This is a genomic window from Pseudomonas sp. FG86 (genome assembly GCF_057808775.1).
The window spans coordinates 1-113,913 of the sequence record NZ_JBMDIS010000006.1; the positions used below are offsets into that span (position 1 = coordinate 1).

109 protein-coding genes and 1 riboswitch (1 of these 110 only partly in view) are annotated in these 113,913 nt (G+C 61.2%); of the genes, 38 read left to right on the forward strand and 71 right to left on the reverse strand.

Annotated elements, in window-relative coordinates; genetic code table 11:
• Positions 1-126 precede the first annotated feature (126 nt).
• From fliJ to ACODSV_RS05700, 23 genes are all read right to left on the reverse strand, one after another.
• Entirely contained in the window at positions 127-576 is a 450-nt protein-coding gene (fliJ, locus tag ACODSV_RS05590) for a flagellar export protein FliJ (RefSeq protein ID WP_024076711.1), read from the reverse strand.
• Between the two features lie 3 nt (positions 577-579).
• Positions 580-1,938: a flagellar protein export ATPase FliI gene (fliI, locus tag ACODSV_RS05595; RefSeq protein WP_150054326.1), complete on the reverse strand. Its 1,359-nt coding sequence runs from the start codon at positions 1,936-1,938 to the stop codon at positions 580-582.
• The gene (gene fliH / locus ACODSV_RS05600) at positions 1,928-2,692 is read right to left on the reverse strand and encodes a flagellar assembly protein FliH (RefSeq protein WP_024076713.1); all 765 of its coding nucleotides are present in this window, start codon (positions 2,690-2,692) and stop codon (positions 1,928-1,930) included. Before fliH ends, fliI begins: the two co-directional genes overlap by 11 nt.
• 10 nt (positions 2,693-2,702) lie before the next feature.
• Positions 2,703-3,722: a flagellar motor switch protein FliG gene (fliG, locus tag ACODSV_RS05605; protein ID WP_010563975.1), complete on the reverse strand. Its 1,020-nt coding sequence runs from the start codon at positions 3,720-3,722 to the stop codon at positions 2,703-2,705.
• A complete protein-coding gene (gene fliF / locus ACODSV_RS05610) occupies positions 3,715-5,493 on the reverse strand; it encodes a flagellar basal-body MS-ring/collar protein FliF (protein WP_024076714.1) in 1,779 nt (592 codons plus the stop codon). Before fliF ends, fliG begins: the two co-directional genes overlap by 8 nt.
• Before the next feature lie 16 nt (positions 5,494-5,509).
• Positions 5,510-5,839: a flagellar hook-basal body complex protein FliE gene (fliE, locus tag ACODSV_RS05615; protein ID WP_024076715.1), complete on the reverse strand. Its 330-nt coding sequence runs from the start codon at positions 5,837-5,839 to the stop codon at positions 5,510-5,512.
• 128 nt (positions 5,840-5,967) lie between these two features.
• Positions 5,968-7,344 carry a sigma-54-dependent transcriptional regulator gene (locus ACODSV_RS05620; protein WP_024076716.1) on the reverse strand — a complete coding sequence of 459 codons (1,377 nt, stop codon included), beginning with the start codon at positions 7,342-7,344 and terminating at the stop codon, positions 5,968-5,970.
• 6 nt (positions 7,345-7,350) lie between these two features.
• A complete protein-coding gene (locus ACODSV_RS05625; RefSeq protein ID WP_041161276.1) occupies positions 7,351-8,562 on the reverse strand; it encodes a sensor histidine kinase in 1,212 nt (403 codons plus the stop codon).
• 110 nt (positions 8,563-8,672) lie between these two features.
• Positions 8,673-10,148, reverse strand: coding sequence for a sigma-54 dependent transcriptional regulator (locus ACODSV_RS05630; protein ID WP_024076718.1), 1,476 nt, complete (start codon positions 10,146-10,148; stop codon positions 8,673-8,675).
• Positions 10,149-10,317: 169 nt separating this feature from the next.
• Positions 10,318-10,614 carry a flagellar protein FliT gene (gene fliT / locus ACODSV_RS05635; RefSeq protein ID WP_024076719.1) on the reverse strand — a complete coding sequence of 99 codons (297 nt, stop codon included), beginning with the start codon at positions 10,612-10,614 and terminating at the stop codon, positions 10,318-10,320.
• Between the two features lie 25 nt (positions 10,615-10,639).
• Entirely contained in the window at positions 10,640-11,044 is a 405-nt protein-coding gene (gene fliS / locus ACODSV_RS05640; protein WP_024076720.1) for a flagellar export chaperone FliS, read from the reverse strand.
• A 139-nt stretch (positions 11,045-11,183) separates the two neighbouring features.
• Complete coding sequence (gene fliD / locus ACODSV_RS05645) at positions 11,184-12,593, reverse strand: flagellar filament capping protein FliD (protein ID WP_150054328.1); 1,410 nt, start codon at positions 12,591-12,593, stop codon at positions 11,184-11,186.
• 81 nt (positions 12,594-12,674) lie between these two features.
• Positions 12,675-13,025: a flagellar protein FlaG gene (locus tag ACODSV_RS05650; protein ID WP_024076722.1), complete on the reverse strand. Its 351-nt coding sequence runs from the start codon at positions 13,023-13,025 to the stop codon at positions 12,675-12,677.
• 74 nt (positions 13,026-13,099) lie between these two features.
• Positions 13,100-14,515 carry a flagellin N-terminal helical domain-containing protein gene (locus ACODSV_RS05655; RefSeq protein WP_150054329.1) on the reverse strand — a complete coding sequence of 472 codons (1,416 nt, stop codon included), beginning with the start codon at positions 14,513-14,515 and terminating at the stop codon, positions 13,100-13,102.
• A 274-nt stretch (positions 14,516-14,789) separates the two neighbouring features.
• On the reverse strand, positions 14,790-15,719 hold the full coding sequence (locus ACODSV_RS05660; protein ID WP_024076724.1) for a ketoacyl-ACP synthase III: 930 nt from the start codon (positions 15,717-15,719) through the stop codon (positions 14,790-14,792).
• A 277-nt stretch (positions 15,720-15,996) separates the two neighbouring features.
• Positions 15,997-17,598 carry a flagellar hook-associated protein 3 gene (locus ACODSV_RS05665; RefSeq protein ID WP_150095260.1) on the reverse strand — a complete coding sequence of 534 codons (1,602 nt, stop codon included), beginning with the start codon at positions 17,596-17,598 and terminating at the stop codon, positions 15,997-15,999.
• Between the two features lie 14 nt (positions 17,599-17,612).
• Complete coding sequence (gene flgK, locus ACODSV_RS05670; protein ID WP_150054331.1) at positions 17,613-19,658, reverse strand: flagellar hook-associated protein FlgK; 2,046 nt, start codon at positions 19,656-19,658, stop codon at positions 17,613-17,615.
• Between the two features lie 13 nt (positions 19,659-19,671).
• On the reverse strand, positions 19,672-20,937 hold the full coding sequence (gene flgJ / locus ACODSV_RS05675) for a flagellar assembly peptidoglycan hydrolase FlgJ (RefSeq protein WP_150054332.1): 1,266 nt from the start codon (positions 20,935-20,937) through the stop codon (positions 19,672-19,674).
• A gap of 4 nt (positions 20,938-20,941) precedes the next feature.
• Entirely contained in the window at positions 20,942-22,030 is a 1,089-nt protein-coding gene (locus ACODSV_RS05680) for a flagellar basal body P-ring protein FlgI (RefSeq protein ID WP_162163609.1), read from the reverse strand.
• Positions 22,031-22,057: 27 nt separating this feature from the next.
• A complete protein-coding gene (gene flgH / locus ACODSV_RS05685) occupies positions 22,058-22,753 on the reverse strand; it encodes a flagellar basal body L-ring protein FlgH (RefSeq protein ID WP_024076729.1) in 696 nt (231 codons plus the stop codon).
• A 53-nt stretch (positions 22,754-22,806) separates the two neighbouring features.
• Positions 22,807-23,592, reverse strand: coding sequence for a flagellar basal-body rod protein FlgG (flgG, locus tag ACODSV_RS05690; RefSeq protein WP_024076730.1), 786 nt, complete (start codon positions 23,590-23,592; stop codon positions 22,807-22,809).
• Positions 23,593-23,658: 66 nt separating this feature from the next.
• Entirely contained in the window at positions 23,659-24,399 is a 741-nt protein-coding gene (locus ACODSV_RS05695) for a flagellar basal body rod protein FlgF (protein WP_024076731.1), read from the reverse strand.
• A 228-nt stretch (positions 24,400-24,627) separates the two neighbouring features.
• Positions 24,628-26,190, reverse strand: a complete 1,563-nt coding sequence (locus ACODSV_RS05700) for a sigma-54-dependent transcriptional regulator (RefSeq protein WP_069076747.1) — start codon at positions 26,188-26,190, stop codon at positions 24,628-24,630.
• A gap of 257 nt (positions 26,191-26,447) precedes the next feature.
• Between ACODSV_RS05700 and phhA the strand changes: the two genes are divergently transcribed.
• The 3 genes from phhA to ACODSV_RS05715 all read left to right on the forward strand — a co-directional run bounded on the left by phhA (position 26,448) and on the right by ACODSV_RS05715 (position 28,892).
• Positions 26,448-27,239 carry a phenylalanine 4-monooxygenase gene (phhA, locus tag ACODSV_RS05705; protein WP_150054333.1) on the forward strand — a complete coding sequence of 264 codons (792 nt, stop codon included), beginning with the start codon at positions 26,448-26,450 and terminating at the stop codon, positions 27,237-27,239.
• 103 nt (positions 27,240-27,342) lie between these two features.
• Entirely contained in the window at positions 27,343-27,699 is a 357-nt protein-coding gene (locus tag ACODSV_RS05710; protein WP_069076748.1) for a 4a-hydroxytetrahydrobiopterin dehydratase, read from the forward strand.
• The gene (locus ACODSV_RS05715) at positions 27,699-28,892 is read left to right on the forward strand and encodes an amino acid aminotransferase (RefSeq protein WP_102624214.1); all 1,194 of its coding nucleotides are present in this window, start codon (positions 27,699-27,701) and stop codon (positions 28,890-28,892) included. Before ACODSV_RS05710 ends, ACODSV_RS05715 begins: the two co-directional genes overlap by 1 nt.
• Before the next feature lie 126 nt (positions 28,893-29,018).
• Here the strand turns inward: ACODSV_RS05715 and ACODSV_RS05720 are convergent, their stop codons facing one another.
• Positions 29,019-29,828, reverse strand: a complete 810-nt coding sequence (locus tag ACODSV_RS05720; RefSeq protein WP_150054291.1) for a UDP-2,3-diacylglucosamine diphosphatase — start codon at positions 29,826-29,828, stop codon at positions 29,019-29,021.
• Positions 29,829-29,965: 137 nt separating this feature from the next.
• Here ACODSV_RS05720 and ACODSV_RS05725 point away from each other — a divergent pair, with 137 nt between their 5' ends.
• The 3 genes from ACODSV_RS05725 (at position 29,966) to ACODSV_RS05735 (ending at position 32,110) form a co-directional block, all read left to right on the forward strand.
• Positions 29,966-30,733: an AraC family transcriptional regulator gene (locus ACODSV_RS05725; RefSeq protein ID WP_150054292.1), complete on the forward strand. Its 768-nt coding sequence runs from the start codon at positions 29,966-29,968 to the stop codon at positions 30,731-30,733.
• Between the two features lie 82 nt (positions 30,734-30,815).
• The gene (locus tag ACODSV_RS05730) at positions 30,816-31,700 is read left to right on the forward strand and encodes a DMT family transporter (protein WP_024076738.1); all 885 of its coding nucleotides are present in this window, start codon (positions 30,816-30,818) and stop codon (positions 31,698-31,700) included.
• A gap of 128 nt (positions 31,701-31,828) precedes the next feature.
• The gene (locus ACODSV_RS05735; protein WP_150054293.1) at positions 31,829-32,110 is read left to right on the forward strand and encodes a hypothetical protein; all 282 of its coding nucleotides are present in this window, start codon (positions 31,829-31,831) and stop codon (positions 32,108-32,110) included.
• 41 nt (positions 32,111-32,151) lie between these two features.
• Here ACODSV_RS05735 and ACODSV_RS05740 read toward each other — a convergent pair whose 3' ends face one another.
• Complete coding sequence (locus ACODSV_RS05740; RefSeq protein ID WP_024076741.1) at positions 32,152-32,439, reverse strand: Rdx family protein; 288 nt, start codon at positions 32,437-32,439, stop codon at positions 32,152-32,154.
• An 84-nt stretch (positions 32,440-32,523) separates the two neighbouring features.
• On the opposite strand from ACODSV_RS05740, the gene ACODSV_RS05745 reads away from it, so the two are divergent.
• Complete coding sequence (locus tag ACODSV_RS05745) at positions 32,524-34,713, forward strand: patatin-like phospholipase family protein (protein ID WP_069076751.1); 2,190 nt, start codon at positions 32,524-32,526, stop codon at positions 34,711-34,713.
• A 78-nt stretch (positions 34,714-34,791) separates the two neighbouring features.
• Here the strand turns inward: ACODSV_RS05745 and ACODSV_RS05750 are convergent, their stop codons facing one another.
• Together ACODSV_RS05750 and recQ are read right to left on the reverse strand one after the other, a co-directional pair.
• On the reverse strand, positions 34,792-35,226 hold the full coding sequence (locus ACODSV_RS05750) for a MarR family transcriptional regulator (RefSeq protein ID WP_024076743.1): 435 nt from the start codon (positions 35,224-35,226) through the stop codon (positions 34,792-34,794).
• Between the two features lie 121 nt (positions 35,227-35,347).
• Positions 35,348-37,474 carry a DNA helicase RecQ gene (gene recQ / locus ACODSV_RS05755; protein WP_024076744.1) on the reverse strand — a complete coding sequence of 709 codons (2,127 nt, stop codon included), beginning with the start codon at positions 37,472-37,474 and terminating at the stop codon, positions 35,348-35,350.
• A gap of 274 nt (positions 37,475-37,748) precedes the next feature.
• On the opposite strand from recQ, the gene ACODSV_RS05760 reads away from it, so the two are divergent.
• The 3 genes from ACODSV_RS05760 to ACODSV_RS05770 all read left to right on the forward strand — a co-directional run bounded on the left by ACODSV_RS05760 (position 37,749) and on the right by ACODSV_RS05770 (position 42,355).
• Entirely contained in the window at positions 37,749-38,336 is a 588-nt protein-coding gene (locus ACODSV_RS05760) for a UPF0149 family protein (protein ID WP_024076745.1), read from the forward strand.
• Between the two features lie 20 nt (positions 38,337-38,356).
• Positions 38,357-38,740, forward strand: coding sequence for a YbaN family protein (locus ACODSV_RS05765; protein ID WP_041160992.1), 384 nt, complete (start codon positions 38,357-38,359; stop codon positions 38,738-38,740).
• Between the two features lie 144 nt (positions 38,741-38,884).
• The gene (locus ACODSV_RS05770) at positions 38,885-42,355 is read left to right on the forward strand and encodes a hybrid sensor histidine kinase/response regulator (protein WP_024076747.1); all 3,471 of its coding nucleotides are present in this window, start codon (positions 38,885-38,887) and stop codon (positions 42,353-42,355) included.
• A 104-nt stretch (positions 42,356-42,459) separates the two neighbouring features.
• On the opposite strand, the gene ACODSV_RS05775 is transcribed toward ACODSV_RS05770, so the two are convergent.
• Positions 42,460-43,824, reverse strand: coding sequence for a DNA recombination protein RmuC (locus ACODSV_RS05775; protein ID WP_168233204.1), 1,365 nt, complete (start codon positions 43,822-43,824; stop codon positions 42,460-42,462).
• 174 nt (positions 43,825-43,998) lie between these two features.
• Positions 43,999-44,322 (reverse strand): SEL1-like repeat protein, encoded by a 324-nt coding sequence (locus ACODSV_RS05780; RefSeq protein ID WP_024076749.1) that lies wholly within the window; start codon positions 44,320-44,322, stop codon positions 43,999-44,001.
• A 458-nt stretch (positions 44,323-44,780) separates the two neighbouring features.
• On the opposite strand from ACODSV_RS05780, the gene ACODSV_RS05785 reads away from it, so the two are divergent.
• From ACODSV_RS05785 to ACODSV_RS05800, 4 genes are all read left to right on the forward strand, one after another.
• Complete coding sequence (locus tag ACODSV_RS05785; protein ID WP_069077446.1) at positions 44,781-45,086, forward strand: hypothetical protein; 306 nt, start codon at positions 44,781-44,783, stop codon at positions 45,084-45,086.
• Positions 45,087-45,528: 442 nt separating this feature from the next.
• Positions 45,529-45,750 carry a hypothetical protein gene (locus ACODSV_RS05790; protein ID WP_024076751.1) on the forward strand — a complete coding sequence of 74 codons (222 nt, stop codon included), beginning with the start codon at positions 45,529-45,531 and terminating at the stop codon, positions 45,748-45,750.
• A gap of 278 nt (positions 45,751-46,028) precedes the next feature.
• The gene (locus tag ACODSV_RS05795) at positions 46,029-46,511 is read left to right on the forward strand and encodes a hypothetical protein (protein WP_024076752.1); all 483 of its coding nucleotides are present in this window, start codon (positions 46,029-46,031) and stop codon (positions 46,509-46,511) included.
• Between the two features lie 146 nt (positions 46,512-46,657).
• Entirely contained in the window at positions 46,658-47,947 is a 1,290-nt protein-coding gene (locus ACODSV_RS05800; RefSeq protein WP_150055689.1) for an OmpP1/FadL family transporter, read from the forward strand.
• Between the two features lie 64 nt (positions 47,948-48,011).
• Here ACODSV_RS05800 and ACODSV_RS05805 read toward each other — a convergent pair whose 3' ends face one another.
• From ACODSV_RS05805 to cobO, 13 genes are all read right to left on the reverse strand, one after another.
• Complete coding sequence (locus tag ACODSV_RS05805) at positions 48,012-48,560, reverse strand: glutathione peroxidase (RefSeq protein WP_024076754.1); 549 nt, start codon at positions 48,558-48,560, stop codon at positions 48,012-48,014.
• 150 nt (positions 48,561-48,710) lie between these two features.
• The gene (locus ACODSV_RS05810; RefSeq protein WP_162163611.1) at positions 48,711-49,910 is read right to left on the reverse strand and encodes an MFS transporter; all 1,200 of its coding nucleotides are present in this window, start codon (positions 49,908-49,910) and stop codon (positions 48,711-48,713) included.
• A 63-nt stretch (positions 49,911-49,973) separates the two neighbouring features.
• A complete protein-coding gene (locus tag ACODSV_RS05815) occupies positions 49,974-50,378 on the reverse strand; it encodes a MarR family winged helix-turn-helix transcriptional regulator (RefSeq protein ID WP_024076757.1) in 405 nt (134 codons plus the stop codon).
• Positions 50,379-50,420: 42 nt separating this feature from the next.
• Entirely contained in the window at positions 50,421-51,149 is a 729-nt protein-coding gene (locus ACODSV_RS05820; RefSeq protein WP_150055687.1) for an adenosylcobinamide-GDP ribazoletransferase, read from the reverse strand.
• A 2-nt stretch (positions 51,150-51,151) separates the two neighbouring features.
• On the reverse strand, positions 51,152-51,727 hold the full coding sequence (gene cobC, locus ACODSV_RS05825; protein WP_150055686.1) for an alpha-ribazole phosphatase family protein: 576 nt from the start codon (positions 51,725-51,727) through the stop codon (positions 51,152-51,154).
• Complete coding sequence (gene cobT / locus ACODSV_RS05830) at positions 51,724-52,779, reverse strand: nicotinate-nucleotide--dimethylbenzimidazole phosphoribosyltransferase (RefSeq protein ID WP_150055685.1); 1,056 nt, start codon at positions 52,777-52,779, stop codon at positions 51,724-51,726. The genes cobC and cobT overlap by 4 nt, the downstream gene beginning before the upstream one ends.
• Positions 52,776-53,297 (reverse strand): bifunctional adenosylcobinamide kinase/adenosylcobinamide-phosphate guanylyltransferase, encoded by a 522-nt coding sequence (gene cobU, locus ACODSV_RS05835; protein WP_150055684.1) that lies wholly within the window; start codon positions 53,295-53,297, stop codon positions 52,776-52,778. The genes cobT and cobU overlap by 4 nt, the downstream gene beginning before the upstream one ends.
• Positions 53,285-54,751, reverse strand: coding sequence for a cobyric acid synthase (locus ACODSV_RS05840; RefSeq protein WP_150055683.1), 1,467 nt, complete (start codon positions 54,749-54,751; stop codon positions 53,285-53,287). The genes cobU and ACODSV_RS05840 overlap by 13 nt, the downstream gene beginning before the upstream one ends.
• The gene (cobD, locus tag ACODSV_RS05845; protein ID WP_069076834.1) at positions 54,748-55,737 is read right to left on the reverse strand and encodes a threonine-phosphate decarboxylase CobD; all 990 of its coding nucleotides are present in this window, start codon (positions 55,735-55,737) and stop codon (positions 54,748-54,750) included. The genes ACODSV_RS05840 and cobD overlap by 4 nt, the downstream gene beginning before the upstream one ends.
• The gene (cbiB, locus tag ACODSV_RS05850) at positions 55,730-56,638 is read right to left on the reverse strand and encodes an adenosylcobinamide-phosphate synthase CbiB (RefSeq protein ID WP_069076833.1); all 909 of its coding nucleotides are present in this window, start codon (positions 56,636-56,638) and stop codon (positions 55,730-55,732) included. The genes cobD and cbiB overlap by 8 nt, the downstream gene beginning before the upstream one ends.
• Entirely contained in the window at positions 56,635-57,285 is a 651-nt protein-coding gene (gene bluB / locus ACODSV_RS05855; RefSeq protein WP_150095319.1) for a 5,6-dimethylbenzimidazole synthase, read from the reverse strand. Before bluB ends, cbiB begins: the two co-directional genes overlap by 4 nt.
• The gene (locus ACODSV_RS05860) at positions 57,278-58,600 is read right to left on the reverse strand and encodes a cobyrinic acid a,c-diamide synthase CobB (RefSeq protein WP_024076766.1); all 1,323 of its coding nucleotides are present in this window, start codon (positions 58,598-58,600) and stop codon (positions 57,278-57,280) included. Before ACODSV_RS05860 ends, bluB begins: the two co-directional genes overlap by 8 nt.
• On the reverse strand, positions 58,597-59,208 hold the full coding sequence (gene cobO / locus ACODSV_RS05865) for a cob(I)yrinic acid a,c-diamide adenosyltransferase (RefSeq protein ID WP_010208674.1): 612 nt from the start codon (positions 59,206-59,208) through the stop codon (positions 58,597-58,599). Before cobO ends, ACODSV_RS05860 begins: the two co-directional genes overlap by 4 nt.
• 79 nt (positions 59,209-59,287) lie before the next feature.
• Positions 59,288-59,536: riboswitch (cobalamin riboswitch) on the reverse strand.
• A 99-nt stretch (positions 59,537-59,635) separates the two neighbouring features.
• On the opposite strand from cobO, the gene ACODSV_RS05870 reads away from it, so the two are divergent.
• Positions 59,636-60,949, forward strand: coding sequence for a PQQ-dependent sugar dehydrogenase (locus ACODSV_RS05870; protein WP_102624206.1), 1,314 nt, complete (start codon positions 59,636-59,638; stop codon positions 60,947-60,949).
• Positions 60,950-61,082: 133 nt separating this feature from the next.
• Here ACODSV_RS05870 and ACODSV_RS05875 read toward each other — a convergent pair whose 3' ends face one another.
• The 5 genes from ACODSV_RS05875 to ACODSV_RS05895 form a co-directional block, all read right to left on the reverse strand.
• Positions 61,083-61,625 (reverse strand): C40 family peptidase, encoded by a 543-nt coding sequence (locus ACODSV_RS05875; RefSeq protein ID WP_024076768.1) that lies wholly within the window; start codon positions 61,623-61,625, stop codon positions 61,083-61,085.
• A 144-nt stretch (positions 61,626-61,769) separates the two neighbouring features.
• Positions 61,770-62,399, reverse strand: coding sequence for a C40 family peptidase (locus tag ACODSV_RS05880; protein WP_150055605.1), 630 nt, complete (start codon positions 62,397-62,399; stop codon positions 61,770-61,772).
• A gap of 213 nt (positions 62,400-62,612) precedes the next feature.
• Complete coding sequence (gene hda / locus ACODSV_RS05885; RefSeq protein ID WP_024076770.1) at positions 62,613-63,317, reverse strand: DnaA regulatory inactivator Hda; 705 nt, start codon at positions 63,315-63,317, stop codon at positions 62,613-62,615.
• Positions 63,318-63,521: 204 nt separating this feature from the next.
• Positions 63,522-64,595 carry an AI-2E family transporter gene (locus ACODSV_RS05890; protein ID WP_024076771.1) on the reverse strand — a complete coding sequence of 358 codons (1,074 nt, stop codon included), beginning with the start codon at positions 64,593-64,595 and terminating at the stop codon, positions 63,522-63,524.
• 54 nt (positions 64,596-64,649) lie between these two features.
• Entirely contained in the window at positions 64,650-65,690 is a 1,041-nt protein-coding gene (locus tag ACODSV_RS05895) for a DUF2066 domain-containing protein (protein WP_102624202.1), read from the reverse strand.
• A 356-nt stretch (positions 65,691-66,046) separates the two neighbouring features.
• On the opposite strand from ACODSV_RS05895, the gene purM reads away from it, so the two are divergent.
• The 7 genes from purM to ACODSV_RS05930 all read left to right on the forward strand — a co-directional run bounded on the left by purM (position 66,047) and on the right by ACODSV_RS05930 (position 74,682).
• On the forward strand, positions 66,047-67,105 hold the full coding sequence (gene purM / locus ACODSV_RS05900; RefSeq protein WP_069076830.1) for a phosphoribosylformylglycinamidine cyclo-ligase: 1,059 nt from the start codon (positions 66,047-66,049) through the stop codon (positions 67,103-67,105).
• A complete protein-coding gene (gene purN, locus ACODSV_RS05905; protein WP_024076774.1) occupies positions 67,105-67,755 on the forward strand; it encodes a phosphoribosylglycinamide formyltransferase in 651 nt (216 codons plus the stop codon). The genes purM and purN overlap by 1 nt, the downstream gene beginning before the upstream one ends.
• Positions 67,756-67,763: 8 nt before the next feature.
• On the forward strand, positions 67,764-68,477 hold the full coding sequence (locus tag ACODSV_RS05910; protein ID WP_024076775.1) for a DUF3108 domain-containing protein: 714 nt from the start codon (positions 67,764-67,766) through the stop codon (positions 68,475-68,477).
• A gap of 376 nt (positions 68,478-68,853) precedes the next feature.
• Positions 68,854-69,042, forward strand: coding sequence for a hypothetical protein (locus ACODSV_RS05915; protein WP_003175379.1), 189 nt, complete (start codon positions 68,854-68,856; stop codon positions 69,040-69,042).
• Positions 69,043-69,423: 381 nt separating this feature from the next.
• Positions 69,424-71,349, forward strand: a complete 1,926-nt coding sequence (locus ACODSV_RS05920; protein WP_150055429.1) for an IucA/IucC family protein — start codon at positions 69,424-69,426, stop codon at positions 71,347-71,349.
• A complete protein-coding gene (locus ACODSV_RS05925) occupies positions 71,339-72,550 on the forward strand; it encodes an MFS transporter (RefSeq protein WP_150296112.1) in 1,212 nt (403 codons plus the stop codon). Before ACODSV_RS05920 ends, ACODSV_RS05925 begins: the two co-directional genes overlap by 11 nt.
• Positions 72,551-72,561: 11 nt before the next feature.
• Positions 72,562-74,682, forward strand: a complete 2,121-nt coding sequence (locus ACODSV_RS05930) for a TonB-dependent receptor (protein WP_024076778.1) — start codon at positions 72,562-72,564, stop codon at positions 74,680-74,682.
• Between the two features lie 65 nt (positions 74,683-74,747).
• Here the strand turns inward: ACODSV_RS05930 and ACODSV_RS05935 are convergent, their stop codons facing one another.
• From ACODSV_RS05935 to ACODSV_RS05965, 7 genes are all read right to left on the reverse strand, one after another.
• The gene (locus tag ACODSV_RS05935; protein ID WP_024076779.1) at positions 74,748-75,293 is read right to left on the reverse strand and encodes a DUF2058 domain-containing protein; all 546 of its coding nucleotides are present in this window, start codon (positions 75,291-75,293) and stop codon (positions 74,748-74,750) included.
• Positions 75,294-75,318: 25 nt separating this feature from the next.
• On the reverse strand, positions 75,319-76,152 hold the full coding sequence (gene mazG, locus ACODSV_RS05940) for a nucleoside triphosphate pyrophosphohydrolase (protein WP_150055431.1): 834 nt from the start codon (positions 76,150-76,152) through the stop codon (positions 75,319-75,321).
• 153 nt (positions 76,153-76,305) lie between these two features.
• Positions 76,306-78,549 carry a GTP diphosphokinase gene (relA, locus tag ACODSV_RS05945; protein ID WP_024076781.1) on the reverse strand — a complete coding sequence of 748 codons (2,244 nt, stop codon included), beginning with the start codon at positions 78,547-78,549 and terminating at the stop codon, positions 76,306-76,308.
• A 123-nt stretch (positions 78,550-78,672) separates the two neighbouring features.
• Positions 78,673-80,025 carry a 23S rRNA (uracil(1939)-C(5))-methyltransferase RlmD gene (gene rlmD / locus ACODSV_RS05950; protein ID WP_150055724.1) on the reverse strand — a complete coding sequence of 451 codons (1,353 nt, stop codon included), beginning with the start codon at positions 80,023-80,025 and terminating at the stop codon, positions 78,673-78,675.
• Positions 80,025-80,927 (reverse strand): cysteine synthase CysM, encoded by a 903-nt coding sequence (gene cysM / locus ACODSV_RS05955; protein WP_024076783.1) that lies wholly within the window; start codon positions 80,925-80,927, stop codon positions 80,025-80,027. Before cysM ends, rlmD begins: the two co-directional genes overlap by 1 nt.
• 229 nt (positions 80,928-81,156) lie before the next feature.
• The gene (locus ACODSV_RS05960) at positions 81,157-81,762 is read right to left on the reverse strand and encodes a tRNA-uridine aminocarboxypropyltransferase (protein WP_150055397.1); all 606 of its coding nucleotides are present in this window, start codon (positions 81,760-81,762) and stop codon (positions 81,157-81,159) included.
• Positions 81,763-81,768: 6 nt separating this feature from the next.
• Entirely contained in the window at positions 81,769-82,662 is an 894-nt protein-coding gene (locus ACODSV_RS05965; protein WP_024076785.1) for a LysR family transcriptional regulator, read from the reverse strand.
• A gap of 180 nt (positions 82,663-82,842) precedes the next feature.
• On the opposite strand from ACODSV_RS05965, the gene speB reads away from it, so the two are divergent.
• The 4 genes from speB to ACODSV_RS05985 are packed head-to-tail and all read left to right on the forward strand — an operon-like array spanning position 82,843 to position 87,165.
• The gene (gene speB, locus ACODSV_RS05970) at positions 82,843-83,793 is read left to right on the forward strand and encodes an agmatinase (protein ID WP_017845302.1); all 951 of its coding nucleotides are present in this window, start codon (positions 82,843-82,845) and stop codon (positions 83,791-83,793) included.
• Positions 83,793-84,215 carry a YybH family protein gene (locus ACODSV_RS05975; protein WP_150055403.1) on the forward strand — a complete coding sequence of 141 codons (423 nt, stop codon included), beginning with the start codon at positions 83,793-83,795 and terminating at the stop codon, positions 84,213-84,215. The genes speB and ACODSV_RS05975 overlap by 1 nt, the downstream gene beginning before the upstream one ends.
• Before the next feature lie 21 nt (positions 84,216-84,236).
• Positions 84,237-85,748 (forward strand): purine-cytosine permease family protein, encoded by a 1,512-nt coding sequence (locus ACODSV_RS05980; protein ID WP_150055398.1) that lies wholly within the window; start codon positions 84,237-84,239, stop codon positions 85,746-85,748.
• Positions 85,749-85,782: 34 nt separating this feature from the next.
• On the forward strand, positions 85,783-87,165 hold the full coding sequence (locus ACODSV_RS05985; protein WP_150095270.1) for a sodium:solute symporter family protein: 1,383 nt from the start codon (positions 85,783-85,785) through the stop codon (positions 87,163-87,165).
• A 194-nt stretch (positions 87,166-87,359) separates the two neighbouring features.
• Here ACODSV_RS05985 and ACODSV_RS05990 read toward each other — a convergent pair whose 3' ends face one another.
• Positions 87,360-87,482: a PA1414 family protein gene (locus ACODSV_RS05990; RefSeq protein ID WP_003193089.1), complete on the reverse strand. Its 123-nt coding sequence runs from the start codon at positions 87,480-87,482 to the stop codon at positions 87,360-87,362.
• Positions 87,483-87,624: 142 nt separating this feature from the next.
• The gene (ptrR, locus tag ACODSV_RS05995) at positions 87,625-88,518 is read right to left on the reverse strand and encodes a putrescine utilization regulator PtrR (protein ID WP_150055399.1); all 894 of its coding nucleotides are present in this window, start codon (positions 88,516-88,518) and stop codon (positions 87,625-87,627) included.
• Positions 88,519-88,621: 103 nt separating this feature from the next.
• On the opposite strand from ptrR, the gene ACODSV_RS06000 reads away from it, so the two are divergent.
• The gene (locus ACODSV_RS06000; protein ID WP_150095271.1) at positions 88,622-89,830 is read left to right on the forward strand and encodes an MFS transporter; all 1,209 of its coding nucleotides are present in this window, start codon (positions 88,622-88,624) and stop codon (positions 89,828-89,830) included.
• Here the strand turns inward: ACODSV_RS06000 and ACODSV_RS06005 are convergent.
• From ACODSV_RS06005 to ACODSV_RS06015, 3 genes are all read right to left on the reverse strand, one after another.
• Positions 89,742-91,184: an NCS1 family nucleobase:cation symporter-1 gene (locus ACODSV_RS06005; protein WP_150055401.1), complete on the reverse strand. Its 1,443-nt coding sequence runs from the start codon at positions 91,182-91,184 to the stop codon at positions 89,742-89,744. The genes ACODSV_RS06000 and ACODSV_RS06005 overlap by 89 nt on opposite strands.
• A 199-nt stretch (positions 91,185-91,383) precedes the next feature.
• Positions 91,384-91,782, reverse strand: coding sequence for a DUF2177 family protein (locus ACODSV_RS06010; RefSeq protein WP_150055402.1), 399 nt, complete (start codon positions 91,780-91,782; stop codon positions 91,384-91,386).
• A 113-nt stretch (positions 91,783-91,895) separates the two neighbouring features.
• On the reverse strand, positions 91,896-92,732 hold the full coding sequence (locus ACODSV_RS06015) for a CvfB family protein (protein ID WP_010208634.1): 837 nt from the start codon (positions 92,730-92,732) through the stop codon (positions 91,896-91,898).
• A gap of 322 nt (positions 92,733-93,054) precedes the next feature.
• Here ACODSV_RS06015 and ACODSV_RS06020 point away from each other — a divergent pair, with 322 nt between their 5' ends.
• The 3 genes from ACODSV_RS06020 to ACODSV_RS06030 all read left to right on the forward strand — a co-directional run bounded on the left by ACODSV_RS06020 (position 93,055) and on the right by ACODSV_RS06030 (position 95,098).
• A complete protein-coding gene (locus ACODSV_RS06020; RefSeq protein WP_003193095.1) occupies positions 93,055-93,234 on the forward strand; it encodes a hypothetical protein in 180 nt (59 codons plus the stop codon).
• 207 nt (positions 93,235-93,441) lie between these two features.
• Positions 93,442-94,164, forward strand: coding sequence for a TorF family putative porin (locus ACODSV_RS06025; RefSeq protein WP_150054863.1), 723 nt, complete (start codon positions 93,442-93,444; stop codon positions 94,162-94,164).
• Positions 94,165-94,231: 67 nt separating this feature from the next.
• Positions 94,232-95,098, forward strand: a complete 867-nt coding sequence (locus ACODSV_RS06030; RefSeq protein WP_024076795.1) for a DUF6279 family lipoprotein — start codon at positions 94,232-94,234, stop codon at positions 95,096-95,098.
• Here the strand turns inward: ACODSV_RS06030 and copD are convergent.
• From copD to ACODSV_RS06055, 5 genes are all read right to left on the reverse strand, one after another.
• On the reverse strand, positions 95,095-95,976 hold the full coding sequence (copD, locus tag ACODSV_RS06035) for a copper homeostasis membrane protein CopD (RefSeq protein ID WP_069076819.1): 882 nt from the start codon (positions 95,974-95,976) through the stop codon (positions 95,095-95,097). The genes ACODSV_RS06030 and copD overlap by 4 nt on opposite strands.
• Complete coding sequence (gene copC, locus ACODSV_RS06040) at positions 95,973-96,359, reverse strand: copper homeostasis periplasmic binding protein CopC (protein WP_069076818.1); 387 nt, start codon at positions 96,357-96,359, stop codon at positions 95,973-95,975. The genes copD and copC overlap by 4 nt, the downstream gene beginning before the upstream one ends.
• 50 nt (positions 96,360-96,409) lie before the next feature.
• A complete protein-coding gene (locus ACODSV_RS06045) occupies positions 96,410-97,237 on the reverse strand; it encodes a copper resistance protein B (RefSeq protein WP_102623545.1) in 828 nt (275 codons plus the stop codon).
• 10 nt (positions 97,238-97,247) lie between these two features.
• Entirely contained in the window at positions 97,248-98,963 is a 1,716-nt protein-coding gene (locus ACODSV_RS06050; protein WP_150095243.1) for a copper resistance system multicopper oxidase, read from the reverse strand.
• Between the two features lie 130 nt (positions 98,964-99,093).
• Positions 99,094-99,483, reverse strand: a complete 390-nt coding sequence (locus ACODSV_RS06055; RefSeq protein ID WP_150054865.1) for a transcriptional regulator — start codon at positions 99,481-99,483, stop codon at positions 99,094-99,096.
• Between the two features lie 155 nt (positions 99,484-99,638).
• Between ACODSV_RS06055 and ACODSV_RS06060 the strand changes: the two genes are divergently transcribed.
• A complete protein-coding gene (locus tag ACODSV_RS06060; RefSeq protein ID WP_024076801.1) occupies positions 99,639-99,914 on the forward strand; it encodes a hypothetical protein in 276 nt (91 codons plus the stop codon).
• A 48-nt stretch (positions 99,915-99,962) separates the two neighbouring features.
• Here ACODSV_RS06060 and ACODSV_RS06065 read toward each other — a convergent pair whose 3' ends face one another.
• Entirely contained in the window at positions 99,963-101,309 is a 1,347-nt protein-coding gene (locus tag ACODSV_RS06065) for a DEAD/DEAH box helicase (RefSeq protein WP_041160994.1), read from the reverse strand.
• A 193-nt stretch (positions 101,310-101,502) separates the two neighbouring features.
• Here ACODSV_RS06065 and ACODSV_RS06070 point away from each other — a divergent pair, with 193 nt between their 5' ends.
• Positions 101,503-102,801 carry a mechanosensitive ion channel family protein gene (locus tag ACODSV_RS06070; protein WP_024076803.1) on the forward strand — a complete coding sequence of 433 codons (1,299 nt, stop codon included), beginning with the start codon at positions 101,503-101,505 and terminating at the stop codon, positions 102,799-102,801.
• Positions 102,802-102,965: 164 nt separating this feature from the next.
• Here the strand turns inward: ACODSV_RS06070 and ACODSV_RS06075 are convergent, their stop codons facing one another.
• The 3 genes from ACODSV_RS06075 to ACODSV_RS06085 all read right to left on the reverse strand — a co-directional run bounded on the left by ACODSV_RS06075 (position 102,966) and on the right by ACODSV_RS06085 (position 105,100).
• Positions 102,966-103,832, reverse strand: a complete 867-nt coding sequence (locus ACODSV_RS06075; protein ID WP_150054399.1) for a carboxylate/amino acid/amine transporter — start codon at positions 103,830-103,832, stop codon at positions 102,966-102,968.
• 202 nt (positions 103,833-104,034) lie between these two features.
• Positions 104,035-104,634: an FMN-dependent NADH-azoreductase gene (locus tag ACODSV_RS06080; RefSeq protein WP_150054400.1), complete on the reverse strand. Its 600-nt coding sequence runs from the start codon at positions 104,632-104,634 to the stop codon at positions 104,035-104,037.
• Between the two features lie 151 nt (positions 104,635-104,785).
• Positions 104,786-105,100, reverse strand: coding sequence for a 3-phosphoglycerate kinase (locus ACODSV_RS06085; RefSeq protein WP_024076806.1), 315 nt, complete (start codon positions 105,098-105,100; stop codon positions 104,786-104,788).
• 49 nt (positions 105,101-105,149) lie between these two features.
• Between ACODSV_RS06085 and ACODSV_RS06090 the strand changes: the two genes are divergently transcribed.
• The 5 genes from ACODSV_RS06090 to aqpZ all read left to right on the forward strand — a co-directional run bounded on the left by ACODSV_RS06090 (position 105,150) and on the right by aqpZ (position 110,263).
• A complete protein-coding gene (locus ACODSV_RS06090; RefSeq protein ID WP_024076807.1) occupies positions 105,150-106,073 on the forward strand; it encodes a LysR family transcriptional regulator in 924 nt (307 codons plus the stop codon).
• Between the two features lie 14 nt (positions 106,074-106,087).
• Complete coding sequence (locus ACODSV_RS06095) at positions 106,088-106,891, forward strand: alpha/beta fold hydrolase (RefSeq protein ID WP_150054401.1); 804 nt, start codon at positions 106,088-106,090, stop codon at positions 106,889-106,891.
• Positions 106,892-106,894: 3 nt separating this feature from the next.
• A complete protein-coding gene (locus tag ACODSV_RS06100) occupies positions 106,895-107,458 on the forward strand; it encodes a peptidylprolyl isomerase A (RefSeq protein ID WP_003210708.1) in 564 nt (187 codons plus the stop codon).
• An 83-nt stretch (positions 107,459-107,541) separates the two neighbouring features.
• Complete coding sequence (locus tag ACODSV_RS06105; protein WP_024076809.1) at positions 107,542-109,374, forward strand: ABC transporter ATP-binding protein; 1,833 nt, start codon at positions 107,542-107,544, stop codon at positions 109,372-109,374.
• Between the two features lie 187 nt (positions 109,375-109,561).
• Positions 109,562-110,263 carry an aquaporin Z gene (gene aqpZ, locus ACODSV_RS06110; protein ID WP_024076810.1) on the forward strand — a complete coding sequence of 234 codons (702 nt, stop codon included), beginning with the start codon at positions 109,562-109,564 and terminating at the stop codon, positions 110,261-110,263.
• Between the two features lie 12 nt (positions 110,264-110,275).
• Here the strand turns inward: aqpZ and ACODSV_RS06115 are convergent, their stop codons facing one another.
• Positions 110,276-111,400, reverse strand: a complete 1,125-nt coding sequence (locus tag ACODSV_RS06115; protein ID WP_150054403.1) for a GNAT family N-acetyltransferase — start codon at positions 111,398-111,400, stop codon at positions 110,276-110,278.
• A gap of 283 nt (positions 111,401-111,683) precedes the next feature.
• Here ACODSV_RS06115 and ACODSV_RS06120 point away from each other — a divergent pair, with 283 nt between their 5' ends.
• On the forward strand, positions 111,684-112,997 hold the full coding sequence (locus ACODSV_RS06120; protein ID WP_489045090.1) for a putative porin: 1,314 nt from the start codon (positions 111,684-111,686) through the stop codon (positions 112,995-112,997).
• Between the two features lie 120 nt (positions 112,998-113,117).
• Here the strand turns inward: ACODSV_RS06120 and ACODSV_RS06125 are convergent, their stop codons facing one another.
• Together ACODSV_RS06125 and ACODSV_RS06130 are read right to left on the reverse strand one after the other, a co-directional pair.
• Positions 113,118-113,354 carry an anti-sigma factor family protein gene (locus tag ACODSV_RS06125; RefSeq protein WP_150054405.1) on the reverse strand — a complete coding sequence of 79 codons (237 nt, stop codon included), beginning with the start codon at positions 113,352-113,354 and terminating at the stop codon, positions 113,118-113,120.
• Positions 113,348-113,913 carry the 3' portion of an RNA polymerase sigma factor gene (locus tag ACODSV_RS06130; protein WP_024076814.1) on the reverse strand. 49 nt of this gene lie beyond the right edge of the window, so 566 of the gene's 615 nt are visible here — the last part of the coding sequence; its start codon lies off the right edge, out of view; its stop codon occupies positions 113,348-113,350. The genes ACODSV_RS06125 and ACODSV_RS06130 overlap by 7 nt, the downstream gene beginning before the upstream one ends.

The following is a 113,913-nucleotide window of genomic DNA, read 5'->3' on the forward strand; positions in this document are numbered from 1 at the left end:
AAGATCAAAAGCAAGATCAAGGGCGGCTCGCTTCGCATCGTGGTTAGCGTTGGTTACTACACAGTTGTGTAGATACCCATGGCTATCGGGGGCAAGCCCCCTCCCGCAGTTGGCCGCTGGCAACCGTCAGAATGGTGATTGGCGGGGAAGGCGCTGGGACAACTCATCGAGCAGCTTCTGCTCGCGCTTGTCTTCAATGGCCCGCGCTTCATCGATATAGCGCTGCACCAGCTTGCGCAACCCTTCTACCCGGGCATAGGCCGCTTGCCAGCTCTCGCGGGCCTTGTCGAGGTTGTTCTGGTGCCAGGCCAGGCTCTGGCGCTGCTGGCCGACGGCGGTTTCAAGCTGGTTGAGAAAGCCCTGGTAGCCCATCAGCCACTGCCCGGACACGCCCTTGGTGCCGCGCTCGATCCACTGCTGCTGGTACTCGCCGCGAAAACGCTCCAGGTCGCCCAGTTTGCTTTCCGCCAGGCGCACCTGGCCCTGGAAGTAACCCAGGCGCTGCACGGCGGTTTTTTCGGCTTTTTCAGCCATCTCCACCACCGGGGCCAGACGTGACGAGCGACTACTGGCCATGGCTTAGCCGCCTGGCGCAGGGGCGAAGATGGATTGCAGGTGCGCTTCGCTTTCGCCCATGCTGATGTTGTCGTTGAGGCCCTGGCGCAGGTAGGTCACCAACTGCGGCTGCAGGGCGATCGCCAGGTCGGTCTCACGATCGCCGCCGGCCACGTAGGCGCCGACGCTGATCAAATCACGGCTCTGTTGATAGCGCGACCACAGTTGCTTGAACTGCTGGGCGCGCGCCATATGCTCCGGCGTGACCACCGACGGCATCACCCGGCTGATCGACGCTTCGATATCGATGGCCGGGTAGTGCCCCTCTTCCGCCAGGCGCCGCGACAGCACGATGTGGCCGTCAAGCACGCCCCGCGCCGAGTCGGCAATCGGGTCCTGCTGGTCATCGCCTTCGGACAATACGGTGTAGAACGCGGTGATCGAGCCCCCGCCCGCTTCGGCGTTACCGGCGCGCTCCACCAGCTTGGGCAGCTTGGCGAACACCGACGGCGGATACCCCTTGGTGGCCGGCGGCTCGCCGATGGCCAGGGCGATTTCCCGCTGGGCCTGGGCGAAACGTGTCAGCGAATCCATCAGCAACAGGACATTCTTGCCTTTGTCGCGAAAATACTCGGCGATGCGCGTGCAGTACATGGCGGCGCGCAAACGCATCAGCGGCGCATCGTCCGCAGGCGAGGCGACCACCACTGAGCGCTTGAGGCCCTCTTCACCGAGGCTGTGCTCGATGAACTCCTTCACTTCCCGGCCCCGCTCGCCGATCAACCCCACCACGATGATGTCGGCCTCGGTAAAGCGGGTCATCATGCCGAGTAACACCGATTTACCCACGCCGGTACCGGCGAACAGACCCAGGCGCTGGCCGCGACCGACCGTCAATAAACCGTTGATGCTGCGAATGCCCACGTCAAGCGGCTGGCTGATGGGGTTGCGGTTGAGCGGGTTGATGGTGGGGCCGTCCATCGGCACCCAGTCCTCGGCTTTCATGCCGCCCTTGCCGTCCAACGCGCGACCGGCACCGTCGAGCACGCGGCCAAGCATGCTCATGCCCATGGGCAGGCGACCGGTATCAGCCAGCGGCACCACGCGGGCGCCGGGGGCAATGCCGGCCAGGCTGCCGACGGGCATGAGGAAAATCTTGTTGCCGGAGAAGCCCATCACTTCAGCTTCGACCTGCACCGGGTGGTAGCTGTCGTCGTTGATCACCACGCACCGGCTGCCCATGGCGGCCCGCAGGCCCTCGGCTTCGAGGGTCAGGCCGACCATGCGCAACAGGCGCCCTTCAAGGATCGGTTGGCCGGGCAACTCGGTGGCCTCGGCATAACCGCCGAGGCGCTTGGCGAAGCTGGTGCGATCAAGGCGCATCGGAGGCGTCCAGCTCAACACTCAGGTCAGGCTCGGCCGGGTGCAGGGCTTGTTCGTGGAGTTGATCGAAGAGCTTGGCCATGATCTGGCTGATGCGGGTTTCCACCGTGGCATCGATGCGGCTGTGCTCGGTCTCGACGCGGCAACCACCGGGCAGCAACGCCGCATCTTCGACGATGCGCCAGGTTTCTTCGTGGCGCTCGCGCAGGGCTTTGACCTGCTCGAAATCCTGCGGGTTGATGTACAGCCGCACATTGCCGACACCCAGGGGCAGCAGCTTGAGGGCTTCGCGCATCACACCCTCGATCTGGCTGGAGTCCAGCGCCAGTTCGCGCTGGATCACCTGGCGGGCGATGTGCTGCACCAGGCCGACCATGGCTTTTTCGATCTGCGAATCCTGCTCGGCGATGGGGTCGAACAGGCTGCCCATCAGGCGTTCCAAGCTGGTCAACTTGACGCTCAACGCGGCCTCGGCTTCCTGGCGCACCTTGAGGGTGGTGCTGCGAAAGCCGTCTTTTTCGCCGGCGGCAAAGCCTTCGTTATAGGCTTCCTGGCGGATGCTTTCCAACTCTTCCAGGGTCAGCGGCTGGACTTCCTCCAGCGGCACTTCTTCCATTTCCGCCGGCAATTCCTCGACCGGTTCAGGCTCGGGTTCCGGCACGTGCGGGTCGAAGCTGGGCAACGACCAGATGTCGAACCCGCCCACGTCCCGCGCGCGAATCAGATCGCTGGGCGTCTCATCTTTGCTCGACATGTGGGGCGCCTTAGATCATTTCTTCGCCGCCCTTCCCGCCGAGAACAATTTCTCCGGCTTCGGCCATACGGCGGGCAATCGTGAGGATTTCCTTCTGGGCGGTTTCCACGTCGCTGACGCGCACCGGGCCCTTGGCTTCCAGGTCGTCGCGCAACAGTTCGGAGGCACGCTTGGACATGTTCTTGAAAATCTTCTCCTTGACCCCTTCGTCCGAGCCCTTGAGGGCCAGCACCAGCACGTCGGAGGAGACTTCACGCAGCAACGCCTGGATGCCACGGTCGTCGACATCGGAGAGGTTGTTGAACACGAACATGAGGTCTTCGATCTGGCCGGACAGGGTGTCGTCGATCTCGCGGATCGAGTCCATCAACTGGCCTTCGACCGAGCTGTCGAGGAAGTTCATGATGTCGGCCGCGCGCTTGATACCACCCAGGGTGGTGCGCGAGGCATTGGAGTTGCCCGAGAACTGCTTCTCGAGAATCGTGTTGAGTTCTTTCAGCGCCGCGGGTTGCACGGTGTTCAACGACGACACGCGCAGGATGATGTCCAGCCGGACCTTGTGGTCGAAATGGCCGAGCACTTCACCGGCCTGGTCCGGGTCGAGGTACGCCACCACGATCGCCTGGATCTGCGGGTGCTCGTAGCGGATCACATCAGCCACGGCGCGCGGTTCCATCCATTTGAGGCTGTCGAGGCCGCTGGTGTTGCCGCCCAGCAGGATGCGATCGATCAGGCCGTTGGCCTTGTCTTCGCCCAGGGCCGAGGTGAGCATCTTGCGGATGTAGCTGTCGGAACCGACGCCCAGGCTGGTCTGGTCGCCGACGATCTCGACAAACTCGCTCATCACCTGTTCGACTTGCTCACGGTGCACATTGCGCATCTGCGCCATGGCCACGCCCACGCGCTGAACCTCTTTGGGCCCCATGTGACGCAGCACTTGGGCGGCGTCGGTTTCACCCAGGGACAGCAGCAGGACTGCGGCTTTATCGACCTTGGTGAGCTTGGCAACGGCGGCTCGATTATCACTCATCTGCGTTAATCCACTCTTTCACGACCTGGGCCACACGGCCCGGGTCTTCTGCCACCAGACTCTTGATTGCGTTCAACTGAGCGTCATAGCCTTCGCTCGGGCTAGGCAACAGGATGCTTTGCGGGCCGCCGAGGCTGACACGGTCGTTGGCCAGTTCACCATCCAGCCCGCCCATGCCACCCAACTCGACGTCGCTGCCACCGAAGGCGGCCAGTTGTTTCTTGCCATGGCCGGTGATGTTGTTGAGCACCGGACGCAGCACACCGAACACCAGCACCAGGATGAACAGCACACCCAACACTTGCTTGACGATGTCCCAGAACCACGGCTGGGTGTAGAACGCCGGGTCGGCGATGACTTCGCCGCGCTCGGCAGAGAACGGCATGTTGATCACGCTGACGCTGTCACCCCGGCTGGCGTCGAAACCGACAGCGTCCTGCACCAGGCGAGTGAAGCGCGCCAATTCGTCGGCGCTCCACGGCGCGCGAGTCACAGCACCGTCAGCGGCGTTGACCTTGACCTGGTCATCCACGACCACCGACACCGACAGGCGATTGATCCGACCCTGCTGTTGCTTGGTGTGGCTGATGGAGCGGTCGAGTTCGAAGTTCTTGGTGGACTGGTTACGCTTGTCCGCCGGGTAAGGCGCGAGCATTGGCTGGCCGGTGGCCGGGTCCATGATCTGTTGGCCATTGGCGTCCAGCAGTGGCTGGCCTGGAGCGATGGCGCCCGCGGTCGCCGCAGCGCCGCCCGTGGTTTGCGGCGCCGAGGCCGGCGACGGCGGTTGGTTGCTCAGGGCCCCCGGTACACCTTGCGGGCCATTGCTGGCGGTGCGTTGTTCGCTGGTGGACTGCTCGCTGCGCAGCGCCGGCTGGTCCGGGTTGAACTGCTCAGAGGTCGACTCAACGGCACTGAAGTCCACATCGGCCGACACTTCAGCCTTGTAGCGGTCGTTGCCCAGCACCGGCTGCAGAATATTGTGCACGCGCTGGGTGAGCATGCTCTCCATGCGGCGGCTGTAGTCAAACTGCTTGCCGGCCTGGGTCAGCGCGGAGTTTTCCGCCATGTCGGACAGCAGGTTGCCCTTCTGGTCCACCACGGTGATCTGCGACTTGCTCAATTCGGGAACGCTGGTGGCCACCAGGTTGATGATCGCCAGCACCTGGCCAGGCTCCAGGGAGCGGCCGGAGAACAGCTCGACCAACACCGAGGCACTGGGCTTGCGTTCGTCACGCACGAACACCGAGCTCTTCGGGATCGCCAGGTGCACGCGGGCACCCTTGACGTTATTCAGGCTGGAGATGGTACGCGCCAGCTCGCCTTCCAGGCCACGACGGTAGCGGGTGGCCTCCATGAACTGGCTGGTCCCCAACCCCTGGTCCTTGTCGAGGATTTCAAAACCGATATTGCTGTCGGACGGGGTCACGCCGGCGGCGGCCAGCTTCATGCGCGCACGGGCCACGTCATCGGACTTGACCAGCAAGGCGCCGGAGTTGGGCTCGACGGTGTAGGCGATGTCGGCGGCGGCCAGGGTTTCCATGATCTGCTTGGAATCCATGCCGGCCAGGCTGCCATACAGCGGACGGTAATCAGGTTGCTGCGACCACAACACCACGGCAAAACCAATCGCCACGCTGGCTGCCAGGCCGACCATCAGGCCCACCTGACGCAACATGGTCATTTCGGAGAGGTTTTCCAGGAACGACAGGCCAAACAGCGGCGGTTTGCCGTCTGCCTTGGCGGGTACGTTGTCCACGACTGCTTCTGCCATGACTTAAATCTCGTCCTTAAACCGGCATCTGCATGATGTCTTGATAGGCTTGCACCAGCTTGTTACGGACCTGGGTCAACGCCTGGAACGAAACGCTGGCCTTTTGCGAGGCGACCATCACATCGGTGAGGTCCACGCCGCTCTTGCCGATCTCGAACGCGGTGGCCAACTGGTTGGAGGCTTGCTGGGTATCGCTGACTTTATTGATTGCCTTGCCGAGCATATCGGCGAAACTGCTTTGGCCCAATTCCGGCGCTGGCGCGACGGATTTCGGCTGAGCCATGGCATCCATTTGCATGGAGCGCATATCCAACATCAACCGATTGAACTCAATACCCTGGCTCATGACCTTCTCTCCGACAACCCGCAATTTTTTGACACTACGCAGCGATTACTGGGGAGGTAGCAACAAGGGTGCCAGCTCTGTAGCAACTCGTAAGAAAAGGCGACAAACCTTGTCAGTCTCGTTACGGATCAGGTGGCAAAAAGATACGCTTCCACGTCCATACCAGCATCGCGCATCTGCGCCAGCTTGTAGCGCAGGGTGCGCGGGCTGATGCCCAGGCGTTCGGCAGCCTCCTTGCGACGGCCGCGCTCGGCACGCAGGGTGTCGATGATCATCTGGAATTCGCGGCGCCGCAGGTCGTCACCCAGCGCACCGGCAGACTCGGCTTCGGCGACGACCGGAGCGGGCGCCAGGCTCGGCAGCGGCGCGGCGCCACTGCCCATGGCCAGGCAGAAATCCTGAGGCTGGATCAAGCCGCCCTGCTGCAAAATCAGCGCGCGCTGGATTGCGTTGTCCAATTCCCGCACGTTGCCGGGCCATGGGTAGCTGATCAAGCAGGCCTGGGCATCGGCCGACAGCCGCGCCTGGGCGTGCTTCATTTTTTTGACGTGGTTGTTCAGCAGCCGCTCGGCCAGCGGGAGGATGTCTGCCGGGCGTTCGCGCAACGGGCGCCAGGCCAGGGGGAACACCGAAAGCCGATAGAACAAGTCCTCACGGAAACGCCCCGCCGCCACTTCGCCCGCGAGGTCGCGGTTGGTCGTGGCGATCACACGGATATCCAGCTGGATCGGCTTGCGTGCACCGACCCGCTCCACTTCACGCTCCTGCAACACCCGCAGCAACTTGGCTTGCAAGCCCAGGGGCATTTCGGAAATTTCGTCGAGCAGGAGGGTGCCGCCGTCGGCCTGCTCGAACTTGCCGGGCTGGGCCGCGATGGCACCGGTGAACGAGCCTTTTTCATGGCCGAACAGCGTCGCTTCGAGCATGTTGTCGGGGATCGCGGCGCAGTTGATGGCGATAAACGGTTGCTTGGCGCGGCTGGATTGCTGGTGGATATAGCGCGCCAGTACCTCCTTGCCGGTGCCGGACTCGCCGGAAATCAACACCGTGGAATCACTGCGCGCCACGCGGGCCGCCAGTTCCAGCAATTGGGCACTGGCCGGCTCGAAGGCAATCGGACCTTCGCCGTCGGTGGCCGGGATCACACCCAGGGCATGCCGGGCGACCAGTTCGATCAGCGCCTTGGGTTCGAATGGTTTGACCAGGTAGTCCGCCGCTCCTTGGCGCATGGCGTCCACCGCCCGCTCCACCGCGCCATGGGCGGTCATCAGCAACACCGGCAACTGCGGCTGACGCGCACGCAGCAGGCCGAGCAACTGGTGGCCATCCATGCCAGGCATGTTCACGTCGCTGACCACCAGGCTGAAGGACTCCTGCTCGACGGCCTCCAAGGCGTCCTCGGCAGAACCGACCGCCCGGTAGTCATGGCCCGCCAACAGCAGCGTGTCAGCCAATGCCTCACGCAGGGCGCGATCGTCTTCCACCAATAAAACCTTGATAGCCATTGCTCTTTACTCCGCGCTTGCCGCGCTGACGAACAGCGGCAAGGTCATCAATGCACAGGTGCCGCGCCCCAGGTGGGAACGCAGCTGCAATTCTCCCTGATGAGCCCGCGCTACTGCCTTGACCACGGTCAGGCCGAGGCCCGTGCCGTTGGTCTTGGTGGTGAAAAAAGGTTCACCCAGGCGCCGCAGCACCGCCGGCTCGATGCCACTGCCGCTGTCGCTGATGCACAGGCGCAGGGTTTGCTCGCGCGTATACAAGTGCACCTTGAGCCGTGCGCCGGGGCCGCTGGCCTGGGTGGCGTTTTCGATCAGGTTGAGCAAGGCGCCCACCAGGGTGTCGCGGTTGCACAGCAACTCGCCCAGGTGGCTATCACACTGCCAGCGTACATTGGCTTCCTGGATATGGGTGGCTGCCGCCGCCTGCAACGACTGCATCAACCCCGACGGCGTAATGCGGTCGGTCAGCGGCAATTCGCCACGGGCAAACACCAGCATGTCGCGCACCTGATGCTCCAGTTCATGCAAGCGTTCCTTGAGGCGCCCGGCAAAACGCTGCTGGGTGGCCGCGGGCAATTGCTCATCAGTCAAATGGCTGGCGTAGATCAACGCGGCCGACAACGGCGTACGAATCTGATGCGCCAAAGAAGCGACCATCCGCCCCAGGGACGACAACCGCTCATGCCGCGCCAACTGGTCTTGCAGGTGACGGGTTTCAGTCAGGTCGTTGAGCAGCACCAGTTGGCCGGGCTCGGCGTCCAGGGAGCGGGTGGCAATGGACAGGCGGCGCCCGTCCTTGAGGGAGATTTCATGACCGTCGTCTTCGCGCGGCGCGAAGCAGCGGGTGATCACTTCACGCCACAGCTCGCCCTCCAGCGGCAGGCCGAGCATGTCGCAGGCGGCCGGGTTGGCTTCGCGCACGCGACCCTGGTCGTCAATGACGATCACGCCGCCGGGCAACAGGTCGAGCAGGTTTTGCAGACGGTTGGCCAGGCGCTCTTTCTCGGCCAGCTCTTCCATGCGCTGGGCACTGACCACGGCCAGCTCACCCTTGAGCTCGGAGACCCGAGCCTCCAGCAGGCTGTAGGAATCAGTCAGTTGGCTGGACATCTGGTTGAACAGCGAAAACGCCTGCTCCAGGCCCTGGCGGCTCTGTTGCTCTACAGACGGGACAAGTCCCTGGAGATCAGGGACCGAAGTTAGTTGGGCGGCGTGGGGCATCATGCTCTCTCGCTTGGCTGACCGTCAGTTAAACGGAACGTTGCGAGGGCTGTAGCAATACCCGTGCCTAAAAAAAACCACCTATAAAACAGTGGCTTGAAAAACAGGCGTCAATCATCTGCCTGTTCATCACCTTCTCGACGACTCATACCGTACTTGCGCATCTTCTCCACCAGGGTGGTTCGGCGGATGCGCAGGCGCTCGGCGGCACGGGCGACGATGCCGTTGGCGTCGTCGAGGGCCTGCTGGATCAACCCTTGTTCCAGGTTGCCCAGGTAGTCCTTCAGGTCCAGGCCTTCCGGCGGCAACATGGCGGTAGCACCGAAGTCCGGGGTATGCCCGTTGATGGCGACCCGTTCTTCCAGGTCACTGCGCAGGCTGTCCACCAACTGCTCGTCTTCATCGTCGACGTAACGGAATTTTTTCGGCAGCTCGACCACGCCGATCACACCGTAGGGGTGCATGATCGCCATGCGCTCCACCAGGTTGGCCAGTTCGCGGACGTTGCCCGGCCAGCCGTGGCGGCACAGCGACATGATCGCGGCGGAGTTGAAGCGAATCGAGCCGCGCTTTTCGTGCTCCATGCGCGAGATCAGCTCGTTCATCAGCAACGGGATGTCTTCCACGCGCTCACGCAACGGGGCCATCTCGATCGGGAAGACGTTGAGGCGGTAGTACAAGTCTTCGCGGAAGCTGCCGACCTCGATCATGCTTTCGAGGTTCTTGTGGGTGGCCGCGATGATGCGCACGTCCACGCTCTGGGTCTTGTTGCTGCCAACGCGCTCGAAGGTGCGTTCTTGCAGCACGCGCAGCAGCTTGACCTGCATCGGCAGTGGCATGTCGCCGATTTCGTCAAGGAACAGGGTGCCGCCGTTGGCCAGTTCGAAACGCCCGGCACGGCTGGTGATAGCCCCGGTAAAGGCGCCCTTCTCATGGCCGAACAGTTCGCTTTCGAGCAGCTCTGCAGGAATTGCCCCGCAGTTGACCGGCACAAAGGGCCCGTCGCGGCGCTTGGAGTGATAGTGCAGGTTGCGCGCGACCACTTCCTTGCCGGTGCCGGACTCGCCGAGGATCAGCACGCTGGCGTCGGTATCAGCCACTTGCTGCATCATCTGGCGCACGTGCTGGATCGCACGGCTGGTGCCGACGAGGCTGCGGAACAGGTTGGGCTCACGGTGGCGACCGCGTTCGCGGGCCTGGTCGTACATCTCGCGATAGACCTGGGCGCGGTGCAGGGAATCGAGCAATTTGCTATAGCTGGGCGGCATTTCCAGGGTGGAAAGTACACGGCGGCGCTGGTCTTCCGGCAGGTCGACAGAAGAAATATCGCCCATTAGCAACACCGGAAGGAACTCATCCCAGGTTGACAGTGTCTTTAACAAGCCCAGAACTGCACCAGGAGCGTTTACCGTCCCGATCAGCACACAAATGACTTCACGGCTCGATGACAATGAGCTGACCACCTGCTGCCAATCGTGGCTACCGCAGGGCAGATTTTCTTCGCCAAGAAAATTCAAAATCACCGCCAGGTCGCGGCGACGGACGCTATCGTCATCAATCAGCAGAATTTTGGTTTCACGCCACATGCAATAGCAACTTCCCTAGTAAAACGCTCTGCCCCAGAGTGAGGGCAATCTAGACGCTTGTAAGACTTCTTACTTACTAGACGTCTGAAATCTGAAAACAGCACTAGTTAAGTCAAAAATGCTGGCACAGTCAAATATATGACGCGCCGTTCGGATTAACTGCGCCCGTTCAACCGAACAGATGGTAAACCTTTGACGCCTTTTTCGCTTGGTTGATCTGCGACATCTCTTCGAAAATCGCCTGGCGTTCGCCGGTCGTCACTTCTAGCAACTGCTGATAAACCGCGAGCAGGCTCTCCAGTTTCTCTCGCAACGCATCCTCGTCCACCGGCGCTTCGCTCAGCACCTCCTCGATCACACTGCGACAGCCCATATCCAGTTCGCCGATGGCGTCCCAGTTACGTTCGGCCAGCGCGTCGATCAAGGCGTCGCGGGTTTCATCAATGCGTTGCAGTGCTTGGCTCATGACGAGTTCCTCAAGGCCGATGGCCTTATTGTGCGGCACCCTGCGGTGCGGCAATGGCATCCCAGCCTTCTTTTACGGTAATCAGCAGACGAGCGACTTCGTCGATCATCTCGGCATCGTTGTGCAGGTTGGCCTGCATCAAGCGGTTGGTCATGTACACATACAGACCTTCCAGTTGCTGGACGTATTCCTTGTTGTCGCTTTTTTCCGCATCCAGGCCATCACGCAGGCCGATCAGGATGTCGGTGGCCTTACCCAGCATCAGGCCCTTCTGAGCGATATCGCCACGCGCCAGCGCCCCCTTGGCTTGCGCCATGCGGTCCAGGCCGCCTTCCATCAGCATCTGCACCAGGCGATGCGGGCTGGCTTCGGAGATCTGGGCATGGGAATTGACCTTCTGGTATTGGCGAAGGGCTCTCATGGGATTCATTTTCTACCTCGTGACAGGCAACAGCTGGAAGGATTGCAGTAACCATTATGTCGACCGGGTCGCAAAAAACTTTAACCCGGCGGCTCTACAAAGAACAAAGCCCAGGTCAACGGACCCGGGCTTTTTCAGGCGCAGTCAATCAACTGCTGCTGCTTTTTGAGTTACTGATTGCATTGAGCGTACCGAGAATACTGTTGCTCTGCTGGCGCAACTGCGCCACCAGCGTATCCATGGCGGTGTACTTGCGGGTCAAGGCGTCCTGCATGGTGGTGAGACGGTCATCCAGATCGGTCTGCTGCTTGGTCAGGTCTTTCAGGCTGTCGGCCAACGAGGTGGTACGCGTGGCCAGAATCCCGGTGCTCGGCTTGGCATACGCGTCGGTAGCGGCCGTCAGGCGCGCCAGCAAGCCAGTCTTGCCGCTGAAGATACTGTTGATGTCAGCGGCATTGGTCAGCACCGCCTTATCCCACTGCTTGCTGTCGATGCTCAGCGCGCCGGTGTCCTGATCGGTTGTGACACCGAACTGCGCCAGGGACTTCAAGGTGCCGTTGCCGGACAGTGCGTTGAACTCGTTGCGGATCGCCGACTGCAAGGTGCGCATGGTCGAGTCACCGGTGAGGGTTGCGGGGATGGAGTTGCCGGCGGCGTCCTTGGTGACCTTGGTCTCGGCATTCATCGCCTTGAGCAGGGCGTTGTAGGTGTCGACAAAGCCCTTTACCCCGGACTTCAGCGCGGTGGTGCTGGTAGTGACCGAGATGGTCATGGCGGTACGAAGCGGGTCGGTTGTATTCGGATCGTTGGCCGTGACCGTAGGCGACAGCGACAGCAACTTGATGCTTACCCCACTCACCGCATCCGTGATGCTGTTGGACTTGGACTCCGCCGCAATACCATCGATGGTGTACTTGGCGTTCTGAGGCGCGCTGACTACCGTGTAGCCAGTATCAATCCCAGAGTTGCCCGACATCGTCAGGTCCGAACCGACCCCGCTATTGGTGGAGGTCAGGATAAGACGTGAACCGGTGGAGTCGGTGAGGATGTTGGCACTCAGGCCGGCGGTGCCGAACGTGGAGTTGATCGAATCACGCACCTGTTGCAGTGTCGCGCCTGCCGGCACACTCAAATCAAAGTTCTTGCCCGACTGCGTGATTGTCAGCGTTGTCGCCGTGGTGCCGGCGTTGACGACTGTCGACTGGCCACCGGCAAACGTTTTGGTCGATAGCTTCGAAGGCATGGCCAGCTGGTTGACGATCAGCGAGAAGCTGCCGTTCGCCGCACCTTGGTTGGCCGTCATGGTGGCGACCTTTTCGTCCGAAGAGGTACCGGTCAAGCCGCTGAAGCTGTTGTCGGTGCCCATGCTGGTCAGCGCACCACGGAAGGCGTCCAGGGCAGCCTGGATCTTGCCGATCGACGACAGCTGGGTAGTTGCCTTTTGCGATTGGGTGTTGATCTGTGCCTGTTTCGGCGCTCGCTCGGCATCTACCAGGGACTTCACAATCGCCTGAGTGTCGAAACCCGACCCCACGCCAGTAATCGTTGTACCCGCCATCATCTTTCTCCTTTTACGGTGGCTGCCGTTATCTTGACGAACAACACTTCAAGCCGTAACAGCAACAAGTTTCATGCCAGCTCAAGCCTTGTCGTCAAACAACACATGACTGGCGCTGGACAGGCTTTGTGCCAGCTTCAAGGCCGTTTCCGAGGGAATCTGGCGGATCACTTCACCGGTGTCGGTGGCGATGACCTTGACCACAACCCTATGGGTGGAAGCGTCAATGGAAAAATCCAGATTGCGCTGGGCCGCTTGTACAAATTCTTTAATATCGGTGACCGCTTTTTCCAGATCGTCCTTTTGGGACTTACCGGTGGCTGGCGCGGCCGGCTCAACCTTAGTCTTATCTTTGTCAGCAACCACAGGTGCCACAGTGCCTTGAGGGGCCTGTAGCGGATAAGACAAGTTCAGTTTTACATTCATGTCCATGCCCAATCTCCTCTGATTGGAAAAGACGAAAGGGCACGTAAACGCGCCCTCCCGTCATTTACCCAGCGCTGTGATTACTGAAGCAGCTTCAGTACAGCGGATGGCAGTTGGTTAGCCTGCGACAGGATCGCGGTGGAAGCCGACTGCAGGGTTTGCTGCTTGGTCAGTTCAGCGGCTTCGGAAGCGAAGTCGACGTCCTGAACAGTACTACGGGCAGCGGTGGTGTTTTTCTGGATGTTGGTCAGGTTATCCACAGTGCTGGTCAGACGGTTCTGAACCGCACCCAGACCCGAACGGGAGCTGGAGATGGTAGCGATAGCCTGGTCGATTACGGACACTGCGTTCTGGGCCTTGGTGGCGTCAGTCACGTCAGTCTGCGAAACCGCAACCTTGGCCGAAGCGGCCGAAGTAGCGGCGCCGAAGAGACCGGTCACACCAGCACCTTCCAGGGAGTAACCCTTGGAGGAGTTCATGTTCACAGCACCGGTAGCGATGATGCCGTCAGCCAGGGCAGTAGCAGTACCGTAGGTACCGGAACCGTCTTTGGTCGCAACAGTGATGGTACCGGCAGCGGTCGAAGCGCTGAAGGCCAGGTTCTCACCGGTGTCGGATTTAACCGACAGAGTGCCTTTGGATTCATCGTAGTTAACGCTGATACCCAGTTTGGCGGAGTTCGACTTCAGTTGGTCAGCCAGGCTGGCGGTATCTTTCACACCGACGAACGTGGTGGCTTGGCCGCCAACGGTCATGGTGAACGAAGCCGGAGCAGCAGCAGCACCCGCGCCGACAACGAACTGAGCTTCAGTGCTGGCAGTAGCGCTCAGGCCACCGACGGCGCCACTCAGTTGGGCAGCGATGGTTTTAGCGGAAGCAGCGGCAGCTACGGTTACGCTGGTAGACTGACCGTTACCAGTCACAGCGATTGCGCCACCAGCAACACCAGCACCAGGGGTGATGCCCAGGCTGTTGATCTGCTGCGAACCGATGTTGTTGGCAGCAACGTTGTCCAGGCTTACGTTGATGGTTTCGTTAGCGTTGGCGCCAACCTGGATAGCTTTGGTACCGTACGAGCCGTCCAGCAGTTTCTGGCCACCGAAAGTGGTGGTTTGCGAGATACGGGTCAGTTCCGAAGTCAGAGCCTGGTATTCGTCGTTGTTCGACTTACGGTCGTCGGTGCTCAGGGAGCCAGTAGCCGAAGACAGAGCCAGGGTACGCATTTTTTGCAGAATGTCGGTCGAAGCCTGCATTGCGCCTTCAGCGGTTTGCGCGATGGAGATACCATCGTTGGCGTTCTTCACTGCTTGGCCCAGGCCGTTGATTTGGCTGGTCATACGGGTAGCAATACCCAAGCCGGCAGCATCGTCTTTAGCGCTGTTGATACGCAGGCCGGAAGACAGGCGCTGCATGGAGTTGGCCAGGGAGCCGCCTGCTTTGTTCAGGTTGCCCTGAGTAGTGATCGAAGCAATGTTGGTGTTTACTGTTAAAGCCATGACGAAATCCTCGTTGGATGGATACTGCGGCTTCCGGCCCTGGCAACCGCCGGGTGTGGCCTGAGAACCTACGTAATAGTTATCGTCGTGGTAGGCGGTTGCTTGAGCCTTTTTTTTATTTTTTTTACTGGCCTCGTGCCATCCCTTGTAATTCAAGGCTTTAGGCTGACTTCCCCCACCGGATTTTCTGGTTTTTTTGGCGCCAAATAAAAAACGCCGATGATCTTTCGATCATCGGCGTTTGCTTTTGCGGCGAACTCAGTCTACCGACGCGTCACGGACGATGCAGAATCGCCGAGCCCCACGACAGGCCCACGCCAAAACCGCTGATGGCCACACGCTTCCAGGTAGCGTCCATCACGTGCTTCTCCAGCAGCAATGGAATACTCGACGACACGGTATTGCCGGTCTCGACCATATCCTTGATGAACTTGTCCACCGGAGCATCCTCGAAACGCCGCGCCACGGCATCGACAATCGCCGCACTGCCCTGGTGAATGCAGAACGCATCGATGTCGTCGGCCTTGAGCTGCGATTCATCGAGCAGTTCATGCAGGTGTGCCGGCACCTTGAGCAATGCGAAGTTGAACACCTGGCGGCCGTTCATGAAGAACACGCCATCACTGACCTTCAGGTGCGGCGCGCCGGAACCGTCGGTGCCGAACTTCGCCTTGCCCAGCAACCACGACGCGTCTTCGCCCATCCACGTGGCAGTGGCGGCATCGCCGAACAGCATGGTGGTGTTGCGGTCTTCCGGGTCGACAATCTTGGAGTACGGATCGGCGGTGACCAGCAGGCCGTTTTTCAGGCCGGTGGCTTCCATGAAGCCTTTCATTGCGTAGATACCGTAGACGTAGCCCGAGCAGCCCAGGGAAATATCGAAGGCCGCCACGTGGGTCGGCAGGCCCAGCTTGTCCTGGACGATGGCGGCGGTGTGGGGCAAACCCTCTTCGTCGCCGTTCTGGGTGACGACGATCAGTGCGTCGATCGACTCGCGCTTCAAATCCGGGTTGTTGGCAAACAAAGCGTTGACCGCCTCGACACACAGGTCGGAGGTTTCCTGCGCAGCTTCCTTGCGCGGCAGAAACGCCGACCCGATCTTGCCAATGATGAACTCTTCATCCTTGGCGAATTTGGCACCCTGGGCGTAGTTATCGATCCCGTCTGCCGGCACGTAACTGGCGATGCTTTTTATGCCAATCATTGTGGCTTCCCAATACTAAATAGCTGGAGAACACCCCTCGGACGACGCCTGGAGTGCTGGACAATAAAGGGGATAACCCCATAAAAATCTCGCTGAAAGCCGCCCCGCAAGGACCCTGTGACGACTTATCCTTTTCACACGATACAGTGAAGATGCGCTTTATGACTCACAGGTCACTCAATTGTGTGTGCTTTGTGCAAAACCTTCAAACAATTAAACCCCAGAAACGAAAACGGCCCGCCCTGTTTCCAGAGCGGGCCGCTTGGCTAGACGCCGCTTACATCTTGTTGAACAGGCTCAACTGGGAGATTTTGACGAACGCCAATTGCGAGGCCTGCAACATGGTTTGCTGCAGCGTCAGATTGATCGCCGCCTCGCCCATATCGATGTTGGCCAGGTCACTCATGGTGCTGGTGTTGGCCAGGCCGATACTAGTGTTTTCGTCAGACTGGATGTCCAGGGCATTGCCCCGCGCACCGATGGAACCCCGCACGTTGGTGATCTGCGACATTGAATTGGCCAGGTTGGCGATGGAAGCATCCAACACGTCCTTGAGCTTGACGGTCGCCGCCGGTTTGCCGTCGGCGGGCAGCTCCAGCGCCTTGCGCAATTGGCCAAGGGTGTCCAGCGCATTCTGGGTTTTCTGGGTGTTGGCCCCCACGGAAAACTGATCGCCCGCCTGCGGCGTCCCGCCGCTGATGTCAAAGGTCACCCCGGCCGCGGTCAAGGTTGTCCCGCCGCCGGTATCACCGGTGGCAATGGGCTTGCTATTGGCGGTGTAGGGCTGGGTATACATCTCATAGGCGGTGGCGCTGGTGAACTTGATCAACGCACCGCTGTTGGTCGGGAACGTGCTGGCATAGCCCGCCTGGTTGGACACGGTGGCATTGTTCAATTGTGCCGTGGACGCGTTGCTCGGCGTGCGCGAGATACTGAAGGTATCCGGCTTGGCTTCCAGGCTGAACGAGCGATCCTTGACCAGCGCATCGGAGTTGGCGCCCGGGGCAACGTCGCCGAGGTTCATGGTGATGTCGAACTTCACCCCACGCAGCGCCACGCTGGTGCTGCCTTCCTTGGTGGCGTCGAAGGTACCGTTGCCGGCAATCTCCGAAGTCACGTCAGTGCCGTTCTTATCGGACACCTTGTATTGGGTGCTGCTGGTAAAGGTCAGCTTGTACGGCTCGCCGTCGGCGAACTTACTGGCGTAGTCGGAGCTCGACGTCACCAGCCCGGCCGACAGCGCAACCTTGTTGTCATTGACCGTCGGCGGCACCGTCTGGGGCACAGGTGCAAGCCACGTGGCCTGGGTGCGGCTGGAGTTGGCAGCGCCCTCCAGAACCGTCTTGCCGGTATCGCCAGCGTTGACCGTCAACGTATTCGACACTTGCAGGCTCAGCGGCGTTTCGTCGCCCTGATAGCTGTAGGTGCCGTCATTGTTACGGCTGTAGGGCGGGGTCTGGGTCTTGGAACCGGAAAACAGGTAGTTGCCGGAAGAGTCCTTGCTGTTGAGCAAGCCCAGGACCTGATCCTCGATCGCCCCCACTTCACTGGCAACCGAGCGACGGTCGGCGTCGCTCAACGAACCACCGGCACGCAGGGCCAACTGAGTGGCGCGCTGCAAGGCATCGTTGATCGAGCCGAGCACGCTTTCTTCGTTGGTCAGGGAGTTTTTCAGGCTGGTGATATTGCCGTTGAACTGGCCCAGCATGTCTTTCTGCTGTTGCAGCAACAGCAAGCGCGCGGCGGCGACCGGATCATCCCCGGCGGTTTGCACACGCACACCGGAACTGGCCTGGTCCTGAGCCTTCACCACGCTGGAATAGTTGTCCGAATACTTGGCGGAACTGGTTTCGAAATATTGAGCAGTAGAAATACGCATCGTCCCAGACTCCCTTAAAGACTATTGATCAATGTACTGAAGGTTTCTTGCGCAGCCTTGATGATCTGCGACGACGCCGTGTAGTACTGCTGGAACTTGATCATGTCGCCCGCTTCTTCATCCAGGTTGACCTGGGACACCGAGTTGCGCGCATCCTGGTTGGCCTTGAGCAATGCGCCGGTTGCCGTGGTGTCGGTAATGGCCGAAGCGGCCTTGGCACCCACGGTCGAGACCAGGCGGCTGTTGGCCGTCACCAGGCTCACACCACCGCCACTGCCATCGGCCAGGCCGACCGAGGCCTTGGTTTGCAGCTCCAGCAATGCCAGGGCATTGCGGTTATCCGAGCGGCCCGCGGCGTTGAACGAGAACGAGGTGCTGTCACCATCGGCGGGCGAGCCGCCGACCGTAGTATCGAAACTGAAGCTCTGTGCCGGGGTGAGCAAGGTCCCGCTGGCATCGCGCATCGGTACGGCGACCGTAATCTTGTTGCCTTGGCCTGGAACGATGGTGCCGGTACCGATCGGGTTACCCTGGGCATCGTTGAGCGTGTACGGCTGAGTGCCGTCGGTGGCCGGCTTGCCGAATACCATCTTGACCGGCATCGAGTGTTCAATCCCGGTACGCAGCTGAGCGGTCGCCGCGCCGCCATCGATGTCGATAGGCACCGTCAGGCTCGGCGGGGTAAAGGTGCCAGTGCCCTGGTTGGTCTTGCTGCCCTCGCCCAGCAAAGGCCCGGCGAATGCGATTTTATTGGCGTCGGTCAGTTGGGTACCGATACCGGTGGCACCGTTGGCGGTCGGGCTGACCTTGAAGGTGTCACCCGCGGCCACCGGGCCTTTGCCGTCCAGGGCCAGGGTAAAACCATCAATCACCGGCGGCGGCGTGGTGGTGGTGTCAAACGCGCCCATGGCCTTGCCGTCGGAACGCGTCACCGTGTAGTTATTGCCACTGCTGAAGGTGACTTTATAGTCGTAGGTCGACAGCTTGCTGGTGTCGCTGATGCTGACATTCAGGTTACCGGAACCGGCGCTGTTGCCCGCCGCGCCTTGGCTGCGCTGCGAGATGGCGACAGCGCTGTTGACGTCCTTGAACAGGGACACGCCGAAGTCGCCGTTCAAGTCCAGGCCTTGGCCGAGCTGGCTGTTGACGGTATCGGCGGTGGCGATGGCGATACGCCCCAAATCATTGATGGCCGGCATCAAGGCGTCACTGCGATAACGCAACAGGCCACCGATGCTACCGCCACTGAGCACATTGCCCAGGTCGATCGAGGTTCCGCCACCCGCATTGAGCTGGATGGTGTACTGGCTCGGGTCGTTTTGGCTCGGCACTGCCGAAATGGTGCTGGACTGGTCGCCCAACACCAGGGACTGCCCGGTGCCGGTACTGACGCTGAATATCCCGTTCTTTTCGCTGGCGGTGACCCCCACCAACTCATTGAGCGAACGTACCGCTTCGTTACGCGCATCCAGCAGGTTGGCCGGCGCCGTGGTGGTTGAGCCTTGGGCCTGGGTGATCTGCTTGTTGAGCGAGGCGATCGACGAGGTCAATTGGTTGACCTGATCGCTCATGGTGCCCAACTGGCCGTTGATCGATTCTTTCTGCTGGTTGAGCTGGCCGGAGATCGCGTTGAAACGGTTGCTCAGGGTCTGGGCGCTGGTCAACAGCACTTGTCGGGCAGAAACGTCGCTGGGGTTGGAAGCGGCGGTCTGCACGGCGGAGAAGAACGCCCCCAGCACCGAGGACATGCCGGTGGTCTTGTCCGACAAGGTCTTGTCGATGGCGCTCGCCTGGCTCGAATAAGCCTTGGCATCGTTATTGAGTGCCGTGCTGTTCTGGTAAGCCGCGTCCAGGAATTCGTTATATACCCGGCGCACATCGGCCAGGGTGGTGCCGCTACCGATGTATACGCCGCCGTAGGGGTTCGACGCGTTCGCGTTCTGGGTGGTCTGCTGACGCGAATAGCCCGAGGTGTTGGCGTTGGCGATGTTGTTACTCAAGACCGACAACGATCCTTGAGCGGCGTTAAGCCCCGACATCCCGATATTGAGCAAACTCATGGTGGTTCAGACCTTATAAATGAGTGGTCGCGCCAGCGGCAGCGTAATTCTGGTAACTGTCCATCGTTTTGGCGATCTGCGAAATCTTGCTGGCATAGGCCGGGTCGGTTGCGTATCCGGCTTTTTGCAACTCGCGTACAAACTGTTCGGGGTTATCGGCCGATTTCACAACTTCTTTATAGCGATCATTGCTTTGCAGCAACGTCACCAGGTCATGGAAGCTGTCCTGGTAGGAGTCGTAGGAACGGAACTGCGCCGTCTCCTTGACCATCGCCCCATCACGAAACTCGCTGGTGATCGCGCGGGCCTGGCCGCCCTGCCAACTCTTGCCGGCCTTGATGCCGAACAGGTTGTGGCTGCTGCTGCCGTCCTCGGCGCGCATCACCGATTTGCCCCAGCCAGTTTCCAGGGCGGCCTGGGCCACCAAGTACTTTGGATCGACGCCGATACGTGCTGCCGCGGCCTTGGCCATCGGCAACATGGTGGCGACGAATTCATCCTGGGAACTGAAGGCTTTCTTCGCCGGCGCCAACGGTGGCTGGGCCACGGCGCGACCGTAGACCTGCATGCGTCCGCTCGGTACGGCAAACGTGCGCGCAGTGCTGTTGACCACGCTGTCGTCGGCGGCACTGTTACGCAGCGGTGCGTTTTTAGCATCGATCGCGACCGGCGCGGTCGGCACAATGCCAGCGAGCAAGCGGTCGGTCAGCTTGCTTGGCAGGGCAATACGACGCTGGTTCATCAGCGCCATATCGTTGGCGTGGGCGCTGGCGCCCTCGGGCACCGCCACGCGGTACGCCCACAGCGGACGCTGGCCATTGGAGCGACCCAGCGGGCCATCGGCCTTGGTGCCAGCGGCGATTTCCGTCGGCACATCGACCTTCTTCGCCACGTCTGCCGCCGCCGGCCCCTGCAAGGTGGCCGCCTGGGCGTCCACCGGTTTGTTCTTCTGCATCTGGCGCATCAGCACGTCGGCCAGGCCGATACCGCCACCTTCGCGGGACATCGAGACCGCCAACTGCTGGTCGTACATTTCCTGGTATTGCTTGGCGGCCGGAGTGTTCAGCGGGTTGTCCTTGCCCAGGGCCTCGGTGGCCGAGCGCATGGACTTGAGCATCTCGCTCAAGAACAACGACTCGAACTCCTGCGCCACCTTGCGCATGTTGCCTTCGCTGTTCTTGTCAGCACCGACCTTGAGCTGGTTAAGCCGGTTCAGGTCGGAGTAAGAGCCCGAGTCCGCCGTGCTGGTCAGCCCGCTTTTGCGCATATCCATGGCCATGGCCTCAGATCACGATCAGGTCGGCTTGCAAGGCGCCGGCCTGTTTCAAAGCTTCGAGGATCGCCATCAAGTCGCCGGGCGCTGCGCCCACCTGGTTCACCGCGCGGACAATCTCATCCAGGGTCGTACCAGGGCCGAACTTGAACATAGGCTTGGCTTCTTGCTGAGCGTTGACACGGGAGCGCGGCACCACGGCGGTCTGGCCGTTGGACAGCGGCCCAGGCTGGCTGACGATGGGGTCTTCGGTGATGGTCACAGTGAGGCTGCCGTGGGTCACGGCCGCTGGCGAGACCTTGACGTTCTGGCCGATCACAATCGTACCGGTGCGCGAGTTGATGATGACCTTGGCCACGGCCTGGCCTGGGTCGACCTCAAGGTTTTCCAGGATCGACAGGTAGTCGACGCGCTGGCTCGGATCGAGCGGCGCAGTGACACGAATCGAACCGCCATCGATCGCCTGGGCGACGCCAGGGCCAAGCATGTCGTTGATCTTGTCGACCACGCGCTTGGCGGTGGTGAAGTCGGAACGGTTGAGGTTCAAGGTCAGGCTGTTGCCCTGGTTGAAACCACTGGGCACGGTGCGCTCAACCGTGGCGCCGCCGGGGATGCGACCGGCCGATGGCACGTTCACCGTAATCTTCGAACCATCACGCCCCTCGGCGTCGAAACCGCCAACCACCAGGTTGCCCTGGGCGATGGCGTAGACGTTGCCGTCGATACCCTTGAGGGGGGTCATCAGCAAGGTGCCGCCCCGCAGGCTTTTCGAGTTACCGATGGACGACACGGTGATGTCCACCACCTGGCCTGGCTTGGAGAACGCCGGCAAGTCGGCGCTGATCGACACCGCCGCGACGTTTTTCAACTGCACGTTGCCCGAACCCGCCGGCACCTTGATGCCGAACTGCGAGAGCATGTTGTTGAAGGTCTGCAGGGTGAATGGGGTCTGGGTGGTCTGGTCACCCGTACCATTGAGCCCCACCACCAGGCCGTAGCCGATCAACTGGTTGGAACGCACGCCGGAAATGCTGGCGATGTCTTTCAGGCGCTCGGCCTGGGCGACTGCGCTCAGGCATAACAACAGTGCCGCTGCCATCAGCTGTTTGACGTTCAAAGTGGCCACCTAGAAAGGGAACAGCGGGCTAAGGAAGAAACGGTCGAACCAGCCCGGCTGACTCGCATCAGCAAACGAACCCGTACCCGAGTAGGTAATGCGCGCATCGGCAATCCGTGTCGACGGCACGGTGTTGTCGGTGGAAATATCATCGGCGCGGACCATGCCGGCAATGCGCACCAGCTCGTCGCCGGTGTTGAGGGTCATCCACTTTTCACCGCGTACGGCGATGATGCCGTTGGGCAATACATCGGCCACGGTCACGGTGATCGAACCGGTCAGGCTGTTGCCCTGCCCCGCCGAACTCTTGCCGTTGGTGGCGCGGTCACCGCTGTAGCCTGCGCTCAGGCTCAAGTCACCGCTGCCCAGGGGGTTATTGGTGTTCGGTACAGCACCAAACAACGAGGTCAGGCCAATGCCGGTCTTGCTGGTCTTGCCCACCTGCGAGTTGGCATTCTTGCTGGCCGTGGTCTTCTCGTTGAGGGTGATGGTGATGATGTCACCGACCCGGAACGCCTTGCGGTCGCTGTACAGGTTCTGTTCGAAACCGGCCTGGTAGATCGAGCCATTATTGGCCGCAGCCGGCAGCGGCGTGCGTGGCAACACCGGCGCGTAGTACGGGTCATTGGGTTTTGGCGTCGGGGCGACACAGCCCGCGAGCACGGCAATCCCACTCAATGCCAGAACGGAAACATAGCGATTCATGACCCTAACCTCACGGTGTTGCAGGCGCTCTCAGGAGCGCCCCATAGACTTGATTACAGATTCTGCGTAACGAACGAAAGCATCTGGTCAGCGGTGGAAATCACCTTGGAGTTCATCTCGTAGGCGCGCTGAGTGGTGATCATGTTGACCATCTCTTCAACCGTGCTGACGTTGGAGGTTTCCAGGGTGCTTTGCAGCGTGGTGCCGAAACCGTTCAGGCCAGGGGTGCCGATTTGCGGCGCGCCGCTGGAGGCGGTTTCCAGGAACAGGTTGTTACCAATGGCTTGCAGGCCGGCCGGGTTGATGAAGTCGGCGGTTTGCAGGTTGCCGATCACTTGCGACGCCGGGTTACCCGCCACCGTAATGGACACGGTGCCGTCGTTACCGACGGTGAATGTTTGGGCGTTGGCGGGCACGACAATCGCCGGTTCCAGGGCAAAACCGTTGGCGGTGACGACCTGGCCATTGGCGTCCAGGTGGAACGTGCCGTCTCGGGTGTAGGTGGTGGTGCCGTCCGGCTGCAGGATCTGGAAAAACCCTTTGCCGTTGATCGCCATGTCCAGCGGCTGGCCGGTTTGCTGCAAGTTACCGGCGCTGAAGTTCTTTTGGGTGCCGACGATCTGCACACCGGTACCCAGTTGCAGGCCCGACGGCAGTTCGCTGTCCTGGGTCGACTGGGCGCCAGGCTGCTTCTTGATCTGGTAGAGCAGGTCCTGGAACTCGGCGCGATCACGCTTGAAGCCCGTGGTCGACACGTTTGCCAGGTTGTTGGAAATGGTGGTCAGGTTGGTGTCCTGGGCGGACAGGCCTGTTTTGGCAACCCATAGAGCCGGAAGCATGCTGTTCTCCTTCGTGCGCCTGTTTGTTGGCGCTGTGCTGCAAAATTAGTGTGGGTGATGCCGCTATCAGCTCATCGCCAGAACGCGGGTCATGGCCTGGTCGTCTTCTTTGGCGCTGTTCATCATCTTGATGTGCAGCTCGAATTGCTTGGAAAGCGCCAGCACCGCAGTCATTTCTTCCACCGCGTTGACGTTGCTCGCTTGCAGGAAGCCCGAGGTCAGCTTGACGCTCGCATCGGCCTGGGCCGGCTGGCCATCCTTGGTGTGGATGGTGCCGTCGAGGCCTTTGGTCATGTTCTTGAGGTCCGGCTGGACCAGCTTGATGCGGTCCACTTCCGCCATCACCCGTGGGCCTTCGCCCATGGCGCGGATGCTGACGGTGCCGTCGGCGCCCACTTCGATTTTCTGCTGGGGCGGCACGGCAATCGGGCCACCGTTGCCCATGATCGGCATACCGTTGCCGGCCCGCAGCACGCCCAGCGCATCCACATTCATGCTGGCGCTGCGCACGTAGGCTTCGCCACCGTCAGGCGTTTGCACCGCCATCCAGCCGTCACCGCTGACCGCCACATCCAGGTCACGACCGGTTTCGATCATGGCGCCCGGCGAGAAGTCGGTGGCTGGCCGCTCGGTCATGGCAAAGGCCCGCGCCGGAAAGCTGTCACCGAACACCGGCATCGAACGGGCCTGCTCCAGGTCACGCTGGAAGCCGTTGGTGGAAATGTTCGCCAGATTGTTGGCATGGGCCTTCTGCGCCAGAGCATTCTGGCTGGCGCCGGTCATTGCCACATAAAGGTACTTGTCCACGCTCTATCCTCTTTCTGACGGACGCTTGCCGCCCACCGCTGTACTGATGAGGCTTAAGCAATTTGCGAACCAACTTTTGAAAAGCGGGAGAAGTGCAGGCAGGGCGGGGGTTTGGCGGCGGGCGTGAATAAATGACGTCCCGGTGGGAGTCGAAAAAACGGCGGACTTATGCCGCTTACGGCAACGCCACGGATTAAATGTGGGAGGGGTTGCCCCCTCCCACACGGGTTATTTGTCGACCTTGAGGATTTCGTAATCGCGCAATTTATTGGCGATGGTGGTGTGAGACACGCCCAAGCGCTTACCCAGCAGTCGACTGCTAGGGTGCTCGGCGTACAGGCTTTCCAGCACTGCCTTCTCGAAGCGTCCGACGATCGCCTCCAAACCACCCTCCAGCGAGAAATCGCCAAGCGGCTGACGCACGCCATAGTCCGGCAGCCGGATATGCTCGGCCTTGACCGTGCCGCCGTCGCACAACGACACAGCCTGGAACAACACGTTTTCCAACTGCCGCACGTTACCTGGCCAGTGGTAGTGGCTCAGGCGCTCCATCGCGGCGGGCGCCAGCTTAGGCAGCGGGCAGCCGATCTGGCGGCTGGCCTGGTCGAGAAAGTGCTCCACCAACGGCGCCAGGCCATCAAGGCATTCACGCAACGGTGGGATATGCAGGGACAGCACGTTGAGGCGATGGTAGAGATCCTGGCGGAATTCACCACGGGCGCACAGCTCGGACAAATCCACCTGGGTGGCGCAGATCACCCGCACATCCAGGTACACCTCTTCATCGCTGCCGACACGCCGAAAGCAGCCGTCCTGCAAAAAGCGCAGCAATTTCACCTGCAAGCGCGCGCTCATTTCCCCGACACCATCGAGAAACAGCGTACCGCCCGCTGTCAGTTCCAGCAGCCCGAGCTTGCCTTCGGCCCGCGCGCCTTCAAAAGCGCCTGGGCCATAGCCAAACAGCTCGGTCTCGGCCATCGATTCAGGCAGGCCGGCGCAGTTGAGCGCCATCAACGGCGACTGCCCACGCGGGCTGGCCAAGTGACAGGCACGCGCCAGCAACTCTTTACCCGTGCCGGTTTCGCCTTCTATTAATAGCGGCGCATCCAGCGGTGCCATGCGCCGCGCTTCGCGGACCACGGCAGCCATGACCTTGGAGCTTTGGAAGATACTGTCGAAGCCACGCAACTCTTGCTTGCGCACGTTGTAGATGCGCTCACCGACGCGATCGGCGCGATGCAGGGTCAACACGGCGCCCGCCATCGCTTCGCTGTCATCGTGCTCGGAGGATTGCAGCGGCGCGATATCCGCCAGGAACACGTCACCCTTGACCTTGACCCGCAGGCCATTGATCCGCGACTTGCTGGCGCGCACCAGTTCCGGCAAATCGAAATCCTCGGCATAGCGCGACAGCGGAATCCCCGGCACCTCGTCCACCCGCACGCCAAGCAACTGCGCCGCGGCACGGTTGGCGGCAACGATGGAGCCGCCCATGTCGATGGACAACACCGGAAACTCCAGGGCACCAAGCAGCGCATTGAGCTCCATATGCCGGCGCTCGCTGGGCATCAGCCCTACCCTCTTTACGCCAAACACCCCGGCAATCGCCTCGAACTGCGGACGCAATGCCTGGAACTGCATGTTCACCAGGTTCGGGCAGTACAAGTAGATGGCATTGCCGTGCTCGCCACCGACCTCGCCCTTGGCGACGTTGACGCCGTACTCCACCAGCAGGTTGAGGATGTCCCGCAGGATGCCGATGCGGTTCTGGCAATGCACTTTGATACGCATGGAAAGGCTCGAAAGGTCGGTAGGCGCTGCGTCTTTTTGTCGCTGGGCGCAGATAGTCGTCAAGATTATGTGACAGTCGCCGCGCTTTTCACAGCGTGGTGACGCCAGAATACCCAGGGTCGTAACGAAAACTTTACGAAAAACGGTAATTTTTCCTACGAACACACCTGAGCGGCAGGTGGAATCGCGCCCCAGTCGGGGTATCAATAGGGTCATCGCAGGACATAACAAGAACGAATGCCTAGCAGGAGAGCCGTATGAAGCAGACGCACTACGTGGCCCGCGAGCCCGATGCGCAAGGTTTTATCCACTACCCGCCGGAAGAACACGCGGTGTGGAACACTCTGATCACCCGTCAATTGAAAGTGATCGAGGGTCGCGCCTGCCATGAATACCTGGACGGCATCGACAAGCTCGGCCTGCCCCTGGACCGCATTCCACAGTTGAGCGAAATCAACCAGGTGCTGGCCGACACCACGGGCTGGCAAGTTGCCCGGGTACCGGCGCTGATCCCCTTCCAGACCTTTTTCGAATTGCTCGCCAACAAGCAGTTTCCCGTGGCGACCTTTATTCGCACCCGCGAAGAACTGGACTACCTGCAAGAGCCGGATATTTTCCATGAGATCTTTGGTCACTGCCCGCTGCTGACCAACCCCTGGTTCGCCGAATTCACCCACACCTACGGCAAGCTCGGCCTGGCAGCCACCAAGGAGCAACGGGTGTACCTCGCGCGCCTCTACTGGATGACCATCGAGTTCGGCCTGGTGGATACCCCTGAAGGTCGGCGCATCTACGGTGGTGGCATTCTGTCGTCGCCCAAAGAGACGGTGTACAGCCTGTCGTCCGAGCCTGAGCACCAAGCCTTCGACCCACTGGAGGCAATGCGCACGCCGTATCGTATCGATATCCTGCAACCGCTGTACTTTGTCCTGCCCAACCTCAAGCGCCTGTTCGAAGTCGCGCAGGAAGACATCATGGGCATGGTTGAGCGCGGTATGCAGTTAGGCTTGCACGCCCCGAAATTTCCACCAAAACCCAAAGCAGCGTGAACCTCAGGTTTTGCGGCCAGGTGAGTCTGTTCCCTGGCCCCGCGTTGCTTTAGGGTAACGCCACTGACGACCGTTTCCAGACACTCGAATTCAGGACACCCCCATGACTACCTTGAACCAAGCCCACTGCGAAGCCTGCCGCGCCGATGCCCCACAGGTCAGCGATGAAGAACTGCCGGCGCTGCTCAAGCAGATTCCCGACTGGAATATCGAAGTACGCGATGGCGTGATGCAACTGGAAAAGGTCTTCCTGTTCAAGAACTTCAAGTTCGCCCTGGCCTTTACCAACGCCATGGGTGAAATCTCCGAAGCCGAAGGCCATCACCCAGGCCTGCTCACCGAATGGGGCAAAGTCACCGTGACCTGGTGGAGCCACTCCATCAAGGGCCTGCACCGCAACGACTTCATCATGGCCGCGCGTACCGACGAAGTGGCCAAGAACGCCGAGGGCCGCAAGTAATGCATTTCGATGCCATTGGTCGCGTGCCCGGCGACCCGATTCTCGGGCTGATGGACCTGTACGCCCAAGACTCCAACCCGAACAAATTCGACCTGGGCGTGGGCGTGTACAAGGACGACCAGGGCCTGACGCCGATTCCCCATTCGGTGAAACGCGCGGAACAGCGCCTGGTCGACACCCAGACCACCAAGACCTATATCGGCGGCCACGGCAATGCAGCCTTTGGCACATTGATCAGTGAGCTGGTACTGGGCACCGACTCGGCGCTGCTGCGCGAAGGCCGTGCCGGCGCCACCCAGACCCCAGGCGGCACCGGCGCCCTGCGCCTGAGCGCCGACTTTATCGCCCACAGCCTGCCCGGCCGTGGCGTATGGCTGAGCAACCCGACCTGGCCGATCCACGAAACCATCTTCGCCAAGGCCGGGCTCAAGGTCAGCCATTACCCTTACGTGGGGGCGGACAACCGGCTGGATGTGGCGGCAATGCTCGCCACCCTGTCCACCGTGCCCGAGGGCGATGTGGTGTTGCTGCACGCCTGCTGCCATAACCCGACCGGCTTCGACCTGTCCCAGGCGGACTGGCGCCAGGTGCTGGAAATCGTGCGCGAGCGCCGGTTGCTGCCGTTGATCGACTTTGCCTACCAGGGCTTCGGCGACGGCCTGGAACAGGACGCCTGGGCGGTACGGCTAATGGCGGCCGAGTTGCCGGAAGTGCTGGTCACCAGTTCCTGTTCGAAGAACTTCGGCCTGTACAGTGACCGTGTCGGCGCGTTGATTGTGTGTGCGGCGGATGCCGAGAAGCTGACCGACGTGCGCAGCCAGTTAGCGAACATCGCCCGTAACCTGTGGTCGACCCCACCGGATCATGGGGCGGCGGTGGTCGCGACCATCCTCGGCGATGCCGAGCTGAAGACGCTGTGGAGCGGCGAAGTCGAAGCCATGCGTTCACGCATCGCGCAGTTGCGTTGCGGACTGGTGGAGGCGTTGGCGCCTCACGGTTTGTCGGAGCGGTTCGCGCACATCGGCGCACAACGCGGGATGTTTTCCTACACCGGTTTGAGTGCCGAGCAGGTGAAGCAACTGCGCGAGAAGCACAGCGTGTATATGGTCAGTTCGGGGCGGGCTAACGTGGCGGGTATTGACGCGACACGCCTGACGCTCCTGGCCGAAGCCATTGCCGACGTGTCCAACTGAACAACCCGGGTCAACAATGTGGGATGGGGCTTGCCCCCGATTGCGGCGTGACATTCACTGCATCGGGTGACTGATACACCGCTATCGGGGGCAAGCCCCCTCCCACATCTGGACTGTGGTTGGCCTTCAGTTGGTGATCATCTCGGCCTTGAGCTGTGCCTCTTTGGCCTGCGCATCGGCCAACCGATACAACTCGATATGCCCATCCCAGTGTTCGATCAACGCCGTGCACGACTCCACCCAATCCCCGCAGTTGAGGTAATCGACCTCACCCACCTTGCGAATTTCCGCGTGATGGATATGCCCGCACACCACGCCGTGCAGTTCACGCTTGGTCACTTCATGGGCGATGGCTTCTTCAAAGTCGCTGATAAAGCTCACGGCGGTTTTCACCTTGTGCTTCAGGTACGCTGACAGCGACCAGTAGCCGTAGCCATACCGCGCGCGCCAATGATTGAGCCAACGGTTCAACGTCAGCGTGAACTCGTAGGCCGAGTCGCCGAGGAACGCCAGCCAACGGTGATAGCGGGTGATCACATCGAACTGGTCGCCATGGATCACCAGCAAGTGCCGGCCATCGGCGGTGATATGCACGGCCTCGTCCACCAGTTGGATATTGCCCAGGATCAGCGTGGAATAGCGACGCAGGAACTCATCGTGGTTGCCGGTGACGTAGATCACCTCGGTGCCGCGCTTGGCCATGGTCAGCAAGCGGCGGATCACATTGGTGTGGGCCTGGGGCCAATACATGCCGCCACGCAGCTTCCAGCCGTCGATGATATCGCCGACCAGGTAGACCTTGTCGGCGTGGTACCCCTTGAGAAACTGCGACAGGTGTTCGGCCTGGCAATCCCGGGTGCCCAGGTGCACATCGGAAATCCACAGGGTACGCACGCGCTGCTTACGGCTGGGCGGGGTGAACTCGGCACTGGTCATGGGCATCCCTCGACGCTGTTTTTGCGAGCTTGCGCCCAGGCGGTGAATAGCCCATGACAGCTGTGCGTCAGTCTGATGACAGCGCCCACCGAGGGCGAAGCGTTGTAGACTGGCGCCCTGCTGCCCAGGAGACCGCGATGCAACCGTCCCTCACGCTCCGCCACTACCTCGAAGCGCCCATTGCCCACAGCCATGACCACGCGCAGCTGGTGTTCGGCCTGTCCGGCCATTTGGACCTGGAAGTCGATGGCCGTGGCAGCCAGGTGCATGAGAGCAGTGTGATGGTGCTGCCCTTCTCTGCGCATCACGCCTGCGGCAGCCGCGATGGCAGCCGCTGCCTGGTGCTCGACGTGCCCACCGAACACTGGGTGCTGCAATCGTTGGGCGAGCATGCCGATGCCAGCCGCCGCCTGCTCGATCAACCGGCCCGCCTGAGCCTGGATACCCGGCAACACCAGTTGGTGCAATGGCTGGCGCACAGCCCGGTGAGTGACCCGCTGATCGCCCAGCAAGGCGCGGTGTTGTTACTCGCCAGCCTCAATCATCCGCAGGCGCCCCTCACGCCGGGCCGGCGCCTGCCCTACGCCGCGTTCAATGCCCATATCGAGCGGCACGCCGCCCATCCCCTGCAGGTCGCTGACCTGGCGCGCATCGCCGACCTCTCGGTGGCGCGCCTGCATGCGCGATTCATGGCCGAGTGCGGGCAGACGCCCATGGACTATATCCGCAGCCGTCGCCTGCACAGGGCACTGGGCCTGCTGCGCGACACCCCGCTGCCCATCGGCGAGATCGCCGCACGCGTCGGCTATGCCTCGCAGAGTGCGTTTGCCGCGGCAATGTTGCGTGAGTTCGGCGCATCCCCCGGCGCCTTGCGGCGTTCGGTGCACACGCGAGTCCTGCGCTAAAAATCGCGAGCCGCACGACAGACACCCGTACCGTCCACCCTCTAGACTGCGATCCTGTCACCCCGTTGGTTCAAGGATCGCAATGACTCCCCGTTCAGCCCTCGGCGCCCTGCATATCGGCGCACTGATGTTTGGCCTCACCGGCGTATTCGGCAAGCTGGCGGCCGCCTCGCCGGCCATCATCGTGTTCGGCCGCGCCGCGTTTGCGGTGTTGGCCCTGGCGGTCTTCGCGCGCTTCGCCAGCAACGCCCCCTGGAAGACGTTGCAAATGCGCGACTGGCGCCGGCTGCTGGTCAGTGGCGTGTTGCTGGCCGCACATTGGGTGACGTTCTTCATGGCGGTCAAGGTTGCTGGCGTCGCGGTGGCAACCCTGGGGTTTACCGCATTCCCGGCGTTCACTGTGATCCTCGAGGGCTTGATCTTCCGCGAGCGGATCCGCGCCAATGAAGTGCTGCTGGTCGCGCTGGTGACCGTCGGCCTGGTGCTGGTCACGCCAGACTTCAACCTCGCCAGCGAAGCCACGGGCGGCCTGCTGTGGGGGATTGTCTCGGGGCTGCTGTTTTCCTTGCTGTCGCTGAACAACCGCGCCAGCTCCGGACGGATTCCGGCGGTACAGGCGGCGCTGTGCCAGAACGTGGTGGTCGCCGTGTGCCTGTTGCCCGTGGCGGCACCGGGGCTGGCGGATGTGCGGGCCATGGACTGGCTGTGGATCGGGCTGCTTGGGGTGTTCTGTACCGGGTTGGCCCACAGCCTGTTTGTCGCCAGCCTCGCGGTGATCAAGGCGCGCACCGCCTCGGTGGTGTTCGCCATGGAACCGGTCTATGGCATCACGGTGGCGTGGCTGCTGTTCGCCGAAACCCCGACCTTGCGCATGCTGCTGGGCGGCGCGCTGATCATTGTCGCCATCGTCCTCTCCGGCCTGATGGGCAGTGCCAGCCAGGCCAAACAGCCGGCAGCGACGGCCTGATCTATACTTTGCCCATCCGCAACAGTCTGTCGTCGTTCAACGGATAAAGACTCCTCGACGACAGCCATGCCCTTTGAAGTTGCTGCAAGCGAGTGGTCACGCCATTAACGCTATGCAGGAGCTGCATCATGGAAACACTCATCAGCTTGCTGATTCAGATCATCAGCGGTGCCGTCGGCGGTAATCTGGCCGGCATGACCAAGCAGAGCCTGGGCACCGGGCTCAATACCCTTCTTGGCGGAGTCGGCGGCCTGATGCTGGGCCAGTTGGCCTCCGTACTGACGGGCACCTCCGGTGGCGAAGCACTGGATGTGGCGGCGGTCGGCAGCAATATTGTCGGCGGTGGCATCGGTGGCCTGGTGCTGGCGTGGATCGTGGGCTTCATCAAGAACCAGATGGCTGCCAAGTAGGCACGCGGCAGTGGGTCACTATCCTGCCAGGACGGTGACCTTTACTGCGTACGATCGTTGTGCCCCAGGTCACGCTGCGGGTCGATCTGGTCGCGCACACGCTGCTTGAGTACCTTGGCCTCCGGGAAGCCGCCATCGGCCTTGCGCTCCCAGATCTGCACGCCGTCGCAGGTGATGCGAAACGCCCCTCCCGTGGCGGGCGCCAGCGACACTTTGCCCAGGTCATCGGCAAAGGTGCTCAGCAGCTCCTGGGCCAGCCATGCGGCGCGAAGCAGCCATTGGCACTGGGTGCAGTAGGTGATGACGATTTCGGGTTTGCTGACGGACATAACTTGACAGGTTCCTGGCGTAACGGGCTCGGAGGGTCGAGTGGCTATAATACCGGCCTTTATCGCCCAGCCTCGAGATTCATGATGCGCCGCCTGCTGTCCTGCCTGTTCCTGTGCCTTCTCCCCCTCCTCGCCCACGCCGCCGACGCGCCGCGCCCGAAAATCGGCCTGGTACTGTCCGGTGGCGCCGCGCGCGGCCTGGCCCATATCGGCGTGCTCAAGGCCCTGGAGGAACAGGGGATTCATATCGATGCGATTGCGGGTACCAGCATGGGGGCGGTGATCGGTGGGCTGTATGCGTCGGGTTACAAGATCGACGAACTGGAAAAACTGGCACTGGGCATCGACTGGCAGCAAGCCCTCTCCGACGCGCCGCCTCGCGAGGATGTGCCGTTCCGGCGCAAGCAGGATGACCGGGACTTCCTGGTCAAGCAGAAGCTCAGTTTCCGCGATGACGGCAGCCTGGGCCTGCCCCTCGGGGTGATCCAGGGACAGAACCTGGCGCTGCTGCTGGAAAGCATGTTTGCCCACACCAGTAACATCCGCAATTTCGACAAGCTCCCCATCCCGTTCCGCGCCGTAGCCACGGACATCACCACTGGCGAAAAAGTGGTGTTCCGCAAGGGCCACCTGCCCCAGGTGATCCGCGCCAGCATGTCGATCCCGGCCGTGTTCGCCCCGGTCGAGTTGGATGGCCGGCTGCTGGTGGACGGCGGCATGACCGACAACATCCCCCTGGACGTGGCGCGGGAGATGGGTGTCGACATCGCCATCGTGGTCGACATCGGCACGCCGCTGCGCTCGCGCAAGCAACTGGCCACGGTGGTGGATGTGCTCAACCAGTCCATCACCCTGATGACCCGACGTAACTCCGAAGAACAACTCAAGGCCCTGCACCCCAAGGATGTGCTGATCCAACCACCACTGGCCGCCTACGGCGTGACGGACTTCGGCCGCGCCAAGGACATGATCGACGCCGGCTACCGCGCCACCCGCGCCCTCGACGTGCGCCTGGCCCACCTGCGCCCTGCCGAACCGATCGACCCGGAACTGGTCGCTGCGCGCACTCCGGGCGAACGCACGCCGGTAATCACCGCCATCACGGTGGAGAACGACTCGAAAGTCAGCGATGACGTGATCCGCTACTACATCCGCCAACCCCTGGGTGAGCCGCTGAACCTGGGCCGCCTGCAAACGGACATGGGCACCTTGTACGGCCTGGACTACTTCGAGCAGGTGCAATACCGCGTGGTCAAGAAAGGCCACGACAATACCCTGGTGATCAGCGCGCGCGGCAAACGCAGCGGCACCGATTACCTGCGCCTGGGCCTGAACCTGTCGGACGACATGCGCGGCGACAGCGCTTTCAACCTCGGCGCCAGCTACCGTATGAACGGCATCAACCGCCTCGGCGCAGAATGGCTGACGCGGGTGCAGATCGGCGACCGGCAGGAACTGTACAGCGAGTTCTACCAGCCGATGGACACCGGCTCACGTTACTTCGTCGCCCCCTATCTGAGTGCCCAGGCGCAGAACGTCGAGCTGATCCTGGACAACGACCCCATCTCCGAATACCGCCTGGAACGCTATGGTTTCGGGTTGAATGTCGGGCGGCAGATCGGCAACAGCGGTGAGATCCGCTTCGGTGTCGGCGAGGCCTGGGGCAAGGCCGATGTGCGCATCGGCGACCGAGACCTGCCGAGCGTGAGCTTCAGCGAAGGCTTCTATGAGTTGAAGTACTCCTTCGACTCCCTCGACAACGTGTACTTCCCGCACAGCGGTGAAGACATCGGCCTGGCATTCCGGGAATTCGAGCCGGGGCTGGGCTCGGACCAGCGTTACCGGCAATGGGAATTCAAGCTGGACAAGGCCATGAGCAGCGGCCCCGACACCCTGGTGCTGGGCGGGCGCTACGGGCGGACCCTGGATAACTCGGATGTGGTGATTTCCAGCTTTCTGCTCGGCGGGGCGCGGCAATTGTCGGGCTTTCGCCAGGATGCGATTTCGGGGCAGAACATCAGCTTGATGCGGGCGGTGTACTACCGCCGCCTGACGCCGCGCTCATACCTGCCACTGGATTTCCCGCTGTACCTGGGCGCCTCCCTGGAACGGGGCCGGGCGTGGAACAACGACAATGAATTCGACAGCGGCTATATCAATGCCGCGAGTATTTTCCTCGGGTTTGATACGCCATTGGGGCCACTGAACTTCAGCTATGGGTTCAATGATGATAGTCAGCAGGCGGTTTACTTGAACCTGGGGCAGACGTTCTGACGCATCAACCGCAGGAGCCGGCGTGTTGTGGCGAGGGTACACACTCACTCGCCACAACACGCCCTGGATCCAGCCGTGTCAGGACTTTTCCAGATTCGCCAGGATATGCCCATGCACGCGCATGCACACGCGCATATCTTCTTCATCCACGCCCACGAACAGTTCATGACGCAAGGCAGTGGCAATGGTCTCGATCTGCTCGATCAAGGGGCGGGCGCTATCGCATAGCAGGATACGCTTGGCACGACGGTCTTCCACCACGGCCTGGCGCTGCACCAGGCCCTGGCCTTCCAGGCTATCGAGCAAACGTGCCAGGGTCGGGCCTTCCACGCCGACGCTTTGCGCCAACTCGCGTTGCGTCGGTGCTTCTTCGAAACGAGCCAGGTGCAACAGCACCAGCCAGCGCGCCTGGGACAAGCCCAGCCCGGCCAGACGGCGGTCCAGCTCGGCGCGCCAACCTCGGGACATTTGCGCCAACTGCATGCCAAAACGGTGTTGATCGGTTAACGGCATAAAAAACTCATGGGTTAGACTGAAAATAAAGTATGGCTAATTATTAGTCAGCTAAGCATGAGCCATGTCAGTAGGCAAGGTCTGCTATGTACTGATTCGTTACATTGTCGTAATTGGCACACTAAATTTCGAATTCCGACTGCAATGCCGCCCGAACACAGTACAAAACACCCTCAGGCACACGCCCGGTAAACAGCGGCGCAATCTCCGAAACGGCTGGCAATTCGCCTTCTCCATCGAGGAAGGCGTCTTGGATTTCGCCGAGCAAATCTTCCGGCAAATCAAGGGCCTGCTCCAGGGACAACTGTTGCTTGCCGATGGATTCAGCCAAGAGGGTGTAGACGTTTTTCTCCGAACATTGCAGTTGGCCGGCGATCTGAATCGGGGTCATGCCGGCGCGTGCCAGGCTGATCAATTCATGGCGAATATCGGCGACTTCCTTTGGCGCCTCGGCCTGGCCGCCGAGCACTTCGAGGAAGGCTTGGCCATAACGCTCCAGCTTGCGCGCCCCCACGCCGCTGACCCGGGCCATCTCGGCCAGGGTGGTGGGTTGCTCGCGCAGCATCTCCAACAGGGTCGAGTCGGGGAAGATGACGTAAGGCGGCACGCTGTGTTCCTGCGCCAGTTTGCGCCGCAGGGTGCGCAAGGCTTCCCACTGCTCGCGTTCTTCGCCACGCACCAGTTGGCTGGCCTGGCTGGTGCTGCTCTTGGCGGTGGTTTGCGGCTTGAGGTCGCGACGCAGTTCCAGGCTCACTTCGCCCTTGAGCAGCGGCCGGCAACTGTCGTTCAGGCGCAGGCCGCCGTAGCCCTCGATGTCGATATCAACCAGGCCGCGCGCGACCATCTGTCGGAACAGTGAACGCCACTCGCCTTCGGCCCGTGCCTTGCCGACGCCATAGACCGAGAGTTTTTCGTGACCGAAGCTGCGCACTTTTTCGTTGTCTTTGCCCAGCAATACGTCCACCAGATGGCCCACGCCATAACGCTGGCCAGTACGGTAGATCGCTGACAACCCCTGGCGTGCCGGTTCGGTGGCGTCCCAGGTCTGTACGCCGTCGACGCAATTGTCACAGTGACCGCACGGCTCGGGCATGTCTTCGTCGAAGTACGCCAACAGGGTCTGGCGGCGGCAGCGCGTCTCTTCGCACAGCGACAACATGGCGTCGAGCTTGTGCTGTTCCAGGCGCTTGTGGCGTTCGTCACCCTCGGAGTTCTGCAGCATCTGCTTGAGCATCACCACGTCTTGCAGGCCATAGACCATCCAGGCATCCGCTGGCAGCCCGTCACGGCCGGCACGCCCGGTTTCCTGGTAGTAAGCCTCGAGGGACTTGGGCAGGTCCATATGCGCCACGAAGCGCACGTTGGACTTGTCGATCCCCATGCCGAAGGCGATGGTTGCCACCATGATCAGGCCTTCCTCGTTGAGGAAGCGTTTCTGGTGGGCGGAGCGCGTTTCATTGGGCAGGCCGGCGTGGTACGGCAGCGCCGGGTAACCCTGCTCGCACAGGAAGGCGGCCACTTCATCGACTTTCTTGCGCGACAGGCAATAGACAATGCCCGCATCGCTGCGCCGCTCGGACAGGAACGCCAGCAACTGCTTGCGTGGCTGCTCCTTGGGCACGATGCGGTAGAAAATATTCGGTCGGTCGAAGCTCGACAGGAAGCGCTCGGCATTCTGTAAATGCAGGCGCTCGACAATCTCTTCGCGGGTGCGCTTGTCGGCGGTGGCGGTCAGCGCGATACGCGGGACGTCGGGGAACAACTCCGCCAACTGGCCCAATTGCAGGTATTCGCGACGGAAATCGTGCCCCCATTGCGAAACGCAGTGGGCTTCGTCGATGGCGAACAGGGCGATTTCCAGGCTTTGCAGGAAGGCCAGCATGCGTGGCTGCACCAGGCGCTCTGGGGCGAGGTAGAGCATTTTCACTTCGCCGCGCTTGATGCGCGCGGCCAGGTCGCGCTGCTGTTCGGCGCTGAGGGTGGAGTTCAATGACGCGGCCGCCACACCGAGTTCCTCCAGGGTCGCCACCTGGTCGTCCATCAACGCAATCAACGGCGACACCACCACGGCCAGGCCGTTACGCAGCAAGGCGGGCACCTGGAAACACAACGACTTGCCGCCGCCGGTAGGCATCAGGACCAGGGCATCACCGCCACTGGCCACGCGCTCAATGATCGCACCCTGGCGGCCACGAAAACTGTCGTAGCCGAAGATGTCCTTGAGGACGCGTTGAGCCTGCTCGAGCATGTAAAACTCCAAAAAAGTGCCGAAACCCTCAGTACAGGCTGGCCGAAAAAACGCGGCTTCACGGAAAATAATCCGTAAACGAAGTTTTCTCGGCCTGGTGCCTGGCCTGCGGGGCATCACAAAACGCGGCAGTATACCCGAGGGTCATCCGGCAAAGGGCGCGACTGACGAATAGACGTCCGTCTCTAAAACCTGGCAAATATGCAGTGCGGCTGGCCTGGGCGCTCAAGAAAGCCTAGAATTCAGCATCGTTTATTCCCAAGGTAGTCCTTCAATGTCCTTCGCTGAGCAACTAACCCGCCTGCAAGCCTTCCTCGACGCCGATGAGCTGCATGACGAGGCGCTGGACTATGTGGCCGCCCACGGCTACCTGACCGCCTTGTCGATCTCCTCCGACATCGTGCCGGACCGTGAGTGGATCGACGCCTTGTTCGCCGAAGAGCCGCACTACGCCGACGCCGCCCAGCGTGAAGAAATCGAAGCCACCCTGGTGGCCCTGAAGGCCCACATCGGTCGCCAACTGGCCTCCGATGAAGAGTTCGAACTGCCGTGTGACCTCGACCTGGGCGAAGAGCCAGACGACTCCGACCTGCGCGGCTGGTGCATCGGCTTCATGGAAGGCGTATTCCTGCGTGAAGCCGCCTGGTTCGAAACCGCAGAGGAAGAAGTCAGCGAAATGCTGCTGCCCATCATGGTCGGTTCGGGCCTGTTCGACGACCAGCCGGAGTTCTCCGACATCGCCGCCGACGCCAACCTGATGGACGACATGATCGTACAGATTCCGGAAGCGCTCACCGCCCTGTACCTGCTGTGCAACGCCCCTGACGAAAAACCGGCGATCCTCAAGCCACGCCACCACTGAGTCGTTTGCCCGTGACACCCATGGGCAACCGCTCGTTGCTCCTGCGCTACGTGCTGCTGGCCATCGGCTGGTTGAGCGTGGCGCTGGGGGTCATCGGTATTTTCCTGCCGGTCTTGCCGACCACGCCCTTTCTCCTGCTCGCCGCCGCCTGCTTCGCACGCAGCTCCCCGCGTTTCTACCGCTGGCTGGTGGAGCACCCGCGCCTGGGCCCTTGGATTCGCGACTATCTCGACGGCAATGGCATCCCGCTCAAGGGCAAGGTCTACGCCATCGGCCTGATGTGGTTGAGCATCGGTTTCTCCTGCTACCTGGTCCCCCTGCCCTGGGCGCGCGGCTTCATGCTGACCAGCGCCGTGCTGGTGACGATCTACATCCTGCGCCAGAAAACCCTGCCACCGAGGTAAGTGCGCGCTTTGTACCAGCAGCATCAGCGGGCATGCGACATAAGATCCCACACGACCTTGGTCGACACTGACTAACCCCATGCATCATGCGAGACTGTCCAACCGGGCCCGGAATGCCTGGGTGTTCTTCTGTCCGGAGTTACCATGACGCTGTCCAGCGGGCTGATCGCCGCCGTTGCCCTGGCCTATATGGCCATTATGTTTGCCATCGCTTTTTACGGTGACCGCCGCCACGCGCCGCTGCCACCGCGTATGCGCGCGTGGGTCTATAGCCTGTCGCTGGCCGTGTATTGCACCAGTTGGACGTTCTTCGGCGCCGTAGGCCAGGCCGCCGAACAACTGTGGGCATTTTTACCGATCTACCTGGGGCCGGTGCTATTGCTTGTGTTTGCACCGTGGGTCCTGCAAAAGATGGTGCTGATCAGCAAGCAGGAAAACATCACCTCCATCGCCGACTTTATCGCCGCTCGCTACGGCAAATCCCAATCGCTGGCCGTGGTGGTCGCGCTGATCTGCCTGGTGGGCGTACTGCCCTATATCGCCCTGCAGCTCAAAGGCATTGTGCTGGGCGTGAACCTGCTGATCGGCTCGGGCGCCGACACCACCGGCACCCGCGCCCAGGACACCGCGTTGATCGTGTCACTGGTGCTCGCGCTGTTCACTATCGTATTCGGTACCCGCAACCTCGACGCCACCGAACACCACCGCGGCATGGTGCTGGCGATTGCCTTTGAGTCGTTGGTCAAGCTGTTCGCGTTTCTCGCCGTCGGCGCGTTTGTCACTTACGGCCTGTACGACGGTTTCGGCGACCTGTTCAGCCAGGCGATGCTCGCGCCCCGCTTGGAGGAATACTGGAAAGAAACCGTCAACTGGCCTTCGATGGTGGTGCAGACCGGCGTGGCCATGATGGCCATCATCTGCCTGCCGCGGCAGTTTCACGTCACCGTGGTGGAAAACATCGACCCTCAGGATCTACGCCTGGCCAAATGGGTATTCCCCGCCTACCTGATCCTTGCCGCGCTGTTTGTCGTGCCGATTGCCCTGGGCGGCAAAATGCTCCTGCCCGGTTCGGTGCTGCCCGACTCTTATGTGATCAGCCTGCCCTTGGCCGAAGCCCATCCGGCCCTTGCCGTACTCGCCTTTATCGGCGGTGCATCGGCCGCCACCGGCATGGTGATTGTCGCCAGCATCGCGTTATCGACCATGGTCTCCAACGACATGCTGCTGCCCTGGTTATTGCGCCGCTCCAGTGCCGAGCGCCCTTTCGAAGTGTTCCGCCACTGGATGCTGTCGGTACGTCGGGTCAGCATTGTGATCATCCTGTTGCTGGCCTACGTCAGCTATCGCCTGCTCGGCTCCACGGCGAGCCTGGCGACCATCGGCCAGATCGCCTTCGCCGCCGTGACCCAACTGGCACCCGCCATGCTTGGCGCACTGTATTGGAAGCAGGCCAACCGGCGGGGGGTGTTTGCCGGCTTGGCGGCCGGTACGTTCCTGTGGTTCTACACCTTGGTCCTACCGGTTACAGCGAAAAGTCTCGGCTGGTCCTTCAGCCTATTCCCTGGCTTGACCTGGCTGCATTCGCACCCACTGGGCTTCTCGGTCACATCGCTGACCCTGGGCACCGTGTTCTCCCTGGCGGGTAATTTCACCTTGTTCGTCTGGGTTTCGATGCTGTCGCGTACACGCGTCTCCGAGCACTGGCAGGCCGGGCGCTTCATCGGCCAGGAAACCAGCCAGCGCGCCAGCGCCCGCTCGATGCTGTCGGTACAGATCAGCGACCTGCTCAGCCTCGCGGCACGCTTTGTCGGCGAGGAACGCGCCCAGCAGAGTTTTATCCGCTTTGCCTATCGCCAAGGCAAGGGCTTCAACCCCAACCAGAATGCCGACAACGATTGGATCGCGCACACCGAGCGTCTGTTGGCCGGTGTACTCGGTGCGTCTTCGACACGTGCGGTGGTGAAAGCGGCCATTGAAGGCCGGGAAATGCAGCTGGAAGACGTCGTGCGGATCGCCGACGAAGCCTCCGAGGTGTTGCAGTTCAACCGGGCCTTGCTGCAAGGCGCGATCGAAAACATCACCCAAGGCATCAGCGTGGTAGACCAGTCACTCAAGCTGGTGGCCTGGAACCGCCGTTACCTGGAACTGTTCAACTACCCCGAAGGCTTGATCAGCGTCGGCCGACCGATTGCCGACATCATTCGCTACAACGCCGAACGCGGCCTGTGCGGGCCAGGTGAAGCCGAGGTCCACGTGGCCCGCCGCCTGCACTGGATGCGCCAGGGCCGCGCGCACACCTCAGAGCGCCTGTTCCCGAATGGGCGAGTGATCGAGTTGATCGGCAACCCGATGCCGGGCGGCGGCTTTGTCATGAGCTTCACCGACATCACCGCGTTCCGCGAAGCCGAGCAGGCATTGACCGAGGCCAATGAGGGCCTGGAGCGGCGGGTCACCGAGCGCACCCATGAGCTGTCGCAACTCAATGTGGCACTGACCGATGCCAAGGGCGCGGCCGAGTCCGCCAGCCAGTCGAAGACCCGCTTCCTGGCGGCTGTCAGCCATGACCTGATGCAACCGTTGAATGCCGCACGCCTGTTCTCAGCCGCCCTTTCCCACCAGAACGACGGCCTGTCGAACGAAGCCCGGCAACTGGTGCAGCACCTGGACAGTTCGCTGCGTTCGGCCGAAGACCTGATCAGCGACCTGTTGGATATTTCGCGCTTGGAAAACGGCAAGATCAATCCGCAGCGCCAACCCTTTGTACTCAACGAGCTGTTCGACACACTGGGCGCCGAATTCAAGGCGTTGGCGCAGGAACAAGGCTTGCGCTTCCGCCTGCGCGGCAGTCGCTTGCGGGTCGACAGTGATATCAAGTTGCTGCGCAGGATCCTGCAGAATTTCCTCACCAATGCCTTCCGTTATGCCGACGGCCCGGTGCTGCTGGGCGTACGTCGACGCCAGGGCGAACTGTGCCTGGAGGTCTGGGACCGCGGCCCTGGCATCCCGCTGGATAAACAGCAGGTGATCTTCGAAGAATTCAAGCGCCTGGACAGCCACCAGACCCGCGCGGAAAAAGGCCTGGGCCTGGGCCTGGCGATCGCTGACGGACTGTGCCGCGTGCTGGGCCATCGCCTCAGCGTGCGCTCATGGCCGGGCAAGGGCAGCGTGTTCAGTGTGCGCGTGCCACTGGCGCGCATCCAGACCAGCCCGCAGGTCAAGGTGCCGCAGGAAAGTGGCCTGCCATTGAGCGGCGCGCAAGTGCTGTGCGTGGATAACGAAGAAAGCATCCTGATCGGCATGCGCAGCCTGCTGACCCGCTGGGGCTGTGAGGTCTGGACCGCCACCGACCAGGCGCAATGCGCGGCGCTCCTGGCCGAGGGCATACGCCCGCAACTGGCGTTGGTGGATTACCACTTGGACCACGGCGAAACCGGCACCGAGCTGATGGGCTGGCTACGGGCGCAGTTGGCAGAACCGATTCCCGGTGTGGTCATCAGCGCCGACGGCCGCCCGGAAATGGTGGCCGAGGTGCATGCAGCGGGGCTGGATTACTTGGCCAAGCCGGTGAAGCCGGCGGCGTTGCGGGCGTTGCTGAGTCGGCATTTGCCGCTTTAAAAATGTGGCGGGGGCTTGCTCCCGATAGCGGAGCCTCAGTCACACCCTCCGTGCCTGATCCCACGCCATCGGGAGCAAGCCCCCTCCCACATTTCGGATGACGTTTATTCGGGAAGGTGCGCTACGCCGTCGGAGTCGGTCATCGCGCGCTCCAGCAAATCCGCCGGCAGGCTTTTGCTGGCGCGGGCACCGAGCAATCTTAACTGCTCGGTGCGACTGACCAGATTGCCGCGCCCATCTGTCAGCTTATTGCGCGCTGCACTGTAAGCCTTGTCCAACTGCTGCAACCGACTCCCCACTTCGTCCAGGTCCTGGATGAACAGTACGAACTTGTCGTAAAGCCAGCCGGCACGCTCGGCGATTTCCCGCGCGTTCTGGCTCTGGCGCTCCTGCTTCCACAGGCTGTCGATCACCCGCAGGGTGGCGAGCAAGGTGGTGGGGCTGACGATGACAATATGGCGGTCGAATGCCTCCTGGAACAGGTTCGGCTCGGCCTGCAATGCCGCTGAAAACGCCGCTTCGATCGGCACGAACAGCAAGACGAAATCCAGGCTGTGCAAGCCTTCCAGGCGTTTGTAATCCTTGCCGGCCAAGCCCTTGACGTGATTGCGCAGGGACAGCACATGCTGCTTCAACGCCGCCTGGCCAATCACCTCGTCATCCGCCGCCACGTATTGTTGATAGGCCGTCAGGCTGACCTTGGAGTCCACCACCACCTGCTTATCGCCGGGCAACATGATCAGCACGTCCGGCTGGAAGCGCTCGCCGTCCGGGCCCTTGAGGCTGACCTGGGTCTGGTACTCGCGGCCCTTCTCCAGGCCGGCATGCTCCAGCACGCGCTCAAGGATCAGCTCACCCCAGTTACCCTGGGTTTTCTGGCCCTTGAGGGCGCGGGTCAGGTTTGTCGCTTCGTCCGACAGACGCAGGTTCAGTTGTTGCAGGCGCTCAAGCTCCTTGGCCAGGGAAAAGCGTTCGCGGGCCTCGTTCTGATAGCTTTCTTCGACGCGTTTTTCGAAGGACTGGATGCGCTCCTTGAGTGGATCGAGCAACTGGCCCAGACGTTCCTGGCTGGTTTCGGCAAAGCGCTGCTCGCGCTCGTCGAAGATCTTGCCGGCCAGTTCGGCGAACTGCGCGCGCAGCTCATCTCGCGAACCCTGTAGATCAGCGAGGCGCTGCTGATGGCTGTCCTGCTGCTCGCGCAGTTCGGCGCGCAGGGCAGCCGACAAAGCGTCGAGACGGCGCAGTTCGGTTTCCTTGGCGCTGCGGTCGAGGTTCCAGGCGTGGGCGGCGTCACGGGCGTTGTCGCGATCGATCTGCAACAACTCGACTTCGCGGCGCACGGCAGCCAGGTCAGCTTGCTTGGCGGCATTGGCTTGGCTCAGGTCGCTGATCTCGTCGCGGCTGGCATCCAGTTGAGCCGCGAGGCCTTCCTGGGCCAGTTGCGCGGTGGCCAGGCGCTCTTCGAGCAATTCCCAACCGGCCATGCGCGCGACCAACCGCCGCTGGAGCTGCCAGCACACGGCCAATAGCGGCACTGCGGCCCCCGCGAGGCCCAGGGCAATACTGGTCCAGTCAAAAGCCATAGCCATTCCTGTCATTACCGAAAAGAGGAAGGTTAACCAAGCGCAGGGCCGGAAGACAGCTCAGTCTTTGAGCTGACCCAATTCGCGTTGGGCGCGCCGGTCACCGGCACGCGCAGCCAGGCGCAAGAGGTCATGGCCGATACGGCGGTCACGGGCGCTGCCGCATTCGCGACACATCAGTTGGCCCAGACGGCTTTGCGCAACCACCACGCCATCTCGCGCAGGTTGTTTCAGCAGACGTCCGGCAAAATGCTTGACGTTAGTGCTGTGCCCCAGGCGTGGGCTATCGAGCAGCCACAAGGCGACCTTCAAGGAAAAACGCTTGGGTGCGGTAACAGTCGGGGGCGTGCTGGTAACAGAAGGTGATACTGAGCGAAACTTCATAAAGCACTGTGGGACAAACCGGAGGGCGCGCCACTCTACTCTTTTTTTCGTACACGTAAAGCTGAAAAAACTCTGCACGCCCGTGCTAGAGCAAGCGCTCGGGACAATCCACAGAAGCTGTGGATAACTCAGTGGACAACCCATCTTTAACTCGCGCAAAGGCCCATGGAACGGGGGCCGCAGTCAAACTGACGATTTTTTCACCAATAAAAAAAAGCGATATTTTTCATTGACTTAAATTTTCATCCCAGGCAAATGGCGGCGCAGCAAGACACTTGACAGCCAGGTTACACATCACGCAACCAATGTGCACAAGTACACATCCATTGGTTATATCGCCTGTTTTTTTGATTCGATCTCGCCCAGAACTGTTACCGCTGCGACAACCCAAGGGACTTTTCAAAATCATCCGCGGTCGCCACACTCCCCACACCTAAAGCGCAGCCGTGTACGAACCGATGAAAGGAATTCTGTTGTTCGCCTTACTGTTACTGACCATTTGCGCGACGTCGCTTGGGATCAACGCAGCGCTGCCCTCCCCGGATGGCGCACTGTTTGCCATCGCGATCCTGTTGTCGGCGGCGTTTACGGCAGTGAGTCTGTGCATCGAATTGGGTGAAGGCCGGATCAACGATATGCGCGATGTGATGAAGGTGGTGGAAACCGGCAAGTCCCTGCGCCTGACGCTGGCCACCTATGGCCTGGGATGCTCGCTGGCTGCAGCGGTTACCGTGCTGGTATATCGCGGGCTGCTGGGCGGCTGATTAAAGTTTTTTCGTTAGCACACTTCCTTTCCCTGTTTCAATCCGTTACTATCCGCAGCGTTAGTACCAAGCTGAAAGTCAATTCTGGTCGAACAACTCCCCTGTACAACACGGGATCGACCACCTCGATGGTTTCCAGGTATTCCTTGCGACGACACGGCCTTGAACAAGCAAAGGGTGTCGCGAAGACTCAATACTCTGACCGAACCAGCCTGCAAATTGATCAGGATCTTCACCCTGGGCCCAGAACCTTTGCCCCTGTTGTGTTGCCTGCCCTCCTAAGTACCTACCTGCCAGCCCAAGCGCGCCTAACTTATTAGCGCTTCAAACTGGCTGCTTTGTTCCAGTCGGGTTCTTCGTTCGATCAATGGTGATCAACGTCACTGGAACGTTTTAACGTTGCACGGTTCTTAACCGTGTCATTTGTAGGAACACCAATAATATGTCCACTATCCATACTCAGGATGCCATTCGCACCCTTACCAACGCTTTTGCTCCAATGAACTGCCTGATCATGGCCGCTCGCAAAGGCTGCTTCAGCTTCACCCTGGTCAACGAACACGGTATCGCTCGTCACAGCGAACGCCTGTACCCCGATCAATACTCCAGCGCAGAGCCGCTGCAGGCCGTGATCGAGCGTACCCGTCAGGCACTGGTTGCCTGATCGACCCGAGTCGCTGAAATACAAAAACCCTGTCTAAAACACAGGGTTTTTTATTGCCCGGAATTCGAACCCGACGCTCGCGGATTAAGCTCAAATAGATATAACCGTTATAACTGATTAGAGAAGATGTTTTAAAAACAGTCTTTTACATCACGAATATGACACTACACTTCAACTCAAGCGGCATGATCCGCTTACGACGAGCCTGGGATCCGATTCACTGCTGCCAAGCCCCCCTTCCCAGGCATCGTCGACCACTTTCACGGATTGAGGCTTGTATGGGTATCGCCGCCAGTGAATTGTGTCGTTATGTGATCAGGCCGACGTTATTTTATCTTGGCCACCCTCACCCGAGCGCTGAATCCCTCCTGCTGGGGATTGCCGCCAGCCAGTCGGAATTGGGTTCCGCCCTGCATGATCGACGCGGCCATGGCCTGTACAGCATCACCGAAACCCGCCACCGCGCGCTCTGGGACGACTACCTGGCGCTGGATCCCGAGCGCGCCAGCCTCGTACGCGGGCTGGCCAGTCAACATGCGTTCCTCAGTGCGCCCCAGTTGGAATTGACGGTTAACTTGCGTTACGCCACCGCCATCGCCTGGCTGCTGGTGGAACAACATCGCCCAGCCTTACCACCGCCCGGCGATGTGCTGGGAATGGCACGTATCTGGAAAGAAATATTTCACCCTCAAGGAAGGCTGCGCGATTTCGCCCAAGCCTGGCAAACCTGTGTTTCACCCATGAATCACGTGGCCTGCTGACCGGGCAATTTGCAAGATTCGGCAAAAAACCGGAATTTTGGTCGGATTGTCCTACAAAACGGCTCTATCTCCTGCATTACAGCCTATAGCGCGATGTTAATTTTATTGATACTTTCCGCAGCGGTGATCACCACGGAGTTCTAATAATGAAAAAAGTAATGCTCAAGACCACACTTAGCCTCGCCGTTGCCATGGCCTCTTCCCACGTCTTCGCAAGTGGCTTTGCCCTTAACGAACAAGACGTCGCAGGAATGGGGACAGGTTTCGCAGGACGTTCCTCCTCTGCCGAAAACGCAAGCACTGTCTTTGGTAACCCTGCCGGTATGGCCCGCCTTGAAGGCCAGCAAATTACCGGTGGTGCTGCAGCGATCGATGCTTCGACCGATATCAAAAATGCCAGCGGCCGCTCCAGCGGGTCCAACAAAGGCGACATGGTGCCTTTTACTGCCGTGCCATTCGGTTTCTACACCAATAAACTCAACGAACAATGGGCTGTCGGTTTCGGCGTCTATGCTCCGTTTGGCCTGGTGACAGACTACGAAAGTGGCTTCCAAGGTAAAGCTTTTGGCAGCAAGAGCGAAGTGACGGTCATCACCTTCCAGCCTACGGTGAGCTACGCCTTCAACGATCGGGTATCCATTGGTTTTGGCCCGACCATCAACCGTATCGCTGGTACGCTTGAGTCCGATATCAACCTGCCAATCGCTGGTACCGGCTCCAACAACATCAAGATCAAGGGAGATGACACCGCCGTCGGCTTCAATGCCGGCCTGCTGGTTCAAGCCACTGATACAACTCGCGTGGGTCTGACCTACCACTCGAAAGTGAAGTACAAGCTCGAAGGCCATACTGAAGTGACCAAAGGCACCAACGTTCCAGCTGTGCTGCTGAACAATGGCCGCTACGACGCGTCGCTGAAGATCGACACGCCTGAATCCTGGGACTTCTCGGTTACTCAAGACATGAGCGACGCGTGGAAACTCTACGCAGGCGCTACTTGGACCCGTTGGAGCCGCTTGAAAGACATTACCGTCAACAACGAAGGTGTATCGGCCGCCGCCGGTAGCGGTGCCTTGGCTCCGCAAATTGTCGGCACCATCAAGGAAGACCAGAATTGGCACGACACTTGGGCCTATGCCTTGGGTACCTCGTATCGTGTCACCAAGCAAGTGGTGCTGCGTACCGGCCTGACCTTCGACCAGTCGCCGACCAACAATACCGACCGTTCGCCGCGCATCCCAACCGGTGACCGGACTATCTTCAGTCTCGGCCTGGGTTACGATGTAATGCCGAATATGACCGTTGACCTGGCTTACTCCTACCTCAAGGAAGAACCAGTCAAGGTCGCTCGCGCCAACGCATTGGGCCAGTCCTACAATGCCAAGTACGAAAACAGCGCCAACGGTTTCGGCCTGGGTGTGACGTACAAGTTCTGATCCAACGCTCATTAAAAAGCCCCGCTCTCCTGTAAAGGAGGCGGGGCTTTCTACTGGGCAATGCTCAGGGTTTCGACGCCAGCGCCTCTTCCACTGCCTTGATCAACTCCGGACTGTCCGGCTTGGTCAGGCTGGAAAAGCTGGCAATCACCTTGCCCTGGCGATCCACCACATACTTGTAGAAATTCCACTTCGGCGCGTTGGTCTGTTGCGCCAGCACCTTGAACAGGTGCACCGCATCCGGCCCCTTGACCTTCTGCGGCTCGGTCATGGTGAAGGTCACGCCGTAATTCACGTAGCAGACCTTGGCGGTCTCTTCGCCGGTCTTGGCTTCCTGCTTGAAGTCATCGGACGGCACGCCAATCACTTCCAGCCCTTGGCCCTTGTAGCGTTGGTACAACGCTTCGAGGCCTTTGAACTGCGGGGCGAACCCGCAGAAGCTGGCGGTGTTGACGATCACCAGGGGCTTGCCGGCAAAGCGCTGGCACAGGTCGATGGATTCCTTGGCGCGCAGCTTGGGCAACTGGCCTTCCAGCAGCGGCGGACAACTGGCGGCCAGGGCGGCACTGCCAATGGCCATTAGGACGGGTACAGCGAGCCAACGCATCTGCATGTCGTGTGTCCTTAAAAATATTCAGACCACGAACTTAACAGATCGCCATACCCAGTTGCATCAACGCCAGCCCGCCATGCTGCCAGCCCCACCAGGCCAGCAGCACCAGGATCAACCCCGCGACGAGGATCAGACCACGTAACGCTACACTCATGCCGCCTCCATCTGCGCCTGCAAGCGCGCCACCGGCCGCTCGCGTACCGGCCAGTTCAGGGCGGCGGCGAGCAGGCTCAACAGAATCGCCACCTGCCAGATCAAATCGTAGTTGCCGGTTCGATCATAGACCACCCCGCCCAGCCAGCCACCGAGGAACGAACCGAGCTGGTGGAACAGGAACACGATCCCGCCGAGCATGGAGAGATTTCGCACACCGAACAACGTCGCCACCGTGCCATTGGTCAGCGGTACGGTGGACAGCCACAAAAAGCCCATGGCCATGCCGAACAGGTAGGCCGTGATTTCCGTCACCGGCGCCCACAGGAACAGCATGATCACCACCGCGCGTAACAGGTACAGCCCCGTCAACAAGCGCGGCTTGGACATGCGCCCACCGAGCCAACCGGCGGTGTAGGTGCCAAAGATATTAAACAGGCCGATCAACGCCAGTACCGTCGTACCGACCGTGGCGGGCAGGTGCTGGTCCACCAGGTACGCCGGCAGATGCACACCAATAAACACCACCTGGAAACCACAGACGAAAAAACCGAACGCCAGCAGCCAGAATCCGGAATGGGAACAGGCTTCCTTCAACGCTTCCCGCAAGGTTTGCTGGCCCGCCAGGGTCGGCAGTGGACGGTCCTTGAGCATGGCCACCAGCGGCAGGATCAACGCGACCATCAAGCCCAACGCCAGCAAGGCTACTGACCAGCCCAGCCAACTGATCAAGCCCAGGGTACCCGGCACCATGGCGAACTGGCCGAAAGACCCCGCGGCGCTGGCAATGCCCATGGCCATGCTGCGTTTCTCCGGCGGAACGGCGCGGCCCACCACCCCAAGAATCACCGAGAATGATGTGCCGGATAGACCAATACCGATCAATAACCCCGCACTCAGCGACAACGACCATGCCGAATCGGACATGCCCATCAACACCAGCCCCGCGGCGTACAGCACCCCGCCGATGAACACAGCCTTGGTCGCGCCAAAGCGGTCGGCCAGGGCCCCGGTAAAGGGTTGCGCCAGGCCCCAGATCAGGTTCTGCAAGGCGATGGCAAAGGCAAAGGTCTCACGACCCCAGCCGAATTCGGCGCTCATCGGCGCCAGGAAAAGCCCGAAGCCATGCCGCACGCCCAAGGACAACGCCAGGATCAGCGCACTCCCCACAAGAATCCAGCCACTGGTGCGCCACATCGAGGTCATTTCTTATTCTCCGCTCGCGGGTATATACCCGCTTATAGTCGAACAAACCCGCGTTCAGGCGAGCTCATCCAGCAAGGCCAACAGGGTTTCGCGTTTTTCCGCGCCCAATTGATCGATCAGTTTTTGCTGTGCCGCTTCCCAGGCCGGCAAGGCGGCGGCCAATCGTGCTTCACCCGCTTCGGTCAACAACACCAGGCGGTTGCGCTGGTCATCCCCTTCGATCAACCGTACCAGGCCCTCGCCCTCCAGTACCCGCAGGTTACGCCCCAAGGTGCTGCGATCCAGGCCCATGGCTTCGGCCAGGCTGGAAATACTCGGTTGATCCAGGCGCTGCAAGTTACACAGCAAAGAATACTGGGCAACGTTGATCCCGAAGCCGTCGAGAGCGCCGTCGTAATGCCTGCTGACGCCACGGGCGGCGCGTCGCAGGTTGGTGCATAAACATTGGGAGGCAAGCATGGAGCGTGTATATACCCGCGATTAACGAAATGCAAGAAAGTGTTACAGCGCCAGGCCAACCAAGACGACCACTTCCAGCAGTTCCAACAGGGCACCTGCGGTGTCGCCGGTGGTTCCGCCCAGGCGCTTGACCATCAGGTGGCGCAGGCCCACGAAGCAGAACGCCGCCAGCAGCACGGCGATCCCACCGTTGAAGCCGCCGATCAGGATGCAGGCCAGGCCACTGAGGATCAGCACCTGCTGGCCGACCACCCTGGGCAGATGATCCGACAGCGCCTGGCCCAAGCCACCGGCGCGCACATAGCGCGTGGTCAGGAACAGCGCCAGCATCGACGCCCGCCCGATCAGCGGTGCCAGGATCAGCGCCGCGCCATTGTGCTGCTCGATCAGCGCCACCAGTGCAGCGAATTTAAGCAGCAACACCAAGCCCAGCGTGACCACGGCAATCGGCCCGCTGCGGGGGTCCTTCATGATCGTCAACGTGCGCTCGCGATCGCCGAAACCACCGAGCCAGGCGTCCGCGCTGTCCGCCAGGCCATCCAAGTGCAAACCACCACTGAGCAGCACCCAGGCGGTCAGCAACAGCGCGGCATGCAGCAACAACGGGGCCCCGGCCAATGCCACATTCAGGGCCCATAGCAGCAACCCGAACAACAAGCCAACCACCGGGTAAAACAGCAACGATCGCCCCAATTCCTGCGGCTGCGGCATACCCGGCAGGCGAACCGGCAAGCTGCTGAGGAACTGCAGGGCGATCCAGAACGGCAGCATCTTCAGGTACCTTCCTTCAACGCGCCGTCGGCGCCGACCTGCAGGCTGAACAGGCCACCGTGCGCGACCTCGACGTTCAACAGTTGCTCACGTGGCAGGCCACGCGCGCGCGCCAACAATAAACGCATCACACCGCCATGGCTGATCAACAGCACGCGCTGGCCGGCATACGCCTGATGCAAGCGTGAGATGGCGCCCAGGACCCGCGCAGAAAAGTCACTGACGGGCTCGCCATCAGGCGGCGTAAAGCGGTAAGGGTCGGCCCAAAACAATCCCAGCCCTTCGGCATCGGTCTTCATCAGCGCCGCCGCGCTCTGCCCTTCCCAGGCGCCGAAATGCAGTTCCTGCAGATCTTTTTCCAGGCTCACCGGCAGGTTAAGCGTCGCACCCAATTGCTGGGCAAAACGCGCACAGCGTTGCAGCGGCGAACTGATCACGCGGTCCCACGGCCCCTGACCCAGCACCGCGGCGTGCATCTGCGCCCACCCCTTATCGGTGAGCGCATCATCGAGGCTGCCGCGCAGGCCGCCACCCAATTCGGTTTCGCCGTGGCGCAGCAGGTCCAGGTGCAAGGTCATGCCGGGCGGTCTGCCACAGCGGCTTCGGCGAATGTCGCCATCTGCCCGTGCAACGCACAGGCCAGGCGCAGTAACGGCACCGCCAGCGCCGCACCACTGCCTTCGCCCAAGCGCAGGCCGAGGTCCAGCAACGGCTGCGCCTCGAGGCGTTGCAACACATGGCGATGGCCAGGCTCGGCGCCACGATGGCCAAACACCAGCCACTCGCGGCAGGCTGGGTTCATGCGTGTGGCGACCAGCGCGGCGACGCTGCAGATAAACCCGTCTACCAGCACCACGATGCCGGCCTGGGCACACGCCAGGTAGGCCCCGACCAGCGCCGCGATCTCAAAACCACCGAGGTTGAACAGGGTGTGCAATGCATCATCGCGCTGCCCGGCATGCCGGGCCAGGGCGAGCTCGATGACCGCCACTTTGTGGCTCACGCCTTGGGCATTCAAGCCCGTCCCCGGACCGGTCAGGTCACTCACCGGGCAATCGAGCATGGCGCAGGCCAACGCACTGGCGGCGGTGGTGTTGCCAATGCCCATCTCGCCGCCGATAAACAGCTGGGTGCCGTGCTCCACGGCGCGCTGGACGCTATCCCGCCCGGCTTGCAGCGCCAGGCGCCCCTGCGCTTCAGTCATCGCCGGGGCGTTGACGAAGTTGGCGGTGCCCGCACCGATATTCAAGTGACGCACGCCGGGCAGTGCCAGCGACGTCGTCACGGTACCCAGGTCGATCACTTCCAACTGCGCATCCAGCTGCCGCGCCAACACACTGATCGCCGCGCCGCCGCTGATAAAGTTATGCAGCATCTGGCCGGTAACGGCCTGGGGATAGGCCGACACGCCCTCCGCCACCACGCCGTGGTCGCCGGCAAAGATGGCGATCCACAGGTGTTCGACCGACGGCTTGACTCGGCCTTGCAGGCCCGCCAATTGCACGGCCAGCGCTTCCAGCTGGCCCAGGGAACCGGCCGGCTTGGTCAATTGCTGCTGGCGTGCCAGTGCTTGTTCGTATGCTTGAGCGTCAATCGCCTTACAGGGATTAAGCCACCAGGTGTCAGTCATAACGCAGTACCTTTCAACGTCAGGGGCAGGCCGGCCACCGTCAGGACAACACGCTGACAACGCTCGGCCAAGGCTTGATGCAGCCAACCGGCTTCATCCACATAGCGGCGAGTCAATTCGCCCAGCGGCACGACACCCAAACCGGTCTCGTTGCTGACAAAAATGATTTCACCTGGCAGCGAGGCCAGGGTGTCCAGCAGTTGGTCGCGTTCCAAGACCAGGCGCTCGGGGTTGTCGAGCATCAGCAGGTTGGTTAGCCAGAGCGTGAGGCAATCGACCAGCAGGCAGCGGCCGGGCGCGGCGTTGTCGCGCAGCACCCGGGCCAGTTCGAGTGGTTCCTCGATCAGCCCCCAGGTGTCGGGGCGACGCTGGCGATGCAGGGCGACGCGGTCGTTCATTTCGCCGTCCAAGGGTTGGCTGGTGGCGATATAGAGGACAGGCAGGCCGCTGTCGCTGGCGAGTTTTTCAGCCAGGCGGCTTTTGCCGGAGCGCGCACCGCCGAGAATCAGTTGGCGCATGGCGCGACTCCACATAAACGGCGCAATAACCCGGTATCCAGGTGATGCTCCACCAAGTCCGCCAATCGCTCGATATCGCGCTCGCGCAACGCGTGGTAATCCACGGCCTGTACCGCCTGCAAACCGGCCCAACGCAACAAGGCACTGCAGGCGGCGGGCGTCTCGAACACGCCATGCAGATAGGTGCCGAGGATTTGTCCGTCCGCGCTCTGGGCACCGTCGCAGCGGCCATCCTCCAGGCGTACCGCGGCGCGCTCCAACGCACTGCCCGACGTCACGCCTGCGTGGATCTCATAGCCACTGACTTCGGCATCCTCCAGCAGCAGGCGCCCGCGCACATTGCGCAGTTGTTTCTCTGCTTCCAGGGTCGTACTGAACGCCAGCAACCCCAGGCCGTCACTGGAACCGGGAGGCCCTTCCAGGCCCAGTGGGTCGTGGACCTGCTCGCCGAGCATTTGCAAACCGCCGCATATCCCCAGCACCTTCCCGCCATAGCGCAAGTGCCGTGTCACGGCGGCGTCCCAGCCGTTGGCGCGCAGGTAGGCCAAGTCGCTGCGAACGCTTTTCGAGCCCGGCAGGATGATCAGGTCGGCCGACGGAATCGCCTGGCCCGGGCGGACAAACTGCAAATCCACCTGGGGATGCAGACGCAACGGATCGAAATCGGTGTGGTTGCTGATGCGCGGCAGCACCGGCACCACCACCCTGAGCACCTGCGCTGCCTTGTCGATCTGGCGCTGGTCGATGCCGTCCTCGGCCTCCAGGTGCAGGTCCATCACATAGGGCAAGACGCCCACGACCGGTTTGCCGGTGCGTGCTTCCAGCCAGTCCAGCCCTGGTTGCAGCAACGCGATGTCGCCGCGGAAACGGTTGATGATAAAGCCCTGGACCCTGGCCTGTTCGCTGGGCGACAGCAATTCGAGGGTGCCGACCAGGTGGGCGAACACTCCACCCCGATTAATGTCGGCGATCAGCAGCACCGGGCAATCCACCGCCTCGGCAAAGCCCATGTTGGCGATGTCATTGGCGCGCAGGTTGATCTCTGCCGGGGAGCCCGCGCCTTCCACCATCACCACCGGGTAGGCTGCGCTCAACCGTGCATGGGAAGCCAGTACTGCCTGCATCGCGATGGCTTTGTAGTCGTGATAGGCCACCGCGTTCATGCTGGTCACCGCGCGCCCATGGATGATGACCTGGGAGCCGGTGTCGCTGTTGGGCTTGAGCAGCACCGGGTTCATGTCGGTGTGGGGCGCCAGGTTCGCCGCCTGGGCCTGCACCGCCTGGGCGCGACCGATCTCGCCGCCTTCGGCCGTCACGGCACTGTTGAGGGCCATGTTCTGCGGCTTGAACGGCACGACCGCCACGCCCTGGCGCACCAGCCAGCGGCATAGCGCGGTCACCAAGGTACTTTTGCCGGCATCGGAGGTGGTGCCCTGCACCATCAGCGTACTCATGCAACGTCCTTATAGGCGGTCAGCGCTTCATCCAGGCGCAGCCAGTCTGCTTCCGTGTCTGGCAGGCCGAAGCGCAGGCTGCTGTCGTGTACGAACAGACGCAGCAGGATGCCGCGCTGGGCCATGAATTCGTGCAGCCGTTCGGCGTGCGGGGTGATCAACCACTGGAACAGGGCGCAACCGCCCTGGGGCTGAAAACCATGCCGCTCCAACAATGCGAACAAGCGCTGGCCGGCTTCAATGCAACGCGCGCGCTGTTGAACCTGCCCGGCGGTGTCGCGCAGGCAGGCCTGGCCCAGTACTCGCGTCGGACCGCTGACGGCCCAAGGTCCGACCTGTTCGGCCAATAGCTTGAGCAACTTGCGTTCGGCCAGCACAAAACCCAGTCGAACGCCGGCCAGGCCGAAGAATTTACCGAACGAGCGCAGCACGATCAGGCCGACCTGATGGGCCTGGCCCGCCAGGCTCAACTGCGGGGTCACGTCCATAAAGGCTTCGTCCACCACCAGCCAACCGCCACGCTGGGCCAGCCGTGTATGCCAGTCGAGCAGGCGTTGCGGCGCCAGGCTCAGGCCCGTGGGGTTATTAGGGTTGACCACCACCAGCACATCAAGGCTGTCGAGAAAGAAATCGACCTCTTGTTCCTGCACTTCGCGCACCACGTAACCCGCGCGGCGCCAGGCCTCGGCGTGCTCGGCATAACACGGCGACAGCACGCCGACCTTGCCGGCACGCCGCAGGCGCGGCAGCAGCTGGATTGCCGCCTGGGAACCCGCCACCGGCAATACGTGCGCCACCCCGTAATATTCGCTCGCGGCCTGCTCCAGACCGTCGTCGGTTTCCGGCAAGCGTGCCCAGGCCCGCTGTGGGATCTCGGGGATCGGCCACGGCCATGGCGCCAGGCCACTGGACAGGTCGAGCCAATCGGCTTCGGCAATGCCGTATTGAATCGCCGCCTTGCGCAGGCGGCCGCCGTGTTCAAGCATAGAATTGCGCCCCTGCACATAGGATCAGCAACCACAACCATACGCCGCGTTGCACCAGTTGCCAGCCACGGTCGATGGCGTCGGCATCGGCCGGTGGACCTTCTCCCAACTGAGGGCGCTGGTGCACCTCACCATGATAAATCGCCGCACCGCCCAACTCGACGCCCAAGGCGCCTGCGCCAGCGGCCATCACCGGCCCGGCATTCGGGCTGTCCCAGGTCGGCCCCTGGGTGCGCCAGCACTTGAGCGCCAGTCGAGTCTTGCCCAGCAACGCGTAAGTCAAGGCCACCAGGCGCGCAGGCACATAGTTGAGTACATCGTCGATCTTCGCCGCGGCCCAGCCGAAGCGTTCGAAGCGTTCGTTGCGATAGCCCCACATCGCGTCGAGGGTGTTGCTCAGGCGGTAGAGCACCACACCCGGCACGCCGGCCACCACGAACCAGAACAGCGCAGCAAATATTGCGTCGCTGCCATTCTCCAGCACCGACTCGGTGGCGGCACGGGCGACTTCAGTACGGTCCAGTTCGCTGGTCTGGCGGCTGACCAGGTAGCTCACGCGCTTGCGGGCCTCATCCAGGTCATCGCTGCGCAGGGCCTGGGCCACCGGAATCACATGCTCGCCAAGGCTGCGCATGCCGAGGGCGCAGTACAGTGCGAGCACCTCCAACACCCAACCGATATAGGGTGCCCACGACAACGCGGTGGCCAACAGCGTCAACGGCACCACCGCTATCACCCACGCGGTCACGCCGTGGCTGCGCCAGCCACGGCCACCGCTATTGAAACGTTGCTCGATGCGTCCGGCGAAATTGCCAAACGCCACCAGCGGATGCCAGCGCCTGGGTTCACCCAGCAGCGCATCCAGCGCCACCGCGGCGACACACAGCAAGGCCACACTCATTGACTTACTCCCCACACATTCTCATACAACATGTCACTCAGCGGACGCGGTTCGGTCCAGCCTTCGAGCTGCAGCATCGGGGCCGGGTAGAAGGCGTCGACCGGCCCCAGGCACAGCACCGCCAGGGGTTTCGCGCCAGGCGGCAAACCCAGCAGGTCGGCCAGGGCCCGGGGTTCGAACAGCGAGACCCAGCCCATGCCCAAGCCCTCGACGCGCGCGGCCAGCCACAGATTCTGAATCGCGCAGGCCAGGGAGGCCATGTCCATTTCCGGCAAGGTACGTCGCCCGAAGATATGCCGCTCGCGATCGTCCATCAGCGCCGCCACCAGCACTTCGGCGCAGTCATGGATGCCTTCGACCTTGAGCTTCATGAATTCATCGGAGCGCTCGCCCAAGGCTTCGGCGGTGCGTATACGTTCTTCCTCCACCAGTTGCTGGATCTGCCCTCGTAGCTGGCGGTCGCTGATGCGGATAAAGCGCCAGGGCTGCATCAAGCCGACGCTGGGCGCCTGATGCGCGGCCTGGAGCAGGCGATGCAGCAAATGCGGGGCCACCGTGCCGCCGGTGAAATGGCGCATGTCACGGCGTTCGGCGATGGCGCGGTAAACGGCGTCGCGCTCGGCCGGGGGGAAAGCGTTGTCACTCATGGGACTGGGCTGACTCAAGGTCGGGCGCAAACAGCGCGGCAACCGCACGGGGATTGGAGGGGAAGTAGAAGTGCACGTAGGAAGCGGTCATCCGCCCTTGCCGATACACCGCCTCGGCACCCCGCCCGCCGTTGGGGCTCAAGCCACGGGCGATCGGTTGCCAGTCGGTGCTGGTCAGGGAATGGTGGTAGGTGTGCCCGCGCAATACGCCTTCCGGCAACTCGACGCTTTGCAGGGCAAGGGCCGCCAGTTTCTTCTGCATCACCGCATCCCCCTGCAACAGGCCGACCAGCTCGGCACGGGTGCCGTCGACATCGGTGAGCGAGTCCAGCAGGTAGAGCATGCCGCCACACTCGGCAAGCAAGGGTTTACCGGCAGCATGATGGGCACGGATGGCATCGAGCATCGAGGTGTTTTCCGCCAGCGCCTGGTGATGCAGCTCCGGGTACCCGCCTGGCAGATAGAGGCTGTCGGCCTCGGGCACTTGGCGATCATGAATCGGTGAGAAAAAGCGCAACTCGGCCCCCATCGCCCGCAATAGATCCAGGCTGGCGCCATAGGTGAAGGCAAAGGCTTCGTCACGGGCCACGGCGATGCGCACACCGGCGAGCAGCGGTTCGGCTTCGATCACTTCAGGCGCGGCGAAGGTCACCGGCGGCGGCAAGGCAACTTCACAACTGTTGCCCAGGGCCTGGGCAGCGGCGTCCAGGCGGACGTCGAGATCATTCAGTTCGCTGGCTTGCACCAGGCCAAGATGGCGGCTGGGCAACTCAATCCCGGTTTCACGGGACAACGCGCCGTACCAGCGCAAGCCTTCGGTGAGGCTCCCTTCGAGCAGTTGCGCATGGCGCAGGGTGCCGACACGGTTGGCCAACACACCGGCAAACGGCAAGTCCGGCTGATAACGCGCCAGGCCCAGGGCCAGGGCACCGAAGGTCTGGGCCATGGCGGTGCCGTCGATCACCGCCAGCACCGGCACACCGAAGTGCCGCGCCAGGTCAGCGCTGGACGGCGTACCGTCAAACAGGCCCATGACGCCTTCGATCAGGATCAGGTCGGCCTCCCCTGCCGCTTCCCACAGCAAGCGACGACTTTCCTGCTCGCCAACCATCCACATATCCAACTGATACACCGGCGCACCGCTGGCGCGTTCGTGGATCATCGGGTCGAGGAAGTCCGGGCCGCATTTGAACACGCGTACCTTGCGCCCCAGGTTGCGGTGCAAACGGGCCAGCGCAGCGGTGACCGTGGTTTTGCCCTGGCCGGACGCCGGTGCGGCGATCAGTACGGCCGGACAATGACGGGGCTGATTCAAAGTTCGACGCCCTTCTGTGCCTTGATACCGGCCTGGAACGCGTGCTTGAGCATGCCCATTTCGGTGACGGTGTCACCCATCTCGATCAACTCCGGCTTGGCGCCACGGCCGGTAACCACCACGTGCTGCATCGGCGGACGGGCTTGCAGGTCGCTCAGTACCTGGTCCAGGTCGAGGTAGCCATGCTTGAGGGCGATGTTCAGTTCATCCAACACCACCAGGCCGATGCTCGGGTCTTGCAGCAGTTCGCGAGACACGGCCCAGGCGGCCTCGGCGGCGGCGATGTCGCGCTGGCGGTCCTGGGTTTCCCAGGTGAAGCCTTCGCCCATGACGTGAAAGCGCACTTGTTCGGGGAAGCGCCGGAAGAACAATTCTTCGCCGGTGCTGTTACGGCCTTTGATGAACTGCACCACGCCGCACTGCATGCCGTGGCCCATGGCGCGCGCGAGCATGCCGAACGCAGAGCTGCTTTTGCCTTTGCCGTTGCCGGTCAGCACCAGCAGCAAACCGCATTCGTTCGGGGAATTGGCAATGCGCTCGTCAATCACGGCTTTTTTGCGCAGCATGCGCGCCAGGTGGCGTTCGTCGCGGTCGGGGGAATCGGTCATGGCAGCTCTCCGTTGGGGCTGGACAAAAACGGCGGGCAGGAAAAAACAAAAACAGACAGCCAAGCATCGCCCACCGTGATGCTGTTGGATGATCCAGGCCGGTCTCCGGACTCATGAGTGGCTCGCTTTATAGAAAGCAGGCCGACGCTGCGCCTTCCCATATCGCAGCGCGATACAGTGGCCAATAGCACCGTCTTGACTCATTTACCGTTGCGGGGGCAGCGCCGGAATTGCGGCAACACTGTGTACAAGTGCGCTCACTCACCGGCTTCCCTGTTTCACTCAGTCGACCCTTGGGTCACAGAGCACCTGAAACAAGTCGCGAAGGTTAGTGGGTTGGGGGGGGAGCGTCAATTAAAGCTGGCCTTGCACTTGAACCATCGTGCCGCAGCACTCCTCTACCCTTACAGGCATTCAGGAGAAAACCATGCATAAAACAAGACTCGCCCTACTGATCATGGTCGCAGGCACCCTCGCTGCCTGCGGAGAAAGCTCGACCTTGAAGGTATCGGATGGCACCGGCCCTTCGCCCCAACTGCCAGAGCCCAACAAGACCCTGATCCCCACCGTGAATATCGCCCCAGCCATTGGCTGGCCTGATGGCATGAAGCCAACCGCCGCCGCGGGCACCCAAGTGACAGCGTTCGCCGAAGGCCTGGATCACCCTCGCTGGCTGTATGTGCTACCCAATGGCGATGTGTTGGTGGCCGAAACCAATGCGCCGCCCAAGCCGGATGACGCCAAGGGCATTCGCGGCTGGGTAATGGAAAAGGTCATGGGCCGTGCCGGTGCCGGCGTGCCCAGCCCGAACCGCATCACCTTGCTGCGCGATGCCGATCACGATGGCGTCGCCGAGACCCGCACGGTCTTCCTGGAGAATCTCAACTCGCCGTTCGGCATGACCCTGGTGGGCAACGACCTCTACGTGGCCGACTCAGACAAGCTGCTGCGCTTTCCCTATCAACCGGGCGAAACCGCAATCACGCAGGCCGGCACCACGGTGGTCGACCTGCCGGGCGGCAGCATCAACCACCACTGGACGAAAAACGTGGTGGCCAGCAAGGACGGCAGCAAGTTGTATGTGAGCGTCGGTTCCAACAGCAACGTCGGCGAGAACGGCCTGGAAGCGGAACAAGGTCGGGCGGCGATCTGGGAAGTCGATCGCGCCAGTGGCCAGCACCGGATTTTCGCTTCGGGCCTGCGCAACCCCAACGGCATGGCCTGGGAACCGCAGAGCGGCAAGCTGTGGACCGCGGTCAACGAGCGCGATGAGATCGGCAGCGACCTGGTGCCGGACTACATCACCTCGGTCAAGGATGGCGCGTTTTATGGCTGGCCATTCAGCTACTACGGGCAACATGTGGATGTGCGTGTCACACCACAGGACCCGGCCCTGGTCGCCAAGGCGATCGCACCAGACTACGCCGTCGGCCCGCATACCGCTTCGCTGGGGCTGACCTTCGCCGAAGGCAGCAAATTACCTGCACCGTTCGTCAACGGCGCCTTTATCGGCCAGCACGGGTCATGGAACCGCAAGCCGCACAGTGGCTACAAGGTGATCTTTGTGCCGTTCGAAGGTGGCAAACCCAAGGGGCAGCCAGTGGACGTGCTGACCGGGTTCCTCGACAAGGATGAGAACGCTATGGGCCGGCCGGTGGGTGTGGTGATCGATCAGCAGGGGGACCTGCTGGTGGCGGATGATGTGGGGAATAAGGTGTGGCGGGTGTCTGCAGTTAAGTAACTTTTCTCAAGACCACCACAAAAAATGTGGGAGGGAGCTTGCTGCCGATGAGGGCGTGTCAGTCCATGCATTCAGTGACTGACACACCGCTATCGGGAGCAAGCCCCCTCCCACATTGGGTTCGGTGTCTGGCTTAGGGATTGCGGGCCAAGTGCTCAGCCGGCAATACGCGCTTGGCACTCAGGTAGGCGTTCTGCCAATAGGCTTTGGACAAGGTGTCCAGCTTCACCGTACCGCCCGTTTGTGGCGCATGCACAAAGCGCCCTTCGCCTACATAGATCCCGGCATGACTGACCTGTGATCCACCACCGGTGGCGAAGAACAGCAAGTCACCGGTCTGCAGGTTTTCTTCGCTGACATCCTGGGCGCGCATCACGATCAATTCGCGAGTGGTGCGCGGCAGGGAGATGCCAGCGGCATCGCGGTAGACGAAGCCGATCAAGCCACTGCAATCAAAACCCGAATCCGGCGTATTGCCGCCCCATCGGTAAGGCGTGCCGACCAGGCCCAGCGCGCGGAAGAGCACATCTTCAGCAGCAGGCGAGAAACTTTGGCTGGAATAGTTGAACACCGGCTTAGGCTTGGCCGCTACGTGAGCGGGCGGCGGTGTGCGGCTTGCGCAGGCGCTGAGGAGCGCGGCGCAAACAATAAGAATCAGGCGGGCCGAGGTCGACATGTGCAGAACAATCCTGGTCTGGATGCGGCTTTCGCTGCCGAACGCTGAAAACCAGAACGCGCAAGCAAAGCTTGCGCGAACGGATTACAACAATATCCAGGGATTCTAGCGCTTACACGTCAAACTTCAAGTATCACTTTAACTTTACTTGCTGGCGGTAACCGTTGTCGGGGCCATGGCGAGTGCGCGCTTGGCTTCGATAAAGGTTTTGCTCCAGTAGCTGTCACCCAGGTTGTCGACTCGAACACCGCCACTGCGACGGCTGCTGGAGTGGATAAACTGGTTATCGCCCAAGTAGATACCGGCGTGACTGACACGACCACGGCCTGCAGTACTGAAGAAAAGCAGATCACCGGGCTTGAGGTTGTTGCGCGCGACCAACGGTGCTTTCACGTTGATCATTTCGCGAGTGGAGCGTGGCAGGTTCATGCCAGCTTCTTCACGAAACAGGTAGCCGATGAAACCGCTGCAGTCGAAACCGGCTTCAGAGGTACCGCCGAAACGGTAACGGGTACCGATCAGGGACATGCCGCGTTCGAGGATGCTGTCGGCCAGAACGGGAAGCTGATAAGGCTTGCTGCCGGCAAAGTCGGCCAGTTCCTTTTCGGTTGCCACTTCTTCTTCGTAAACAGTAGAAGACTGTGCAGCAACAAATTTTGCCTGGGCTTGCTGTTGGGTTTTGTGCTGCTCAGCCACTTGTTGAGGGTGGGAGGCGCAACCAAACAATAGGGTAACGAGTGCGAGAGGCACGAGGGGTGCGAAGCGATTTAGCATGGGCACGACCGTGGCTGATGTGTAAAGAAGTCGAGACTATGCCTTCTATCACATCGATTTGCAAATTCAATCGTGATCTATGTGACTTACTGTTTGCGCCATGACATCTAAGCCCTTAATACCCTATACGTGCCTTTTGCGCGGCCAAACCGGCCAAAACGCAGGTTTTCTGGCGCCTGGAATTTGCCGAAAGCCCCGAAAAACAAGGGCTGACTACCAGCCGAGGGTTTCTTTCAAGAAGGGAATGGTCAGCTTGCGCTGGGCCTGCAAAGAGGCCTGGTCGAGCTGTTCGAGCAGATCGAACAATGCGCTCATGCTGCGCGTGCCACGGGTGAGGATAAAGTGCCCCACCTCATCGGTCAGGTGCAGGCCGCGACGGGACGCGCGCAATTGCAGGGCTCGCAACTTGTCTTCGTCGGACAGGGGGCGCATCTGGAAGATCAGTGCCAGGGTCAGGCGCGATTTCAGGTCGGCCAGTTTGACCGGTAGCTCACGGGGCGAGGTGGACGCGGCAATCAGCAGGCGGCGGCCGCTGTCGCGCAGGCGGTTGAACAGATGAAACAGCGCCTCTTCCCAATCAGCTTTGCCGGCAACCGCCTGCAGGTCATCCAGGCACACCAGCTCATACTGCTCAAGGTTGTCGAATATCGTGATACCGCGGTCCATCAACTCGGCCAAGGGCAGGTAGACCGCCGGCTCGCCCATTTGCTCGAAGCGCAGGCATGCGGCTTGCAACAGGTGGGTCCGCCCCACGCCATGCTTGCCCCACAGATAGATCAGGCTTTCAGTCCACCCGGCGTCGGCTTCGCAGAGCCGCTCGACATAGCCGAGTGCAGCGGCATTGGCGCCTGGGTAGTAATTGATAAAGGTGGCGTCATCACGCAGACGCACACCTAGGGGCAGCTGAATCGGTTTCATGCTGACTGAACGGCTCCAATCGAACCGTTAGTGGCCTCTGTGTAAAGTTTGCAAAGTTTATACCCGTGACGCCGGGCGCACAATGCAACAGACCACAAGCAAAATCAAAGGTTTGCGTTAACTTGCTGGATTCAAGCGGAATATTTGACACGCAGGCGCCAGAAACAACAAACCCGGCCATCGACCGGGTTTGTGACACTGCAATTACAACTCGGGGTCTTCGACACCCGTATACACATCCGAATCCTTGTACAGATCATGCAGATGGCGCACCAGGACCATGATCACCGCCGCCACCGGCAGCGCCAGCAGGATGCCGGTAAAACCGAACAACTCACCGCCCGCCAGGATCGCAAAGATCACCGCCACCGGGTGCAGGCCGATACGGTCCCCCACCAGCAGCGGCGTGAGCACCATGCCTTCCAGGGCCTGGCCGACCATGAATACCGCGACAATCCCCAGCATCGGGTACAAATCGCCGCCAAACTGGAACAACCCGGCCACCAGCGCCGCGCCGATACCAATCACGAAGCCCATGTAGGGCACGATCGCGGCGAGCCCGGCGATCAAGCCGATCAACAGGCCCAGCTCCAGGCCGATCGCCATCAATCCGGCGGCGTAGATAACCCCCAGGGCCAGCATCACCAGTAACTGGCCACGCACGAACGCGCCAAGCACCTCGTGGCACTCCCCGGCCAGGGACACAATGCGCTCCTCGCGGTCGCGCGGCAGCAGGCTGCGGATCTTGGCCATCATGATGTCCCAGTCCCGCAACAGGTAGAACGCCACCACCGGGATCAACACCAGGTTGGTCAGCCAGCCGATCAGCGCCAAGCTGGAAGCCGTCGCCTGGCTGAGCACGACACCGACGATATCGGTGGTCTGGCCCATATGCTCGCTGATCGCCGCCTTGACCTTGTCGAACTTCCAGAAGCCATCCGCCAGGCCGAGCTTGGCCTGGGCCCACGGCATCGCCGTGTGCTGCAGCCAGTCGAGCATCTGCGGCGCCAACTCATAAAGGCGAAACAGTTGCTTGGCCAGCATCGGCACCAGCACCAACACCAGCGCGGTAATGATCAACGTAAACAGCGCAAACACCGCTACCACGCCCAAGGTGCGCGACAGCCCGGCTTTCTCCAGGCGATCCACCACCGGATCGAACAGGTAAGCGAGCAGTAACGCCACCAGGAACGGCGTCAGGATCGAATGCAGCAGGAACACAAAAACGCACAGCAGGACGATCCCGCCAAGCCACACCCAACGACGCGCATCCGCCATAAACCACTCCATCTGTCATTTGCTTCCTGCTTCTATATAGAGCAGGAAGAACATTTACCAACGAAAACGCAGTTGCGCCTGAGGCTGGGCTACCACAGCCGGCCGGGTACCATCTGCCACGGGCTGCTGAACCGGCGCCTCTGCGGCAGGAATCTCCTGCAACTTGGCCAGGCTCAACTGGGTACGCAACTGATCGGCGCTGCCGTTGACGCGATACACAATACGATTGCCGTCAACGAGCTGCGGCTGGCCGCCGAACGGCTCCAGCAGATGCCCCAGGGCGGCATACCGCTCCAGGTTCATCCCCTGCACTTCCAACAATTGTTCTGTGCTGACACCCGGCTTGACCGCAAAGCGGGGAGCCAGTTTTTGGCTCACGGCCAGCATCACTGCATCGGCGACGGCAGCGGTGTCGGCCCCTTGCGCGGTGCCCTGCTCGCTCTTGTCGCCCAGCCACAGGCGCCATTTGGCTTGCCACTGGTTGCCGTCCTGACGCGCATGCACCGCCAGCAAAGCGTCGGCGCCATAGCGTTCGGAGGCCGCGCGCAAGGGCGTGGCATCGGCACTTTCGAGATTCGGCGCAGTGGCGACGACCTGCTCATCCAGATCGCCCAGCGGCAGGCGCAATGGCAAGCCACGATGTTGGGCCGCACGGCGTAGCGCTTGGGCGACGGCCTGACCATCGCCCACCAGGCTGCTGCCGTCGGTGGAGTCGTTCAACCACCAGCCGAGGATCGATGGCCGGTTGCTGCCCCAGATCGGCAGGCCGGCTTCACGCAAGGCGCGATCAGTGCTGACCGGGTCGAAATCCACTTGCAGGCTTTCCGGTGGGCCGGCGTCGTAGCCATACTGGCTGATGATTTGCTGCGGGTCCTTGCGCACCGCCGCCAGGCTCGGGCCGTCGGCGGCCTTGGCATCACCGGTGAGGCGGATGACCAAGGTCTGCACGGCGCGCTGGGTCGCCTGGTCACGCTCTTGCGGGGACTGACTGCTGACCGGTTCAAGTACTTGATACAGGCCATTGAGGGTTTCGGCATGACTCGCCAGGCTGGCCAATGACAGGCAGCCTACAAAAAAGAATTTACACAGACGCATGGAAGATTCCCGAACGACAAATTTAGCGGCTGGAACAGACCGCGCGAACCCGGTTTCCCAAGGCTGTGACCACAGCGACCGGTAAAACATTCACGGAGTCTCGGTAAGTTTTCGTACTGTCATAACGATAGCGAGTTAAAGGCTATACCTTAATACGTGCCTGGGCAGGCCCGGTTAGCATTTTTTTAACCCGCTTTTTTTATCTATGTGGCCCTGCCCGTCGGCCCGAGGATGGCCGCTGCCCCTCAAGCCTGATAAAATCGCGCGCCTTCGCAGACCGTCAACGGCTGGGCCTCTTCATGAAAGCCTTCGCCAGCTCGGTCGTTACCCCTGAATCCCCCCTAAAGGCCTGGATCATGAGCAAGCAACCCTCCCTGAGCTACAAGGACGCCGGTGTAGACATCGACGCCGGTGAAGCATTGGTCGAACGCATCAAGAGCGTCGCCAAGCGCACTGCGCGCCCCGAAGTCATGGGCGGCCTGGGCGGTTTTGGCGCCCTCTGCGAGATCCCGGCCGGCTACAAGCAGCCCGTGCTGGTCTCCGGCACTGACGGCGTGGGCACCAAGCTGCGCCTGGCACTGAACCTGAACAAGCACGACACCATCGGCATCGACCTGGTCGCCATGTGCGTCAACGACCTGGTGGTGTGCGGCGCCGAGCCGCTGTTCTTCCTCGACTACTATGCCACTGGCAAGCTGAACGTAGACACCGCTGCACAAGTGGTGACCGGTATCGGCGCCGGCTGCGAACTGTCGGGTTGCTCCCTGGTCGGCGGCGAAACCGCTGAAATGCCGGGCATGTACGAAGGCGAAGACTACGACCTGGCCGGCTTCTGCGTTGGCGTGGTAGAGAAGGCCGAGATCATCGACGGCTCCAAAGTGGCTGCCGGCGACGCCCTGCTCGCCCTGCCATCGTCCGGCCCGCACTCCAACGGCTACTCGCTGATCCGCAAGATCATCGAAGTGTCCGGCGCCGACATCGAGAACACCCAGCTCGACGGCAAACCGCTGACCGACCTGCTGATGGCTCCGACACGCATCTACGTCAAGCCACTGCTCAAGCTGATCAAGGACACCGGCGCGGTCAAGGCCATGGCCCACATCACCGGTGGCGGCCTGCTGGACAACATCCCGCGCGTACTGCCCAAAGGTGCCCAGGCGATTGTCGACGTGGCCAGCTGGCAGCGTCCGGCGGTCTTCGACTGGCTGCAAGAGAAAGGCAACGTCAATGAAACCGAAATGCACCGCGTACTGAACTGCGGCGTCGGCATGGTGATCTGCGTGGCGCAAGAGCACGTTGAAACCGCGCTGAACGTTCTGCGTGAAGCGGGCGAGCAGCCTTGGGTCATCGGCCAGATCGCCACCGCCCCTGAAGGCGCTGCGCAGGTTGAACTGAAGAACCTCAAGGCTCACTGATGTCCCAGACCTGTGATGTCGTGGTGCTGCTTTCCGGCACCGGCAGTAACTTGCAGGCCCTGATCGACAGCACGCGTACCGGCGATAGCCCGGTGCGCATCGCTGCGGTGATCTCCAACCGCAGCGACGCCTACGGCCTGCAACGCGCCAGGGATGCGGGCATTGAAACCCGCACCCTGGATCACAAGGCTTTCGAAGGTCGCGAGGCCTTCGACAGCGCCTTGATCGAACTGATCGATACCTTCAACCCTGAACTCGTGGTCCTTGCCGGCTTCATGCGCATCCTCAGCGCTGACTTCGTGCGGCACTACGCGGGGCGCCTGCTGAATATCCACCCTTCCCTGCTGCCCAAGTACAAAGGTATGCACACCCACCAACGCGCCCTCGACGCCGGCGACAGCGAGCATGGCTGCAGCGTGCACTTTGTCACCGAGGAACTCGATGGCGGGCCTCTGGTCGTACAGGCAGTGGTTCCGGTAGAGTCTGACGACTCGGCGCAGACGCTTGCGCAACGGGTTCATACCCAGGAACACAGGATTTACCCGCTGGCTGTTCGCTGGTTTGCCGAGGGGCGGTTGATTCTTGGTGACCAGGGTGCATTATTGGACGGCCAGTTACTTGCGGCCAGCGGCCACTTGATTCGAACCTAGGAGATTTTATGCGTCGCGCCTTGCTCTTCGCTTTTGCGCTGTTCGCCTTGCCCGCCGTGCAAGCGGCAGACCTACACCCGTTCTCCGCCAGCTACACCGCCGACTGGAAACAGTTGCCCATGAGTGGTTCGGCCGAACGCAGCCTGACCAAGAACGGCGACGGCTCCTGGACCTTGAACTTCAAGGCGTCCATGATGATCGCCAGCCTGACCGAGACCAGCGTGATCCTGTTTGACAAGGACACCCTGCAACCCAAGAGCTACACCTTCGAACGGGGTGGCTTGGGCAGGGCGAAGAAGATCAACCTGGACTTCGACCAGACGACCAAGAAAGTCACCGGTTTTGAAAACAAGGACCCGGTCAACGTGCCCCTGCAAAGCGGCATGCTTGATAAGTCGACCTACCAGTTGGCCCTGCAGCGGGATGTCGCTGCCGGCAAGAAAAGCATGAGCTACAACGTGGTTGAAGGCACCGATGTCGACACCTACGACTTCCGCGTGATCGGCCCGGAAAAAGTCCAGACCAAAGCCGGCTCCATCGACGCGATCAAGGTCGAGCGAGTGCGTGACCCAACCCAAAGCAAGCGCATCACCCAGATGTGGTTCGCCAAGGACTGGGGCGGCCTTCTGGTCGCCCTGCGCCAGGTGGAAACCGACGGCAAGGAATACAACATCATGCTGCAAGATGGCACCGTTGACGGCAAGTCTGTCAAAGGCAGCTGATGAGCTGATGTTCAATAAAGGAGCCTCGTTGATGCGGGGCTTTTTTTCGCCTGGCTTTTCACGCCGGGCCGCTATCGCCATCGGGGGCAAGCGCCCTCCTCCACTGGGAACGCATTCCAAATGTGGGAGGGGGCTTGCCTCCGATGGCGGGCGGCTGGGTCAATAAAGCAGTCAAAGCCTGACCCAGACATGAAACTTTTGTCATAAAACCCAGCGCCCTGCGACGCAATGTCGCGGTTTACGGGGCCTGCGGGATTGTTGCGTTTCCTGCAATTAATTGTTGCAGGGAAAATCAGTTTACTTAGCAAGCTAACAAAACATATAACAAAGGCCTGCGACGACTTGCCGCAGATCAACCAGAGATTGGAGCAAGCAGATGACTGTAAAAGTGACTGAACGCGACGACGAACATATGTCCCACGAAGCGCTGGGCCATGGGATTCACATCTGGGATGTCCACCAACAAGACCTGCTGGTCGGCATGTTTCACAACGAGAGCGACGCTCATAATTATAAAAACGAGCTCGAATCGCTTGAAATGAAACGCCAGGCCCAGAGCTCCTGAAACACTGAAATCAAGTAGGCGCCGGCCCACGCAGCCAGGCCGTCTACACACGACAGACCCCGCCATTGAGCGGGGTTTGCCGTTTTTAATCGTGACCGTCTTTGCCTCAGCCTCGACAACTGTATTGAAAAATACATATTTCACGCCGCCCCAGCCCACCTCCCGCACACCCCTATCACAACGTTGAAGCAGCCCTTTACACAGGCCTCGACGCCCCTTGCCTTGCTTTTGACCACCCGAATCGTTCGCGCCCCACCTCTCCCCCCGAGCCTCTGAATAAACCTTTCAGCAAAAAAGTAACAATAAATAGACAATTGGTAATAGTTCTCGATACCATTCAGCCGCTTTTCACTCAGGCTCACGGATAGGGAACTCCACTTGATGCGCGGACACAGCCGTACCCCAGAACAATTGTTGCTTGAACGTTGGAGCGAAGCACTTGCTACCCCGCAATTTCAGGCTAACAACATCACCCTCGACGCTCTGATCAACGCCCTGGCCCCCGCCGCCGAGCGTAGCTTTCAACGTTTGATCCAAGCACTGTTTCGTGAAGGCCTGCTGGCCCCCAGCACCCGCACCTATGACGAACACGGACACTGCTGGCTCGCGCTGCCTGACCAGAGCCGCCTGCGTTTCGATCACCTGCTCCCCGGCCGCATGGCCAGCTGGGACGTGCGTGGCCGGGTCACCCTGCTGCGTGATGATCATCCTGACCTGAATATTCAGTTCCCGTCGCAGCTACTGACGCTGCTCAACAGCAGTCTCGAATCACCTGCCGACCCGGAGGTCCTGGGCCGCCTCAACACCGAAATCGACGACAGCTTTGTCAACGATACGCTGTGCCTCGCCTTTCATGAGCAATGGACACTCAAGCTCCATGCGGCAATGGACCCGATGCACCAAAGCAACCTTTTGAGCCACCTCAAGCATGACCCCAGTGTGACCAATCCGACCTCCACGCTTGAGCAATGGGGCACGCTGGGCCATCCCTGGCACCCCAACTACAAGACCAAACTGGGTTTGAATACCCACCAGGTCATCGATTTCTCACCGGAATTCGAAGCCCGTTTTCCGGTGTTCCTGTGCGCCCTGCATCGCCAATTCGCCCATGTGGAAAGGCTGGCGGGCACCGCGGATTACTGGCAATGGTGGCAACATCATTTCCCCCAGGCCGCCCGGCAGCTGACGGCGCAGTTGACCGCTCAAGGCCTTGAGGCTGGCGATTATCTGCCGCTGCCGGCTCACCCTTGGCAGGCCCGCCAAGAGTTACCGCAATTGTTCGCCAACGAAATTGGAGACCGGTTGTTGGTGCTGACCGATATCGTTGCGTTCACCGCCCACCCGACCATGTCGTTCAGGACCGTGCTGCCTGAAGGCCGGTGCAACGCACCGATGGTGAAACTTCCGGTTTCACTGCGCCTGACCAGTGTGCAGCGCACTGTTTCGCCACGTTCGGCGCGCATGGGCCCACGGATCAGCCACCTGCTGCAGACGATCCTCGAGCGCGAGCCTTCGATCCAGCAGATCCTCAGCATCGTCCCCGAGCGGATCGGCGTGCATTTCAAGCCGCAACCGGCCAATGATGAACACTCCCGCCACCTGGCCGTACTGTACCGTGACGCCCCCCAGAGCCTGCTCCAACCGGGTGAAATGGCCGTGCCGGTCGGCAGCCTGTTCGCGATCGACCAGCACGGGCAGCCGCTGCTGCGCCAATGGGTGCGACTGAGCCAAGGCAAGGACGACACAGCTGCCCTGCTCGCGTTCTTTCGGGACTACGCCGCGATTGCCGTACCGGCGCTGCTGGGCATGTATTTACGTTATGGCGTGGCCTTCGAAGCTCATCAGCAGAACTCCTTCATGGTCATGGCGGCTGACGGGCAGTTGAGCCGCCTGCTCTTGCGTGATTTCGGTGATATCCGGATCGACCGCAAGACCTTGCACGCCCATAGCCTGGACATCGAACTGCACGATCCCAAAATGACCCTGTACGACGATGCCGGGTTCGTGCGCGACAAACTGCTGCACACCGTATTCATGTGCCACCTGGGCGAACTCGTGTTGCTCAGCGCACGCCACTTCGACGTGCCCGAAGTGCTGCTCTGGAACGAACTGTCGACACAGGTCAGCCAGTGCTTCGACGACTTGCGCAACGAGGTCGAACCACAGCGCTGGGAGACCGAGCGCAAAGCGTTGCTGGAGCAGGACTGGCCAGCCAAGTCGTTCATGCGCATGCGTCTGCTGGAGAGCCATGCCGATATCGTCGGGCGTTTGCCGAACCCGCTGAGCGCCGCCGCCAATGCCGGCTAACAACACCGCACTGCGGCTGCTGGTAGTGATTCAGTTGGTGTCGATGGGCGCCATGGAAATGAGTGGACCTTTCTGGCCGCTGCAAATCCAGAAGCTGCTCGGCGTCGCCAATGCCCAATACACCGGCCTGCTGTCCTCGCTGGTGTACGCAGGGCCGATGATGGCGGCGATGATCCTGACCCCCATGTGGGGGCGACTGGGTGACCGCACCGGGCACAAGCCAATGATCATCCGGGCGTTGCTGGCGTTGGCGGTGTGCCAGGGCCTGGCCGCCGTGACCTTCGATCCTTGGCTGCTCGTGGCAATCAGGGTCGCGCAAGGGGCACTGGCCGGTTTTATCGCCGCGGCGCAAGCCTATGCACTGGCCTGCTGCGGCGACGGCGGGCGCGGGCACATTCTGGCTCGACTGCAATCGGCGACCGCCGTGGGCTCGCTGGCCGGACCGGTGTTGGGCGGCTGGTTGATGGATGTCTCGGGCTTTGCACTGCTGTGCTACAGCGCCACGGCGGTGTGCGTGTTGTGCGCGGTGATCAGCCTGTTCTTGCCCACCGACGCACCACGATCACGACCAACACGCAGCGCAACGCCGACCGCGCTGCCCAAAGGCTGGCTCGGTGCGATGCTGGGAATCATCGTGTTGATCCAGGCGGCCAAGATGATGCCCCAGCCGTTTTACGCCTTGTACGTCGCCGACGTGCTACACGCTCCTGCGTGGCTGATCGGTGCCAGCTATGCCGCCAGCGCACTGACCCTGGCGCTGTCCGCACCGTTATGGGGGCGCCTGTTCGACCGCCATCAACCGGCGCACACGCTGCGCATCATCGAGTGGGTCACGTGGTCCTGTGCCTTGACGCTGGCGTTTACGGCACTGGCCAGCGAATGGCTGGGATTCCTCGCCAGCCGGCTCCTGTGGGGCGTTTGGCAGGGTGCATTGCTGCCAGTCGCCTACACATTGATCGCCAACACCGTTGCGCCCAGCCAGCAGGGCTTTGCCCTGGGCCTGGGCAACAGCGCCGCCAAAGCCGGTGCGCTGTGTGGCGCGCTGATCGGCGGTATCGGCATGGGCATCGTGGGCCTGGCGCACAGCTTCTGGCTGGTGGCACTCACGTACGCCTTGGCCGCCCTGGGCATCCGCGCGATTCGTTCGTTCACCCGAACACCCGAGACATCCGGTTTTTCTGTCAATACTTCTAACAACTGAAAGGCAAGGTCATGAACAAATCGCAACTGGCAGTTCTGCTGCCGCTTCTAGGGTCGATAAGCGTGCCCGCCTGGGCCGATGAGAGCGAAGGTACGCAAGCCGCACCCACCAACCTGCAACTGCAGGCCACGGTCGTGTCGGCCACCCGCAGTGAAACCAGCATCGCGGCGATCCCCGGCTCGGTGCAGGTGATCAGCGAAGAGCAGATCCGCCAGCAAGCGGGTGCCGGTCGCCGGGTTGCAGACATCCTCGGGCAACTGGTACCAGGCATCGCCCCTTCCAGCGGCGGCATGAGCAACTTCGGCCAGACGCTTCGTGGGCGCAATACCCTGATCCTGATCGACGGGGTATCCCAGAACGCCACACGTGACAACTTCCGCCAGCTCAACAGCGTCGCGCCGGAAAGCATCGAGCGTATCGAAGTCATTTCCGGTGCCAGCAGTGTCTACGGTGCGGGCGCGTCAGGCGGCATCATCAACATCATCACCAAGCGCAACAAAGGTGAAGAGCTGGCGTTGAGCAGCAAGATCGGCATGACCACCGGCAACAACTTCAGCCATAAAGGTTTCTCCTACGAAGCGTTCCAAAGCGCCACGGGCCGCAGTGGCCCGGTGGATTGGTATCTCTCGGCCAACGCTGTGCAACGCAACGACCAGTTCGACGGTAACGGCAAGCGCATTCCCCAGGACACGTCCCAGGGCAGCAACATGGACACCGACACCTACGACCTGCAAGGTCGCTTCGGCTACGAGCTGGATGACGACAAGAAAATCACGCTGTCCCTGCAAGACTACAAGGACGAACAAGACACGCGTTACACCAAGAATCCACGCGTCACCAACACCGCAGTCGCGGTAAAAGGCCTGGACCTGGACGATCAACCGTTCACCCACAACCAGGCAGTAAACCTCAATTACGCCGATCAGGATTTCTACGGCCAAAGCCTGCAGGTCGAAAGTTATTGGCGGCGTGCCGACGCGCTGTTCTTCCCCGACCTGTCCAGGGGCCGCGCGGGCGTGTCCGACAACAACAGCGTGCAAGATGTTTACGGCCTGCGAGCGGCCATCGACACGCCAATGCCGGACATTGGCACGGCGACCGGCAACCTGGTGTGGGGTGCCGATTATGATCATGAAACCTCACGTCAGCGTGGCGACCAGTACCGGGTCAACGGCCTCACCTACACCAAGACCGGTACCACGTTCGAACTGGGGCCGGACATCCAGACCACCACCAAAGCTATTTTTGGCCAACTGTCCTACGACATCGATGACTGGACCCTGCGTGGCGGTGTACGTCGCGAGTGGATCGAAAGCGACATTGCCGACAGCATTGCGTACGGCGAAATCGTCCAGACCGGTAATCGCGCGACCCTGCCAGGGGGCACCCTCAAATACGATGACACCCTCTACAACCTCGGGGCGGTGTACCACCTGAGCGAAAACCAGGATGTATTCGTCAACTTCAGCCAGGGCTTTTCCCTGCCGGACATCCAGCGCTTCCTGCGCGACGTCAGCAGCACTTACGACATTCAAAAACTGAATGCCCAGGCCCTGAAGGTCGACAGCTACGAGCTGGGCTGGCGTGGGAATTGGGACAAGTGGCTGGCGAACGTCACCGCGTATGAAAACACCTCGGATGTCACTCAGTTCTACGATGCCAATGATCGTGTGTTGCGCCTGGTAAACCAGAAAGAGCGCGTGCGCGGCATCGAAACCAGCCTGACGTACAACGTCACCGATCAATGGTCGGTGGGTGGGACTTACGCTTACGCCAAAGGCGAAACTCGCCAGAATGGACAATGGATCGACTTGCCGGCGACACGTATTGCCCCCGCCAAGACGACGGCCTTTGTTGGCTATGACCGCGGCGACTACAGCGTGCGCTTGCAAGGCATGCGCCTGGCCGACTACGACGCGGCGTTCAAAGACAACAACGGCCGCGATATCCAAGGCTACACGCTGGTCGACCTGCTGGGTTCCGTGAGACTGCCGGTGGGTCGCCTGGAAGGTGCGGTGTACAACCTCAGCAACCGCAACTACCAGAACATGTTCGCCCAGGCCAACGCCCGCGCGCCTTACCCGAATGCCGAGGGTCGCACCTTCAGCATGAGTTACGCCGTGGATTGGTAACCACCTGACGCTGCGCGCTAAAACACAAACCCCGCCTTTTGAGCGGGGTTTGTTGTTTTACAGCCTTACCACATCAGATCATCAGGAATCTGATAGGCCGCATACGGATCGTCCTCGTCCGGCACCTGGCTTTCGGTGAGGATATTGAGCTGCACGATACGCTCCGGTGCGCGCTCCTGGATCTTCAGCGCCGCTTCGCGCGGGATCACCTCATAGCCGCCACCGTGATGCACGATCGCCAGGGAGCCGTTGCTCAGCTTGTTGCGCATCAACGTATTGACCGACAGGCGCTTGACCTTCTTGTCATCCACGAAGTTGTAGTAGTCCTCGGTGGTCAGCTTGGGGAGGCGCGAGGTCTCGATCAGTTGCTTGACCTGGGCCGTACGGGCCTTGGCCTCGGCTTTTTCCTGTTGCTGACGGTTCAACTCCTGGTCACGCTTGACCTTCTCGGCCATCGCTTCCTGGGCCAGGCGCGCCTGGGTGTCATCGGCCTCGGCCTGCCCCTTGTGGACCAGGCGCTGCTGTTTCTGTTTCTCTTTGCCGACCTGCTTGGCCTGCTTTTGGTTGACCAGACCTGCTTTAAGCAACTGGTCGCGAAGGGAAAGGCTCATGGTGCTTACTCACTTAGGCAACTGCTCAACCGCAGCTGGACACGTTCTTTTCCTGGCGTTTGGCTTCGCCCCACAGGGCGTCCAACTCTTCGAGGGTGCAATCTTCCATGGATTGGCGCGTATCGCGCAATGCCTGTTCGATAAATCGGAAACGTCGCTCGAATTTGGAATTGGCGCCGCGCAAGGCGGTTTCCGGGTCGACCTTGAGGTGACGAGCCAGGTTGACCGCCGCAAACAGCAGGTCACCGACTTCATCGGCGATGGCCACCGGATCGTTATCGGCCATGGCTTCGAGCACTTCGTCCAACTCTTCGCGCACGTTATCCACCACCGGCAAGGCCGCCGGCCAGTCGAAACCGACCTGGCTGGCGCGCTTCTGCAATTTGGCGGCACGGGACAAGGACGGCAAGGCCGTCGGCACATCGTCGAGCAAGGACAGTTGCTCTGGCGCGTCGGATTTTTCCGCACGCTCCTCGGCCTTGATCTGCTCCCAGCGTTCCTTTACCTGTTCTTCGCTCAGTTGAGGAATATCCAGTGGCGCATACAGATCGCCGGTCGGGAACACATGGGGATGACGGCGAATCAGCTTGCGCGTGATGCTGTCGATCACCCCGGCAAATTCGAAACGCCCCTCTTCCCGCGCCAGTTGGCTGTAATACACCACCTGGAACAACAGGTCGCCCAACTCACCTTGCAGATGATCGAAATCGCCGCGCTCGATGGCGTCGGCCACTTCGTAGGCCTCTTCCAGGGTGTGCGGGACAATGGTGGCGTAGGTTTGCTTGATATCCCACGGGCACCCGTATTGCGGGTCTCGCAGGCGGCTCATCAGGTGCAGCAGGTCTTCAAGTGAATACATCATTCTATTTCCGATCAGGTATGAACACCGCCGATCAAATGTGGGAGGGGGCTTGCCCCCGATTGCGGTGGGTCAACCAAGAATCTGGTACCTGACACTCCGCTTTCGGGGGCAAGCCCCCTCCCACATTTCAGACTGTGTTCATCCAGATGTTCATGGGGTACGGTTGCGCCGCGTCTCAATGATGTTCGGCAACTGGGAAATCCGCCCCAGCAACCGCCCCAACGCGTCCAGCCCCGGGATCTCGATGGTCAGGGACATCAACGCCGTGTTGTCCTCTTTATTCGAGCGGGTGTTGACCGCCAGCACGTTGATCCGCTCGTTGAGCAGCACTTGCGAGACGTCACGCAGCAAACCGGAACGGTCGTAGGCGCGGATGATGATGTCCACCGGGTAGGTGAGCACCGGCACCGGGCCCCAACTGACCTGGATAATCCGCTCCGGCTCGCGCCCGCCCAGTTGCAGCACCGAGGCGCAGTCCTGGCGGTGAATGCTCACGCCACGGCCCTGGGTGATGTAGCCGACGATGGCGTCGCCCGGCAGAGGCTGGCAGCAACCGGCAATTTGCGTCAGCAGGTTGCCCACGCCCTGGATCTGGATATCGCCACGTTTGCCAGGCTTGTAGCCGGTGGCCTTGCGCGGGATGAGCTCCAGTTGCTCGTTGCCACGCTCCGGCTCCACCAACTGCTGGGCCAGGTTGACCAGTTGCGCCAGGCGCAGGTCGCCGGCACCGAGGGCGGCGAACATGTCTTCGGCGACCTTCATGTTGGCCTTCTCGGCCAGCTTGTCGAAGTCCACCTGGGGCAGGCCGAGGCGCGCCAATTCACGTTCGAGCAGGGTCTTGCCGGCGGCGACGTTCTGGTCGCGCGCCTGCAATTTGAACCAGTGGACGATCTTCGCCCGCGCCCGCGACGTGGTGATGTAGCCCAGGTTCGGGTTCAGCCAGTCGCGGCTCGGCGTACCGTGCTTGCTGGTGATGATCTCGACCTGTTCACCGGTCTGCAGGCTGTAGTTGAGCGGTACGATGCGCCCGTTGATCTTGGCGCCACGGCAGTTGTGGCCGATTTCGGTGTGTACGCGGTAGGCAAAGTCCAGCGGCGTGGCGCCTTTGGGCAAGTCAATGGCGTGGCCGTCGGGGGTGAAGATATAGACCCGGTCCGGCTCGATATCCACGCGCAGCTGTTCGGCCAGGCCGCCGATATCGCCGAGTTCTTCGTGCCACTCCAGCACTTGGCGCAGCCAGGAGATTTTCTCCTCGTACTGGTTGGACCCGGCCTTGACGTCGGTGCCCTTGTAGCGCCAATGCGCGCATACACCCAGCTCTGCCTCTTCGTGCATGGCATGGGTGCGGATCTGCACTTCCAGCACCTTGCCCTCGGGGCCAATCACCGCCGTATGCAGCGAGCGATAGCCGTTTTCCTTGGGGTTGGCGATGTAGTCGTCGAATTCCTTGGGGATGTGCCGCCACAGGGTGTGGACGATCCCCAGCGCGGTGTAGCAATCGCGCATTTCCGGCACCAGCACGCGCACTGCACGCACATCGTAGATCTGGCTGAAGGCCAGGCCCTTGCGCTGCATTTTGCGCCAGATCGAATAGATATGCTTGGCGCGGCCACTGATGTCGGCATCCACACCCGTGGCCTGCAACTCGGCCCGCAATTGGCCCATTACGTCGGTGATGAAGCGCTCACGGTCGAGCCGCCGCTCATGCAGCAGGGTAGCAATTTGTTTGTATTGGTCGGGCTCAAGGTAGCGAAAGGACAAATCCTCCAGCTCCCACTTGATATGGCCGATACCCAGGCGGTGGGCCAGGGGCGCGTAGATGTCGAAGACTTCGCGGGCGACGCGGTTGCGCTTCTCGTCATCAGCGGTCTTCACCGCACGGATCGCGCAGGTACGTTCGGCCAGCTTGATCAGCGCGACACGCACGTCGTCGACCATCGCCACCAGCATCTTGCGCAGGTTTTCCACCTGGCCCTGGGTGCCCAGCACCATCGATTGGCGCGGGCTGAGGCTGGCACTGATGGCGGCCATGCGCAGCACGCCGTCGATCAGCTTGGCCACCACCGAACCAAAGCGCTGGCCAACGGTAGCCAACGGGATGTGCCCTTCACGCACGCCGCGATAGAGCACGGCGGCGATCAGCGAATCCTGGTCCAGCTTGAGATCGGCGAGGATCTCAGCGATTTCCAACCCGGTACGAAAGCTGGAAGTGCCCTCCGCCCACAGGTTCTTGGCCGCATTGTCTTGCTGTTCAGACTCACGAGCGAACTCGCAGGCTGCTTTCAAGGCTTCACGGTCCAGTGCCGGGTCGACACTGACGGCATGATCCAGCCATGCCTCGAGATTGATACTGCCGTCGGTGTTGATCGGCTGGTGTGCTCTCACCTGTACCATCTTGCTTACCTTCCCTACGACGCACCTTCGATGCGCCAGAATCATCGCCGACCTTTTTACTGCGAACTCCGTGGCAGGTCATAGGCCTTGGAGATCGCAGGCCAGTCGGATTAAACGGGCATCCTAGCCCGCTTCAAATAACGCCATGGCCTCGACATGCGCTGTCTGCGGAAACATGTCGAGGATCCCGGCACGTTTTAGCCGGTAGCCTTGCTTGACCAGCTCAACCGTGTCCCGCGCCAGCGTCGCCGGGTTACAGGACACATACACCAGGCGCTTGGCCCCCAGGGTGGCGAGCTTGCGCACAACCTCCAGGGCACCATCGCGGGGTGGGTCCAAGAGTACCGCAGAAAAGCCCTGTTTGGCCCATTCCACGTCATTCAAAGGCTGGGACAAATCGGCCTGAAAAAACTGCACATTATGCAAATTGTTGCTGACTGCGTTGAGTGCCGCCCGATCCACCATGGCCTGCACGCCTTCCACCGCCACCACTTCGCGCACCTGTTTCGCCAGCGGCAGGGCGAAGTTGCCCAGGCCGCAAAACAGGTCCAGCACCCGCTCATCGGGTTGTGGTGCCAGCCAGTTCAGGGCCTGGGCGACCATCGCCTCGTTGACCCCGGCGTTGACCTGGACAAAATCCCCTGGTCGGTAAGCCAACTCCAAGTCCCATGCGTCCAATCGAAAACCCAGCGACTGATCAGGCTCGACAGGCTCCGGCTGGCCTTCGCCATGCAGCCACAACTGGGCTTCATGGAAGTTACAAAATTCTTTCAGGATCAGCAGGTCCGCATCCGACAACGGCGCCATATGCCGCAGCAACACGGCGCTGGACGACCCGCTGAACACCTCCACATGCCCCAATGCCTGAGGCTTGCTCAAGCGACGCAGCATGTTCGGCAGACGCTGCATGATCGGTTGCAAGGCCTGTACCAGCACCGGGCAATCGTCGATGGCGACAATGTCCTGGCTGGCCACGGCGCGGAAACCGACTTCCAGTTTCTTGGCCTTGGCATCCCAACGCACGGCCACTCGGGCGCGACGCCGATAGCCAAACTCCGGCCCGCTCAACGGCGCGGCCCATTCTTGCGGTTCGACACCGGCCACACGGGACAGTTGCTCGGCGAGCATGCGCTGTTTCAGGGCGAGTTGTTCGTCATGGGGCAAGTGCTGCACGCTGCAACCGCCGCAGCGGCCAAAGTGCGCGCACGGTGCCGGGCGGCGTAATTCGCTGGCCTTGAACACCCGCTCGGTACGCGCCTCGACCACCTTGCCGTGGGCGCCCAGCACCCGCGCTTCCACCTCTTCGCCGGCCAACGCGCCGTTGACGAACCAAGTGCGCCCCTCAAAGAACACGATGCCACGGCCATCATTGGCCAGGCGCTCGATGGTCAGGCGCTGCTTCTTGCCTACAGGAATCTGCGGGGCCCGGCTGCCGCCCGTCGGTTGGAAGCGCAGGCCTCTCTCGTGCTTGGCCATCAGTTGGGTTCGTCGAAAATGCCGGTCGACAAGTAACGGTCGCCTCGGTCACAGATGATCGCGACGATCACCGCGTTTTCCACTTCCTTGGACAGGCGCAGCATGCCGGCCACGGCCCCACCGGACGACACGCCGCAGAAGATACCTTCTTCACGGGCCAGGCGACGGGTGGTGTCTTCGGCTTCACGCTGGGCCATGTCGATGATGCGATCCACGCGCGAAGCGTTGTAGATCTTCGGCAGATACTCCTCGGGCCAGCGCCGGATACCGGGGATCGCCGCGCCTTCCATCGGTTGCAGGCCGATGATCTGGATCGCAGGATTCTGCTCCTTGAGGTAGCGCGAGTTGCCCATGATGGTGCCGGTAGTGCCCATGGAGCTGACGAAATGGGTAATCGTGCCTTGGGTCTGGCGCCAGATTTCCGGGCCGGTGGTGGTGTAGTGCGCTTCGGGGTTATCACCGTTGGCGAACTGGTCCAGTACCTGGCCACGGCCTTCGGCGGCCATGCGCTCGGCAAGGTCGCGGGCACCTTCCATGCCTTCTTCCTGGGTGACCAGCACCAGCTCGGCGCCATAGGCGGTCATCGCCGCCTTGCGCTCGGCGCTGCCGTTGTCGGGCATGATCAGCACCATTTTGTAGCCCTTGATCGCCGCGGCCATGGCCAGGGCAATCCCGGTGTTACCCGAGGTGGCTTCGATCAGGGTATCGCCCGGCTTGATCTGCCCGCGCAGCTCGGCGCGAGTGATCATCGACAACGCCGGGCGGTCCTTGACCGAACCAGCCGGGTTGTTCCCTTCGAGCTTGAGCAACAGGGTATTGCTGGTTTCACCCGCCATGCGTTGCAAGCGGACCAGGGGCGTATTGCCGACGCAATCGGCGATTGTAGGGTACTGCAAGGTCATGGCGTATTCGCAATCCAGACTGCGGGGGCGAACATCATACCGGGAAAGCCAGGCGCGCCATATCACGCAAAGTGTGGTGCTTATGGCTTATAGGAATAAGCGAGGGAGGTGGCGGCTGGGTGGACGCTATCGGGCAAGCCCCCTCCCACACTGGACCGAGTTCCAGCATGAGAATGCGGTCGAATGTGGGAGGGGGCTTGCCCCCGATAGCCGCACCTCGATAACCCGCCTAGCCCAAATACCCGTCGCCATGATTTTTCTGAAAGACCTCCTCTCCCATCGCCGCAATCTGCCCTTCGATCAATGCATCAAACGGCTTGAGCAACGGCTCAAACGAAACCGGCGCCTCCAGCACCTCCAAAGCCTGCACAATCGCCTCCACCGTCGACAACGCCCCTGGCCCCGGCGCCTTGCGTAATCGGTAGCGGGACACGGCGCCCTCGACCAGCGTCACCCGGGGCAACGCCGCCAATAAAGGGTTGAGGTGCAGCAGTTTGCGCGCCTTGCGCCAGGTGCCATCGGGCACCACCAGCAACAGCGGCTGATCGTCGGGCGCATAGGCTTGCAGCGGCTGGGCATCGTCGGCGGGGAACAACAGCCGCGCCTGATAGCCGGGCGGGCTCAATAGCGTCGGCAGATCATCAAAGACCTCCCCCACCACCAGTTGCGCATTGTTCAAACCCAACGCCGCCAGCCGCGCGGTATTGAGCGCATGGTTGACCTCGCTCGGATGCTGCAACAGCAACACACGGGTACGGCTGTCGAGGCGGGGGATCAGCGCGCACAGGCAATGGGCGGCGGGCCTGTGACAGCGGGAACATTGGGGTCGGGACATGGTTCTTCAGGCCTGGTTGAGCTGGGCTTTGAGTAAATCGCGGAAGGTCTGGATCAGCGGTTCGCGACTGCGGCCACGGCGCATGATCATCGAGAACGGCGCCTGGTAGCCGAAGGTCGCCGGCAGCAATACGCGCAGGTCACCCTTGTCAGCCCAGGCCTGGGCGTAGTGCTCGGGCAGGTAGCCGATATAGGCGCCGGACAGCACCAGGATCAACTGTGCCTCCATACTTTCCACCGTGGCGGCGCTGTGCTTGAAACCATGGCGCGCCAGTTCCGCCTGGCTCCAGTAGCCGCGCCCGACCATGCGTTGCTGGGTAATCACTTGTTCGGGGATACGCCGCTCGTTGAACAGTGGGTGGCGAGTGCTGCAATACAGCCAGTGTTGCTCGCGGTACAGCGGCATGTAGACCAGCCCGCTCATGCGATTGGAGAAGGCACCGATGGCCAGGTCGAGGCGATTGTCCTGCACGCCCAGTTGCAGTTCGTACGGGCTCATCACCGACAAATGCAAATGCACCGCCGGGTGTTCCAGGCTATAGGCGCCGATGACTTCGGCGAACGGCAGGGCCTTGTCGCTGACGGTAGAGTCGAGCACGCCGAGCTTGAGGGTACCGCGCAACTCACCCTTCAATGCGGCGGCGTATTGCTCGAAGCCTTCCAGTTCGCCGAGCAGGCGCAGGGTTTCCTGGTGGAACAGCTCGCCCTTGCTGGTCAGGCTGAACCCGCCCCGGCCGCGATGACACAGCACCAGGCCCAACGCCGATTCCAACTGGCTCATATAGGTGCTGATGGCCGAGGTGGACAGGTTGAGTTCGTGCTGGGCATTGGCGAACCCCTGGTGGCGCACGACGCTGACGAAGATGCGCAGGAGTTTCAGGTCGGGCAAGGCGTTGGCCATCGGGCCTCCAAAAACGCGGTAACTGTAGGAGCAATCTCGCACCTACAAGAATCGTCAGAGTCTACCTCAGCCATTAGTTTAGAAAAATCTGAACTAAGTATTTGCCCCTGGCGATTCTTCCCTCCCCTGGCTTTTCGCAGAATCGCCCCCTAATAAACAAAACAACGCTGAGGCAATCCTGTGGACAAGATTTTCCACCAACCACTGGGCGGCAACGAAATGCCGCGCTTCGCCGGCATCGCCACCATGATGCGACTACCCCACCTACAGTCGGCCAAGGGCCTGGACGCCGCGTTTATCGGCGTACCGCTGGACATCGGCACGTCGTTGCGCGCCGGCACCCGCTTCGGGCCGCGCGAAATCCGCGCCGAATCGGTGATGATCCGTCCTTACAACATGGCCACCGGCGCCGCACCGTTCGATTCGTTGTCGGTGGCCGACATCGGCGACGTGGCGATCAACACCTTCAACCTGCTCGACGCCGTGCGCATCATCGAAGAAGCCTACGACGAAATCCTCGAACACAACGTGATCCCCATGACCCTGGGTGGCGACCACACCATCACCCTGCCGATCCTGCGGGCGATCCACAAGAAACACGGCAAGGTCGGGCTGGTGCACATCGATGCCCACGCTGACGTCAATGACCACATGTTCGGCGAGAAAATCGCCCACGGCACCACCTTCCGCCGCGCGGTGGAAGAAGGCCTGCTCGATTGTGACCGTGTGGTGCAGATCGGCCTGCGTGCCCAGGGCTACACCGCCGAAGACTTCAACTGGAGCCGCAAGCAGGGCTTCCGGGTGGTCCAGGCCGAAGAATGCTGGCACCACTCCCTCGCACCGTTGATGGCCGAAGTACGCGAAAAAGTCGGTGGCGGCCCGGTGTACCTGAGTTTCGACATCGACGGTATCGACCCAGCCTGGGCACCTGGTACCGGCACTCCAGAAATTGGAGGGCTGACCACAATCCAGGCAATCGAGATCATCCGTGGTTGCCAGGGCCTCGACCTGATTGGTTGCGATCTGGTCGAGGTTTCGCCGCCCTACGACACCACCGGCAACACCTCGCTGCTGGGCGCCAACCTGCTGTACGAAATGCTCTGCGTACTGCCCGGCGTGGCCCATCGATGATGAGCGCCCATGAGGTGTTGAAAGCTGCGGCCGACTTGGTGTCAGCCTTCGCGCGCAATGATCGCGAGGCTTACTTCGGCGCGTTCAGCACCGATGCCAGCTTCGTGTTCTACACCCTCCCCCAGCCGCTGCTCAGTCGCGATGCCTACCAGGCGTTGTGGGACAGTTGGCGGCGGGACGAGGGATTCGAAGTGCTGTCCTGCACCTCGAGCAACGCGTTTGTCAGCCTGCAAGGCGACGTGGCGATTTTCATGCATGACGTGGCCACCGAGCTGCGCATGAACGGGGAGCAATTTTTTAGCCAGGAACGCGAGACCATTGTCTTCAAACGGCAAGGGCTGCGCGCAGAACAACAAGAAGGCCTATGGCTGGCCTGTCACGAACATTTGTCCGCTATGCCGGAAGGGCTGCCGCCCCCTTAGCCAATGTGATCGGAGCTGATCATGAATAATAAAAACAACGACAACAGTATTCGCAAAATAGAAACCAACGGGGTCGAACAGATCCCGGACCACGAACGTACCGCGGGGCCCAAGGATCTGTTTCGCCTGATCTTCGGCGGTGCCAATACCTTTGCCACCGCCGTGCTGGGTTCCTTTCCGGTGTTGTTCGGCTTGTCGTTCCAGGCTGGGGTCTGGGCGATTGTGCTGGGCGTGCTGGTGGGGGCCGTGATTTTGGCGCCCATGGGCCTGTTCGGGCCGATCAATGGCACCAATAACGCCGTGTCTTCCGGCGCGCACTTTGGCGTGCATGGGCGAATTGTCGGTTCGTTTTTGTCATTGCTGACCGCGATTGCGTTCTTCTCACTGTCGGTGTGGAGTTCCGGTGATGCCCTGGTCGGTGGTGCGAAACGCCTGATCGGCCTGCCGGAAACCGACCTGACCCTGGGCCTGGCCTACGGCGTATTCGCGATTCTCGTGCTGACGGTGTGCATCTACGGCTTTCGCTTCATGCTGTGGGTCAACCGCATTGCCGTGTGGGCGGCAAGCCTGCTGTTCCTGCTGGGCATCTTCGCGTTCGCGCCAACCTTCGACAGCCACTTCGCCGGCACCGTCGCGATGGGCCAGAGCGGTTTCTGGGCGGCCTTTATCGGCGCCGCGCTGGTGGCCATGAGCAACCCGATTTCCTTCGGTGCATTCCTGGGTGACTGGTCGCGCTATATCCCGCGGGAAACCCCGAAGGGCCGGATCATGCTGGCCGTGGTCCTGGCGCAGATCGCCACCTTGATTCCGTTCCTGTTCGGCCTGGCTACCGCGACCATCGTGGCGATCAAGGCGCCGGACTACATCGCGGCCAACAACTATGTCGGCGGCTTGCTGGCGGTGGCACCTAGCTGGTTCTTCCTGCCGGTGTGCCTGATTGCAGTGATCGGCGGCATGTCCACCGGCACCACGTCGCTGTATGGCACCGGGCTGGACATGTCCAGCGTGTTTCCGCGCGTTTTGTCGCGGGTCAAGGCCACGCTGCTGATCGGGGTGATGTCGATTGCCTTCATCTTTATCGGACGTTTCGCCGCCAACCTGGTGCAAAGCGTGTCGACCTTCGCCGTGCTGATCATCACCTGCACCACGCCGTGGATGGTGATGATGATCATCGGCCTGATCGTACGCCGAGGCTTCTACTGCCCGGATGACCTGCAGGTGTTCACCCGCGGCGAAACCGGTGGCCGCTACTGGTTCAGCCATGGCTGGAACTGGCGCGGGCTGGGGGCCTGGATCCCGAGTGCGCTGGTGGGCCTGTGCTTCGTCAACTTGCCTGGGCAGTTTGTCGGGCCGCTGGGCAACTTGGCCGAGGGTATCGATATCAGCCTGCCGGTGACGCTGGGGCTGGCCTCGGTGGTGTACCTGACCTTGCTTCGCCTGTTCCCGGAACCGGCTGCCGTCTATGGGCCAACGGACCCTCGCAGCCAGCGCACTGACGCGCGCGCGCAATCAGCGCAGCAACAGACCGCCTGACCCCAATAAAAAAGATAATCGGAGACCCGCTGTCATGGCTTTGGATCTATTCGTCGTACTCATCTACGCCGCCGGCATGCTTGTGCTCGGCTACTACGGCATGCGCCGCGCCAAGACTCACGAAGACTACCTGGTGGCCGGGCGTAACCTGGGGCCATCGCTGTACATGGGCACCATGGCCGCCACGGTACTGGGCGGCGCGTCCACCGTCGGTACCGTGCGCCTGGGCTATGTGCACGGCATTTCTGGCTTCTGGCTGTGTGCCGCATTGGGCATGGGGATCATTGCGCTGAACCTGTTTTTGGCCAAGCCGCTGTTGAAGCTGAAGATCTTCACCGTGACCCAGGTCCTGGAAAAACGCTACAACCCCATGGCTCGCCAGGCGAGCGCGGTGATCATGCTGGCCTACGCGTTGATGATCGGCGTGACCTCGATCCTGGCCATCGGCACGGTGCTGCAAGTGCTGTTTGGCCTGCCGTTCTGGATCTCGGTGGTGTTAGGCGGTGGCGTGGTCGTGGTGTATTCGACCATCGGCGGCATGTGGTCGCTGACCCTCACCGACATCGTGCAGTTCGTGATCAAGACCGTCGGCCTGATGTTTATCCTGCTGCCGATCTGCCTGTACCGCGTGGGCGGCTGGGATGAGCTGGTGGCCAAGCTGCCAGCATCGAGCTTCAGCTTCACCGCGATCGGCTGGGACACGATCATCACCTACTTCATGATCTACTTCTTCGGCATCCTGATTGGCCAGGACATCTGGCAGCGGGTGTTCACCGCCCGGGACGAAAAGGTCGCCCAGTACGCAGGCACTTTCGCTGGTTTCTATTGCATCCTCTATGGCCTGGCGTGTGCCTTGATCGGCATGGCGGCGCACGTGCTGATCCCGGATCTGGATAACGTCAATAACGCGTTTGCGGCGATCGTCAAAGCGTCGCTGCCGGATGGGATTCGCGGGCTGGTGATTGCGGCGGCACTGGCGGCGATGATGTCCACCGCCAGCGCGGGCTTGCTGGCTGCGTCCACCGTATTGACCGAAGACCTGCTGCCTCGGTTGCGTGGTGGTAAACAGTCGAGTTTGAACATCAACCGTCTATTCACGATGTTGACCGGTGTCGCTGTGCTCGGCATCGCCCTGGTGGTGAACGATGTGATCAGTGCCCTGACCCTGGCCTACAACTTGTTGGTGGGCGGCATGCTGATCCCATTGATTGGGGCGATCTTCTGGAAGCGGGCGACCACATCCGGGGCGATCACGTCCATGACCCTGGGATTTGTCACCGCGTTGGTGTTCATGTTCAAGGATGGGTTGGACGCAAACACGCCGATCTATTACAGCCTGGCGGTGGCGTTGGTGAGCTTTGTGCTGGTGAGTTTGTTGTCGCGCCAGCCGGAGACGGCAGCGGCTCGGGTAGCCTGATTCGCTGCACGATTAATCGAGGTTTCTTCAGCGGGTGCGACGTCGGATGTCGCACCCGTTTTTTTGCCTGGCGCAAAAAAACGGTGGGAGCGGCCTTGCTCGCAATGGCTTTGTGTCAGTCAACCTTTCATCGACTCGCACACTGCCTTCGCGAGCAAGCCCGCTCCCACCTTGAATCCTGCTTCGACCGGAGATTATCTGCGACGAGGACGACGCTGCTCGTCATCGGTACGAATCGGCACCGGTTGCAGCGGTGGCTCGATCAAGCCCAGTGCAACGCCGAGGTCGTGGAGCCAATTTTGGATTTTCTCTTTCATGGTTGCCCCCTTTGAGGGTAATGCGGGTAGGCGCAAATTCTGTCGCCCTTTCCTACACTGATAGTAGCCCGAAGTCCTACGTATTGCTTGAACGAAACCACAACGAACTATTACCGAATCGATCCCAATCCTGACGGATCGCTCAAGCAATCGCGCGCGTGCCTGGCAGGGACTCGGCCTTGCCCTCTTGCTGCAGGTCGATCCATGCATTGAGGTTAGCGCCGAGCATACCCTTTCGCCACATCAGCCAGGTGGTCGCAGTGGCAAAATGCCCTGTCAACGGATGAACGGACACACCGTCCTTGCCCGGCAGGCTGTCGAGCATGGATTCAGACATCAAGGCCACACCAGAACCGGCGATGACGCAGGCGAGCATGCCCTGGTAAGACTCGATCTCAATCGCCCGGCCCATGGCGACGTGCTCGTGGGAAAACCAGGTTTCCAGGCGCGTGCGATAGGCGCAGCTGCGTCGGAAAGTGAACACCGAACGGCCAGCAACGTCCTGGGGGCCGCGCACCGGCGGGTGATCGGCTTCGCATATCAGCACCAGGCGTTCTTCGCACAGGGCTAAGCCGTCCAACGAGGCGATGGTGATGGGCCCGTCCACAAAAGCAGCATCCAGGCGACCGGTAATCAACCCTTCGAGCAATTCACCGCTGGGCGCCGATTGCACCTGCAAGTTCACCATCGGGTACGCCTTGTGATAACGCGCCAACAGCTTCGGCAAGTGCACCGCCGCCGTGCTGTACATGCTGCCCAGTACAAAGTCGCCGGCCGGTTGCCCGCCTTGCACGGCGCCATGGGCTTCATCGCGCAGCGCCAGCAGACGGGTGCTGTAGTCCAGCAACACCTTGCCCGCCGGAGAAAGCTGCAAACGCTGGCGTTCGCGCACAAACAGCTCGACGCCGAGCTGTTCTTCCATCTGCCTGAGCCGGGTCGACAGGTTCGATGGCACACGGTGCAGGCGCTCGGCAGCGCGGGTGATGGAGCCCTCTTCCGCCACGGCTTGGAAAATGCGCAATTGACTGAACTCCACACCTTTCTCCAAAACTGAACAAGTTACTCACTATTATTCATTTTTACAGAAAGTCAATCCGCTTTAGCCTACAGGCATTCGCTTTCGTCCAGGACGCCTGCCCATGTCTGCGCTGATCCGCTTACTCGCCAGCTTTATCGCCCTGATGATGGCCATGGGCATTGGCCGCTTCGCCCTCACCCCGCAAATGCCCCATCTGCTCAGCGAAGGCCAGATCGACCTGACCGGCGCCGGGCTGATCGCCGCCGCCAATTACCTGGGTTACTTCGTGGGAGCGGTGGACTCGATCTTCGCCCGCAGCCATCACCATGTGCGCGGTCGCCTGTATGGCGGGCTGTGGTTGTGCGTGCTGCTGACCCTGGCCTCGTACTGGGCCCATGGGTTCTGGCCGCACCTGCTGTTGCGCTTCGGTACCGGCGTTGCAAGTGCCTGGGTATTGGTGATGATCACCAGCCTGAGCCAGCCACTGGCGATTGCCGCTGGACGTGCACGCCTGGGGGCGCTGGTGTTCGCCGCGCCAGGGCTAGGGATTCTGTTGACCGGATTGCTGGCGTTGGGCTCCAACCTGTTGGGCCAAAGCTCTGCAACGTTGTGGCTGGTCTATGGCGTCGTGGCGCTGGTGATGCTGCTGGCAATCTTGCCATGCTTGCCCCAGCCGTCCGCCGTCACTGCACCTGTTGCAAGCCACGCCGACACAGCCAGCAATGGCAGCATTACCCACCTGTGCTGGATCTATGTGTTGTTCGGCCTGGGCTACATCATTCCGGCGACGTTCCTGTCACAGATGGCCAGCGCGCAACTCAAGGGCGCCTGGCAGGCCGATCTGTTCTGGCCCTGCTTTGGTTTGGCGGCGGCGATTGGCGTGGTGGTCGCAAGCCTGCGGCGCAAGGACCCAGACACCACCCGCCGCTGGCTGATGAGCACGTTGTGGCTGCAAGCGGCCGGCGTATTTGCCTGCCTGCTGGGTAACGGTTGGGGTCTGGCGCTGGGGGTGTTGCTGTGCGGCGGGCCCTTCCTGGCCTGCATGCAGTTGGTGATGGCGCGCCTGCGGGACGTTGCACACCACGGCTATCGGCGCAACACCGGGCTGCTGACCGCCAGCTTTGCCATCGGCCAATTGAGTGGGCCGTTGCTGGCGTCGGTGAGCAGCCACCTGAGCGGTGGCCTGCAACCCGCGTTGCTGATCGCCGGTGCAGGCCTGTTAGTGGCGGGAGGGGTGTTGGTCAGCCCGCGACCAACGGTGCCGGCGCACGAACCTGCTCACGCCGCGCCAGCACCAGGAAAAACAGCCCACCCAGGAAGCAGCCGGTAAACCAGGCGAAGTTGGCCATGCCCTGCAAGGCCGGGGTAAAAGTGATCGCGACACCCACCAGCGTCGCGGGCAACAGGGCCTTGACCGCTGTCCAATTCACACCGCCGTCGAAGTAATAGCGCCCGCTGGGGCTGTCATCGAACAGCGCATCCACATCGATCTTCTGCTTTTTGATCAGGTAGAAGTCCACCAGCAGAATCCCGAACAGCGGCCCGATGAATGCCGCGAGGATGTCGAGGGTGTAGTGGATCATCAGCGGGTTATTGAACAAGTTCCACGGCGTAATGAAGATCGACGCCACCGCCGCGATCATCCCGCCGGCACGCCAGCTGATCTTGCTTGGCGCGACGTTGGCAAAGTCAAAGGCCGGGGACACGAAGTTGGCAACGATGTTGATGCCAATGGTCGCCGTCACAAAGGCAAAGGCCCCCAGCAACACGGCCATGCTGTTGTCGATTCGCGACACGGTGGCGATCGGGTCATGCAGCATTTCGCCAAACACCGGCAAGGTGCCCGAGACGATCACCACGGTGACCAGGGAGAACGCCAGGAAATTCACCGGCAACCCCCAGAAGTTACCGCGCCGCACATCATGCATACTGCGGCAGTAGCGGCTGAAGTCGCCGAAATTCAGGGTCGGCCCGGAGAAATACGAGACCACCAGCGCCGTCGCCACAATGATCTGGCCAAACGCCTGCCAGCCCGACAGGGATTTCTCCGACAGGGTAAAGCTGATATTCGCCCAACCCGCCTTCCACACAATCCAACCCGCCAGGACGAACATCACCGCGTAGACCACCGGCCCGGCCCAGTCGATAAAACGGCGGATGGATTCCATGCCAGCCCAGAACACGGCCGCCTGCAGCACCCACAGGCTCAGAAAACCCAACCAGCCAAGGTAGGACAGGCCTGCGAAGTGCGGCTCTGCATACACGGCCATCTGCGGGAAAAAGCGCAGCACCACAATGATCAGGGCACTGGACGCCAGATAAGTCTGAATGCCATACCACGCCACGGCGATCAGGCCGCGAATCACCGCAGGAATATTCGCACCGAACACGCCAAACGCCAGCCGGCAGATGACCGGATAAGGCACCGCTGCTTGCTGACTGGGCTTGGCCACCAGGTTGGCAATCAATTGCACGATGCAAATACCCGCGAGCAAGGCGATTAACACCTGCCAACTGGCTAACCCGAGGGCGAACAGGCTGGCGGCGAATACATAGCCGCCGACGCTGTGCACGTCGCTCATCCAGAACGCGAAGATGTTGTACCAGGTCCACTTCTGCGGCTGCGGGCCCAGGTCCTGGTTATACAGGCGTGGGCTGTAGCCTTTGGGCAATTGTTCGGTCATCGCTGGGCTCCTCGAAATACCGGCCTGCGCTGCCGTAACGGGATGCATACGGGAGGCGGCATGGTTTGTATACGATAGAGTCAGCAGAATGCGTGCCAATAGCACACAATCCCCCTGCAGCGCGGATTGCAAAGGTATTTATGCTTGGCTAGAGGCCGGCAAGACGCTCAGCAACGGTGCACATAAATCCTGTACACAATCACCGGTGCACTCGATGTGCACACAAGTGCCCGACCGTGCAGCACGCCGCGGTCAGAAGAGTGCCCCACGCCATGTCCATCACCGCCAAGCCGGCCGACCAGCCTTGCAGCGTGGCCCAATTGCTCAGGTCATAGGTGCCATAGGCCGCCAGGCCGAGCAAAGCACCCAGGCGCGCCGCGCGTTGCCAGCTTGCGCTGGGAAGGACCACCAAGACCACGCAACCGATGGCGTACAGGAGATAGAACAGCACGGCGGGCAACAGGCGAGGCTGATCAAGCATCAGCGGGCCCAGCAGGGATTTGTAGGTCGGGCCCATGAGGACGCCGAGCCAGAGGCCGTCGAGCACCAGAAAGGCGAACAAGGTGCCGAGGTAGGCGAAGACAGACGTCTTGGACATTGATACAACCTCTGTAGGAGCGAGCTTGCTCGCGAATGTATTCCAAGCGCATCGCTGCGTCGGATGTACCTTTTTCGCGAGCACGCTCGCTCCTACCAGAGAGCCAAGCGAACTCAGCTTAGTTCAATGCGATCCGCGTGAATCACAATCTGGCCCTGCTTGTAGAGTGCACCAATGGCTTTCTTGAAGTTGCCCTTGCTCACGCCAAACAAGTTGCTGATCACCGCCGGGTCGCTCTTGTCGCTGACCGGCAGGCTGCCGTTGTTTTCACGCAACTTGGCGAGGATCTTCGAGTTCAGGCTGGAGGCCGCTTCCTGGCCAACCGGCTGCAGGCTCAGGCTGATATTGCCATCGGCGCGGATCTCCTTGATAAAGCCCTTCTCTTCCTTGCCCGGGCGCAGGAACTTGAACACTTCGTTCTTGTGAATCAAGCCCCAGTGCTTGTTGTTGATAATCGCCTTGAAACCCATGTCGGTGGCTTCGGCCACCAGCAGATCGACCTCCTGGCCCACCTGGTAGTTGGCCGGCGTCTTGTCCAGGTAACGATCCAGGCGTGCAGTCGCCGTGATGCGCTTGGTGTGCTTATCGAGGTAGACGTGCACCACGCAATATTCACCGGCGCTCAACTGGCGCTTTTCTTCCGAATACGGCAGCAACAGGTCCTTGGGCAAGCCCCAATCAAGGAACACACCAATACTGTTGACTTCGACGACTTTCAAACTGGCAAATTCGCCGACTTGAACTTTCGGTTTTTCGGTGGTGGCGATAAGTTTGTCATCGCTGTCCAGATAGATGAAAACGTTAAGCCAGTCTTCATCTTCACTGGGAATATCTTTGGGGATGTAACGATTAGGCAAGAGGATTTCACCATCTTGCGCACCATCCAAGTACAAACCAAAGTTAGTGTGTTTAACCACTTGCAAGCTGTTGTAGCGCCCGACTAAAGCCATTTCCAATACCCTCATTGCGTGGGCGGCATTCTACCCGAGTTGCGTGCAGCACGCGCGCGCGCCTGAAAAATCGCGGCTGGCATGGCGTTCTACTGGCAGCGCCCCGCTCGTCAGATCAAACGGCTCGATTGCTCCACGGCACAACGGCCATTTCACCCCCAGCGTTACGAGTTAAAACAGTCAGTTAGGCGCTTATTGCAAAGTTAAAACCAGCTGGTTTTCCAGCCCACTTATAATTCCAAGGGGATATTTACCAAGCAATTGTCAAGTATTTCCTGTACGATGCCTGGCCAAGTTAATTTTCTACAGGTTAGTGGCCGCCATGCGCGTAAAAGCATCCAACAGCAAAGCAAAGCCAGCTCCCGCCGTTGAAACCAGCGAATCGATCAACAGCCAGATTGCTGCGTTCCTCAAATCCGGTGGTGAAATCCAGCAGATTGCCAAGGGCGTGAGCGGCCAGACTTTCGGCCCGTCCAAGCAAATCAGCCTGGGCAAGAAGTAACCCCCCGCGCAACGCACCTGGTCCCTAAGCGTCTTGCCTTCAAGGCGCTAGGACTAGAGCCCGAGATACCCGCCTGCCTGATCCTCTAATACGTTAATCGACGAACGGGACTCATCGCCTGGCATTCGCCGGTATGCTTGCACACGTCTAGCACGGGCATCTGCCCGTTTTTTCCGTCACTGCTCCTCGCTTTTCATGGAGTGAAGCATGCTCAAAACCTGCATTTTCCTGGTCAGTGCCTTGGCCGCCAGCCCGCTTGCCCAAGCGCAGATCTTCCAGCGCGAATTGGGCGACTTCGACCTTAAATTGGGCACCACCCCCAGCCGCAGCATGGCCCAGGGCCTGGTCAAGCCGACATCGCCCGGCAGTGATTCATTCCATGGCGGCCTGGACCTCAGTCACGACAGCGGCCTGTACATCGGCCAGTTTTCCCCGAACATGGGCCTGTCATCGACCAGCAACCTCGAGGTCGATTCCTACATGGGCTTCAAACATCCTTTCGACCAGACCCTCGGCTACGAAGTCGGGCTGATCCACTACAGCTACCCCACGCTCAGCCCCATGAACAGCCAGGAGTTCTACGGTGGCCTGAATCTGTTGGGCAACCGCTTCGGTGCATCCTTCAGCAACGACCCCGACCGCCAGGACAGCACGCTGTTTGCCGACCTCAGCGGCACCCAGCCTTTCGGCATTGGTGTCAGCATGAAGTACACCACCCATCAACTGGGCACGCCAGCGTCGGTGGAAGGCGGTTCCATCAGCAGTTTCAGCGACTGGTCGGTGCAGTTTTCCCGCGCCTGGAAAGGCATTGACCTTGACCTGATCTACAGCGGCTCCAGCCTCACCGGCAGCGATTGCTCGGCCTACTCCGGACACAATTCGCAATGCGATGGCCTGTTGACCTTGAAGGCCGCGCGGTCGTTTTATTGATGGGCTGAACTGTGGTGCCTGCCGCGGGTTCACATGCACTAACCCCCTCCCGCGCAAGGACCCGCCCATGCTGCAACGGCTCAAACTTCTGCTGGTATTGCTGGCCCTGAGCCTGGTGCTCGCCGGCTGCAATCGCGTGGGCCTGGCCTACCGTAATCTCGACGTCATCATCCCCTGGACCCTCAGTGACTACCTGGACATGACCCCCGGGCAAAAGACCTGGTTCAACGACACACTCAAGGAACACCTGGCCTGGCACTGCACCACACAACTGCCGGGTTATCTGGATTGGCTCGACCGCCTGCAACAGATGGTCGACAACCACCAGGTCACCGACGCCGCACTACAGACCCGCACCGTCGAAGCCAAGCAGGCGATTGCCGAGATTGCGCAACAGGTCACCCCGTCAGCGATCCAATTGCTTCAAGGCCTGGACGACCAACAGGTCAAGGACATGAACCAAGCCCTGGCCAAAGACCTGCGCAAACGCCAGGACGAATACCTCAAGCCGCCCCTCCCCCAGCAGATCAAGGAACGCGCCGAGCGCATGAACAAGCGCCTGGAGACCTGGATGGGCCCGCTCAGCGCCAGCCAGCAGAACCGCGTGATGACCTGGTCAATCGACCTGGGTGAACAGAACCAGCAGTGGATCGGCAACCGCGCCCGCTGGCAGGCGCAATTTATCGAAGCGGTGCAACACCGTGACGGCGCCGATTTCCCGCAGAAAATCGAGCAATTGCTGGTGAACCGCGAAAGCCTATGGACTCCAGAGTATCGCGTCGCCTACGCCCAGACTGAAACAGCTGCCCGTAGCCTGCTCGTGGATCTGACGGCTGAAAGCACAGTGCAGCAACGGCTGAAACTCTCGCAAAAAATCGACAAGGTCCGCAGTGACTTCCAGGCGCTCAAGTGCCTGAAAAGCGTGCAACCCTAACCCGGCGCCAAGGTTCCCAGCCAAGCCACCAGCCCCAGGATCAATACCACCGCGCCGAACTCCAGGGCCATGCTGCGCCGCAGCACGCGGCCCGCAGCGGCAGTGTCGCCCGCCGCCAGGGACCGTTGCAGAAACGGAACCAGATGGAAACGATTGAGTGCCGCCAGCCCCAGCATCAAGCTAAAAACGCCGAGCTTCAGGCCCAACAGGATCGCGTAGACACTGCCGTTGATGCCGTCCAGGTTCGGCCCCACCACCAACAGATAATTGACCCCACCGGTGACGATCAGCACCGCGACGAATCCCGCGCCGATACGCTCAAACCCTGCAAGTGCCCCGGCCAACACCTCGACGCGATAACGGTCCCGAAACAATGCGCGCCTCAACAACAGCCCAAACGCCGCCAACGCCCCGACCCAACCTCCCGCAGCCAGCAGATGTGCCGCGTCGCTGATGATGTGCCACGCGCCCAGCATCCCTTCGTGCATCACGCCGTGCCCACTCCATACCAGTGTCACGAGCGCGACGCCCCCCAACACCGTGGCCGGCAGCAAGCGGGTAGTACACCCTGCCAGGACCAGCGCCACGATACGCAGGCACCAGGCCACACCCAGGTCGGTCTGCCAGAGCATCATCTGCAAATGTGGCCATAACGCCTGCCAATCGCTGGCGCCACTCATGGCCTGGGTCATGGACAGCAGCGACGCCACGGACAACAACACCCCCAGGCCCGCCGTCCACCCCATCAGCCTCTTGAAGTTCAGTAGCGTGCGCTGCGAGGCGTTCAGCCCGTAAAGCCCAAAGAGCCCGAAGCCAAACAACAACATCAGGTCAAGATAGAGGGCAAACCGCAGGGCGACTTGGCTCAATTCACTCATGGCTGAACGCTGAATACTACGTTACCGGTGATCGGGTGCGTATCGGACGACACCGCGCGCCAGTCAACCCGATAGGTACCGGTGCTCAGCACGGAAGCCGGCTTGATCAACATCACTTTGGGATCGGTGCTCGCTGCCACACTGGCCTTGACCGGCATCGGCGAGTTGGGCATGCCGGGCATATCGGTCATGGTCAGCTTGGCGCCGGAAAACTGCGTCAGCAGGTTCTCCGAGAAGCGCAGCTCTATGACCGCGGGCGGCGTGCCCTGGGTGCCAGCGGCTGGAATGGACGAGAGCAATTTCGGATGGGCCGCGGCCGGCAGGCTGAGGATTAATCCGGCCCACAGCGCACCACCCGCTAACGCAGTTTTCAACAGAGACATGCAAGGCTCCAGGCCGCTCAAGGCGGCGAGTTATAGGTATAGGGAAAGTGTCAAAACCATAGGCGCACACCGACCAGCCAGCGCAGTTGGCTGACGTCTTCATCCTCCGCGCGGGCGTACTGTGCTGTCTGCCCATAGGTGCGGTTCCAACTGACCCCCACGTAAGGCGCAAACTCTCGGCGTACCTCGTAGCGCAACCGCAGGCCCAATTCGCTTTCCGCAAGGCCTGAGCCCACGCGGCGCTGCGGGTCGTTTTGCGCATAAAAGTTGAGTTCCGCGGTCGGCTGCAGGATCAGGCGGTTGGTCAGCAGAATGTCGTAGTCGCCTTCCAGCCGGGCCGCGGTGCGGCCCGACTCGCCAACAAACAGCGTCGCCTCGGCCTCAAAGTTGTAGAGCGCCATGCCCTGGATGCCGAAGGCTGCCCAGCGCTGGCTGTGACCGGGTTTGAAATCCTGCCGCACACCGCCAACCAAGTCCCACCAAGGGCTGATGGCGTGCCCCCACAAAACCTGGGCTTCGGCACTGTCAGTGCGGCCGGCGCTGCGTTCGCCTTCGCTGCGCAGCCACAGTCGGTCGATATCACCGCCGGCCCAGCCCTTGATATCCCAGTTCAGCGCACTGCCATCGTCGGCGCCTTGCCATTCCAACTGGTTGATCAGCAGCATCGAATGAATCGCGCTGTCGTGCACACTGTGCCCGCCAGGCGCGTTATAGACCGCTGCGCGATCGGCGTCGGTCAGTACCGGGATCGGTGTGCGGCTTTGGGTGGGTGCGGACGAAGCCGCCGGGCTCATGCCCTGCAGTTCATCCGCCAACACCAGCGAGCCGCAGGTTAATGTGGCAAACGTGATGCACAGCGATATAACACGATGGTTCATGCCCGCTTCCTCATTCATGCACGCGAACTTCACGGAACATGCCCATTTCCATGTGGTACAGCAGGTGGCAGTGATAGGCCCAGCGGCCGAGAGCATCGGCCGTCACGCGGTAACTGCGCCGGGTACCCGGTGGCATGTCGATCGTGTGTTTGCGCACCTGGAACTGGCCGTTTTCATCTTCAAGGTCGCTCCACAGGCCATGCAGGTGAATCGGGTGGCTCATCATGGTGTCGTTGACCAGTACCAGTCGCACCCGCTCGCCATAGGTCAGCTGCAAGGGTTCGGCAGCGGAAAATTTCACACCATTGAATGACCAGGCAAACTTCTCCATATGCCCGGTGAGGTGCAACTCGATCGTACGCGTGGGATCACGGCCATCGGGGTCTTCGAAGGTGCTGCGCAGGTCGGCGTAGGCCAGGACGCGCCGGCCATTGTTACGTAGGCCGACGCCGGGGTCGTCGAGCTTGGGCATCGGGCTCATCGCCTGCATATCCACCAGCGGGTTGTCCTGCTCGCTGGCCGGATGGCTCTGCATCGACATTGAGCCCATGGCGCTGTGGTCCATGCCTTCCATATCCGGCATATCGCCCATGGCGCCGTGGTCCATGCCGCCCATGCCCATGTCGTCCATGGTTATCCAAGGGCGCGCGTCAAGTGCCGGCACTGAAGCCACCGCCCCCGCCTGCCGGGCCAGCGTGCCACGGGCATACCCCGTACGGTCCATCGACTGGGCAAACAGCGTGTAGGCGGCGGCAGTGGGCTCGACCAGCACATCAAAGGTTTCAGCCACGGCAATGCGGAACTCGTCGACGCTGACCGGTTGCACCGGTTGGCCGTCGGCGGCGATAACGGTCATCTTCAGCCCCGGAATGCGCACATCGAAATAGGTCATCGCCGAGCCGTTGATAAAGCGCAGGCGAATTCTCTCCCCAGCCTCAAACAAGCCGGTCCAGTTGCGACCGGGTGGCTGGCCGTTGAGCAGGTAGGTGTAGGTCTCGCCGCTGACGTCCGCGAGGTCGGTAGGATTCATCTTCATGCGCGCCCACATCAGCCGATCGGCGACCGTAGCCGACCAGCCGTGCTTGCCTGCATCGCTGATAAAATCGCCCACCGTGGGCTTGTGCCGGTTGTAGTAATCGGACTGTTTCTTGAGGGTCTTCATCAGCGCGACGGGGTCTTCGTCGGTCCAGTCCGACAGCATGACGACGTAGTCGCGCTGGTAACTGAACGGCTCCGGCTCCCTGGGATCGATGACCAGAGGCCCGTACACGCCCTGTTGCTCCTGAAACCCGGAATGGCTGTGGTACCAATAGGTACCATGCTGCTTGACCTTGAACTGGTAGACATACACCCCACCCGGTTCGATCCCCTCAAAGCTGAGGCCGGGCACGCCGTCCATGGTGGACGGCAGAAGGATGCCGTGCCAGTGGATCGAGGTAGGTTCGTTGAGCCGGTTCTTCACGCGCAGGGTCACGGTGTCGCCCTCGCGCCAGCGCAACAGCGGGCCGGGCAGGCTGCCATTGATCGTCAGCGCAGTACGCTGTTGGCCGCTGAGGTTGACGGGCGTCTGGTCGATAAACAGATCGAATTCGATGCCCGTCAGCACGGTGGGGTGGCCGGGATTGCTCAGCGCCCAAACCGGCGGGCGCCATAGCCCGAGCCCACCGAGCAAGCCGCCGGCGGCCAGGCCTTTGACGAAGGTTCGTCTGGAGGTAGTGGAATGCATGCCGATTCAAGTCCATGAGATGAATGGCTGCAGATTAGGCGGCGCCAGCTGTCAGCAACCTTAGCGGCAGATTACCGATCTGACAGCTGCGGCGTACCCGACGGCGCGAAGGGGCCGGGTATGGAGGGGTTCAAGCGATCTGTGCCTTGGACGCCACTTCAGCAAAGGTCGTCGGGTCCAACGCATCTGCCTGCTCATCCAGCACTTGGCGTGGGTGATCATTGCCCGGAATAGAGCTGTCGATCAGCGCCAGCAACTGCGCGCCGAGCCCGGTCAGGATAAAGTTTTCGCCGTTGCCGCCCTCTTCCTCAGGTCGCGATTCAATAAAACCGCGCTTGAACAGCAGCGCTTCATAATCCGCAGCGGTTTTTTTCAACGCATCCAGGTTGCCCGTGGACTCGCCCGCCGTGGCCTTCTCGGCCGCTTCCTCTTCGGCGTACTTGCGTGGGGCGAAGCTGCCCTCGCCGTTCTGCACTTCATGCAGCAGACGTTCGATCAAATCCCAGTTGTAAGTCGTCATCCTGATTCCTCCTGCGGGCCGATGGAAAGGGAGCCCGTCTCAAGGTGTGACACGCCGCGTCACTGGCCGTTCAGCCAAATGGACGAGCGTCATTTCTCTGAACTTTCCAGACGTTCGCGTCCTCAACTGCACATAACCACCAAGGAGGTCCCAGTATGAAAACCCTGATGAACCTGGTCATTGCCGCCACGTTGCTCACGGCCCTGCCCGCCTGGGCCTGTACGCCGGACGAGGCGACCGCCAAGCGCGAACAGCTGGGGCAGGAAGTGGCGAAACTCACCGAACAGAACCCCTCCAAGGCCAAGGAGATGAACGACGAGTTGCAGAAAATGGACCTGGATACCCAGAGCGCGGAGTTCCCCGACAAGTGCCAGTTGATCGATGCCCGCCTCAAAGAATTGAAAGAGGCCGCCGCCAAGGCGAAAAACTGAAGGCAAAAAAAACCGGACAACGTCCGGTTTTTTTATTTCACCCCTGCCTTACTCGGCAGCCGGCGCTTCTGGCTTGCGGCGCTTGAGCGGTGCCATGCCGTCCTTGCTGACGAGCGACAGGTTGTCGGTCTTCGGCCGGTTGGTGATCTTGCGCTTGGTCGGCGACTTGGCGCCGGCCTTTTTCTTGTCGCCCTTGGCGTCGACTTTTTTCTTCTTCACGCCAACGGCCTTGCCCGACGCCTTGACCTTCTTCGGTCCGGTGTAGGTGCCTTTGACTTCCTTGATGGTGCGACGCTCGAACGACTGCTTGAGGTAGCGCTCGATGCTCGACATCAGGTTCCAGTCGCCGTGACAGATCAGCGAGATCGCCAGGCCATCGTTGCCCGCACGCCCGGTACGACCGATACGGTGCACGTATTCGTCGCCGCTGCGGGGCATGTCGAAGTTGATGACCATGTCCAGGCCGTCCACGTCCAGGCCGCGGGCGGCGACGTCGGTGGCCACCAGGATCTTCACGCCGCCGGCCTTGAGGCGATCGATGGCCAGCTTGCGGTCCTTCTGGTCTTTCTCGCCGTGCAGCACGAACGCCTTGTAGTCCTGCGCCACCAGGCGACCGTAGATGCGATCGGCCGCAGCGCGGGTATTCGTGAAGACAATGGCTTTCTGATAGGTCTCATTGGCCAGCAGCCAGTTGAGGATCTGTTCTTTGTGCACATTGTGGTCAGCGGTGATGATCTGCTGGCGCGTGGTCGCGTTCAGGTCGCTGACGTTGTTGACCTGCAGGTGCTCAGGGTTGTTCAGGACCTTGGCCACCATGTCGCGCAGGGTCGAACCACCGGTGGTGGCGGAGAACAGCATGGTCTGCTGGCGATTGACGCACTCGCCCACCAGGCGCTGTACGTCGTCGGCAAAGCCCATGTCGAGCATGCGGTCGGCTTCGTCCAGCACCAGCACTTCGACCTCCTTGAGGTCGAGGTTGCCAGCGTTGAGCTGCTCGATCATGCGGCCCGGCGTGCCGATCAGGATATCCGGCACCTTGCGCAGCATGGCGGCCTGGACCTTGAAGTCTTCGCCACCGGTGATCAGGCCGGACTTGATGAAGGTGAATTGCGAGAAGCGCTCCACTTCCTTCAGGGTCTGCTGGGCCAGCTCGCGGGTCGGCAGCAGGATCAGGGTCTTGATGCTGACGCGGACTTTGGCCGGGCCGATCAGGCGGTTAAGAATCGGCAGGACGAAAGCGGCAGTCTTGCCACTCCCGGTTTGAGCCGTCACCCGCAGGTCACGCCCTTGGAGCGCGAGCGGGATGGCCGCTGCTTGCACAGGCGTAGGCTCGACAAATTTAAGCTCGGCCACGGCTTTGAGCAGGCGTTCGTGCAGGGCGAATTGGGAAAACACGGGTGCTACCTCGAAGAAATACAAAATATCAGCTGCATAGGGTACCGGTTTCGGCCGTCCAAACCGAGTCTCTTTACGCGAACGGCGCTAATCAGCCGCTTTTTTGTCAGCTGGTTTGTCCACAACGTCAACTTTATTGCACTTAAATGCTCTAATCGCCCCGTCTTGTCTTACAGAAGAATCGGTTTCACCCATGGATATCAAACAGTTCTGGCTCAACGTCCAAGACCTTTGGGGCGCCCTCGATCAACACCCGTTGTTGCATGCTGGCCTGGGTATGTTGGTGTTGCTGGTGGTGGCCCTGTTACTGGGCCGGGTGGCGCGCTACCTCATCCTTCACGCCATCAAGCTGCTCGGCAGGCAACCGCCCCTGCATTGGCTCAACGATCTGCGGCACAACAAAGTCTTCCATCGCCTGGCACAGCTGACGCCGTCCCTGGTGATCCAGTTCGGCTTGTACCTGGTGCCAGACCTGAGCAAGACCGCCACCCTGTTTATCGGCAACGTCGCGCTGGCATTCACCCTCCTGTTCATGACGCTGGCCATGAGCGCCCTGCTCAACGCCCTGCTCGACATCTATGCCCGTACCGAACATGCGCGCACGCGCTCGATCAAGGGGTATGTGCAACTGGCGAAGATGGTGCTGTTTGTCTTTGCCGCGATCATCATCGTCGCCACCCTGATCGACCGCTCGCCGTTGCTGCTGCTGTCGGGCCTGGGCGCCATGTCGGCGGTGATCCTGTTGGTGTACAAGGACACCCTGCTGTCGTTCGTCGCCAGCGTGCAGCTCACCAGCAACGACATGCTGCGGGTGGGCGACTGGATCGAAATGCCGCAGGTCGGTGCCGACGGCGATGTGGTCGATATCACCCTGCACACCGTCAAGGTGCAGAACTTCGACAAAACCATCGTCTCCATCCCCACCTGGCGCCTGATGTCCGAGTCGTTCAAGAACTGGCGCGGCATGCAGGCGTCGGGTGGGCGACGCATCAAGCGCAGCCTGTACATCGATGCCAGCGGTGTGCGGTTCCTGCGCGATGATGAAGAAACGCGCATGACCCAGGTGCATCTGCTCACCGACTACATCAGCCGCAAGCAGGCCGAACTCAAGGCCTGGAACGAAGCCCAGGGCCACAGCGCGCAACTGTCGGCCAACCGTCGCCGCATGACCAACCTCGGCACCTTCCGCGCATACGCCCTGGCCTACCTGAAAAGCCACCCAGACATCCAACCGAACATGACCTGCATGGTGCGCCAGATGCAAACCACCGCCCAGGGTGTGCCGTTGGAAATCTACTGCTTCACCCGCACCACCGCGTGGGCGGATTACGAGCGGATCCAGGGGGATATCTTCGATTACTTGCTGGCGGTGTTGCCGGAATTTGGGTTGAGTCTCTATCAACAACCCAGCGGGAATGACTTGCGTGCCGGGGTGTTGCCGGCGGTGTTGGGGGCCAGTCATCTACCCGCCATCGAACAGCATTCGGGTTAACACTGCATCCTCCGTGGGAGTTTCTGACTTAGCGCTGCCGCGCAGCGAACTGCCCCACCACCCCCTGTGGCAAGCCCGCTCACCGCAACAAGCCTGCTCGCCACAGTTCCTCCTTGACTGACTGGCATTGGGGCTCTCCACAACAGCCCGCTCCCCTGGGGGGATCAGCGCAGCACTGGCTCCTTGCGCGCCCCCAACCGACTGATCCACACCGCCCCCAGAATCACCAGGCCACCCAGCGCCAACCGCCCCAGCGGCTCGTGCTGGTTCCAGATCAGCAGGTTCAGCAGCAGCCCCACCGGCACATGCAAATTGTTCATCACCGCCAAGGTGCCGCCGTTGACCAGGCAGGCCCCCTTGTTCCACCAATACATGCCCAAGGCGGTACTGACCAATCCGAGGAACACCAGCACGCCCCATTGCAATGGCGCTTCCGGCAGGAAGTTGGCTTTGCCGAACAACAGGAACGCCGGCAGCACCACCAACAACGCGCCCAGGTAGAAGTAACCGAAGCGTCGATAGTGCGGCAGGTCGCTGGGGTAGCGCGCCACCAGGTGCTTGTACATGACCTGCCCGGCGGCGTAGGTGAAGTTGGCCAGTTGCAGCAACAGGAAGCCCATGAGGAAGTGCGGGGTGATCTGGTCGAAACGGATCACCGCCGCTCCCGTCACCGCCACCAAGGCGGCGATCAGCGCCCAGGGATTGAAGCGGCGGTTGAGCGCGTCTTCGATCAGGGTCACATGCAACGGGGTGAGGATGGTGAATAGCAGCACCTCCGGCACCGTGAGCACACGAAAGCTCAGGTACAGGCACACGTAGGTCACGCCAAACTGCAGCGCGCCAATCACCAGCATGCCGCGCATGAAGGCCGGTTCCACCGCGCGCCAGCGGGTCAACGGGATAAAGACCAGCCCGGCCAGCAGCACACGCACCAGCACCGCGAAGTAGCTGTCGACGTGACCGGCGAGGTATTCGCCGATCAAGCTGAAGGAAAATGCCTGAATCAGGGTGACAACCAGTAGATAGCCCATGCGCGCCTCATTTCGAATGGGCGGGACATTAAAGGTTTTCGGCGTTTGACGAAACTCGGGGCAAAAAAAACCCGACCTCGCTATAGCGTCAGTCGGGCAGGAGCACTCAGGAGCAACAAGTGCAAAGGGAGGTTCTTACGCGTACTTGAAGGGTTTGCGTGGAGCGATATAAACACCGCGCGATTATCTGGCGATTAAAGGATCAAGCCACCTGCGCCAGCAGCGCCTTGGCGTGGTTGATGCCCTTTTCCTGGAAGTCACTGCTCAGGTTCACGCCTTCGGCATGAATGAAGGTGACGTCATGGATCCCGATAAAAGCCATGACCTGGTGCAGGTAGGGTTCCTGGTGATCGGAGCTGGCGCCGGCATGGATACCGCCGCGAGCGGTCAACACGATGGCGCGTTTACCGGTGAGCAGGCCTTGGGGGCCCGTGGCGGTGTACTTGAAGGTCACACCCGCACGCAACACGTGGTCCAGCCAGGCTTTGAGGGTGCTGGGGATGGCAAAGTTGTACATCGGTGCCGCCATCACCAGCACGTCGGCGGCGAGCAGTTCATCGGTCAATTCGTTGGAACGGTCGAGGGAGGCCTGTTCGCTGGGGTTGCGCTGGTCGGCAGGTTTCATCCAACCGCCGAGCAGGTTGGCGTCCAGGTGCGGCACCGGGTCAAGGGCGACGTCACGCACCGTGATCTGATCTGCCGGATGGGCGGCCTGCCATTGGCTGATGAACTGTTGGGTCAGTTGCCGGGAAATCGAATCCTGTTGGCGGGCGCTGCTTTCGATGATCAGAACATTGGACATGGCTTCGTAGGCTCCATCTGCATTTGCTGTAAGGCGATGGAGTGAAGAGTAGACAGAGCCAATTCGATAAAAAAGCGCAAAAAACTGCTATAAACCATCTAGAAATTTGTTTATAAGCGGAGTATTCCTGTCGGGACGCTCCGCTGCTGCTTTATTTCGGGGCGCAGGCCAGGGCGATCCGCATCTTGATGATCGCGCGGTTGAACTTGACGGTGGTGTTGGTGCTTTTACCCGCCGGTACCGTGACCGTGCGTCGACGGGGTGATTCCGGACCGTTGGTAAAGGTGACCGAACACACGGCGTCCTTCGTGCCGTAGTTATTCAATTGAATCGAGCTGATGTCGCCGTCCACATCGGAGGCGGTGTAATCGATGCTCACGCCGTCGATTTTTTTAGTCACGTCGATGGGGTAGGCAAAGGCACTCATCGGCAACAGCGCCAGCAACACACAACAGAATTTTCTCATTCGGCAGTCTCCAATAAGGACCGCCAGCTTAGGACAAGAGGAGCTCATCTTGAAAGCGCCCCGCGTTACCCTTGATCAATGGCGCACGCTGCAAGCCGTGGTCGACCATGGCGGCTTCGCCCAGGCGGCTGAAGCGCTGCACCGTTCGCAGTCCTCGGTGAGCTACACCGTGGCCCGCATGCAAGACCAACTCGGCGTTCCGATGTTGCGCATCGACGGGCGCAAGGCGGTGCTGACCGAGGCCGGTGAAGTGCTGTTGCGCCGCTCCCGGCAACTGGTGAAAAACGCCAGTCAACTGGAAGACCTGGCCCACCATATGGAACAGGGCTGGGAGGCCGAAGTGCGCCTGGTGGTCGATGCCGCCTACCCGAATGCGCGCCTGGTGCGTGCCTTGACGGCCTTTATGCCGCAAAGCCGCGGTTGTCGCGTGCGCTTGCGTGAGGAGGTGCTGTCGGGCGTCGAAGAGCTGTTGATGGAAGGCGTGGCCGACCTGGCGATCAGCAGTTTCAGCATTCCCGGCTACCTGGGCACGGAAATGAGCGATGTGGAGTTCATCGCCGTGGCCCATCCCGAGCATGCCTTGCACCGCATGAACCGCGAGTTGAGCTTCCAGGACCTGGAAAGCCAGATGCAAGTGGTGATCCGCGATTCCGGTCGCCAGCAGCCGCGCGATGTGGGCTGGCTCGGCGCCGAGCAGCGCTGGACCGTCGGCAGCCTGGCCACCGCCGCCGCCTTTGTCGGCAGCGGCCTGGGCTTTGCCTGGCTGCCCCGGCACATGATCGAACGCGAACTCGCCGAAGGCGTGCTCAAGCAGCTACCCTTGGAACAGGGCGGCAGCCGCCATCCGACGTTCTACCTGTATTCAAACAAGGACAAACCCTTGGGCCCAGCCACGCAGATCCTGGTGGAGCTGCTGCGCACGTTTGACACGGCCCCCTTGGACGCCCCTTTCGCCGCCCCGCAGCAAGCCTGAAACGGAGTTCAAGCATGGCCTGGTTCGACCACGAAGGCTGCCACCTGCATTACGAGGAATACGGTCACGGCACGCCGCTGATCCTGATCCATGGCCTGGGCTCCAGCAGCCAGGATTGGGAGCTGCAGATCCCGGTGCTGGCCAGGCATTACCGCTTGATCGTGGTGGATGTACGCGGCCATGGGCGCTCCGACAAACCTCGAGAGCGCTACAGTATCCAGGGCTTTACCTTCGACCTGCTCGCCCTGATCGAACACCTGGACCTGCCGCCCGCCCATGTGGTGGGCTTGTCCATGGGGGGGATGATCGCCTTCCAGCTGGCGGTGGACGAGCCCGGCCTGGTCAAGAGCCTGTGCATCGTCAACAGCGCGCCCGAGGTCAAGGTTCGCAGTGCCGATGATTACTGGCAGTGGGCCAAGCGCTGGACCCTCGCGCGCGTGCTCAGCCTGGCCACGATCGGCAAGGCTCTCGGCGACCGGCTGTTCCCCAAACCGCACCAGGCCGACCTGCGCCGCAAGATGGCCGAACGCTGGGCAAAAAACGACAAACGTGCTTATCTCGCCAGCTTCGACGCGATTGTAGGCTGGGGCGTACAGGAACGACTTTCGAGGATTACCTGTCCAACCCTGGTCATCAGCGCCGACCACGACTACACCCCCGTGGCGCAGAAAGAAATCTATGTAAAACTGCTGCCCGATGCGCGGCTGGTGGTGATCGAGGATTCCCGCCATGCCACGCCCTTGGACCAACCCGAAGTCTTTAACGCTACGTTGCTCGATTTTCTAAAGACAGTCGAAACCACTACCCAGGATCACTGACCCATGCTGAAAAAAATCGCCTTCTTCGCCGGTTCCGTATTGTTCGCTGCCAACCTGATGGCGGCCGAGCCTGCCAAGGCGCCGCACGTACTGATCACCACCACCAATGGCGACATTGAAATCGAACTGGACCCGGTCAAGGCGCCGATCAGTACCAAAAACTTCCTGGCCTACGTCGACAAGGGCTTCTACACCAACACGATTTTCCACCGCGTGATCCCGGGCTTCATGGTCCAGGGCGGCGGGTTCACCCAGCAGATGTCGCAAAAACCGACCGAAGCGCCGATCAAGAACGAAGCCAGCAATGGCTTGCACAACGTACGTGGCACCTTGTCCATGGCGCGCACCAACGATCCGAACTCGGCCACCAGCCAATTCTTCATCAACGTCGCCGACAATGCCTTCCTCGATCCAGGTCGCGACGCCGGTTATGCCGTGTTCGCCAAGGTAGTCAAGGGCATGGATGTGGTCGACATCATCGTCAACTCGCAGACCACCACCAAGCAAGGCATGCAGAACGTGCCTATCGATCCTGTCCTGATCAAGTCGGCCAAGCGCATCGACTGAGGTCTGCAGGTAGTTCCGTGCGGTGCCCACCAGGCACCGTGCGCATTTGAACAGGAGAGCCCGCCAGGCGGGCGTCAACCCTAATGCTCTATCGTCGTTTTGAACAACTGATCGACATCTTCCGCGAAGCCCCCAGCGCGGCCCCTCCCGATAAAGTCCTGCCCTTCTATCTCTATTACCTGCGCCAGGTGTGGCCGAGTTTTGCCGCGCTGCTGGTGGTGGGCCTGATCGGTGCGCTGATCGAGGTCGCGCTGTTCAGCTACCTGAGCCGCATTATCGACCTGGCCCAGGGGACGCCCCCGGCGAACTTCTTCCAGTTGCACAGCACCGAGCTGATCTGGATGGCCGTGGTGGCCCTGCTGCTGCGCCCGATCTTCGGCGCCCTGCATGACCTGCTGGTGCACCAGACCATCAGCCCCGGCATGACCAGCCTGATCCGCTGGCAGAACCACAGCTACGTGCTCAAGCAGAGCCTGAATTTTTTCCAGAACGACTTCGCCGGGCGTATCGCCCAGCGCATCATGCAGACCGGCAACTCCCTGCGCGACTCCGCTGTCGCGGCGGTGGATGCGATCTGGCACGTGGCGATCTATGCGATCAGCTCGCTGGTGTTGTTTGCCGAAGCCGACTGGCGCCTGATGATCCCGCTGGTGACCTGGATCGTCTGCTACAGCCTGGCGCTGCGCTACTTCGTGCCCAGGGTGAAAGAGCGCTCGGTGATTTCCTCCGAGGCGCGCTCCAAATTGATGGGCCGGATTGTCGACGGCTACACCAACATCACCACCTTGAAGCTGTTTGCTCACACCCATTACGAGCAGCAATACGCCAAGGAAGCGCTCATCGAGCAGACCGAAAAAACCCAACTGGCCAGCCGCGTGGTGACCAGCATGGACGTGGTGATCACCACCATGAACGGCCTGCTGATCGTCACCACCACTGGCCTGGCCCTGTGGTTGTGGACCCACTCGCTGATTTCCGTAGGCGCGATTGCGCTGGCGACCGGTCTGGTGATTCGTATCGTCAACATGTCCGGCTGGATCATGTGGGTGGTCAACGGCATCTTCGAAAACATCGGCATGGTGCAGGACGGCTTGAAAACCATCGCCCAGCCACTGGCGGTGATCGACCGCGAAAACGCCCCGCGCCTGAGCGTCCCCCATGGGGAAGTGCGCTTCGAGCAGGTGGATTTTCACTATGGCAAGAAGAGCGGGATCATTGGCGGCCTGAACCTGACCATCAAGGCCGGGGAAAAAATCGGCCTGATCGGCCCGTCCGGCGCGGGCAAATCGACCCTGGTCAACCTGCTGCTGCGCCTCTACGACCTGCAGGGCGGGCGCATCCTGATCGACGGCCAGGACATCGCCGAGGTTGCCCAGGAATCCCTGCGCGAACAGATCGGCATGATCACCCAGGACACCTCGCTGCTGCACCGCTCGATCCGCGACAACCTGCTGTATGGCAAACCGGATGCGACCGATGAAGAACTCTGGGCCGCCGTGCACAAGGCGCGCGCCGATGAGTTCATCCCGCTGCTGTCGGATGCCGAAGGACGTACCGGGCTGGATGCACACGTGGGTGAGCGCGGGGTCAAACTCTCCGGCGGCCAACGGCAACGGATTGCCATCGCCCGCGTACTGCTCAAGGACGCGCCGATCCTGATCATGGACGAAGCCACGTCGGCGCTGGACTCGGAAGTGGAAGCCGCCATCCAGGAAAGCCTGGAGACCCTGATGCAAGGCAAGACGGTGATTGCGATTGCGCACCGATTGTCGACCATCGCACGCATGGATCGCCTGGTGGTGCTGGAGAAAGGCCAGATCGCCGAGAGCGGCAGCCACGCCGAGCTGCTGGCCCATGGCGGGCTGTATGCGCGGTTGTGGCAACACCAGACTGGCGGGTTTGTCGGTATCGATTGAAAACTGCCGGCCTACGCAACTCAAAATGTGGGAGGGAGGGAGCTTGCTCCCTCCCCCATGAGTACCCTGGATTTGTGCCGGAACCGTGCTGTACTCAGTGCAGTGCCCAGGCGGGCGCTGAAGTAAATCCGCAGGGAGCATCACTGATTTACTGATTCGGTAGAGCGATCTATCAAGGACGGGTTGCATGTCTTTGTTCAAGCGTTCAGTCACAGAAGGGTTGGGCACGTTTTGGCTGGTGTTGGGCGGTTGCGGGAGTGCGGTGTTGGCCGCGGCGTTTCCCGCCGTCGGCATCGGGTTGTTGGGTGTAGCCCTGGCGTTCGGGCTCACGGTGCTGACCATGGCCGTCGCCATCGGACACATCAGCGGTTGTCACCTGAACCCAGCGGTATCGGTGGGGCTGGTGGTGGGCGGGCGGTTTCCGGCCAGGGAATTACCGGCCTACATCGTGGCCCAGGTAATTGGCGGCACGGTCGCCGCAGCGCTGCTGTACTTCATCGCCAGCGGCAAGCCAGGGTTTGAACTGGCGTCGGGCCTGGCCTCCAACGGCTATGCCGAGCATTCGCCGGGGGGCTACTCATTGGCTGCGGGGTTTGTCTGTGAGTTAGTGATGACGACGATGTTCGTGCTGATCATCCTTGGCGCCACCGACCCTCGTGCCCCGAAGGGCCTCGCGCCGATCGCCATCGGCCTGGCCCTGACCTTGATCCACCTGATCTCCATCCCCGTGACCAACACCTCGGTCAACCCGGCCCGCAGTACGGGCCCGGCGCTGATCGTGGGCGGGTGGGCGATCCAGCAGTTGTGGATGTTCTGGCTCGCGCCGATTCTCGGCGCGGTGGTCGGCGGTTTTACCTATCGATGGCTGGGCAAGGAGGAGCCGGCCTGAGGCCGCGCGGGTTCAGCCCTGCCGGTAAGGCAGGGCTGCCCTCGCCTCTTCGGCATACGCCAGGATCCCCACCCGCTCGCGCGCCAGGAAATCCTCAACGGCTTTTTTCAACCCCGGATGACGCAAGTAATGCCATGACCGGGTAATCACCGGCTCAAACCCGCGAATCAACTTGTGCTCGCCCTGGGCGCCGGCGTCGAAACGTTGCAGGCCGTGGGCGATGGCGTAGTCCATGCCCTGGTAGAAACAGGTTTCGAAATGCAGGCGGTCAAACTCCGCCAGGCAGCCCCAGTAGCGGCCGTAGAAACTGTCGCCACCGACCAGGCTGAACGCCATGGCCACCGGGCGGGCGCCTTGCTTGGCCAGCACCACGCGGATAGCTTCGGGCATGCGCTCGGCGAGCAGGCTGAAAAACGCGCGGGTCAGGTAGGGCGATTGGCGTCTGACGGCGTAGGTGTTGGCGTAGCAGGCATAGACAAAATCCCATTGCGCTTCGCTCAGTTCATGGCCTTGTAGCCACTCAAATTCAATGCCCTGTCCCGCCACCTGTTCGCGTTCCTTACGCATCTGTTTGCGCTTGCGTGAACTCAGGGCGTCGAGAAAGTCCTGGAAGTCGCGATAGCCACGGTTCTGCCAGTGAAACTGACAACCCAGGCGCTGCATCCAGCCCGGCTGCTGGGCCAGGGCGTCATCGGCCAACGCATCGGTGAAATTGATATGGGCGCCGGAGAGCCCCTCGATTTCCAGGTAGCCCGGCAGGCTTCGGAGCAGTTCAAAAGCGTCGGCGGCATTGGCCGCCAACACGCGCGGTCCGCTGACCGGACTGAACGGTACGGCCGTCAGCAGCTTGGGGTAATAGTCGATACCGGCACGCTCACAGGCATCCGCCCAGCCGTGATCGAACACGTACTCGCCGTAGGAGTGCCATTTGCGATAGCCGGGTAACGCCGCGACCAGCCGATCGCCCTCCCAGTGCAACAGATGCTCCGGTTGCCAGCCGGAATGGGGGCCGACGCTACCGCTGTCCTCCAGCGCACTCAGGAACGCATGACGCACGAACGGTTGGGCGTGCGGCACCAGGGCATCCCAGGTCTGAGGGGCGGTTTCGGACAGGCTTGGCAGGCGTTGCAACGGCATCGGCATCCTCACTACTTCAGGGCGTGAAAGCCTGGCGAGTATCGCTTATCGCCGGACCCAGTACACCCTCAAATCGCCGGACAAGGCCGCATGCCAATAGTTCCTTCTTAAATAATTTGTCATGTAGATGACATTACTTCGCCACTGCGCCGTCATAAACCATCGCGATACTGACGCCTGTTTTTAGAGCGCCTGGTTCTACCGGGCGGCTATTTTTTCCGTCCGTCCTCGGTCGGTTGTGTCCTGGATGGTTTGCCATCCCTCCTCACTTTCGGAGATTGATATGCGTCTTGCTTCCACTAAAACTGCGGCGGTCCTGTGCGGTGGCCTGTTACTGGCCCTGAGCGTTCCTGCCAGCGCCGCAGTCGACGCTAAATTGCTCGACATGCTCAAGGCCAACGGCCAGATCACCGCAGCGCAGTACACCGAACTGCAAGCTGAACTGGCCAAGGATCAGAAAGAAAAGCAGATCGCTCAGCAAGCTCAACAAGAGACCAACGAACAGATCGCGGCCACCGCGAAAAAAACCAACGACCTCAGCGTCTTCGATCAGAAGCTGGCATGGGCCGCGAAGACGCAGTTCAAGGGTGACGTACGTTTCCGCCAGGAGACCGTGAAGATCCAGGGCGAATCCAACAACGGTGGCCGTGACAAGGACCGTCAGCGCATTCGTGCCCGCTTGGGCGCCTACACCGAGATCAACTCCCAGGTCGACACCGGCATCCGTATCGCCACGGGCAGCAGCGACGACGCGCGGTCCACCAACCAGGACCAGGATAACTACTTCGACAAGAAGTCGATCTGGCTGGACCTTGGCTACATCGACTACCACCCCGAGCAGATCAAGAACCTGCACGTGATCGGCGGCAAAATGCTCCAGCCTTGGGTGAACATGGGCGACGTGATCTGGGATAGCGATATCAACCCGGAAGGCCTGGCATTGACCTACAAATACCCACTGGGTAGCAGCGCCGAGCTGTTCGGCAGCATCGGTAACTACAACCTCAAGGACAACGTCGACGGCGACGGCGTGCAATTTCGCCACGACCTGCGCCTGACTTCCGGCCAGTTGGGCACACGCTTCTCGGTGACCGACAACCTGAAAATGACCCTGGGCGGCAGCATCTACGCCTACCAGAACGACGAAAACAGTGCCTGTACCACCACCAGCACACCTTGCGCACTGGCGGTCAACGGCAACTCGCCAAACGAACAATTCCGCCTGTACGAAGGGTTTGCCCAGGCAGACATCGGCGGCCTGGCCGTGCCACTGGCGTTCTACGGCCAGTACGTGAAGAACAACGACGCCTCCAACGACCAGGACACTGCCTGGTTGCTGGGTGCCAAGTCCAAGGTGTTCGTGGACTACAACTACCGCGATACGCAACGTAACGCTGTTGTAGGCGCCTTCACCGATTCGGACTTCGGCAACGGCACCACCGGTTCGCGCGGCCACAAGATGAAGGTCAGCTACGACATCGACAAAAACTTCGCCGTCGGCGCCACGTACTTCCTGACCAAGGCTGACTACGCCAGCCGCACTCAGCGCGACGCCAACACCAACACCCTGCAGTTGGATGCTGAAGCCAAGTTCTGAATACCCGTGTGACAAGCCTTGGGCCAGGACGGCCCGAGGTGGCTGTAACAGCCTTGCGTGGGTGAATCGGTCCCCATCATCCGTTCGACTCACCCACGCGAGCCTGCTTTTGCTTCCCCGCTACTCCTGATCCTTGAGCCGCTCGGCAGCCAGCCGCTGTGCCAAGGCATCCGCATCCTCGACCGGCGGCTGCGGCAAGATCCGCAACGTCGCCTGCATCAGGCGCATCTGGCGGATAAACCGCCGACAGTTCGGGCAAAACATCAAGTGATGACGCACCAACAGGCGCTCGCGAAAGGTCAATTGCCCATCGAGATAGTCACTGGAACGTGCCACTTGCTCTTTACAGGTCAACATTCGCCCGTTTCCTCAAAATGCTCCACCGTGGCGAAGACTTTAAGCCGCGCTCGATGCAGCAGCACACGAACGTTGGAGAGCGACAGCGTCAGAAGATTACAGATCTCTTCCAGTTCCAGGCCCTGGCGTTCGCGCAACACCAACACGCTGCCTTGCAACTCAGACAAACTCAGCAACGTATGCTCCAGGCACTTGCGCAGCTCTTCCTCGGTCAGCAGGGCTTCCGGCGTGTCCTGGTGCCAGGCATAGGGGGCGACGGCCCAGTGGCCATCGTCGGGCGAGAAACGCTCATCACCGATCGTCCCATGGGGCGAGGGCAAATCGTCGAGCAATACTTCCCGGCGATTCTGTTTGTAACGGCTCTTGGCGGCGTTGGCAGTGATGGTCAGCAGCCAGGTCTTGAGACTGGAGCGTCCTTCGAACTTGGGCAGGTTGCGCACGACCGCCAGCCAGGCGTCCTGCACGATTTCATCGGCATGGCGCTGACCGACGATGGCATAGGCCACCGCGCGCATGGCGCTCTGGTATTGGGTGACCAATTCCTTGTAGGCCCGCTGCT

Bases quoted from the DNA above. Each gene is read 5' to 3' on its own strand.
- ACODSV_RS06015 (WP_010208634.1), bottom strand. From the start codon at position 92,732: ATGGCTTTAGTCGGGCGCTACAACAGCTTGCAAGTGGTTAAACACACT.
- ACODSV_RS05880 (WP_150055605.1), bottom strand. From the start codon at position 62,399: ATGCTAAATCGCTTCGCACCCCTCGTGCCTCTCGCACTCGTTACCCTA.
- ACODSV_RS05960 (WP_150055397.1), bottom strand. From the start codon at position 81,762: ATGTCCCGACCCCAATGTTCCCGCTGTCACAGGCCCGCCGCCCATTGC.
- ACODSV_RS06070 (WP_024076803.1), top strand. From the start codon at position 101,503: ATGGATATCAAACAGTTCTGGCTCAACGTCCAAGACCTTTGGGGCGCC.
- ACODSV_RS06020 (WP_003193095.1), top strand. From the start codon at position 93,055: ATGCGCGTAAAAGCATCCAACAGCAAAGCAAAGCCAGCTCCCGCCGTT.
- cobT (WP_150055685.1), bottom strand. From the start codon at position 52,779: ATGACTGACACCTGGTGGCTTAATCCCTGTAAGGCGATTGACGCTCAA.
- fliH (WP_024076713.1), bottom strand. From the start codon at position 2,692: ATGTCGAGCAAAGATGAGACGCCCAGCGATCTGATTCGCGCGCGGGAC.
- bluB (WP_150095319.1), bottom strand. From the start codon at position 57,285: ATGAGTGACAACGCTTTCCCCCCGGCCGAGCGCGACGCCGTTTACCGC.
- fliT (WP_024076719.1), bottom strand. From the start codon at position 10,614: ATGAGCCAAGCACTGCAACGCATTGATGAAACCCGCGACGCCTTGATC.
- ACODSV_RS06010 (WP_150055402.1), bottom strand. From the start codon at position 91,782: ATGTCCAAGACGTCTGTCTTCGCCTACCTCGGCACCTTGTTCGCCTTT.
- flgG (WP_024076730.1), bottom strand. From the start codon at position 23,592: ATGCTTCCGGCTCTATGGGTTGCCAAAACAGGCCTGTCCGCCCAGGAC.
- flgJ (WP_150054332.1), bottom strand. From the start codon at position 20,937: ATGGCCATGGATATGCGCAAAAGCGGGCTGACCAGCACGGCGGACTCG.
- ACODSV_RS05875 (WP_024076768.1), bottom strand. From the start codon at position 61,625: ATGTCGACCTCGGCCCGCCTGATTCTTATTGTTTGCGCCGCGCTCCTC.
- ACODSV_RS05780 (WP_024076749.1), bottom strand. From the start codon at position 44,322: ATGAAGTTTCGCTCAGTATCACCTTCTGTTACCAGCACGCCCCCGACT.
- ACODSV_RS05980 (WP_150055398.1), top strand. From the start codon at position 84,237: ATGAATAATAAAAACAACGACAACAGTATTCGCAAAATAGAAACCAAC.
- phhA (WP_150054333.1), top strand. From the start codon at position 26,448: ATGAAGCAGACGCACTACGTGGCCCGCGAGCCCGATGCGCAAGGTTTT.
- ACODSV_RS05925 (WP_150296112.1), top strand. From the start codon at position 71,339: ATGCCGGCTAACAACACCGCACTGCGGCTGCTGGTAGTGATTCAGTTG.
- mazG (WP_150055431.1), bottom strand. From the start codon at position 76,152: ATGTATTCACTTGAAGACCTGCTGCACCTGATGAGCCGCCTGCGAGAC.
- ACODSV_RS05915 (WP_003175379.1), top strand. From the start codon at position 68,854: ATGACTGTAAAAGTGACTGAACGCGACGACGAACATATGTCCCACGAA.
- ACODSV_RS06105 (WP_024076809.1), top strand. From the start codon at position 107,542: ATGCTCTATCGTCGTTTTGAACAACTGATCGACATCTTCCGCGAAGCC.
- fliF (WP_024076714.1), bottom strand. From the start codon at position 5,493: ATGGCAGAAGCAGTCGTGGACAACGTACCCGCCAAGGCAGACGGCAAA.
- purM (WP_069076830.1), top strand. From the start codon at position 66,047: ATGAGCAAGCAACCCTCCCTGAGCTACAAGGACGCCGGTGTAGACATC.
- ACODSV_RS05720 (WP_150054291.1), bottom strand. From the start codon at position 29,828: ATGACCAGTGCCGAGTTCACCCCGCCCAGCCGTAAGCAGCGCGTGCGT.
- aqpZ (WP_024076810.1), top strand. From the start codon at position 109,562: ATGTCTTTGTTCAAGCGTTCAGTCACAGAAGGGTTGGGCACGTTTTGG.
- ACODSV_RS05745 (WP_069076751.1), top strand. From the start codon at position 32,524: ATGCGCCGCCTGCTGTCCTGCCTGTTCCTGTGCCTTCTCCCCCTCCTC.
- copC (WP_069076818.1), bottom strand. From the start codon at position 96,359: ATGTCTCTGTTGAAAACTGCGTTAGCGGGTGGTGCGCTGTGGGCCGGA.
- ACODSV_RS05985 (WP_150095270.1), top strand. From the start codon at position 85,783: ATGGCTTTGGATCTATTCGTCGTACTCATCTACGCCGCCGGCATGCTT.
- ACODSV_RS05790 (WP_024076751.1), top strand. From the start codon at position 45,529: ATGTCCACTATCCATACTCAGGATGCCATTCGCACCCTTACCAACGCT.
- ACODSV_RS05630 (WP_024076718.1), bottom strand. From the start codon at position 10,148: ATGTGGCGTGAAACCAAAATTCTGCTGATTGATGACGATAGCGTCCGT.
- ACODSV_RS05920 (WP_150055429.1), top strand. From the start codon at position 69,424: ATGCGCGGACACAGCCGTACCCCAGAACAATTGTTGCTTGAACGTTGG.
- ACODSV_RS05805 (WP_024076754.1), bottom strand. From the start codon at position 48,560: ATGCAGATGCGTTGGCTCGCTGTACCCGTCCTAATGGCCATTGGCAGT.
- ACODSV_RS05735 (WP_150054293.1), top strand. From the start codon at position 31,829: ATGGAAACACTCATCAGCTTGCTGATTCAGATCATCAGCGGTGCCGTC.
- ACODSV_RS06120 (WP_489045090.1), top strand. From the start codon at position 111,684: ATGCGTCTTGCTTCCACTAAAACTGCGGCGGTCCTGTGCGGTGGCCTG.
- relA (WP_024076781.1), bottom strand. From the start codon at position 78,549: ATGGTACAGGTGAGAGCACACCAGCCGATCAACACCGACGGCAGTATC.
- fliS (WP_024076720.1), bottom strand. From the start codon at position 11,044: ATGAATCCCATGAGAGCCCTTCGCCAATACCAGAAGGTCAATTCCCAT.
- ACODSV_RS06025 (WP_150054863.1), top strand. From the start codon at position 93,442: ATGCTCAAAACCTGCATTTTCCTGGTCAGTGCCTTGGCCGCCAGCCCG.
- ACODSV_RS05660 (WP_024076724.1), bottom strand. From the start codon at position 15,719: ATGATTGGCATAAAAAGCATCGCCAGTTACGTGCCGGCAGACGGGATC.
- ACODSV_RS05750 (WP_024076743.1), bottom strand. From the start codon at position 35,226: ATGCCGTTAACCGATCAACACCGTTTTGGCATGCAGTTGGCGCAAATG.
- ACODSV_RS06055 (WP_150054865.1), bottom strand. From the start codon at position 99,483: ATGACGACTTACAACTGGGATTTGATCGAACGTCTGCTGCATGAAGTG.
- ACODSV_RS05930 (WP_024076778.1), top strand. From the start codon at position 72,562: ATGAACAAATCGCAACTGGCAGTTCTGCTGCCGCTTCTAGGGTCGATA.
- ACODSV_RS05910 (WP_024076775.1), top strand. From the start codon at position 67,764: ATGCGTCGCGCCTTGCTCTTCGCTTTTGCGCTGTTCGCCTTGCCCGCC.
- ACODSV_RS05625 (WP_041161276.1), bottom strand. From the start codon at position 8,562: ATGCCCCACGCCGCCCAACTAACTTCGGTCCCTGATCTCCAGGGACTT.
- ACODSV_RS05765 (WP_041160992.1), top strand. From the start codon at position 38,357: ATGGGCAACCGCTCGTTGCTCCTGCGCTACGTGCTGCTGGCCATCGGC.
- ACODSV_RS06000 (WP_150095271.1), top strand. From the start codon at position 88,622: ATGTCTGCGCTGATCCGCTTACTCGCCAGCTTTATCGCCCTGATGATG.
- rlmD (WP_150055724.1), bottom strand. From the start codon at position 80,025: ATGGCCAAGCACGAGAGAGGCCTGCGCTTCCAACCGACGGGCGGCAGC.
- cbiB (WP_069076833.1), bottom strand. From the start codon at position 56,638: ATGAGTGTGGCCTTGCTGTGTGTCGCCGCGGTGGCGCTGGATGCGCTG.
- ACODSV_RS06095 (WP_150054401.1), top strand. From the start codon at position 106,088: ATGGCCTGGTTCGACCACGAAGGCTGCCACCTGCATTACGAGGAATAC.
- ACODSV_RS05870 (WP_102624206.1), top strand. From the start codon at position 59,636: ATGCATAAAACAAGACTCGCCCTACTGATCATGGTCGCAGGCACCCTC.
- copD (WP_069076819.1), bottom strand. From the start codon at position 95,976: ATGAGTGAATTGAGCCAAGTCGCCCTGCGGTTTGCCCTCTATCTTGAC.
- flgK (WP_150054331.1), bottom strand. From the start codon at position 19,658: ATGAGTTTGCTCAATATCGGGATGTCGGGGCTTAACGCCGCTCAAGGA.
- ACODSV_RS05620 (WP_024076716.1), bottom strand. From the start codon at position 7,344: ATGGCTATCAAGGTTTTATTGGTGGAAGACGATCGCGCCCTGCGTGAG.
- ACODSV_RS05760 (WP_024076745.1), top strand. From the start codon at position 37,749: ATGTCCTTCGCTGAGCAACTAACCCGCCTGCAAGCCTTCCTCGACGCC.
- ACODSV_RS06045 (WP_102623545.1), bottom strand. From the start codon at position 97,237: ATGAACCATCGTGTTATATCGCTGTGCATCACGTTTGCCACATTAACC.
- hda (WP_024076770.1), bottom strand. From the start codon at position 63,317: ATGAAACCGATTCAGCTGCCCCTAGGTGTGCGTCTGCGTGATGACGCC.
- ACODSV_RS06030 (WP_024076795.1), top strand. From the start codon at position 94,232: ATGCTGCAACGGCTCAAACTTCTGCTGGTATTGCTGGCCCTGAGCCTG.
- purN (WP_024076774.1), top strand. From the start codon at position 67,105: ATGTCCCAGACCTGTGATGTCGTGGTGCTGCTTTCCGGCACCGGCAGT.
- ACODSV_RS05665 (WP_150095260.1), bottom strand. From the start codon at position 17,598: ATGCGTATTTCTACTGCTCAATATTTCGAAACCAGTTCCGCCAAGTAT.
- ACODSV_RS05770 (WP_024076747.1), top strand. From the start codon at position 38,885: ATGACGCTGTCCAGCGGGCTGATCGCCGCCGTTGCCCTGGCCTATATG.
- ACODSV_RS06100 (WP_003210708.1), top strand. From the start codon at position 106,895: ATGCTGAAAAAAATCGCCTTCTTCGCCGGTTCCGTATTGTTCGCTGCC.
- ACODSV_RS05725 (WP_150054292.1), top strand. From the start codon at position 29,966: ATGCAACCGTCCCTCACGCTCCGCCACTACCTCGAAGCGCCCATTGCC.
- cobD (WP_069076834.1), bottom strand. From the start codon at position 55,737: ATGCTTGAACACGGCGGCCGCCTGCGCAAGGCGGCGATTCAATACGGC.
- ACODSV_RS05890 (WP_024076771.1), bottom strand. From the start codon at position 64,595: ATGGCGGATGCGCGTCGTTGGGTGTGGCTTGGCGGGATCGTCCTGCTG.
- fliJ (WP_024076711.1), bottom strand. From the start codon at position 576: ATGGCCAGTAGTCGCTCGTCACGTCTGGCCCCGGTGGTGGAGATGGCT.
- ACODSV_RS05715 (WP_102624214.1), top strand. From the start codon at position 27,699: ATGCATTTCGATGCCATTGGTCGCGTGCCCGGCGACCCGATTCTCGGG.
- ACODSV_RS05785 (WP_069077446.1), top strand. From the start codon at position 44,781: ATGAAAGGAATTCTGTTGTTCGCCTTACTGTTACTGACCATTTGCGCG.
- ACODSV_RS06125 (WP_150054405.1), bottom strand. From the start codon at position 113,354: ATGTTGACCTGTAAAGAGCAAGTGGCACGTTCCAGTGACTATCTCGAT.
- ACODSV_RS05990 (WP_003193089.1), bottom strand. From the start codon at position 87,482: ATGAAAGAGAAAATCCAAAATTGGCTCCACGACCTCGGCGTTGCACTG.
- ACODSV_RS05795 (WP_024076752.1), top strand. From the start codon at position 46,029: ATGGGTATCGCCGCCAGTGAATTGTGTCGTTATGTGATCAGGCCGACG.
- ACODSV_RS05800 (WP_150055689.1), top strand. From the start codon at position 46,658: ATGAAAAAAGTAATGCTCAAGACCACACTTAGCCTCGCCGTTGCCATG.
- ACODSV_RS05700 (WP_069076747.1), bottom strand. From the start codon at position 26,190: ATGCGTATCAAAGTGCATTGCCAGAACCGCATCGGCATCCTGCGGGAC.
- cobU (WP_150055684.1), bottom strand. From the start codon at position 53,297: ATGCGCCAACTGATTCTCGGCGGTGCGCGCTCCGGCAAAAGCCGCCTG.
- ACODSV_RS06115 (WP_150054403.1), bottom strand. From the start codon at position 111,400: ATGCCGTTGCAACGCCTGCCAAGCCTGTCCGAAACCGCCCCTCAGACC.
- ACODSV_RS05840 (WP_150055683.1), bottom strand. From the start codon at position 54,751: ATGAGTACGCTGATGGTGCAGGGCACCACCTCCGATGCCGGCAAAAGT.
- fliI (WP_150054326.1), bottom strand. From the start codon at position 1,938: ATGCGCCTTGATCGCACCAGCTTCGCCAAGCGCCTCGGCGGTTATGCC.
- ACODSV_RS06060 (WP_024076801.1), top strand. From the start codon at position 99,639: ATGAAAACCCTGATGAACCTGGTCATTGCCGCCACGTTGCTCACGGCC.
- ACODSV_RS05730 (WP_024076738.1), top strand. From the start codon at position 30,816: ATGACTCCCCGTTCAGCCCTCGGCGCCCTGCATATCGGCGCACTGATG.
- fliG (WP_010563975.1), bottom strand. From the start codon at position 3,722: ATGAGTGATAATCGAGCCGCCGTTGCCAAGCTCACCAAGGTCGATAAA.
- ACODSV_RS05710 (WP_069076748.1), top strand. From the start codon at position 27,343: ATGACTACCTTGAACCAAGCCCACTGCGAAGCCTGCCGCGCCGATGCC.
- ACODSV_RS05935 (WP_024076779.1), bottom strand. From the start codon at position 75,293: ATGAGCCTTTCCCTTCGCGACCAGTTGCTTAAAGCAGGTCTGGTCAAC.
- ACODSV_RS05965 (WP_024076785.1), bottom strand. From the start codon at position 82,662: ATGGCCAACGCCTTGCCCGACCTGAAACTCCTGCGCATCTTCGTCAGC.
- fliE (WP_024076715.1), bottom strand. From the start codon at position 5,839: ATGAGCCAGGGTATTGAGTTCAATCGGTTGATGTTGGATATGCGCTCC.
- ACODSV_RS05810 (WP_162163611.1), bottom strand. From the start codon at position 49,910: ATGTGGCGCACCAGTGGCTGGATTCTTGTGGGGAGTGCGCTGATCCTG.
- fliD (WP_150054328.1), bottom strand. From the start codon at position 12,593: ATGGCGGGTACAACGATTACTGGCGTGGGGTCGGGTTTCGACACTCAG.
- ACODSV_RS05895 (WP_102624202.1), bottom strand. From the start codon at position 65,690: ATGCGTCTGTGTAAATTCTTTTTTGTAGGCTGCCTGTCATTGGCCAGC.
- ACODSV_RS05820 (WP_150055687.1), bottom strand. From the start codon at position 51,149: ATGCTGCCGTTCTGGATCGCCCTGCAGTTCCTCAGCAGCTTGCCGGTT.
- ACODSV_RS05975 (WP_150055403.1), top strand. From the start codon at position 83,793: ATGAGCGCCCATGAGGTGTTGAAAGCTGCGGCCGACTTGGTGTCAGCC.
- ACODSV_RS06005 (WP_150055401.1), bottom strand. From the start codon at position 91,184: ATGACCGAACAATTGCCCAAAGGCTACAGCCCACGCCTGTATAACCAG.
- ACODSV_RS05655 (WP_150054329.1), bottom strand. From the start codon at position 14,515: ATGGCTTTAACAGTAAACACCAACATTGCTTCGATCACTACTCAGGGC.
- ACODSV_RS05650 (WP_024076722.1), bottom strand. From the start codon at position 13,025: ATGGACATGAATGTAAAACTGAACTTGTCTTATCCGCTACAGGCCCCT.
- ACODSV_RS05740 (WP_024076741.1), bottom strand. From the start codon at position 32,439: ATGTCCGTCAGCAAACCCGAAATCGTCATCACCTACTGCACCCAGTGC.
- ACODSV_RS05680 (WP_162163609.1), bottom strand. From the start codon at position 22,030: ATGGCAGCGGCACTGTTGTTATGCCTGAGCGCAGTCGCCCAGGCCGAG.
- ACODSV_RS05815 (WP_024076757.1), bottom strand. From the start codon at position 50,378: ATGCTTGCCTCCCAATGTTTATGCACCAACCTGCGACGCGCCGCCCGT.
- cysM (WP_024076783.1), bottom strand. From the start codon at position 80,927: ATGACCTTGCAGTACCCTACAATCGCCGATTGCGTCGGCAATACGCCC.
- ACODSV_RS06075 (WP_150054399.1), bottom strand. From the start codon at position 103,832: ATGGGCTATCTACTGGTTGTCACCCTGATTCAGGCATTTTCCTTCAGC.
- cobO (WP_010208674.1), bottom strand. From the start codon at position 59,208: ATGACCGATTCCCCCGACCGCGACGAACGCCACCTGGCGCGCATGCTG.
- ACODSV_RS06085 (WP_024076806.1), bottom strand. From the start codon at position 105,100: ATGAGAAAATTCTGTTGTGTGTTGCTGGCGCTGTTGCCGATGAGTGCC.
- ACODSV_RS06080 (WP_150054400.1), bottom strand. From the start codon at position 104,634: ATGTCCAATGTTCTGATCATCGAAAGCAGCGCCCGCCAACAGGATTCG.
- flgH (WP_024076729.1), bottom strand. From the start codon at position 22,753: ATGAATCGCTATGTTTCCGTTCTGGCATTGAGTGGGATTGCCGTGCTC.
- recQ (WP_024076744.1), bottom strand. From the start codon at position 37,474: ATGCTCGAGCAGGCTCAACGCGTCCTCAAGGACATCTTCGGCTACGAC.
- ACODSV_RS06050 (WP_150095243.1), bottom strand. From the start codon at position 98,963: ATGCATTCCACTACCTCCAGACGAACCTTCGTCAAAGGCCTGGCCGCC.
- cobC (WP_150055686.1), bottom strand. From the start codon at position 51,727: ATGACCTTGCACCTGGACCTGCTGCGCCACGGCGAAACCGAATTGGGT.